Source organism: Bacteroides intestinalis DSM 17393 (genome assembly GCF_000172175.1).
Lineage (GTDB): Bacteria > Bacteroidota > Bacteroidia > Bacteroidales > Bacteroidaceae > Bacteroides > Bacteroides intestinalis.
The window spans coordinates 173,014-257,619 of record NZ_ABJL02000001.1 but is presented as its reverse complement, the minus strand read 5'-3'; the positions used below and the strand labels follow the sequence as shown (position 1 = coordinate 257,619).

At 41.6% G+C, this 84,606-nt stretch carries 57 protein-coding genes and 1 pseudogene (1 of these 58 only partly in view); 27 read left to right on the top strand and 31 right to left on the bottom strand.

All coding sequences use genetic code 11. The features are described 5' to 3' along the window. Positions 1-272: 272 nt before the first annotated feature. Both BACINT_RS00945 and BACINT_RS00940 read right to left on the bottom strand, forming a co-directional pair. Entirely contained in the window at positions 273-1,025 is a 753-nt protein-coding gene (locus tag BACINT_RS00945; RefSeq protein WP_007659858.1) for a LytR/AlgR family response regulator transcription factor, read from the bottom strand. 127 nt (positions 1,026-1,152) lie between these two features. After that, positions 1,153-3,141 carry a tetratricopeptide repeat-containing sensor histidine kinase gene (locus BACINT_RS00940; RefSeq protein ID WP_374937535.1) on the bottom strand — a complete coding sequence of 663 codons (1,989 nt, stop codon included), beginning with the start codon at positions 3,139-3,141 and terminating at the stop codon, positions 1,153-1,155. A gap of 581 nt (positions 3,142-3,722) precedes the next feature. On the opposite strand from BACINT_RS00940, the gene BACINT_RS00935 reads away from it, so the two are divergent. The 4 genes from BACINT_RS00935 (at position 3,723) to BACINT_RS00920 (ending at position 7,532) form a co-directional block, all read left to right on the top strand. Then, on the top strand, positions 3,723-4,796 hold the full coding sequence (locus BACINT_RS00935) for an ADP-ribosylglycohydrolase family protein (RefSeq protein ID WP_021967427.1): 1,074 nt from the start codon (positions 3,723-3,725) through the stop codon (positions 4,794-4,796). A gap of 65 nt (positions 4,797-4,861) precedes the next feature. Beyond that, positions 4,862-5,305 carry a hypothetical protein gene (locus tag BACINT_RS00930; protein ID WP_147342934.1) on the top strand — a complete coding sequence of 148 codons (444 nt, stop codon included), beginning with the start codon at positions 4,862-4,864 and terminating at the stop codon, positions 5,303-5,305. A gap of 30 nt (positions 5,306-5,335) precedes the next feature. Next, positions 5,336-6,088: a hypothetical protein gene (locus BACINT_RS00925; RefSeq protein ID WP_007659852.1), complete on the top strand. Its 753-nt coding sequence runs from the start codon at positions 5,336-5,338 to the stop codon at positions 6,086-6,088. Positions 6,089-6,224: 136 nt separating this feature from the next. After that, on the top strand, positions 6,225-7,532 hold the full coding sequence (locus tag BACINT_RS00920) for a DUF5723 family protein (protein WP_007659851.1): 1,308 nt from the start codon (positions 6,225-6,227) through the stop codon (positions 7,530-7,532). An 86-nt stretch (positions 7,533-7,618) separates the two neighbouring features. Here BACINT_RS00920 and BACINT_RS00915 read toward each other — a convergent pair whose 3' ends face one another. Further along, positions 7,619-8,719 carry a DUF2027 domain-containing protein gene (locus BACINT_RS00915; protein WP_044154571.1) on the bottom strand — a complete coding sequence of 367 codons (1,101 nt, stop codon included), beginning with the start codon at positions 8,717-8,719 and terminating at the stop codon, positions 7,619-7,621. Positions 8,720-8,867: 148 nt separating this feature from the next. Between BACINT_RS00915 and BACINT_RS00910 the strand changes: the two genes are divergently transcribed. Both BACINT_RS00910 and BACINT_RS00905 read left to right on the top strand, forming a co-directional pair. Then, on the top strand, positions 8,868-10,097 hold the full coding sequence (locus tag BACINT_RS00910; protein ID WP_007659849.1) for an S-adenosylmethionine:tRNA ribosyltransferase-isomerase: 1,230 nt from the start codon (positions 8,868-8,870) through the stop codon (positions 10,095-10,097). 4 nt (positions 10,098-10,101) lie between these two features. After that, positions 10,102-10,608, top strand: coding sequence for an NUDIX hydrolase (locus BACINT_RS00905; protein ID WP_007659847.1), 507 nt, complete (start codon positions 10,102-10,104; stop codon positions 10,606-10,608). A 60-nt stretch (positions 10,609-10,668) separates the two neighbouring features. On the opposite strand, the gene glmM is transcribed toward BACINT_RS00905, so the two are convergent. The 5 genes from glmM to BACINT_RS00880 all read right to left on the bottom strand — a co-directional run bounded on the left by glmM (position 10,669) and on the right by BACINT_RS00880 (position 17,183). After that, complete coding sequence (glmM, locus tag BACINT_RS00900) at positions 10,669-12,057, bottom strand: phosphoglucosamine mutase (RefSeq protein WP_007659845.1); 1,389 nt, start codon at positions 12,055-12,057, stop codon at positions 10,669-10,671. Between the two features lie 39 nt (positions 12,058-12,096). Then, on the bottom strand, positions 12,097-12,702 hold the full coding sequence (locus BACINT_RS00895; protein ID WP_007659843.1) for a DUF4827 domain-containing protein: 606 nt from the start codon (positions 12,700-12,702) through the stop codon (positions 12,097-12,099). A gap of 103 nt (positions 12,703-12,805) precedes the next feature. Next, positions 12,806-13,843, bottom strand: a complete 1,038-nt coding sequence (locus BACINT_RS00890; protein WP_007659841.1) for a DHH family phosphoesterase — start codon at positions 13,841-13,843, stop codon at positions 12,806-12,808. Between the two features lie 146 nt (positions 13,844-13,989). Then, complete coding sequence (locus BACINT_RS00885; RefSeq protein WP_007659839.1) at positions 13,990-15,168, bottom strand: heparin lyase I family protein; 1,179 nt, start codon at positions 15,166-15,168, stop codon at positions 13,990-13,992. 53 nt (positions 15,169-15,221) lie between these two features. Further along, the gene (locus BACINT_RS00880; RefSeq protein ID WP_021967416.1) at positions 15,222-17,183 is read right to left on the bottom strand and encodes a sulfatase family protein; all 1,962 of its coding nucleotides are present in this window, start codon (positions 17,181-17,183) and stop codon (positions 15,222-15,224) included. A 247-nt stretch (positions 17,184-17,430) separates the two neighbouring features. Between BACINT_RS00880 and BACINT_RS00875 the strand changes: the two genes are divergently transcribed. The 13 genes from BACINT_RS00875 to BACINT_RS00815 all read left to right on the top strand — a co-directional run bounded on the left by BACINT_RS00875 (position 17,431) and on the right by BACINT_RS00815 (position 42,834). Continuing rightward, positions 17,431-19,329 carry a hypothetical protein gene (locus BACINT_RS00875; protein WP_044154570.1) on the top strand — a complete coding sequence of 633 codons (1,899 nt, stop codon included), beginning with the start codon at positions 17,431-17,433 and terminating at the stop codon, positions 19,327-19,329. A 41-nt stretch (positions 19,330-19,370) separates the two neighbouring features. Beyond that, entirely contained in the window at positions 19,371-23,408 is a 4,038-nt protein-coding gene (locus tag BACINT_RS00870; protein ID WP_044154569.1) for a two-component regulator propeller domain-containing protein, read from the top strand. Further along, entirely contained in the window at positions 23,405-24,541 is a 1,137-nt protein-coding gene (locus tag BACINT_RS00865) for an aldose epimerase family protein (protein WP_007659831.1), read from the top strand. The genes BACINT_RS00870 and BACINT_RS00865 overlap by 4 nt, the downstream gene beginning before the upstream one ends. Before the next feature lie 285 nt (positions 24,542-24,826). Beyond that, complete coding sequence (locus BACINT_RS00860) at positions 24,827-28,033, top strand: SusC/RagA family TonB-linked outer membrane protein (RefSeq protein WP_007659829.1); 3,207 nt, start codon at positions 24,827-24,829, stop codon at positions 28,031-28,033. A 26-nt stretch (positions 28,034-28,059) separates the two neighbouring features. Beyond that, positions 28,060-29,826 (top strand): RagB/SusD family nutrient uptake outer membrane protein, encoded by a 1,767-nt coding sequence (locus tag BACINT_RS00855; RefSeq protein WP_007659819.1) that lies wholly within the window; start codon positions 28,060-28,062, stop codon positions 29,824-29,826. 131 nt (positions 29,827-29,957) lie between these two features. Next, positions 29,958-31,247 (top strand): DUF4995 domain-containing protein, encoded by a 1,290-nt coding sequence (locus BACINT_RS00850; protein WP_007659818.1) that lies wholly within the window; start codon positions 29,958-29,960, stop codon positions 31,245-31,247. A gap of 16 nt (positions 31,248-31,263) precedes the next feature. After that, positions 31,264-33,261: a heparin-sulfate lyase HepC gene (gene hepC, locus BACINT_RS00845; RefSeq protein ID WP_007659816.1), complete on the top strand. Its 1,998-nt coding sequence runs from the start codon at positions 31,264-31,266 to the stop codon at positions 33,259-33,261. Positions 33,262-33,274: 13 nt separating this feature from the next. After that, entirely contained in the window at positions 33,275-34,885 is a 1,611-nt protein-coding gene (locus BACINT_RS00840) for a sulfatase family protein (RefSeq protein WP_021967665.1), read from the top strand. A gap of 15 nt (positions 34,886-34,900) precedes the next feature. Further along, positions 34,901-36,529: a hypothetical protein gene (locus tag BACINT_RS00835; protein WP_007659812.1), complete on the top strand. Its 1,629-nt coding sequence runs from the start codon at positions 34,901-34,903 to the stop codon at positions 36,527-36,529. A gap of 26 nt (positions 36,530-36,555) precedes the next feature. Further along, positions 36,556-37,485, top strand: a complete 930-nt coding sequence (locus BACINT_RS00830; RefSeq protein WP_007659811.1) for an ROK family protein — start codon at positions 36,556-36,558, stop codon at positions 37,483-37,485. Positions 37,486-37,499: 14 nt separating this feature from the next. Further along, positions 37,500-38,783, top strand: coding sequence for a sugar MFS transporter (locus BACINT_RS00825; protein WP_007659810.1), 1,284 nt, complete (start codon positions 37,500-37,502; stop codon positions 38,781-38,783). A gap of 9 nt (positions 38,784-38,792) precedes the next feature. Then, positions 38,793-41,399, top strand: a complete 2,607-nt coding sequence (locus BACINT_RS00820; protein WP_007659809.1) for a DUF4962 domain-containing protein — start codon at positions 38,793-38,795, stop codon at positions 41,397-41,399. A 16-nt stretch (positions 41,400-41,415) separates the two neighbouring features. Continuing rightward, the gene (locus tag BACINT_RS00815) at positions 41,416-42,834 is read left to right on the top strand and encodes a sulfatase family protein (protein ID WP_007659808.1); all 1,419 of its coding nucleotides are present in this window, start codon (positions 41,416-41,418) and stop codon (positions 42,832-42,834) included. Positions 42,835-42,908: 74 nt separating this feature from the next. Here the strand turns inward: BACINT_RS00815 and BACINT_RS00810 are convergent, their stop codons facing one another. The 15 genes from BACINT_RS00810 to BACINT_RS00740 form a co-directional block, all read right to left on the bottom strand. Beyond that, positions 42,909-44,219 (bottom strand): HlyD family secretion protein, encoded by a 1,311-nt coding sequence (locus BACINT_RS00810; protein ID WP_007659804.1) that lies wholly within the window; start codon positions 44,217-44,219, stop codon positions 42,909-42,911. 19 nt (positions 44,220-44,238) lie between these two features. Beyond that, a complete protein-coding gene (locus BACINT_RS00805) occupies positions 44,239-46,443 on the bottom strand; it encodes a peptidase domain-containing ABC transporter (protein ID WP_007659803.1) in 2,205 nt (734 codons plus the stop codon). Further along, positions 46,440-47,993: a vitamin K epoxide reductase family protein gene (locus BACINT_RS00800; RefSeq protein ID WP_007659802.1), complete on the bottom strand. Its 1,554-nt coding sequence runs from the start codon at positions 47,991-47,993 to the stop codon at positions 46,440-46,442. Before BACINT_RS00800 ends, BACINT_RS00805 begins: the two co-directional genes overlap by 4 nt. Before the next feature lie 21 nt (positions 47,994-48,014). Further along, positions 48,015-49,109, bottom strand: a complete 1,095-nt coding sequence (locus tag BACINT_RS00795; protein ID WP_007659801.1) for a 6-bladed beta-propeller — start codon at positions 49,107-49,109, stop codon at positions 48,015-48,017. Between the two features lie 321 nt (positions 49,110-49,430). Further along, a complete protein-coding gene (locus BACINT_RS00790; RefSeq protein ID WP_007659800.1) occupies positions 49,431-50,540 on the bottom strand; it encodes a 6-bladed beta-propeller in 1,110 nt (369 codons plus the stop codon). A 60-nt stretch (positions 50,541-50,600) separates the two neighbouring features. After that, positions 50,601-50,834 (bottom strand): hypothetical protein, encoded by a 234-nt coding sequence (locus tag BACINT_RS00785; RefSeq protein ID WP_021968329.1) that lies wholly within the window; start codon positions 50,832-50,834, stop codon positions 50,601-50,603. Positions 50,835-52,635: 1,801 nt separating this feature from the next. Continuing rightward, positions 52,636-53,739 carry a 6-bladed beta-propeller gene (locus tag BACINT_RS00780; RefSeq protein ID WP_007659798.1) on the bottom strand — a complete coding sequence of 368 codons (1,104 nt, stop codon included), beginning with the start codon at positions 53,737-53,739 and terminating at the stop codon, positions 52,636-52,638. 63 nt (positions 53,740-53,802) lie between these two features. Next, the gene (locus BACINT_RS00775) at positions 53,803-54,036 is read right to left on the bottom strand and encodes a hypothetical protein (protein WP_232288732.1); all 234 of its coding nucleotides are present in this window, start codon (positions 54,034-54,036) and stop codon (positions 53,803-53,805) included. Positions 54,037-54,320: 284 nt separating this feature from the next. After that, entirely contained in the window at positions 54,321-55,697 is a 1,377-nt protein-coding gene (locus BACINT_RS00770; RefSeq protein ID WP_232288731.1) for a tetratricopeptide repeat protein, read from the bottom strand. A gap of 177 nt (positions 55,698-55,874) precedes the next feature. After that, a complete protein-coding gene (locus BACINT_RS00765; protein WP_044154537.1) occupies positions 55,875-59,120 on the bottom strand; it encodes an efflux RND transporter permease subunit in 3,246 nt (1,081 codons plus the stop codon). Between the two features lie 35 nt (positions 59,121-59,155). Next, positions 59,156-60,631: a TolC family protein gene (locus BACINT_RS00760; protein ID WP_007659792.1), complete on the bottom strand. Its 1,476-nt coding sequence runs from the start codon at positions 60,629-60,631 to the stop codon at positions 59,156-59,158. Between the two features lie 4 nt (positions 60,632-60,635). After that, on the bottom strand, positions 60,636-63,701 hold the full coding sequence (locus tag BACINT_RS00755) for an efflux RND transporter permease subunit (RefSeq protein ID WP_007659791.1): 3,066 nt from the start codon (positions 63,699-63,701) through the stop codon (positions 60,636-60,638). A gap of 13 nt (positions 63,702-63,714) precedes the next feature. Continuing rightward, a complete protein-coding gene (locus BACINT_RS00750) occupies positions 63,715-64,788 on the bottom strand; it encodes an efflux RND transporter periplasmic adaptor subunit (protein ID WP_007659790.1) in 1,074 nt (357 codons plus the stop codon). A gap of 177 nt (positions 64,789-64,965) precedes the next feature. Further along, entirely contained in the window at positions 64,966-66,195 is a 1,230-nt protein-coding gene (locus BACINT_RS00745; RefSeq protein WP_007659789.1) for a DUF4934 domain-containing protein, read from the bottom strand. A gap of 135 nt (positions 66,196-66,330) precedes the next feature. Continuing rightward, positions 66,331-66,708, bottom strand: coding sequence for a ribosomal maturation YjgA family protein (locus tag BACINT_RS00740; protein WP_021968326.1), 378 nt, complete (start codon positions 66,706-66,708; stop codon positions 66,331-66,333). 363 nt (positions 66,709-67,071) lie between these two features. On the opposite strand from BACINT_RS00740, the pseudogene BACINT_RS24705 reads away from it, so the two are divergent. Continuing rightward, positions 67,072-67,598 (top strand): annotated as a pseudogene (locus tag BACINT_RS24705) (DUF6266 family protein); the annotation flags it as partial. A 7-nt stretch (positions 67,599-67,605) separates the two neighbouring features. Here the strand turns inward: BACINT_RS24705 and BACINT_RS00730 are convergent. The 7 genes from BACINT_RS00730 to BACINT_RS00700 all read right to left on the bottom strand — a co-directional run bounded on the left by BACINT_RS00730 (position 67,606) and on the right by BACINT_RS00700 (position 75,152). Further along, positions 67,606-69,708, bottom strand: coding sequence for a ComEC/Rec2 family competence protein (locus tag BACINT_RS00730; RefSeq protein ID WP_007659786.1), 2,103 nt, complete (start codon positions 69,706-69,708; stop codon positions 67,606-67,608). A gap of 57 nt (positions 69,709-69,765) precedes the next feature. Next, positions 69,766-70,416: a ribulose-phosphate 3-epimerase gene (gene rpe / locus BACINT_RS00725; RefSeq protein ID WP_007659779.1), complete on the bottom strand. Its 651-nt coding sequence runs from the start codon at positions 70,414-70,416 to the stop codon at positions 69,766-69,768. Positions 70,417-70,479: 63 nt separating this feature from the next. Next, on the bottom strand, positions 70,480-70,665 hold the full coding sequence (locus tag BACINT_RS00720) for a hypothetical protein (protein WP_007659777.1): 186 nt from the start codon (positions 70,663-70,665) through the stop codon (positions 70,480-70,482). 219 nt (positions 70,666-70,884) lie between these two features. Further along, complete coding sequence (locus BACINT_RS00715; RefSeq protein ID WP_007659775.1) at positions 70,885-71,478, bottom strand: RNA polymerase sigma factor; 594 nt, start codon at positions 71,476-71,478, stop codon at positions 70,885-70,887. 198 nt (positions 71,479-71,676) lie between these two features. Next, on the bottom strand, positions 71,677-72,648 hold the full coding sequence (gene fmt / locus BACINT_RS00710; protein ID WP_007659773.1) for a methionyl-tRNA formyltransferase: 972 nt from the start codon (positions 72,646-72,648) through the stop codon (positions 71,677-71,679). Positions 72,649-72,659: 11 nt separating this feature from the next. After that, a complete protein-coding gene (locus tag BACINT_RS00705) occupies positions 72,660-74,450 on the bottom strand; it encodes a chloride channel protein (RefSeq protein WP_007659771.1) in 1,791 nt (596 codons plus the stop codon). Positions 74,451-74,588: 138 nt separating this feature from the next. After that, positions 74,589-75,152 (bottom strand): L-threonylcarbamoyladenylate synthase, encoded by a 564-nt coding sequence (locus BACINT_RS00700; protein ID WP_007659770.1) that lies wholly within the window; start codon positions 75,150-75,152, stop codon positions 74,589-74,591. 80 nt (positions 75,153-75,232) lie between these two features. On the opposite strand from BACINT_RS00700, the gene BACINT_RS00695 reads away from it, so the two are divergent. The 5 genes from BACINT_RS00695 to aat all read left to right on the top strand — a co-directional run bounded on the left by BACINT_RS00695 (position 75,233) and on the right by aat (position 80,144). Then, entirely contained in the window at positions 75,233-75,667 is a 435-nt protein-coding gene (locus BACINT_RS00695) for an acyl-CoA thioesterase (protein ID WP_007659768.1), read from the top strand. Positions 75,668-75,881: 214 nt separating this feature from the next. Then, positions 75,882-76,601 (top strand): hypothetical protein, encoded by a 720-nt coding sequence (locus BACINT_RS00690; protein ID WP_007659767.1) that lies wholly within the window; start codon positions 75,882-75,884, stop codon positions 76,599-76,601. A 346-nt stretch (positions 76,602-76,947) separates the two neighbouring features. Continuing rightward, positions 76,948-77,256: an ATP-dependent Clp protease adaptor ClpS gene (locus tag BACINT_RS00685; RefSeq protein WP_007659766.1), complete on the top strand. Its 309-nt coding sequence runs from the start codon at positions 76,948-76,950 to the stop codon at positions 77,254-77,256. A gap of 16 nt (positions 77,257-77,272) precedes the next feature. Next, positions 77,273-79,501: an AAA family ATPase gene (locus tag BACINT_RS00680; RefSeq protein ID WP_007659765.1), complete on the top strand. Its 2,229-nt coding sequence runs from the start codon at positions 77,273-77,275 to the stop codon at positions 79,499-79,501. A 4-nt stretch (positions 79,502-79,505) separates the two neighbouring features. Then, complete coding sequence (gene aat / locus BACINT_RS00675; protein ID WP_007218822.1) at positions 79,506-80,144, top strand: leucyl/phenylalanyl-tRNA--protein transferase; 639 nt, start codon at positions 79,506-79,508, stop codon at positions 80,142-80,144. A 13-nt stretch (positions 80,145-80,157) separates the two neighbouring features. Here aat and yaaA read toward each other — a convergent pair whose 3' ends face one another. Beyond that, on the bottom strand, positions 80,158-80,922 hold the full coding sequence (yaaA, locus tag BACINT_RS00670) for a peroxide stress protein YaaA (RefSeq protein ID WP_044154563.1): 765 nt from the start codon (positions 80,920-80,922) through the stop codon (positions 80,158-80,160). Between the two features lie 222 nt (positions 80,923-81,144). Between yaaA and recJ the strand changes: the two genes are divergently transcribed. Both recJ and BACINT_RS00660 read left to right on the top strand, forming a co-directional pair. Continuing rightward, positions 81,145-82,860: a single-stranded-DNA-specific exonuclease RecJ gene (gene recJ / locus BACINT_RS00665; protein ID WP_007659763.1), complete on the top strand. Its 1,716-nt coding sequence runs from the start codon at positions 81,145-81,147 to the stop codon at positions 82,858-82,860. Positions 82,861-82,962: 102 nt separating this feature from the next. Then, positions 82,963-84,606 carry the 5' portion of a RecQ family ATP-dependent DNA helicase gene (locus BACINT_RS00660; protein ID WP_007659762.1) on the top strand. 282 nt of this gene lie beyond the right edge of the window, so the window shows 1,644 of its 1,926 coding nt (coding positions 1-1,644); it begins with the start codon at positions 82,963-82,965; the stop codon falls past the right edge of the window.

The window sequence follows — 84,606 nt, the reverse complement described above, 5'->3', positions numbered from 1 at the left end:
CTATGCGGACAGGGTCGTCCGCAGCTATGTTTTCATCAATTCTTTGTGGAAAAAGAACGGTTTGGTTGGGAATGTAAGGACGAAAATGTAACTTTGCCATAACGAAAAAAATGATGCCTAAAGTTACATAAACTTTGGGTAATAACAAAGCCTGGGCTTGGGAAAGTCCGGGCTTTGCGCATAAAAAAAGGTTGTGCCAGCATTTTGACACAACCTCCTTTCCTTTGTCAACACTATCTAAGTGCCGACTCCCTAACCAATATATATTTCATTTACAAACAATATTTGTCTTGTAGTTCCTTCTTGTATTTCTTAGAAACCAACAATTCCGTTGCATTTTCAAAAGGTGGATACAATATACATTTACCATCCTTGATAATCATCAAATAATCAATATTGATGATAAAAGACTGATGAATTTGCACGAAACAAGGCGAATGCTGCGTTATCTGTTCAGCAGTCATTCCACGACGCAATGCCAATGGGGGTTGATTATTAAGCATTACTTCCCATTGTTTACGGTCAGAGCAATAGCGGAAAAACCCAACCTCTGCAGGACGCAACGCTCGCATATCATTTGTCGGTGTAAATACAATGAAGGTTTGAGCACTATAGAGTGGCATCCCTACAGGTAATGTTGTTCTCTGCCCTGCCTCTGCCTGTTTCACAAAACGTGCTAATATATCTTTCAATTCTTGTTCTCCAAAAGGTTTTAATAAATAATCGAACGCAGACTCACGGATCGCCTGTATCATATATTTGTCGTAAGCTGTATAAAAAACAACCCGCATATTCCACGAAACATCATCCCGAATATCCTTTAGCAGTTCCATACCCGTCATATCCGGCATTTCCACATCCAAAAAAAGCAAATCAGGTTGTACCTTAGTAATTACTTTTTTGGCTTGCTTACCATTCCGGGCTGTCTTTTCCAAAGAAAAACGCACATCTTTACTTAACTCGAAAGTCAAATTCTCGAGTGCTACATCATCATCGTCAACTATTATAACTTTATATTTATTCATGTCTATTTCATGTATCCTTTGGCGAATGTAAAGATTATCTAGTTTCCAGGCAAAACTCTCAAAGTGATTTTATAGACTATCCGACGATAGTTCGTCCTATCCTTGCTAAAAACAAGATTAAATGTCATCACTTAATCCTATAATCATACTTATCCGGCAACAGGAAAGTGACTTCACATCCAATTTCGCCATTGGATAAAGAAACATTATGTATAGCTACATCTATTGTTTCCTTATTCTTCATATTTAGAATCTGAATTGTCTGCATAATGACTTTCATACCTGTACCAGTTCCCCTGTTCCGGCTATTTGGACGATAACCTCCACCATTATCCCTGATTTGAATAGAGATTCCATTGGCCTGACGAGCAATAATAATCCACAAATTTCTTTCTCCTTCCTTCTCTTTCAGAGCATGCTTCACCGCATTTTCTACAGGAATCTGTATCAACATAGAAGGTAGCTGAACTTGCTCAGGATTCACACCTTCACCAATCTCTATCATCGGATGGAAAGTTATCCCTAATGAGCGACGCTCCAAATCGATATAGGTTTTCACAAAATCCAGTTCTTCCGCTAAAGTGACACATAATTGCTCAGCCAGTTCCAAATTACGCCGCATCAGTTTAACCAAGGAAGATAGTTCCTGCTTCTCTTCCGCTTTTCTTCCTGCCATTTCCTGATTAAGCACATTAAAGATGAAATGAGGAGATAAGCGGTTACGGATATTTTCTAAACGAAGTGAAGAAACTGTACGACGGTTTTGAGCTAACAATAACGCACGCTTCTTCTTACTGTACAGATAGACAAAAACAACCACCAATAAGGTAATAGTGGTAAGGGCAATCCATAAGGTTTCCATCTGCCGAAGTTCAAGAACTTCATTCTCCTTTTCCCGGATAAAAACTTTTTGCGCCATCACGGTAGAATCCTGCTGGTAACGCAAGGCCAGATCAGCCGTACGCATCTCTACACGCTCATTACGGATAGAATCATCCATCCGATTATTTTCTTTCAGATAGAAATATGCCTTCCGATAATCCTCTGTTTCTTCATAATATTGCTGCAGATACTTATTGCGTATGTTCACCATATCCGGATCAATATCCGGTGAAATTATGCTTTCTGATAAAATACGCCAAGCTTTAGGCAAGTCTTTCTGAATCAGTGCCAATTCTATTTTCTGTGTATCAATATAATAAAGTGCAGTTATTATTCCTGTTTTCTCAAAAAAAGGCTGGCACTTGTTGATATATTTAGCTGCAGAATCGGGCTCATCCACTTGCAAGAAGCAATCTCCCAGATTCAACCAACCCAAGTTCAACTCGAAAACCATATCGGGATAACCTTCAACAAGATCAGTAACTTTTCGGAAATAATCGATAGCCGTTTCATAATCTCCCCGATAATAATAAGAAGTCCCGCGGTTGTTCAGATAGAAATGCTTCTCAAAAGGCAACATGTCCTCATAGCTTCTGGCCGCAAGATTATAATAATAATCACATTGCTCAAAATCACGCAAAGCCACATATATCTGTGCTAGTCCATAATAAATCGGCGGTTTCTTTGTAGAAGTGATATTTAGTGAATCGCACAATAACAGTGCCCTTCTGTACCATGCCGCTCCCACGTCCAATTTACCTAAACGGTTAGTAGCATCAGCCAGATTCATCAGAATATCAGGTACAACTTCTATTTTAGTGCCATGCATCCGTAGTTCATAAGCTTTTCGGAAATAAACTTCTGCAGAATCCATATGCCCTGTACGCGCATAGACATTCCCCTTCATATTAAAACAATCAGACTGTAAATCTGCCAACTGCGGAGAGAAGGGCTGTCTTTCTGTGAAATCTTCGATTTGTTGTATTAAGAGCCGGGCAGAATCCATATCAGAAGACATCATACAAGTCTTAGAAGCCACGATCAGATAGTTATAACGTACCAGACTGTCTTTAATTTCTTGCATTTTTTGCAATGCTTGTGTACGTACTTTCCGAGGGGCAATAGATACGGAATCTCCATTTGCTGTGAAAAATGCTTCGAATGCCTGCATTTCAGGATTTACTTCTTTTTGCTCCTGAGGTATGCATGCATTCCATATTATTAGTATTCCCATCAAAAACAGGATGACTCTTACTTGCCTCTTCCCCCTCTTTTGCATAAATACACAATTAATAGATACGTTATTGTCAAGACCTTTGCAAACATAAGTTTTTTTTATGAGACAAAAGAATATTAAATAGAATTTTTATAGACGTATCTGGAAAACAAAGAGTATCTAATACAATTTGTAAAACAATATAAAAACAGCAAACATCTTACATATAAGAAGTTAAGAGTTTGTCGACAAGATGCTAACTTTTTGTCAACAGGAAATTAATTTCTTGTCGACAAGGAATTAATATTTTATAAGAAACTGATAATCAAAGCCCAAAAGCAAGACATAGAAACTACATCTATGCAATATTTATTACTATACAAGTTTATCAAACTTTGAATCAGACCAATAAAAAGTAAATGGATATTCACCAATGGTACAGCTATAAAAACATCTTTTCTTATTTAAAGCATCCAGGATAATCCTCTTTTTATTCATAATAAACCACTATTTCGTCCGTTTAGGTAATTTTCCCTTTAATAATAATTTGGATAAAATCCATTATTAGGTAAATTTGAATATAAAATAGCATGGTTATTATGAATGAAGAAACACAAAAGGACAGAATACGTGGTTCATTAATAGGTGGAGCCATAGGTGACGCTTTAGGATATCCTGTAGAATTTATAGATTCGTATGCAGGTATTCAAAGAAGATATGGAGATGCAGGAATTACCCGTCTCGACGTCAGACAATGGTGGAAGAACGAAGATAGTTCTACTGGAAAAGCTTGGGTTTCTGATGACACACAGATGACGTTGTTTACAGCCTGTGGCATATTGAATGCAAAAGAAAAAGGGAGTGCTCCCATACCCAGTATTTGTGAAGCTTATATAGAATGGTATTATACTCAATTAGGTAAGAAAAGTAAGCGTTTCAATGAATGCTGGATCGGCGATATTCCGGAATTAAATCAGCGCAGAGCACCCGGAAACACCTGTCTCACTGCTCTTTCAGATATCATTGCGGGAAAAGCGCCCCATAATAACAGTAAGGGATGTGGTGGAGTTATGCGCATAGCACCCATACCTTTATATGGACTGGGCCAACGAATATCGGATATAAATACTCTTGATTACCTTGCAGCAGATGCGGCAAAGCTTACTCATCAGCATCCATTAGGCTTTATCCCAGCAGCCTTTACAGCTCACGTCATTTATCGTTTAGCAAGTGATAAAAATCCGGAGAAAGAAATATTCAAAAACTATATCAGAGAAGGATTGGAATCCGTACAACGGATGTTTACCAACCATACTGAAGAAGTTGAAAAATTTGTTTCATTGGTAAAGAAAGCCATTCTTTTATCTGATATTTCAATCGATAATGTACACGCCATCGAAAATGAATTAGGGGGTGGCTGGATAGCCGAAGAAACTGTTGCTATAGCCATCTACTGTACTTTATCCTATTTTGATAACTTCGAAAGAGCAATGATTGCAGCTGTAAATCATGCAGGTGACAGTGATTCTACAGGTGCTGTGACTGGTAACTTGTTAGGTGCTGCCATCGGTTATAATGCAATACCTCAATTCTACAAAAACGACTTGGAACTGCATGATGTGATACTACATGTCGCGGATGATTTGTATCTCGGTAAAACAACACTTCAATAAAAGCAATGAATATCTATAGTAAAATTCATAGAATGATCAGTACCAGCAGCGATAAACAACTTTACATGTTGCTAAATACCGAAGAATACACCAATTATCCGTACGAGACTAAGGGACTTGGTGAAAATATGGCTCTCGTAAGTCAAGTGATAAGCGGTTGGTGGAAACCACGTTTTCTGTTGAATCATAATACGAAATGTGCCTATGAGTTCATGGATAGTAACGAAAAACTGACAACTGTAACTCAAGATGATATTGCTTGGGATACATTGTACGGAATACCGAAAATAGCTATTGAACGGGCTAAAAGATTTTCCGCACATTTTCCAACATTCATACATGAATTCAAAAATGGTATGGCAAAAGTAAGTTGGCAAATTAATCCTGATGGCCGTTACTATATGGATGATGATGGTTTTGGAATGACCGATGACGAAGAAATCACCATCTATGGTTATATTGATCATAAAGGAAAAGTTGTATCCAAATTCCATGCAATCAATAATTAGAATGAAGAACTAAGATAAATATAAAAAACTATGAATACAATTTTCCATTTGAAGAAAGCCCTATTTTATTCAACTATACTTTTGAGTCTAATTATTCTGCTGGAAGGATGTAAGAAGAAAAGTACTGTAGAAGATTTCGGAACTCGCATTGACCAATGCTATGAAGACAGAATAGATACCACTTTAATGGCTGATGGAACAATGTTCATTGAAACAACCGGAACAGCCCCTCTCAATTCTGCTGTTGATGTGATAGACAAGCATGGAAAGCTATTGGCACAAGGAGCATGTTGTTCCGAACGTACAATCTTCAACTTCATCAGATATCTATATGATGACAATGGGCGGATAAAAGGACTTATACATTTTTCTGGCGATACAGAAAAAGATTATGGAGAAAAGCAAGAAATAGAATTATTCCGGAAACAAGTATTTGATGATAATTGGAATCGTGAGGAGTATTCACGATATAATTTTGAATATGATAACAAAGGACATATCGTACGAATAAACGACCCTATTACACACGATCATATACAGGCGCCAGCCAATCATAAAATAGAGTTTAAAGTCATACCCAATAGTTTATTCTGGTCAAGCGATCTGGATGGTGGGGTCTATCTTTTAGACATAAATATCGTGCCTATTGACCCAAAATGCAAGGATTACATTAAAATGAATTATTGCTTTTATACCCCTATACTCCTTGAAGAATATAAAAACAATATAAAAGTCAAAAGTACTGCATTATCATCTTATTCTTCCCACTCAATCCAATTATAAAGCCATATAGCCATAAAAACGGGCGTTTATTCAATTTTTATTTATTATATAATTTTGATATAACAAATAGTTCTTTTAACTTTGCAACAACAAATATAAGTAATCATTAACAGTAATCCACAATTTACGAAGCACAATGAGAAAGCTTTTACTTCTGGGGATTTGCATCTCTTTTCTTCTCCCCACAGCCATGCAAGCGCAGTATATGCGCTCATCTTACTTTATGGACGGTAGCAGTACCCGTATGCAACTAAACCCCGCAGCGCAACCAAAGCGTGGCTATATCAATCTACCCGTTATCGGGTCATTGACCGCCGAGGTATCCTCTAACTCTTTGGGTATCCAGGATGTTATTGACGTCTTTGACTCCGACGGAGAGTTTTACAACAATGATAAGTTCTACAACCGCCTGAAAGGAATGAATGAGCTGAACATCAATCTTAATACGGATGTCATCTCTTTCGGATTCTATAGAGGCAAGGGATTCTGGTCATTCAATGTAGGAGCACGTGTAGATGTGGATGCAACTATTCCTAAAACCATGTTCGAATATCTGCGTGCTACAGATGCGGAAGATTTTACTTGGGGAAGCGGTAGAACCTTTAATATTCAGAATGAAAAACTGCGCCTGAACTCTTATATAGAAGTTGGAGCAGGCTATTCACGTGCCATAAACGACCGTCTGACTATAGGTGGTAAAGCCAAACTATTGTTAGGTGCCGGAAATTTGAATCTGAAGATCAACCAACTTTATATGTCTGGTAAAGAAACAGGATTAGACTCCGAATTCCAACTAAAATCAGATGCTTATCTGGAAGCTTCTGCTAAAGGTCTGGACTTGGAAGAAGAAAATGGATACATCACAGATCTGGACTACAATAATTTCGGTATCAGTGGATACGGAGCAGGCTTAGATCTGGGAGCAAGCTATCAAGTGATGAAGAACCTTACGTTCTCTGCTGCCATCCTCGACTTAGGTTTTATCTCTTGGGGTAAATCAAGCACCCAGATAGCCGAATCAAACAAAGATATCGCTATTGATAAAGATAATTACAGTGAATCTACTGATGTACTGGACTTTGAATTATACGGTTTGCAGAAGAAGGAGAATAAATCCCGCACCACTTCTTTATCCCCGACTATGGTTTTAGGAGGAGAATACGGATTCCTGAATAATAAACTGGGAGTAGGATTATTATCAACTACCCGCTTCGGACAGCTAAAGACATATTCCGAATTGACTTTATCCGCCAATTATCGTCCGAACACTTTAATCAACGCTACATTAAGTTACTCCATGCTTCAAGGTGGTGAAACATTCGGCTTTGCTTTCAAGGTAGGTCCTTTGATGCTGGGTACTGACTATATGTTCTTCGGAAATAATTCCAAACATGTAAATGCTTTCATCGGACTTTCTATTCCTTTGGGAAAGAGGAAGATATAAGAGCTGCGAAGCTACGAGCTACAAGTAACAAGTGCCTTTCGGAATGAAAGCGCAGCTACTTGTAGCCTGTAGCTCGTAACCTGTAACTATTTTATCGTCACCATCGTCGCTCCGAAACCATATTCCTGGAAAGAAGCATCCTGATGCCGGAAATTCGGATATTTACGTTTCAGTTCTTCCAGCAATGCTTTGCGCAACACACCGTCACCTTTACCGTGAATAAAAACAATGCGCTGTTCACGTTTATTCTTATATTGTTCCAGAACTTCCCGGAATTTGTCCAGCTGGTAATTCAATATTTCGCTGTTACTCATTCCTTTAATATCGTCCAGCAGTTCTCCGATATGTAAATCGATCTCGATGATACCATTTTGTCCACTGCGCTTCACAATTGGCTGAGACTTTGGTTTATCTTCAGTTTTCTTTTGCAGCAAAGCAGACTGTAAATCTTCAGCTGATACATACACTTGTTTGGTAGGAACATCATCTTTCACTATATCATAAATCAGTGCAGGGGTCTCAAAGAATTCTGATTCCTGGAACGTGTGTAGCTTATAAAACTTCACCGTATCTATGCGAAGTTCTACACTGACTGCCGGCTTCAAAGCAAAAGAGCGATCCTCTTTAAAAGCGATGAACTGTACTGCAACATGTTCACGGTCATTCAGCTCCACCTTCTCAAATTCCTCCAGCAGCAACTTCGTATTCGGCTCTACTATTCCATTGGAACGGACATTCCATGCTTTTCCTTCTGCACAGAGGTAAGTGTAATACAGATAGTAATTACTATCATTCACCAGATAAGATTCGAAAGGAGTAGTGCTAACAGCCTTAATATCTTCCGGTACAAAAGCCAGAAAAACATTCAGAATATCTCCACCACGCATTTCTGGCTGACGGTAAACAGATACCTGCGGTTTGGACAAGCGCTGCATCTCACTTTCTTCCTGAACCGAGTGAGAAATAGAAGAACGTACCGGCTTCTCCTCCGCTTTCTTCGGAGTTGCTTTCGGCACCGGCCGGGTCATATTATAATCATCCGTATCAATTACTACGCACTCACGCATGGGCATCGGAATATCAAAGCCATCAGCATCTTCCACCAATACAATATCCTTCCCCCTGAATCCTTTCACGATTCCTCCGCCGATTTCATTGAGGAAGCGTACTTTATCACCAATTTTCATCATATCATTTACGATTTAGCTATTTACAATTTATGATTGAAGTTGCTTAAACAAACAATCGTTCTACAAAGATACGGCAACTCAATAAAAAAAGATAGAAAAAAGACGATAAATATCCGTACCTTTGCAGCCCGTAAAGAAGTTTATCATGAAAGAAGATCCAAAACATATCCGTATCAGCGAATTCAATTATCCATTACCGGATGAGCGTATTGCCAAATTTCCTCTGCCAGTACGCGATCAGTCCAAACTCCTGGTCTACCGTCACGGCGAAGTTTCCGAAGATCGCTTCACTTCACTTCCATCCTATCTGCCGGCAGGGAGTCTGATGATATTCAATAACACAAAAGTAATACAGGCACGACTGCACTTCCGCAAGGATACCGGTGCTCTGATTGAAGTATTTTGCCTGGAACCCATTGAGCCAAACGACTATGTCCTCAATTTTCAGCAAACCGAACACGCTGCCTGGCTCTGCATGATCGGTAATCTGAAGAAATGGAAAGAAGGCACGCTAAAACGGGAAATGACCGTAAAAGGGCAACCGATAACTCTGACTGCCACTCGTGGTGAATGTCATGGCACCAGCCATTGGGTTGATTTCCGTTGGAATAATCCGGAGATTACTTTTGCTGATATTCTTGAAGTATTCGGAGAACTCCCCATTCCACCATACCTGAATCGGGATACTCAGGAAAGTGACAAGGAAACCTATCAGACTGTTTATTCTAAAATAAAAGGCTCCGTAGCTGCTCCTACTGCCGGACTACACTTTACCCCCCGTGTACTGGATGCTCTGAAAGAAAAAGGAATTGATCTTGAAGAACTGACATTACACGTAGGTGCAGGTACTTTCAAACCCGTTAAAAGTGAAGAGATTGAAGGGCACGAAATGCATACGGAATATATTTCTGTGTCACGCGGAACCATTGAAAAGCTGATTGCACACGATGGAAAAGCAATTGCAGTAGGTACTACTTCAGTAAGAACACTGGAAAGCCTTTACCATATCGGCGTTACTCTACTGAAAAATCCGGATGCCACAGAAGAAGAACTTCACGTCCGCCAATGGCAGCCTTATGAAACAGCTGAAGAAGCTGCGAATATCACATCTGTAAAAGCCCTGCAAGCTATACTCGACTATCTGAACCATCACAAGATGGAAACCCTGCACACCAGCACGCAGATCATTATCGCACCGGGATACGACTACAAGATTGTATGTGCCATGGTCACTAATTTCCATCAACCGCAAAGTACATTGCTATTGCTTGTCTCGGCTTTTGTAAAAGGTAACTGGCGAAAGATATATGACTTCGCATTAGGCCATGACTTCCGTTTTCTGAGTTATGGAGATTCTTCATTATTAATACCGTAAAATTATGAACAGCGATAATAACCAAGAAATGTTTCCTATCGTCGACGAACAGGGAAATATCACAGGTGCCGCTACACGTGGCGAATGCCATAATGGTAGCAAACTCTTGCACCCGGTCATTCACCTTCACGTTTTTAATTCCAAAGGCGAACTGTATATGCAGAAACGTCCCGAATGGAAAGATATCCAGCCGGGAAAGTGGGATACTTCCGTAGGAGGACATGTAGACCTGGGCGAAAGTGTAGAAATGGCTCTAAAGCGCGAAGTACGTGAGGAACTGGGCATTACTGACTTTACTCCCGAAACCATTACGAGTTACGTTTTTGAATCTGCACGCGAGAAAGAGCTTGTCTTTGTACACAAAACGGTTTACGACGGTGAAATCACCCCCAGTGACGAACTGGACGGCGGACGATTCTGGACCGTAGAAGAAATTAAAGAGAATATGGGGAAAGGCATATTCACCCCTAACTTTGAAGGAGAGATTGAAAAAGTACTCTCACTAAAATAAAAAATGGGAAGCCGAGGCTTCCCATTTACTTAATATTTATATATCTGTTCCTGACAACTTTTACTTTGCCAGATCTTCAATCACTTTCATTATCTTCTGACCGATTTCTTCAGCTGCTTCCGCTGTAGAAGCTTCACTATACACGCGGATAATCGGTTCGGTGTTACTTTTACGCAAGTGTACCCACTTATCGGCAAAGTCTATTTTCACACCATCGATGTCATTGATTTCTTCATCCTTATAAAGTTCTTTCACCTTAGCCAGAATAGCATCCACATCTGTTTCAGGAGTCAGATCTACGCGATTCTTTGCCATGAAATAAGCAGGATAAGTTGCACGAAGCTCGCTCACCTTCTTGCCCTCATGTGCCAGATGGCTCAGGAACAAGGCAATACCAACCAGCGCATCACGTCCGTAGTGACTTTCCGGATAAATAACTCCACCATTGCCTTCACCACCGATCACGGCACCCACTTCTTTCATTTTAGTAGTAACGTTTACTTCGCCTACGGCAGAAGCAAAATATTCCTTGCCATACTTACGGGTTACATCACGCAAAGCACGTGTAGAACTCAGGTTAGAAACTGTATTACCCGGAGTATGTTTCAACACATAATCGGCTACGCTCACCAGCGTATATTCTTCGCCATACATTTTTCCATCTTCGCAAATCATTGCCAAGCGGTCTACGTCAGGGTCAACTACGAAAGCTACATCAGCCTTGCCACCTTTCATCAGGTTCATAATGTCCCCCAGATTCTTTTCAAGCGGTTCAGGATTATGTTGGAAATCACCGGTCGGTTCGCAGTAAAGCTTCTCTACATGTTGTACACCCAGTTGTTCCAGTAACTCAGGCAGAATAATACCACCCACAGAGTTCACACAATCAATAGCCACGCGGAAGTTCGCCTTTCTGATAGCTTCTACATCCACCAGACTAAGCGCCAACACACTGTCTATATGTTTTTGATTGTAAGTCAGATCCTTGCGATATGATCCCAGATGATCTACATCAGCAAAGTCAAATTCTTCAGCCTCGGCAATGCGAAGTACTTCGTTACCTTCGGCAGCATTCAGAAATTCGCCGCGTTCATTCAGCAATTTCAGGGCATTCCATTGTTTCGGATTGTGCGAAGCAGTCAGGATAATACCACCACTGGCGCCTTCCATAGTTACGGCCAATTCGGTGGTCGGTGTAGAAGCCAGATCAATGTCCACTACATCCCATCCCATGCCCATCAGGGTACCTACTACTACATTCTTTACCATTTCACCCGAAATACGGGCGTCGCGTCCTACTACAATTTTGTTGCTTTTTACCGTGCACGTTTTGCGAATAAGTGTGGCATACGCTGATGTGAATTTCACAATGTCAAGCGGATTCAAGCCCACACCCGCTCCTCCGCCAATAGTTCCGCGGATTCCAGAGATAGATTTGATTAGAGTCATTAGGTTAATGATTTAAAGATTGTTGGTTATATACTATAATTACCTATAGATTTGGTATTTACGGATATCATAGTAATAAGGGTATACGGACTGCATAGCTGTATTGTGTCCCATCTTTGAAGGAACGATCAGTCTGACGTGTGCCATGTCGCGTACATAAGCCAGTGGTACTAACCAACCGGCAGGAACAGCAGTCGTTTGGTAATAAGAAAGCATCAATCCTTGCGTAAACTGACCAGCAATGGAAGAACTCGTTACCCGGTAATTAAATTCATCCACTACTTCGGCAAATCCTAAGTTAGACATTGTCGTATCTCCTTGAATAAGGCCGTATTCCATGAAACGTACCAAGATCTGGTCGTTCGCTTTTACTGTATCGGCAGGATTTTTAGAGCCTTTATCCCGTATTTGCATATATACACCGCTGGCGAGTTGCACATATTCATTTTTAAGCGTATCCGTAATCGAGTCGTTTCTGTAAAACTCTGTTTGGGATATAACCTTAATATTATTGTCTTTTATAAATGCTTTAATGGCCTCTTTTTCTTCCTCCAGCATTTCTGCATAAGTCTTGGTGTTATCACAAGCCTGAAAAGCCAGACCACATACCAGCAAAGACAAAAAGAATAATGTAAGTTTCTTCATTATCTGTTATTTAGTAATTCCGTACAAAAGTATTCGATTTCGTTGAAAGTTGAAAGCTCTACGAGGAAAGTTCGTATCTTTTAACCTTTGTGCCCCTCTTTTTTTATCCTTTCGCATTCAATAAAGGCTTAAATTTCTCTAAAGCACGTTCCAGGACTTTCTTTGCTTCCTCCAGCGTACCATAAAATTCACCACCGGAAGCATTCAGATGTCCGCCTCCATTGAAGAATTCAGCAGCTAATTGATTGCAAGGAAATGTACCCACAGAACGCAATGAAACCTTAATCATCGGCTTTTCCGTGTCTTCACGCAGGAAGCAAGAAAAAACCACGTCTTTTATACTCAAAGGAATATTTACAAACCCCTCGCTGTCTCCCCGGATATAATTGAAACGTCCCTGCTCATTTTTTGTCAACGAGATCAAGGCAGAATGATAATCGGGATAAACCTGCATATTTGAAAGCACATATCCCATCAGTCGCAAGCGACTTTCAGAGTAAGTATTATAAACTTTCCGGTAAATATCATCCTTATCGATACCCTTGGAAAGTAATTCACTGATGATAAAATAAATCTCCCGATTATTGGAGTTATAAGTAAATCCACCTGTATCGGTCATCATACCGGTATAGATGCACTCTGCTCCTTCTTTGGTTATTTCATTAAAATACCCCATGCGGCATATCAAGCGGAATACAAGCTCCGAAGTAGAAGAAATATTAGGATGTGAGATTGTGATATCACAAAAATCTTCGGGATACAGATGATGGTCTACCAAAATCTTCTTCCCTTTTGCTGCCTTTATTGCATCCGCCATTGCATCAATACGACTCAAAGCATTGAAATCCAAACAACAGATTATTTCAGCCTCAGCGATCAGTTTATCGGCAAATTCTTTGTAGCGGTCATAGAGTAATACATCTTTGCTACCCGGCATCCATCGCAGAAAGTCGGGAAAAGCATTCGGCACAATGACATTCGCAACTTTATCTTGTGAATTCAGGAAATGCCATAACCCCAATGAAGAGCCTATAGCATCGCCATCCGGCGCTACATGGGCTACAATTACAATTCTTTCTGCATGCCCCATCCATCTAGCGAAACGATCTATTTTGGCCTGCTCTATTACTTTTGTCAACATTTGATTATTTACAGTTAAACGATTTACAACTGAATGATCGGAATGACTTCCAACCTCTATAATTTGAACGGGCAAAAGTACGAAAAAGTTTGGGAGTTGGCAGAAAGTAGCAAAGGTTTTATTTAGTCTTCGTATTCTACTATCATTCAGAGCCCCCTATTTCTCTGAGTTTTTTCACATTCTTCATAACCAGCCAAATTATAAGCAACTGGAATAGTACTATTTCCAACACGGTATATACCAAATTTAAAGTAATATCCTTCTTCGTCATTGCGTCCGATTAGAATCTCTTCGTTATTCACAATATGTTTCTTTCGTTCTTTACCTTCTTGCTGGTAAGACATAGTCACATCCAAAAACCCAGGTCTAAGAATAGTTTCTTGTTCCTTTCCATATAGAGTCCAGTCTATATTCACTCGGAAAGTTACCCAACACTCTTTCGGGAAAGACTTGAACGGCATCTTATAAGCTATTGTAGAAGTTTTATAAGTGGAAGTCACGGGACGCATAATCTCTGCTTTATCCGGATTGGCATTGCAACGGTCGGTTTTGTCAGTCAACCATTTACGGTCCGAATTGGCTTTGATGTAGAAATACCCTTGCGAGAAACCGAAAGCAAGAGGAGGATATCCGCCTTGTTCAATCAGCCAACCATTAGGATTTCCGGCTTTGTAGACAGTATCTCCTTTAGCATTGATTCTGGCTATTTTATCATGGGCTATATTCTTCTTGAAAATCATCTTTTTTTCCAGTTCAAGAAACTCTTCAACACTAAGTTTCATCACTTTACCGTTAGGATCGGAAACGAGTGTACGGCTCGGCATACCATGCCATTGTGCAAAAATAGTGGATACATCTTTGTCCAAAGCCCGCGGAATATAAACGGAAAATGTATAGCTCATGGATGAACCTTGCGGGCAACTTCCTTTACCGTAATGATATACAGTCTTCATCTTTTGTGCATTGGAGTATTCATTGGCCGGATAATTACGAAAGTCATTGGCCACAGCATAGCAATAGCAAAGTTCAGCACGACCTTTGGTTTCTCCTTTGGCGTAGCCTTCCAAAGTATTGTCTTCCTGTTTCAATTCGAAACGGTAAGAAGGCTTGTTCTCGAAAGGCCGGGAGTAATCCAATTGAATGGTATGGGGTTTATTGGTACCGACGGCTACCCAACGGTCATCAATAATCTGGTTTGCACGGGCCGAATCGGCCTGCACATTTACACGTTCTTTCAGGGGTGTTAAGTTATCTGACTGTGCACGGACCGGACTTACCGCTGTCAAAGGAAGCAGGCAGAGGGTGATTAATGCGATTGTTCTCATTCTCTATTGATATTTTGTTAATTGGCTTGATGACATTGTGCATAAATTCACTTTTAATTCGGCAGAGGTACCATTGGCCTGCGACCATAATTCAGCTTCAAGCCCTTCTTGTACGCTTCAGAGCCATGCAAATCTTTAATATCCATTTCACCCAGATTTACAAGGATGCCACGCGCCATAAGCCCCGCATCTTCGTTTTCAAGACGCGGCAAGGTTTCAGCGGCTTTTCTCAGTTCGGGCAGAAACGGCCGGATATAGTCACGCATTTCGGGATCTAAAGATAGACATTCCAAAGAAGAATATCCTATTTTTCTATCTTTTTCTTGAACCGGAGTAACAAGGCGTGCAATACCTTCTTGAGCTTTGTCCATATAAGCAACAGCATAAGCTGCTTCGGAAGCTATATAAGGATTATCATCTTGCAAAAGTTTCAGCAAAGTTTGTGGAGCAGTCTTGATTTGTTTTTCTCTAGCGAGTTTTGCATACCCCACCACTCCCCAAAATCTTATCTCAGGCAAGGGACTGGAAAGTGCTTCCTCCAGCATAGGGAGGGAAGTTACAGTTGCCGTTCCCGCAGTTTCCACAAGTGTATAAAGTTCGTCCAAAGGATATTTCTCCTTGCGCACTTTTTCATAAAGTATGTGTCCAGTGCGTGAATCTGGAAGGAAAAATCCCAAGTCGCCAGTAGTACGGATATGCTCGGATAGTGCTTGACGCATTTTGAACAAGGTTTCCACATATTCGGGAGATGTGGATAAGTCATGCAATTCATCCGGATCTTTTTCAAGATCGAACAACATTTCCGCTGGATGAGCCTCGAAAGTCTGTTTCCAATCCGGATTGGTATTGTGTCCCCCCAACACCAGTTTGTCCCATGCTTTATTGGAAGGCATTCCCCATTGGTAATAATTGCGCAAAGCAAACTGACGATAAGGAATATAACTGCGAATGTACTTGAAGTGTCCATCGGTAACAGCACGTACCGGCATAAAGTGATGTAATTGGTTAGCTGCCAATGCAAACTGCATTGTTCGCTTTTCTCTGCTTGCGAATTTACCGTACAGGGCTCTTCCTTGCATATGTTTGGGAGGTTTTATATCTGAAAGACTAAGTACGGTAGGGCCTAAATCCGTAAAGTTGACTAAACTGTATTCCTTGCCTGTGGCATTGTTGGCCAAATGCTGCCATTTGGGCGGGAAGTACACAATCAGAGGTACTCTCAACCCACTTTCATACAAATATCCCTTTCCGCGTGGAATGCAACCACCATGATCACTGAAAAAGAATATAATCGTATTTTCATCCAGTCCTTTCTCTTTCAAATCTTTCATGAAAAATCCTAGCCAGGTATCCACGTCCTGCACCGCTTCGAGATGACCAGCATAATCGGAACGCACTTCTGGAAGATCGGGAACGTAAGAGGGTAATGAAAGCAATGCCGGGTAAATACCCTCTTGAGTATAATCTCTCCGCCCGTCAGTATGAAAAGTGCGGATACGTCCCATATGCGAAGTTACAGTATTGAATACAGCAAAAAAAGGCTGGTCTTTCCGGCGCTTAGGACTGTTGTAAGAGGCTTTGTTATTACACTCGTCCCAGCAACTTTTGTTGTCAGTGGTAGAATTGTAATGTGTTTTGCTATTGTTTGTGCAATAATAGCCAGCTTCGCGCAACCGTTGTGGAAAGAATATATCAGCAGGTGTATCGTAAGGAACAGGATGAATATCCATTCCGTAAGTGCTTGAATAGCATCCAGTAATGAGCGATGAACGGGCTGCCGAACTTTGAGGAGCAACAGACCAGGCATTCATAAATTGTATACCACGAGCAGCAAGACTGTCTGCATTGGGAGTATGTACTCCCTTATTACCGTAACAACCGAACTCATAAGCACTGGTATCTTCAAAAGTGAGCCAAAGAATATTGGGTCTTTCACCTTTTTTGTCTGCTGCTTCTGTCTGCATGGAGTACAATCCACAAAAAGTGGTATACATTAATAAGGGTAAGTGTTTCATATACTACTAAAGTTTAAGGAATATTTATTTTCTGCTGCTAAAGTAGGGCGTTCGAACTTGACAGACGTATTTTTATGTTTAAAAGTCTGCTAATATTGTTTCAGAAAACAACTTTTCAACAATATTAATACCAATTCAACAATATTACGGACACCCATAGACATCTATATACAAATATTAGAGAAAAAAGCAACAGTTATTAGCCATAAAGCTGTATTTTTGAGTTTTAAAATCTAATATGAAGAAAATGAAAAACTTGTTTATTATTATGATGTTGTTATATGCATCATTCTTATCAGGACAAATACGGAATATAAATGAAAATCCATTTGATGATGCTTTGCGTAGTGAAGCAGACAAATTATTGACGGAATGGATGGATACCTTTTCGACATATCAATGTAATAATCCGAACCCTGCGCTTAACGGTGGTATTCTGTGCCCTGCATGTGCCCGTATGCATGGACGTATAGGTGATGCCGTACTTCCTCTAATGTATCTGGCAGAAAAAACCGGAAATAATAAATACTTGCACGGTGCCAAACGCCTGATGGCCTGGATGGAGAACGTGCATCGTCCAGACGGTTCTTGGATGAACGATGTACATGTTTCGGATTGGAACGGTACGACAGTCTTTGCTTCCATAGCTCTTTATGAGGCTTTACATTATCATGGTCATTTATTGGATGACTCAACCCGCAATCACTGGAAACAACAATTACTGCAAGCTGGTGAATTCATGATAAATAATCCATTTATTTATAGCCGTAAACGCGAAGGTATGCGAAATATGAATATAAACTATTCTGCGTCGGCAACCTACGCCTTGTATGCTATTGGCGAATTATGTAACCGTCCCGACTTTAAGAAAGAAGCCCAAGAAATAGCAGCCGATATAAAAAGTTACTTTACGAAAAATGAATGCTTTCTATACGGCGAAGGACCGAATATTAACTCCGCAACCAGAAACGGCTGTTTCCCGACTGACTTACTTTACAATGTGGAAGAATCCTTGCCGAACATGGCATATTATGCTGCGATGGCCAATGATAAGGAACTGTTATCACTCGTAGAGTGCTCCATGAATACCCATTTGGAATTTATGCTACCCGATGGGGCCTGGGACAATAGTTGGGGAACAAGGAACTTTAAATGGACCTATTGGGGAGGACGTACCAGCGACGGTTTTATGGGAGGCTACTATAAATTAGCAGCCCGTCATCCGGAATATTTAGAGGCCATTCAACGGAATATCCAACTATTGAAAAAAGCCACTCATAACGGGCTTCTTTATGGTGGCATGCATTACTTTGCTTCCGGCATTCCCCCTTGTATCCATCACACCTTCGGGCATGCCAAAGCATTGGCATCCTTTCTCGAATTGCCTCCCGTGAAAACTGCCGCTTCCGGAAAACTGCCGCGAGATATTACTTACGGCACAAAGTATTTTAAAGATATCCATACATGGCTTCTATCCTACGGTTCGTGGCGTTCTACGTTCACCGGATATGATGCAGAATATAAGGTAAAAGGAACACATCCTATGGGAGGTGCTCTCTCGTTGTTGTGGCATGCGCAAGCTGGACCCGTTTTTGCCGCAACTATGAATCAATATAAACTGATTGAGGCTCCCAATATGCAGAGCAATACCCGCAAGTATCTGACAGGCGGTACTCCTCGAATCGAATTAATACAAAATGGAGTTGCATATAGCAATCTAGATGATTTAAATACAAGCATTACCTACCATGAAAGAGAGGAAGCTTGCACATTTACCGTACATACCCATCTGGTTGATATCAACCAACAAGCTCCGCTGCAGGGAGAAGTAGCTATGACAATGAATTATACATATTCAGAACAAGGGGTCAGCATACATCTGGAGCATTGTAATGAACCGATCCGACTTATGTTACCCGTCATTGCCTCACCTGAGGAAAATATTGAATTCTCTTCCCATGAAGTATACATAAGAAAAAATAAAGGAGTAGTATGTATCACTTGTGAATCGGGAGATATGGAGATTGCTTTTACGGACGATGATCAAAGAATTTTTAATCCGGTTCCGGGATTCTCTTTTATACCTTTACAGGTACTACCAGATAAAATGGATAAGAAAATCCATATCAATATCAGTTTTCGCTAGTATTTTATTCGTTTGCTCTGTAACAGACTATAATTATGACTATGAAAATACAATATTTTTTGTTAGCGCTTATAGGAAGCTTATTACCTTATATATTGAACGCCAGCATTATCGAGAATATCCATTTCACCCATATCGGTTTAGTAGATGGATTATCACATAGTACAATTTTTGCAATTAATCAGGATAAAGGCGGAAACTTATGGTTTGCAACATATGATGGTGTAAATAAGTACGATGGCTACAATTTTACAGTTTATCGCCATCAATATATGAATCCTAACAGCATTGCCAGTGATATATCCCGTTGCATTGCCGTTGATGATTCCGACAGGATATGGGTGGGAACCCGTGAGGGTTTGTCGCTTTACAACCGTTACAAGGATGCTTTCTCCAATTATTATTATAAGAAAAGAGGTATGAATGTAGCCGTCACCAGCATAGCTCCAATAAAAGAAGACTGGCTGATGCTGGGCACTGCGGAAGGAGTTCTGCTCTTTGACGCCAAAAGAGGATGCTTTCTAAATGACACTTTGCCCGCTACCCTGCATATGTTAAGACCTACAGTTCTGGTACGTCAGGGAGACCTTATCTATATTGGTGCCGAAAATGGAGTTTATACCTATACCTTGTCAAACGGCATTTTGGATAAATTAGTAGATATGCCTAATTATGTACGAGTACATGCCATCTTATGCCAGATGTTCAACCAAGTATGGATGGCAACTGAGGGAGATGGTTTGTACATGTATGATACTAAATCGAAAGTTCTGAAGAACTATCGTTATGAAGATGGAAAATCCGGTCTGAATTCAAACTATGTACGTTCTCTGGCACTGGATACTGAAAATCGCCTATGGGTGGGAACCTATAGCGGATTGAACATTTATAAAGAAGGAACGGACAGTTTTTCTTCACTTAAAAGCTCGGAGATACAGGAAGGCAGCCTATCTCAGAACTCAGTCCGGAGTATTTTTAAAGATTCGCAAGGCGGTATGTGGTTGGGTACTTATTGGGGCGGACTGAATTACTACCATCCTTTATGCAATCGTTTTCAGTGTATCAAGCATATTCCCTTCTTAAATTCGCTCAGTGATAACGTTGTCAGTTGTATCGTAGAAGATAATGAACATAATTTATGGATTGGAACGAGCGATGGTGGTCTGAATTTCTATGATAACAAATCACAAATATATAAAAGCTATTTGTTCAATTCAGGCACACTCGATGTCCCTTTTAAGGATATCAAAACTGTATATGTAGACGAACTGCACGATAAAGTATATGTAGGAGCCCATGCAGGAGGAATGATGGTGCTGGATAGAAAGTCCGGAAATGTAGAGTACTATAATCGCCAGAACAGCAATATACCAAGTAATAATATTTACTCCATTATCTCTGACGAGAACGGAGGTCTTTGGGTCGTTTCACTGGAATATCTACTGCATTTTGATATAAAGACTCGCCGTTTTAGGATTATTGATAAAAATAAAGACAGACATGAAGTACAGCAATACAATCGCCTGCTGTTTCGTGACTCCAAAAAGCGTTTATGGATAGGAGGTGAAATGGGTATCTCGGTATTTAATCAGATTGGTAACTCCTTACAAAGTAATACGGATTTTCACATATCACCTATACTGAAACAGGCGTTTGCAAATTGTTTTTATGAATCTACTTCAGGCTATGTGTGGGTCGGCACACGTAACGGACTTTTCGCTTTAAAAGAAGGAGATGAAAAGTTGTTGCAATATACAACAGCAGATGGCCTGCCAAGTAATGTTATCTATGGAATTCTGGAAGATGCCTATGGACGCTTATGGATAAGCACCAATCAAGGTTTGAGTTGTATGAACCCGGAAAACGGAAAATTCCGTAATTTTACAATCATGGATGGATTACAAGGGAATCAATTTAATGCAGGTTCTTATTGCCGAAAAGAGAATGGTTACATGCTGTTTGGTGGTGTCAGTGGCATTACGTCATTCCGTCCAGAGACATTGATAGATAACCCTTATGCTCCTAAGCCAGTCATAAATAAACTGTTTGTTTTCAACAAGGAGGTATTGCCGGACGATGAGACCGGCATTTTAAATGAAAGCATTGAATATACGGACCATATAATTCTATCATCTTCCCAGAATTCATTTGCGATCTCCTTTGTCGTATCCAATTATATTGCCGGAAAACATAATACTTTCGCCTACAAATTAGAGGGATATAATGATGAGTGGTATAAACAAAATGACATCAGTCCTGTTTCATATTCCAACCTGCCAGCGGGTAATTATACTTTCCATATAAAAGCAGCGAATAATGACGGCAAGTGGAATGAAGAACCTGCCACACTTCATATCCGTATATTGCCAGTCTGGTATTGCACCTGGTGGGCACTTACTCTATTTGCGCTGTCTTTCATTTTGCTAGTAGCAGGCATTGTCCGTTTTTTCTGGTTACGTAAAAGTATGCAGGCTGAAATCCAGATGGAAAGATTGGACAAAGAGAAGCAGGAAGAAATCAGCCAAATGAAAATCCGCTTTTATGTCAACATCTCACATGAATTGCGCACTCCGCTCACATTAATCGTTGCCCCCTTACAAGAACTTATCAATCACATCAATGGACATTGGGAACAGGCACAACTACAATATATCCAGCGAAATACCAACCGACTGCTCCATCTGGTTAATCAACTGATGGACTACAGGCGGGCGGAATTAGGTATTTTTGAACTCAGGCCTACATACTCCAACGCCTATAAAAGGGTACTGAACTGTTTTATCAATTATGAAAGCCTTGCAAAAAGGAAGGATATAGACTATAATTTCTATACGGAACTACAAGATGAGAAGATGTTGTTTGATGAAAATTATCTAGATCTGATAGTCAATAATCTGCTCTCAAATGCTTTCAAATATACCGAAGTAGGTGAAAGTATAACAGTGAAACTTTGTAAAGAGGACAATAACCTAATATTGCAGGTGGTTGATACCGGTATTGGTATTCCGAAAGAAAAGCAAAAAAAGATTTTCGAGCGTTTCTATCAAGTGGAAAACGGATGCGAAGGCAGCGGCATTGGTCTTTCGTTGGTCCAAAGATTGGTTGAGTTACATCACGGGCGGATTGTCTTACAAAGCGAAGTAGGTAAAGGTTCTACATTCTCCATTTATCTTCCCCAAGATGAATCGGTTTATAAACAGGAAGAATTACAAGGTGGAAAAGGAGATACAGAGGAGCAGCGTGTATATTCTACCAATGCACACGATATCTACATCGGCGACGAAGAAAAAGAAAACGAAGAAGATATCATAGATGCAGAAAAGAGTAAGCGCGGAACCATTCTGATAGTAGAGGATAACAAAGAATTAAGACAATACCTAGTAAATGGGTTGTCTCCCTTATTCTGCCTGCTGGAAGCAGAAAATGGGAAAAAGGCATTAAACATATTGAAAGAACAGGAGGTTGACATTATTATCACAGACGTAATGATGCCTGTCATGGATGGCGTTAAATTGTGTAAACAGGTCAAACAGAATTTACGTACTTGCCATATACCGGTTTATATGTTATCGGCAAAAGTAGACGTGAAATACCAATTGGAAGGTTTACATGTAGGTGCTGATGATTATATCGCTAAACCATTTTCCATAGAAATATTGAAAGCCAAAATACTGAATATGCTGCGTACACGTTACCGCATTTTTGAACATTATTCCAATATGACGGAAGTGGAACCTGAAAAGCTTACAAACAACACTATGGATGAGGAGCTACTGCGGAAAGCCATTGCCATCGTTGAGAAGAATATGGATAATGTAGAATTCTCAACAGAACAGTTTGCACGTGAAATGAACATGAGCCGTTCCAACCTCCATCTAAAACTGAAAGCGATAACTGGAAAGTCTGCTATTGATTTTATTCATAAAATACGATTCAACCGGGCATGCCAGTTGCTGAAGGAAGGGAAATATACCGTTGCTGAAATCAGCTTCATGGTAGGTTACAATACGCCTTCTTATTTTGCAGCGCGCTTTAAGAAGTATATAGGTTGCCTACCGACCGAATATGGAAAGAAATGATATTTATAGCTATGAAAGTGCATATTACCATACTTTGGATAACAATCTTATTATTATCTGTATCATGCATGCAGACAGATTTATGTCAATTATCAATATCCAAGGAGAATAGTATTTCGAATGGAGATAAGACTATAGAATTTTTCAAATTGATAAATGAAAACGGGATGTCTGTCAAAGTAACGAATTATGCGGCTTCTTTGACCGATGTGTCTGTCCCTGATAAGCAGGGCAACTTTGAACATGTTGTTTTAGGCTTTGATAGTCTAAAAAATTATCTAGGAAAGCATCCCAAATTCGGCGCTACAATCGGAAGATTTGCCAATAGAATTAGAAATGCCGAATTCAGTCTGAATGGACAGACATATCATTTGGAAAAAAATAATAAAGGTCATTCTATTCATGGGGGAACACATGGATTCAATCGTCAGATATTTGATACAGATACATTCTATACAGTAAAAGATACGGCAATTGTAATATTCAAATATAGAAGTACTCACCAAGAAGGAGGTTTTCCTGGAAATCTGGATATTTCGATAGCTTATAAACTGACTAATCATAATGAAATTATCTTAGAATATACAGCTGTGACCGACAAACCAACAGTGGTAAATTTCACAAATCACAGCTACTTCAATCTGACCGGATGCAAAGCTCCTGTATTGAGCCATATATATATGATTCGGGCAGATTCCATAACTTTGGTAGATTCCATAGGTATCCCTACCGGTGAACTAATGTCCGTAACCGGAACCGAATATGATTATACTTCTGCTCTATCGGCAGAAATGCGGATAAAGAAAATGGGCAAAGGATATGATATCAATTATAAACTGAATAAATCCTCCGACTCTCCGGAATTGGCGGCAATCGTGGTAGAACCTATATCCGGTAGAGTTTTAAAAGCATACACCACAGAACCGGGTATGCAGTTTTATATTCCCAGCTCAAATATGGACTATCTTACCGGACATGGCGGAAGAATATATGGGGAATATTATGGTTTTTGCCTTGAGATGCAACATTTTCCAAATTCCCCCAATATTCCTCAATTTCCGACTACAAGTTTGTTTCCGGGAAATACTTACCGGCAAACCACAGTCTATAAATTTGAAACATTATCAGAATAATATATCCAACCTCAAAAACTTACTGATCATTAAAATAAAAACCTGTGAAAAGGGACATTTTTATCTATGATAAGAGCAAGATATAGAAACTTACTGATTAAACAGCACATCGTCTCAGGATACTTGTGAGGCTGTTTTTACACAAAAATGCTGTGTGGTGAACAATATTAATATAGAAAAAGAGTAAAAGTGGGAGAATCAAAAACAATGCTTTTACACCTTTTCTATCACATGTCGTATGTTTGCCTCGTAAAATTCTAAAATTAAACCTTAGATTTATTTATTATGTATAAATTAAAAGAATTATTTTTAATGTTTATCCTCGCTTTCGTTAGTATGATCACATACGCGCAAAGTCTGACAGTAACCGGTAAAGTACTTGATAGCGAAGGATATGAAGTGATTGGAGGCAGTGTCGTCGTTAAAGGTGCTGCTGGTGTTGGAACTGTTACCGATCTGGACGGTAAGTATACTCTAAAGGTAAATGATGCATCTAAAGATGTATTAGTTTTCTCTTACGTAGGTATGACTTCGCAAGAAGTGAAAGTCAATAATCAAAGTGTAATAAACGTGACCCTGCAAGCTGACGCCGTATTATTGGAAGACGTTGTAGTAATTGGATATGCCGCTGTTCCTCGTAGAGATTTGACCGGATCGGTAACCTCAGTTAGCAGCAAAGAACTTTCTAAAGTACCTGTAAGTGATGTTACACAGGCTTTGGCTGGACGTATGGCAGGTGTGATGGTACAACAGAGTGAAGGTACTCCGGGTGCTTCCATTTCTGTACGTGTACGTGGAGGTATCTCTATCACTCAAAGCAACGAGCCCCTTTACATCATTGATGGCTTCCCTAGTGAAGACGGTATGTCAACCCTTGACCCCGCTGAAATTGAAACCATCGACGTATTAAAGGATGCTTCAGCCACTGCCATCTATGGTGCTCGTGGTGCCAATGGTGTAGTTGTAATCACAACCAAGAATGGTAGCAAATCAGGTGGCAAAGCTACGGTAACTTTCGACAGCTATGTGGGTGTTAAAAAGATTGCGAACAAGCTGGATGTGCTTAATGCCGGTGAATTTGTCAGATTAGATTACGAACGTACATTGTGGAGAATGGGTACAGGAGATTCCGGTGCCGATGGTATGACCAAATGGGAAGAAAGATATGGCAAGTTCAGTGATCTTGCTTCCATATATAATGGTCGAAAGGGTATCGATTGGCAAGATGAGACCTTGGGACGTAACGCTATTACACAGAACTATCGTGTAGGCGTATCCGGAAAGACGGAGAAGATGAATTACAGCCTGGCTTATTCATACTATAACGAAGAAGGTGCTATGGTGTACAGCGGTAGCAAAAAGCATAACATCTCATTCAACATGAACCATGAGATAAACAAATGGTTGACTGTAAATTCACGTATCAGTTACGACCAAATGCGCGTGGAAGGTATGGGCACATCGGAAGGTGGCGACCGCTTCAACAAGATGCAACACATCTTACAGTATCGTCCTACAGTAGGTATTATGGGGGTAGATGAAGATTTATTATACGGTGAAGATCCTCTATTAGCCGATGATAATGGCAACGTTATGCAGAATCCGTTAATTTCAGCGGCAGAAGAACTTAACGACAGGGAATGGCGTACTTTCCAGGCCAATGGTGGTGCTACTATCAAGTTGCTGAAAGGACTGTCTTTCCGTAGTACAGTAGGTATGCGTTATCAGACCCGTCGTAACGATGTATTCTATGGTGATGAGTCTATTACAGGTAAGCGTTCTAGTATTCAAGGTTCGATTACTAATTTAGAAAACAGCAGTTTCCAGACTTCTAATGTATTGACCTATTCTTGGAAAAACAAAATTCATGACTTTACAGCCATTGCCGGACATGAATATGTGGAAAGATGGTCACGCAGCTTTTCTGCAAGTGCCAGCCAGTTCCCAAATGATGAAATCGGTTTAGGTGACCTCTCACTGGGTGTTCCGGGAGTTCCCACTTCCAGTGAAAACTACGATGATAAACTGCTCTCATTCTTCGGACGTATCAACTACAATTTGATGGATAAATATCTTTTTACCGCTTCGGTTCGTGCTGACGGCTCTTCCAAGTTCGGTAAGAACAATAAGTGGGGTTACTTCCCGGCTTTCTCGGCCGCGTGGCGTTTAGGCGAAGAGGCATTTATCAAAGACTTAGGAGTCTTTTCTGATTTAAAATTCCGTATCGGTTACGGTCTTGCAGGTAACAATCGTATTGGCAGTTACCAAAGTCTTGCTCTCATGAGTTCCGTTACTGCTGCCAATGGCAACGGTGCACAAGCCGGCTATGCTTCCCGCCAAGTGCCTAATCCCGATCTGAAATGGGAGGCAAACAAGACATTCAACATAGGTATGGATTTTGGTTTCTTGAACCAGCGTATCACATTCTCTCCGGAATTCTACATTAATCGCAGTAGCAACTTGCTACTGAATGCCAAGTTACCTAACTCTTCCGGTTACACCAGTATGGTTATCAACGCAGGTGAAACTCAAAATACGGGTGTGGATTTGACTATCAATACGGCAAACATCGTATCCAAAGATTTTACTTGGAACACTTCAGTTACTTTCTCCCACAACAAAAATAAGGTAAAGAAACTGACAGGCGAAGATGTACAGTTGTATCTGGCTAACTTCGGTTATAGCGGTGCAGGGGCGTCCCATCAAATTGGGGTAAACCAACCGTTGGGACAATTCTACGGTTACGTAACTGACGGGTTGTATCAGGTGGAAGACTTCAATTACGATGCTACAACCAAAACTTATACATTGAAGGATGGTGTACCTTATCATGGCGACAAGAAGAATATCCAACCAGGTTACTGGAAGTTCAAGAACGTGGATGGTAGCGAAGACAACCAAATTACCGAAAGCGATAAAACCATCATCGGTAATGCCCTTCCTGATTTCTATGGAGGTATTAACAATACTTTCAGTTGGAAGGATTTCGACTTGAGTATTTTCTTTACTTATAGTTATGGCGCCGAAGTACTGAATGCTACCAAGCTAACCAACACTAAGACTGCCCTTACTAATAAAAACGTTTTATCGGTAGCTGATGATGCTCATCGCTGGGTGACCATTAATGCCAGCGGCGAGCTGATTACAAATCCTGAAGAACTGGCAGCAGTGAACCAAGGCAAAACAGTAGCTCATTTCGGTGATAATGGTTCAAACAACACCTACATTCATTCCTGGGCTATTGAAGATGCTTCTTATTTGAAGTTGAGTAATATCACTTTAGGGTATACCTTCCCCAAAAAAGTAATAAACAAGATCGGTCTGACCAAACTACGTTTGTATGCAACAGGCAATAATCTGTTTACATGGACTCCTTATACCGGTTTCGATCCGGAAGTATCTACTATGAGTAGCGCATTGACTCCCGGTGTTGATTTCGGTGCTTACCCCAGAAGCCGCTCTTTCGTATTTGGTGTGAACGTAGCATTTTAATTAGAATTTAAAAAGGGAATAATAAAATGAAAAACAAAATGATATATGCGCTTGGCGCAATGATGCTTGTAGGGGTTACTTCCTGTGACCTAACTGAAAAGCCCAGCTCATTCTACGAGAAAGATACTTATTTCGTAACAGAAGGAAAAGCCCAGATGGCCGTAGTCGGAATCTACGACTGTCTTGAAACTACAGACTATTATGGACAAAATATCATGCCGTTCTTTGGTTCGGACGATATGTTCATGGTACGTGGAACCGGTTCGGACGGAACCCGTCGTGATATATCTCACTATCTGTACAACGCTTCCAATACATGGATTGCCAGTGTGTGGAGATGTGCTTATCAGGCTCTCGACCGTGCCAATGTAGCTATTGCCAGCATTGAGGCAATGCCGGGTTTTGCAGAAAACAAGAATCTACAGGAAATTAACGGACAAGCTCGATTCCTCCGTGCTTACATAGCTTTTGACCTAGTGAAATTCTTTGGTGATGTACCGTTCAGCACGGAATATACGAATGGTTTTGGTAATACATCCAAGCCTCGTACCGACCGTGAGCTGATTTATGACCAGATCATCGAAGATTTGAACTATGCAAAAACGCATTTGAAATCCGGTCGTGAAGTGGCATCTTCTGAAATACCTTGTAGCGGCGCTGCCCGTACTTTACTGATGCGTGTCTATTTACAACGTGCCGGCTATAGCTTGAACCGTTCATCACGTCAGTTGACCCGTCTGGACGATACTGCCCGAAAGGGATATTTTGAAGCAGTGATTAAGGAATGGGAAGCTTTGAAGGCCGAAGGCTATCATAATTTTTATGCAAGCGGTTATGAACAACTGTTCAAAAACTATTCTCAACTGACATTGGACAATCAGGAGTCTCTTTGGGAAATTGCTTTTGAACCCAACCAAGGTTTGAAGGATAATGCTGGTGTATGGGCAACTTACAACGGACCACTGGTAGATGCTCCAGGAAGTTACCCCGGCACAAGCAGTTATATGGGACGTGCCAATGCCTTCTTTGTAGTACTACCATATTGGAAGTCTTTCTATGAGTCAAATGAAGATGGAAGCATAAAAGATATACGCCGTGACGTGAATTTCGTGGACTATGCTATTAAGTGGAACAAAAATAAAGAAATTCAGGAAAAATCGCATACTTCTGCCGATATCAACAAAAATCTAAACAGATATCCGGGTAAATGGCGCAGAGAATGGATGGCTCCGGGCTTCATAGATCCCAATAACACGGGTGTCAATTATGCTCCGTTGCGTTATGCCGATGCAGTTCTGATGGCAGCCGAAGCTTATAACGAAACCGGTAACACAACCGAAGCATGGAAATTATTGAATGATGTTCGTGTCCGTGCCGGTGCTACTCCTATAAGTACAGCTAATTATTCAAGCTTGTTAAAGGCTCCGAAGTTGTACGATTTACCATTCATTCCGGATGGTGACGATGCCGGCAAATTCCGTACAGCCTTGTATTGGGAACGTGCTTTTGAACTTTGCTACGAAGGTCAACGCAAATATGACTTACTGCGCTGGGGCATTCTGGAAGCATCTTTAAAAGCCGCCCAAAACTATATGGAATCATGGACCCCAGGACCTGATGAATATATAACGGATGCTGCACGTAAAGATTGGAATGCGGTGAAATGGGCTAAATCCAACTACGTAGCAGGCCACAATTTTACCACGGGAAAGCATGAACTTTATCCGATTCCATTGGCTGAAATTCAGTCGAATGCAGCTTTGAACGGTGAAAATAATCCGGGATTTGAGTAATTCCATTTCCTGAGTATGAACTGACAATGGATGGAGAAATGGAGGAACTGTAATTATGTTTATACTTTCTCCATCCTTGTACACAAGAACGATAATTTGAGCAGATATAACCTATAGAATATACATTATTTATGAAGAAATTTTTATTATTTTGTTACGCAGTTGTTACACTACAAGGATTCTCCAGCTGTTCATCCAGTCAACCTAAGGAAAATTATGGCTGGTTGAAAAATGCAATAGATACTTCTGTGCAACAACTGGAAAAAACAGTGGCCGATGTAGGGGATTCAGTCCTGTTACCCCGCTCCATCTGGACGGGATACGATATGGATTTTCTCTGTAGTCAATTACAAAGAGATCCTGCAACTTTCAAAGACTCCTTACGGGTAAAGCCTGTGAAAGATGCTCTGGGAAGCCGCAGATATTGCAGTTCCATCTATGATTGGACAAGTGGTTTTTTCCCCGGAAACTTGTGGTACGCGTATCAACTGACCGGCATTGAAGACTTGAAAAAGAGTGCTGCAAAATTTACGAATTATCTACATCCGGTGAAAGATTATAAAGGTACACACGACATAGGCTTCATGATGAATTGCAGTTATGGTAATGCATATCGTCTAGCCCCTGCTGACAGTATCCGTCAGATACTGGTGCAAACTGCTGATAATTTATGCGGCCGTTTTGATTCGAACATAGGTTGTATTCGTTCCTGGGATTTCGGAAAGTGGAACTTCCCTGTGATTATTGATAATATGATGAATCTGGATCTATTATTTTATGTCAATCATCTTACCAATGATCCCAAATATAAAGAAATCGCATTGAAACATGCTGAAACAACATTGAAGAACCACTTCAGAAACGATCATTCATCCTACCACGTAGTAAGCTACAATAACGATGGCAGCGTAGAAATGAAATGTACACATCAGGGGAAAAATGATGATTCTTCATGGGCACGCGGACAAGCCTGGGGAATATATGGATATACATCCTGCTATCGCGAGTCAAAAGATGCGGCTTTCTTGCAGCAAGCCAAAGATATTGCAGCATTAATCATGACACGTGTAAAGACTGACGATGCGATTCCTTTGTGGGACTATGATGCCCCGGATACACCGGAGACACCTCGTGATGCATCCGCCGCTTCTGTCACAGCTTCTGCCTTGATAGAACTCAGTACTCTTGTAGAGGATGGACAAGTCTATTTTGATTATGCAGAGAAACTACTCAAGTCTCTCTCTTCCGATGCTTACCTGGCAAAGATCGGCACTAACCAGGGATTTATCCTGATGCACTCTACAGGTTCACTGCCTAATGGGTCTGAAATTGACACACCTATCAATTATGCCGATTATTATTATCTGGAAGCTTTAGCCCGATATATGCAGGTAAAAGGACTTGATTATAAATCGCTTTAAATGAATTTAATATACCATGAAAATAACAAACTATATACTTAGTTTCACTTTTCTACTGGTTTCCCTATGTGCAGAAGCACAGCAGTTGCGAAAGGAAACTTTTGATTTACTGAATCTGGATTATCCGGGATTGGAAAAAGTAAAAGCTGCATGTGCTCAACAACAATGGGACGAAGCAGCCCAAGCTTTATTGGATTATTACCGCCAGCGTACCGGTATAGGGCATCCCGATATCGATATGAAGAATATCAAAATATCCAAGGAAGAACAAAAATGGGCTGATGATGCCTTGGAACATACATTTTTTGTACACAAAGGATATCAGCCTTCCTATAATTATGGCAAAGATATCAACTGGCAATATTGGCCGATACAAGACAATGAGTTGCGCTGGCAGTTACACCGTCACAAATGGTTCACCCCAATGGGAAAAGCATATAGAATCTCAGGGGATGAGAAATATGCCAAGGAATGGGCATATCAATATATGGACTGGATTAAGAAGAATCCTCTGACCACCGTAGAAAAAGAAGAATACGAACTTGTCAGTGCAGGTGAAGTAAAAGGGAATGCTGAAAATGTACGTTTTGCATGGCGTCCTTTGGAGGTGAGTAACCGTTTACAGGATCAAACTCTGCAATTTTTGTTATTTATTCCCTCAAAGGCTTTCACCCCGGAATTCCTGACTGAATTCCTGATTAATTATCACCGGCATGCACTACACATTCTGGGTAATTACTCAGATCAAGGCAACCACCTGTTGTTCGAAGCACAACGTATGGTATATGCAGGTGCATTTTTCCCCGAGTTTAAAGAGGCAGCCGGATGGAGAGAAAGTGGAATAAACATTTTAAACCGTGAAATAAAAAAACAAGTTTATCCGGATGGTGGCCAATATGAACTGGACCCCCATTATCATTTAGCGGCAATCAATATTTTTTGCAAGGCCCTACGTATGGCAGACGTCAATGGTTTCCGTCAGGAGTTTCCTGCTGAATACGTGAATACAGTTAAAAATATGATTGAGTTCTACGCTAATATCTGTTTCCCAGATTACAGTAATCCTTGTTTCAGTGATGCAAAATTAGGAGACCGCCCAGCAGAAATCCGCAATTATCAGGAATGGCTCAAACTGTTTCCGGATTGCGACTGGATCCGTTATTATGCTACTGAAGGTCGTGAAGGTTCTCCCCTACCCAATCTTTCTCATGGAGCCCTGACTTCCGGCTTCTTTACTTTCAGAAACGGCTGGAAACAAGATGCTACTGTAATGGTGGTAAAGGCCGGTCCCAAAGGTGAGTGGCACTGTCAACCGGATAACGGAACTTTTGAGCTCTGGTTCAATGGCCGAAATCTCTTTCCGGATAGCGGCTCATACGTCTATGCCGGTGACGATGAAGTGATGAAACTTCGCAACTGGTTCCGTCGGACAAGTTCTCATAATACCCTGACACTGGATGAGAAAAACTTACAGACCACACAATCTGTTACTAAGCTTTGGAACCCCGAAGGTAATGAACAAATCCTAGTAACAGAGAACCCTCATTATGAAGGCTTAAAGCACAGACGTTCTGTCTTCTTTGTAGACCAATCTTATTTTGTCATTGTCGATGAGGCTGTGGGAGATGCAAAAGGAACAGTGAATCTTAACTATCATTTATGTGAAGGCACTGTAAATGTAGACGATAAAAGTCATATTCTGACCACCGCTTACGACGGGTCAAGCAATATGAAGTTACAATGTTTTGCCGAAAAGAAAGCTTCGATGAGAGAAAAGGAGGGATGGCGTTCCACTGCTTATCGCGTACGTGTACCCCGTACTTCGGTTTCCTTTGATGTGGACAAAAAGGATTCGGAAGCTGTACGTTACATCACCATTATCTATCCTTCGAAAAATGCAGCTTCTTTTCCTGCATTCAAGGCTAAATTCCTGAATAAGAAGTTTGATGAGAATGGAGTGAAAATAGAAATATCTGTTGATGGAAAGAAACGTCAATTGGAGTATAAACTATAAGAAGACTTTTATTATGAATCGCTTATCATATTTATTGTTGCCTCTCACTGCCATCGGAGTCTCCGCTTGCAGCTCCAATAAGACCAAAGAGGAGGTAAAACGTCCGAACATTATCTTTATGATGACAGACGACCATACAACGCAAGCCATGTCATGTTACGGTGGACGTCTCCTTCAGACTCCCAATATGGATCGGATTGCCAGTGAAGGTGTTCGTATGGATAATTGTTATGCGGTCAATGCTTTATCCGGTCCGTCAAGAGCTTGTATCTTGACGGGCAAATTCAGCCACATCAACGGATTCACAGACAATGCCAGCACTTTCGATGGCAACCAACAGACTTTTCCCAAATTGTTACAAGCTGCCGGTTACCAAACTTCAATTGTCGGCAAATGGCATTTGATTACCGAGCCTCAGGGGTTTGACTATTGGTGTATCCTGACCGGACAACATGAACAAGGGGACTATTATAATCCAGACTTCAACGAGAATGGAAAGCAGATTGTAGAGCAGGGATATACTACTGACATTATCACAGACAAGGCTATCGAATATCTGGAACATAGAGATAAGAGCAAGCCTTTCTGTATGATGTATCATCAGAAAGCCCCACACCGTAACTGGATGCCCGCTCCCCGCCACTTGGGGATGTTTAACAATACCGTATTCCCCGAACCCGCCACACTTTTCGATACATACGAAGGTAGAGGCTCTGCTGCCAGGGAACAAGATATGTCCATTGAACACACATTGACCAATGACTGGGATCTGAAACTGCTGACCCGTGAAGAAATGCTAAAGGATACAACGAATCGCCTCTATCAGGTCTACAAGCGTATGCCGACTGATGTACAGGATAAGTGGGACTCGGCATATGCACAACGTATTTCAGAATATCGTAATGGTAATTTAAAGGGAAAAGAACTGATCAGCTGGAAATACCAGCAATATATGCGCGATTATCTGGCAACTATCGTAGCCGTGGACGAGAATATAGGGAGACTGATCAGCTATTTGGAGAAAACCGGTGAACTGGACAATACAATCATTATCTATACTTCGGATCAAGGTTTCTTTTTGGGCGAACATGGCTGGTTTGACAAACGCTTTATGTATGAAGAATGCCAACGTATGCCACTAATCATCCGCTATCCGAAAACAATCAAGGCAGGCAGTGTATCAAGTGCCATTGCCATGAATGTGGATTTTGCTCCCACATTGCTGGATTTTGCCGGGGTAGATATACCGGCGGATATTCAGGGACAGTCTCTCAAACCTATTCTGGATAATGAAGGGAAAACTCCGACAGACTGGAGAAAAGCTGCCTATTACCACTATTATGAGTATCCAGCAGAGCATTCAGTAAAAAGACATTATGGCATTCGTACTGCTGATTTTAAATTGATTCACTTCTATAACGATGTGGACGAGTGGGAAATGTACGATTTGAAGAATGATCCGAATGAATTAAATAATGTATTTAACAAATCGGAGTATGCCGACAAACGGACAGAACTGATGTCACTACTGAAAGAAACCCAAAAGCAGTATAAGGATGATGATCCAGATGAAAAAGTAAATGAGCTGTTCAAAGGCGACAGACGATTAATGAAAAACAGATAATCTATAAAAAATACCATGAATAGAAGAAATTTTTTAAAAAATACAGGCTGGTCCCTTATCGGATTGGCAGCTTCCGGCAGTTTATTATCTGCATGTCAGCAGGGAACTGTTGCAGGAAAGAAAATTATGCCCTCTGCCAGTAATCTGAAATATTTCTGGGGAGATCTACATAACCACTGTAACATAACCTACGGCCATGGCGACATGCGTTCTGCGTTCGAAGCCGCCAAGGAACAATTGGATTTTGTATCTGTCACCCCACATGCCATGTGGCCTGACATTCCCGGAGCAGATGATCCTCGCCTGAAGTGGGTGATTGATTATCATACCGGTGCTTTCAAGCGCTTGCGCGAGGGAGGTTATGAGAAATACGTGGCCATGACCAATGAGTACAATAAGGAAGGGGAATTTCTAGCCTTTGTAGGTTATGAGGCACATAGCATGGAACATGGCGACCATGTAGCCCTGAATTATGACTTGGATGCACCGTTGGTGGAATGTACCTCCATTGAAGACTGGAAACAAAAAGCCCGCGGACATAAAGTATTTATAACTCCACATCACATGGGTTACCAGACGGGCTACCGCGGATATAACTGGAACTTCTTTACGGAAGGAGACCAGACTCCGTTCGTAGAGATGTATTCCCGCCATGGATTGGCAGAGAGCGATCAGGGCGATTATAATTATCTGCATGATATGGGGCCTCGCCAATGGGAAGGTACAATTCAATGTGGATTGGAGCAAGGTAAGAAATTCGGTATTATGGGCTCTACGGACCAGCACGCCGGATATCCGGGCAGTTATGGTGATGGGCGTATAGGCATACTGGCAGAGTCATTGACCCGTGATAAGATTTGGGATGCCATGAAGAACCGTCACGTTTGTTGCGCTACCGGTGATAAGATCAATATAGATTTTCGTCTGAACGACGCTTTTCCGGGCGACGTGGTACGGGGTAACAGTCGCCGTATTTATTTGAATGTGGAAGGCGGCAGTTGCATCGATTATATAGACATTGTCAAGAATCGAAGATGCATAGCCCGTTTAAGTGGTCCGTTATTGCCCGAAATGCCGGAAGGAAACATGGTACGTTGTAAGGTAAAGATTGAATTTGGATGGAATCGTGAAGAGCAGTACGTACACTGGCAAGGAAAGCTATCTATCAGCAAAGGAACTATCAATGCTGTGGAACCTTGCTTCCGTGGCGCTGCCTTCACCTCTCCGCAACCGGGAGAACCCGAGTTTGAAACAAAGATCAACCGTATTGTGTCTGTTACGGACAAGGATACGGAGTTGGATATGTACAGCTCCAAGAATCCGAACACCACCACTCCCGCCATGCAGGCCGTCATTCTGGATGTCACTATGCCTAAAGACGGTATGATTACGGCAGAGTTCAACGGCAAGAAGTTTGAACATTCACTGGGCGAACTTCTGGAAGGTTCCCGCTCCCATTTCATGATCGGATGGCTTAGTGAAGCTATTCTATTCAACCGCGCAATGCCGGAAAGTTGCTTTATGGTTGAACATTATATGGAAGACACTGAACCCGAAAGAGATACGGACTATTACTATATCAGAGTTCGCCAGCGTGACCAGCAATGGGCATGGAGCTCTCCTATATGGGTGGAAAGAACATAATGTTTCCTTATTTGATGTAATAAATTATGAGATACGCAATTGGCATTGATTTAGGTGGCACATCTATAAAATATGCTTTGGTAGATAAAGCGGGTAATTCTTTCTTTGAGGGAAAATTACCCTCTTTTGCTTCTGTTTCGGCTGCAAAAGTGATGGAACAGTTGATAAAGGCTGCCACCTTACTGAAAGATGAAGCTGCAAAACTGAACTGGACCGTACTGGGCATAGGACTTGGCACGCCGGGAATTGTAGATGAAACAAACCGTATCGTACTGGGAGGTGCGGAAAATATTATCGGCTGGGAAAATATAGATGTAGCCTCCCTTATGGAGAAACAGATGAGTCTACCGGTAGTTGTTGGAAATGATGCCAACCTGATGGGACTGGGAGAAACGAAATACGGTGCAGGAAGAGGTTGTACCCATGTGGTGTTTCTGACTGTGGGAACCGGTATCGGCGGAGCTGTCATTATTGATGGCAAGTTGTTCAATGGATATGCTAACCGGGGTACGGAGTTGGGGCATGTACCGTTGATTGCCAACGGCGAGCATTGTGCCTGCGGGGCGGTCGGTTGCTTGGAGCATTATGCTTCGACTTCCGCCTTAACAAGACGTTTTAGCATATTGGCAAAAGAGCAAAATTTGAGTTTTGATACGGAGATAAACGGGGAATTGATTGTTCGCCTCTATCATGAAGATTTCCCGCTGGCTGTCGAGTGCATGAACGAGCACTTTTACCATTTGGGAAGAGGAATTGCCGGCTTCGTCAATATCTTCAGTCCCCAACGGATTGTGATAGGAGGAGGTGTTGCAGAATCTGGCAGTTTCTATTTAGAGAAAATAAGGGCGGTAGTCAAAAAGCACGTAATAGCAGACTGTGCCCTGAATACCAAGATTGTGGCTGCCGGATTGGGCAATAAAGCCGGTCTTATAGGTGCAGCATCACTAATTCTATAAACAAACGAATTATTATGAAAAATAACAAGAAATGGGGTATGCTGGCATTGATAATGATGTTCTGGTTTACCATTTCCTTCATTACAAACATTCTCGGACCGTTAATTCCTGACATTATCCATAACTTTGAGCTGAAGGATCTGGCAATGGCGGGATTTATCCCGACTTCCTTCTTCCTAGCTTATGCCATCATGTCGATACCGGCAGGCATATTGATAGATAAATATGGAGAAAAGCTGGTGCTGTTTACCGGTTTCCTTATGCCATTTATCGGAACCGTCTTGTTTGCATGTTTCTCGTTTTATTCGATATTACTGGTGTCTTCCTTTATTATCGGCTTGGGAATGGCCATGTTGCAGACCGTAATTAACCCTTTGCAGCGTGTTGTCGGTGGAGAAGAGAACTACGCATTCATAGCCGAATTGGCACAGTTTGTGTTTGGAGTAGCATCGTTTATCAGTCCTTTGGCTTATACTTGGTTAATACATGCGCTGGCACCGGGAGTCTATCAGCCGGGAAAGAATTTCCTGCTTGATATTTTGGCGGACATCACTCCGGTCACTCTTCCCTGGGTTTCCCTTTATTGGGTATTCACAGTGTTATTGCTGATTATGCTGCTCATTGTTTCGTTGGTCCACTTCCCGCACATTGAACTGAAAGATGATGAACGCAGCGGTTCTTCGGCTTCCTACAAGAAATTGTTCCGTCAAAGATACGTATGGCTTTTCTTCCTAGGAATCTTTTGTTATGTCAGTACGGAGCAGGGAGTTTCTATTTTTATGAGTACTTTTCTGGAGCAGTATCATGGCATTGATCCGAAGACCGTGGGTGCACAAAGTATCAGTTATTTCTGGGGTTCAATGACTGTCGGATGTTTGTTTGGCATGTTCCTGCTGAAGTTGATAGACAGTAAGCGTTTGCTGCAAATATCGGGCATACTTTCCATGAGTTTGCTGTTAATTGCATTATTCGGTTCCGCAGAAATAGCGGTGTGGGCTTTTCCTGCAATAGGCTTTTGTATCTCCATGATGTACTCCATAGTGTTTTCACTTGCCCTGAATACAGTAACCCAGAATCACGGTTCTTTTGCAGGCATCCTTTGTTCCGGAATAGTAGGAGGTGCAGGTGGCCCGCTGCTCGTCAGCTTGGTATCCGACGCCACTTCGTTGCGAACAGGCATGTTGCTTATTCTGATTTTCATGGGATACATTACGTTTATCGGCTTCTGGGCACACCCTTTGGTTAATAATAAAACAGTTAGCTTGAAAGAGCTGGTTACCTTCAAAAAACAAAAATAAGATTCTGAGATGAAAAAGATAATATTGGGCTTATCCGTCCTCTGCCTGTTAATGGCATGCGGCAGTTCCGAGCAGCCTGCCGTGATAAAGGTTTCCGAAGAAACATTGATGTATGAAGTCCGTGCAACTCCCTCTCCTGCCGATGGCACATACGTCAAGGTAAATCCGCCGCGTTTCATGTGGCCGGACAAATTCCCTCATTTAGGTCCGGTGTTGGATGGAGTTCCGGGACAAGTAGATGAAAAGCCAAAAGTAGTTTACCGGATTCGTATCTCCCAAGACAAGAATTTCCGGAAAGATGTCCTTACCGGTGAACGTGCCTGGGCTTTCTTCAATCCTTTCCAGTGCCTGGCACAAGGAAAATGGTATTGGCAGCATGCTTACGTTACCCCCGAAGGTACTGAAGAATGGTCGCCGGTTTACCAATTCTATATAGATAAAGATACACCGGAATTCAATCCTCCGACTTTAGAAAAAGTCTTGGCGAGATATCCTTCCCATCACCCGCGTGTGTTACTGGATGCAGATGACTGGGAAAATATAATAGCGAAAAATAATAATAATCCGGAAGCCCGGACTTATATGGACAAGGCTTCCCAATGCATCTCCCGTCCGTTGAAGCATCTTCAGGAAGAGATAGATACCACGAATGTAGTTACGTTGACCAACATTGTGCAACGTGAATCGGCCCTCATCCGCGAGAGCCGTAAGATTGTAGACAGAGAAGAGGCCAACGTGGAAGCATTGGTCCGTGCTTATTTACTGACAAAAGACGAGAAGTATTACCGGGAAGGCATTAACCGCCTGAGTGAAATCCTTTCCTGGCAAAAAAGCAAATACTTTGCAGGCGACTTTAACCTGTCCACCCTATTATCGATGAGTACATCCGCGTATGACGGATTTTATAATTTACTGTCACCGGAAGAAAAGCAACTGCTGTTGGATAACATCCGCAAAATTGGAGATAAGTTCTATAATGAATACGTGAACCATCTGGAGAACCGTATTGCAGACAACCATGTGTGGCAGATGACTTTCCGTATCCTGACGATGGCGGCATTCGCTACGGTCGGTGAAATACCGGAAGCGTCCGTATGGACAGATTATTGTTATAATGAATGGATTTCACGCCTTCCGGGCCTACATAAGGATGGTGGCTGGCACAATGGGGATGCCTATTTCCATGTAAACATACGTACCTTGATAGAAGTGCCGGTCTTTTTCTCACGCATATCCGGTTTCAACTTCTTTGCAGATCCGTGGTATAACAACAATGCCTTATATGTTATCTATCAGCAGCCCCCATTCTCCAAATCCGGAGGGCATGGCAACTCACATGAAGGACAACGCAGTCCGAACGGAGGGCGCATAGGATATGCCGATGCCCTGGCACGCGAATGCAACAATCCGTGGGCAGCTGCTTATGTACACGAAATTATGCAGGAAGACCCTGACATCCTGTCGAAAGCTTTCGAAGCCAAACCAGCAGATTTGACCTGGTATCGCTGCACAACCCCGAAGGAAAGGCCTGCTTATAGTAAACATCTGTCGGAACTACCGGAATCCAAAGTCTTCAAACAAACAGGTACTGCCCTGATGAATACCGACATAGGGCATCATGCCAACAATGCCATGCTTTCTTTCCGAAGCAGTCCTTATGGTTCCACATCCCATGCCTTGGCCAATCAAAACGCTTTCAACACCTTCTTTGGGGGTAAGGCTATCTTTTATAGCAGCGGGCATCGTACCGGATTTACAGATGATCATTGTATGTATGCCTACCGGAATACCCGTGCCCATAACTCCATATTAGTAAACGGTATGGGTCAAAAGATAGGGACAGAAGGCTATGGTTGGATTCCCCGCTACTATGAAGGTGAAGAAATCTCTTACGTTGTAGGCGATGCCTCCAACGCCTATGGGAAAGTAGTTTCTCCGTTGTGGCTGGAACGCGGACGTTTGTCCGGCACTCAATTTACACCGGAGAAAGGTTGGGATGAAAATAAGCTGGAATTCTTCCGAAGACATGTCGTTCAGCTCGGACGTTCGGGTTTGTTTGTTGTTTACGATGAACTGGCCGGCAAAGAACCGGTAGAATGGAACTATCTGCTACATACGGTGGAACTGCCTATGGAGGTGGTTAAAGAGGAAGGAGGGTTGCGCATCTTGGGTAAGAATAAAGCGGATGGAATATCGATAGCCCATTTATATTCTTCACAGGAGATGACTTATGCACAAACGGATACATTCTTTGTAGCCGCCCTTGACTGGAAAAAGCGTCTTGGCAAGGCTCTTCCTAATCATTATCATTTCACGGCAACGACAGCTCCTTGCAATAAAGTGTTTTTTCTCAATATAATCGATGTACATGGAAACAACCGTGCCGATGCCGTGATAAATCATCAGGGAAATCACATCACAGTAGAAGGATGGGTTATTGAATGTAATCTGGATAGTGAAGGTAAAGCGTTCCTGCATATAGAGAATAAGCAGAACGGTGCTTCACTGGACTTCAACTATAATTCGAATAAGGGTGCTACGACTATCGTCGATCAGGTAGACGGAAAGAGAATAGAGAAAAGACTGGTTGATTCCTTACCGGAACCTGAAATATAAAACCGAATATTAAATCATGAAAGTTAATAATATGGTAAAACAAATTCCAATGAAGCATCTGGCATTTTTTTCTTTGCTATGCTCTTCTGCGGCCTCCGCTGCCGAACGTCCCAATATCATCTATATATTCACAGATCAACAGACAGCCAGCGCCATGAGTTGTGCCGGAAATCCGGATCTGCACACTCCCAATCTCGACCGATTGGCAGCGGCTGGCATAATGTTCAATAATGCTTATTGCACTGCTCCGCTTAGTGGTCCTTCACGTGGAGCCATGTTTACAGGGCATTATCCGGATGCAGTAGGACTGTCAGTCAATGGCTCACCGATGCCCGACTCTCTCAGGGCACAGACATTAGGCACCTTAATAAAGAATGCCGGATATGATTGTGCTTATGGCGGTAAATGGCATCTCCCTCTTCTTGATGTCCCCGACAAAGAATACGGCTTCGACAACATATACAAACATAGTGACGACGGACTGGCGGAAGCCTGCGCCGAATACCTCTCACGCAAACATAAAAAGCCGTTTTTTCTAGTAGCTTCTTATGACAATCCGCATAATATCTGCGAATACGCGCGGAGCCAAAACTTCCCTTATGGAAATATCGATACGCCTGATATACGGGACTGCCCGGGAGTACCTGCCAATTTCGCCAAGAATCCTTACGATGCCGATGTCATTGAAAGCGAAAGAGCAAACAATTATAATGTATATCCAACTGCCGGTTTTACTCCCGAAGACTGGCGTATGTACCGTTATACCTATTATCGTCTGGTAGAAAAAGTAGATAAGGAGATCGGAAAAATTATTGATGCCATTGATAAGAATGATCTTTGGAAGAATACAGTAGTGATCTTCTCCAGTGACCACGGAGATGGTATAGGAGCTCACCATTGGAACCAGAAATCCGCTTTATATGAAGAAGTTATCAATATTCCTCTTATCGTAACCCTACCCGGCAAAAAGAATGCAGGCAAAGTATTACCTCAGCTTATCAGTAACGGTATAGATTTCTTCGCTTCCGTATGCGACTGGGCAGGTGCCAAAATGCCGGAGGGGGCAGCCGGAAAGTCTTTCCGGAAAATTGTGGAAGAAGGTAACCCACAAGCCTTGCATCAAGAATACATCATCACCGAAACACGGTTTGACGGTAGCAAGACAAGAGGCTGGGTGGTACGCAGTGAACGTTATAAATATGTGCTTTATGATAAAGGAAGACATCGTGAACAACTGTTTGATATGCAGAATGACAGAGGGGAAATGAGAAATCTGGTTATGGAAAATGCATATAATCAGGAACTACAAAGACTTCGTGATGTCCTTGAAAAGTGGATGAACGCCTATGACATACGTCCAAGCCGCCCAAAACTGCACGATGTTCCCGGGAAAAAGCTAAAAAGTACAACTCGATATCAGACAGCTTATAAATAGATAAGAAATCCTGGCATATAATATGGGGGAAGGTTTTCCTCATATTATTGCCGGACTTATACTGTTGAAGAGAATTAGTTTTCGTATTCCACTATCTTCCTTAACGGAGCTAATAAACGTTCCAATACATTTCTGTCTGCCAATATAATGTCTGCCGTGCCTTTCAATTCACGTAAAGTCGGAAGGGTTTTACCATAATTCGTATGCAAACCTTCCGGCAATACTATTTCCACTACATAAAGTCCATCTTCCGTCGGAGCCGGCGAAATGCTTTCCACCTTCCCTCTCACATAACCAAATTCCTGATCGGGGTAATTATCCATACGGATATGCACTTTCTGTCCCACCTGCACTTTTCCCGAACCTTGTAAAGGGAGTTTGGCTTTACCAACCACTTTCGAATCTTCGGAAGGCTGAACCACAAAAACAGTCTCACCCGACTGTACATTCTGATTGCGGCTCCAAACTGTCATAAAAGTTATCTTACTGCAGATAGGACTACTAAACAGATAATTCTGTGCCCACGAACTCAGCTGTGCCTGAAGCTGCTCAATTGCATTTTTCAATTCAAGCCTGCGGTTCTGTTCCTCATCATAAGCCTGTTTACCCAAGTCCAGCAAGTTTTCCTCCTGTTGTTTTAATTGCATTTCAGCCTGCAACAAACTCATGCCGGAAGTTTCTCTGGTACGTAAACTCTGCAAATAACGGCTGCCCGACTCTTCAAATTCTGCCACAATCATTGCATTCCTCGCATACAAAATGGAATCCCGGTCGTACATACTCTGCGCCAGTTCCATTTCTTTTTCGGTCAGTGTATGTTCACGCTCCACCAAGTTAAGATAAGAACGCTGCCCGGCCAGTTGTATCTTTCCCGCATCCATCTTCTTTGCATAATAATCTTGCTCGATAAAGCGAACGTAATCTGAAAGAGCAATCATAAATGAAGCATATTCAGACTGCAATTCTCCTAATTGCAAACGCTTACCTATAAAATACTCGGCCCCTTTCACCGGTTCATAACCTGCTATTTCCCAGTCTTTCATACGGTCCGTCAGCCATAGTACATCTTCCGTAACCGAAGCATTCTGAATGACTCCCAAATGTTCGCCTGCCTTCACCGTATCGCCATTGTGTACATATAAAGTATCTATTTTACCCATAGAACGCGCCAATATAAAAGCGGGAGGTTCCTCAGTAGTCAGTGTCACTTCCGCCTGCAAGACATCCGGATATTTAAAAATCCAGCACCCTGCCAGCAAAGCCAACAGAATAATGAACAGCACAGTTATCCCCCATCTCACCACCCAAGGGGAAATGTGATTCATCACTTCCTGCACTTCCTCGCTACGCAGCTCTATCTCTTTATATTTCTTTTCCTCTTCCACTGTCTTAAATTACCAATTTCTAATTACCCAACTCCAATTGATTCTTTACCAACCGGTAATATAACCCCTTCCGTTCTACCAATTCCTTGTGGGTTCCCTCTTCGGCTATTTTACCTTTATCCAGTACTATAATATTATCTGCATCCCTCACCGTACTCAGCCGATGAGCCACTACTACAACTGTTTTCCCTTTATAAAATTCATGCAAATGCTCCATTATCTCGCGCTCATTATTCGCATCCAGTGCATTGGTGGCTTCATCAAAAAACAAGTAATCCGGATTCTTATACACCGCACGGGCTATCAAAATACGCTGTCTCTGCCCTTGGCTGATGCCATTTCCTTCCATACCGATTTTAGTATTGTATCCCAACGGTAAGGAATCTATAAAACGGATATTGGCAATGGTCACCGCATGTCTCAAACGTTCAATATCAATTTGCTCCTCACCTACCGCAATATTCTGTGCAATTGTCTCGGAGAATATAAAACCATCCTGCATCACAGATCCGGTTCGGGCACGCCATAAATGTGGATTAATGTTCTCTAACGGAGTATCCTGTATCTTGATCGCTCCTTTATTGGGAGTATAAAAACCAAGCATCAATTTTATCAAAGTAGTTTTACCACTACCGCTCGCCCCTACAATTGCGGTCACTTTATGCTGAGGAATGTGTAAAGAAACATCATCCAATACATAATCCCTGTTTGCACCGTCATAACTGAATGAAACATTCTCTATCCGTATATCCCCTTTTTCCGGCAACACTGTAAGTTTTGACGAAATATCCTGTTCTTCGTCTTTCCGTCCATGTATCTCGTTCAGACGCTCCAAACTAATTTTGGCATCCTGAAATTGCTGTGCAAAACCAATAAAAGAAGATACCGGAGAACTCAACTGACCGATAATATAGGTCAGAGACATCATCATACCCAACGTCATTTGTCCATCTATTACGGCTTTTGCCGCAATAAAGGAAATCACAATATTGGTAGTTTGATTAAAGAATATGGAACCCACTTGCTGAATCTGTCCCAGTGCCAAACCTTTTATACTAATTTTGAACAGTTTCACCTGTATACGTTCCCACTGCCAGCGTTTCTGAGTCTCACAGTTGTTTAGTTTGATTTCCTGCATAGCAGTTACAATTTGTATCAGGTTGCTTTGTTCGCCTGCCGCTTGTGCAAAACGGCGTATATCCAATTCCCGCCGATACTTCATAAAAACGAGTATCCAACACACATACAAAGTGTTACCCAATAAGAAGATACCTAACACTGTGAGATTATAATAAGCAAGAACAAAGCCAAAAATAAAGAAATTGACAAAGGAAAAGAGTGTGGTAATAGATGACCCTGTCAGGAACGTTTTAATACGCTCATGATCACCGATACGTTGCATAATGTCACCTACCATTTTTGAGTCAAAGAAGTGCAATGGCAATTTCATTAACTTAGCCAGAAAATCAGATATTAAAGAGATAGTAATACGTGTGTTAACATGTAATAGTATCCAACTGCGAATAAACTCTACCGAAAGTTGCGATACAGATATTATGATTTGTGCTATCAGTACCAGAATGATAAAATTCAAATTACTATCACGGATACCTACGTCCACCAATGATTGCGTCAGAAAAGGGAGGATCAATTGCAACAAGCTGACTGTTAGCATCCCCAGTATCAACTGTATCAATTGTTTTTTATAAGGAGTGAGATATCTCAGAAAGAAAAATAATCCTCTTTCTCTAATTTCCGGTTCATCCTCACGATGATAAAAGTCCGGTCCGGGTTCCAATACCAATGCTGTACCGACATCTTCTCCCTCTGTTCTTGTCGACAGCCAGCACTTCTTAAATTCCTGTTCATTATAAGTCACTATCTGTTTTCCGGGGTCAGCAATCTGAAACCAATATTCCCCTTTTCTTTTTTTAATGCCATAGCAAACTACAAAATGATTTTGGTTCCAATGTAAGATGCAAGGTAACGGTACATCCGTAATAAATTGCTCAAATGATACATAAACTCCCGCCGTCCGAAAACCGACAGCCTCTCCCGCATCACTAATCCCCAATAATGATACTCCCTCACGGGATATAAATGAACGTGCACGCAATGTCTGTAATGAATAGCTTTTACCATAGTATTTAGCAATCATCCGCAAACAGGTAGGGCCACAATCCATTGCATCCGCCTGATGATAATATGGAAACGAGTGTTTCATTGATTGATATTTAAATCTCCAAAATGTCTCATATCTTCAATTTTATAACTATCCGGTAATTGATAACCATTTATCAAAACAGTAGGAGTTGCTGTCAATCTGTTTTCAAGTTGCCACTCTTTATGTTTATTCAACTCACGATTAACCTCCATAGACTCTAAGTCATAATCAAACGTTAGCATATAAGTCTCTCCCAGATATTTCTTTCCAGCAAACCAATCATTATAAATTGCTTCAGCTCTCTCATAATTCTCTTGTTGATAAACGGCAAGAAGAAATCGGGCACTCTTTTCGAGTTCCTTATTAAAGGAAGAAAAGATATACTGAACACAAACCTTATCTCCCATTTCCCTCAACAATGCACCAATACGCTTATGCATCTGCGCACATGGATTACAATGAGGATTAGTCAAGACCGTAATACGCAACTTTGCTTGCGGGCATCCCCAAACGATTTGAGAAGTAGCCAGATTTACTTTATAATGAGGTTGTAACTCCAATTGAGAAAGAAAAACACTTTCTGACGCTTTCAGATTATTCAATTCATACTTCACATTCTCCAACTGTTCCGAACGGAACCAACGTTCTGATAACAGATGTAAAGCCAAGAAAGGTAGTAAATAAAGTATTGCCACAGACAACATATCTTGCATCTCAAAAGTCGGTAATCTCCATTGCCCGAATACATTCACAACAGCCGTCATCCACAAAAGCAGCAACACAGACAAGCACAACGGACACCATTGTTTAGCAACCTTATACTGATACCAGACACTCCAACCTGTATAAGGCAAAGATAATAAGTTGACAAGCATTAAATAGGGCATCCATTGAGGGTAAAATACCACCAAAGTAAGACTCGAAATAAAATAGCCGAGCCCTATTTCACTCCAACTAAACATCCCTCCTAATTTTGCTGCATCAGATTCTAACACACTGTTACAATCACCTTGTTTAAACAGTGAACAAATCTTATCTGTATACTCACTCTGTACTTTGCCTTGTTTCAATAACAACAGAAAACTCACACCAACACCTGCCAGATTAATAAACAATAAGAAACCACCTGTTACAGAAGAGAATAAATGATGCTCCCAACTCCCCAAGACCAATAAAACAACCAAAATCATAATTATTCCTATTTTCTGAACAGAATTAACAAGTGCAGTCTCCCGGTGCTTCTCATATTCCGGTTCTCTTGAAGATTCTCCCGGTTCAGCAACAAGTGCGATACCCGACCATAGCTTTTTAAATTCATCTACAGGCACAGATATCTCTTTCTCACGCCAAACATAATCGACAGCCTGATCAGACATTTGCCTTACTACCACAAAATCATTACTGACATGCGCCACAAAAGGAGAAGCTAATTCTCTTAAATCCTTATCCTCCACCTGTATTCCGGCATTCTCTATCTTATATACAGATAGCATATCTGACAAACCATACAAGTTATAACGATACGGATGTTCTGCAAAAAGCTTATCGGCATAGCTTCTGGTAAAAGGAATATGTAACTCATGCAAATAGGTTGATAATAGTGTTTTCATGTATTCAATAATTATAGATTTTCATTCATCTTTCAATCGAATCATTATCATGACTAAATTACCTTCCGGATCAATATTCTCTCTTTGCAGAATTTCTTCCGGTAATTCATATGGTTCAATCTTTCCTATCATATAATCTTTTTTATCTTTTTGAGAGTATGAAAATACCCAGTTTAGAGGAATAGTGATTTGAGTATTTAAATCATCCCTAAGTTTCTTTGTTCCCATAGATATTTGCATTTTTTTATCGTAGAAACCAAAAGAAGAGAAAGACTTAAAACCAGCATCAATCCACTTAAAAAATAAGAATCTTTTCGTCTCAGCAAACATCGTAAAAACCATCATATCATTACTTATATCTTCAGTTGATACAGATATACGATGCTTCCCTTGCTCCCATAAAAAGGCAGGCATACCCCCCTGTTCTGTAAAACGAAAAATAGTATCATTGAATAAATTATAATATAGCAAAGAATTATCAGAAGAAGATGTACAGTAAGTACCACAAGCATATCCTCTCTTTAAAACGGGTTGTCCATGTTTCTGTTTTATCTCCAAACTTTGTCCACAAGTATCTGTAATCACCCAATAATAAGGATCGGATAAACCGGACATTGATGTATAGAAGAAATAACACTTATTGGCAAGAACACGCATCGTAGTTGGATAGCCAAAGGTGTCATCCGGCAGATCAAAATGAACACGATTCAAAAAATCCCCATCATAAGAATATTCAATCATCACTTTTTCCGGTATACTATATACACGAATTCGCTTATTACGAATGTCAATAGTCATCAGATTATTTCTATTATATTCCATTGGTCCCTGCCCTATTTCTCCTATCTTCATAAGCAACTCTCCTGTATATGAATACTTCAAGACACCATCTGCTACTGTAACCAGAAAAAAACTATCAGTAAAACAGGGATTCCCATAGCTTGCCAATAGAAATCTATTATCAAGTTGTATCAAAGAAACACTATCCGCAAACTCTGATACAGGTATCTCAGTTAGCAATTCATCTATCGGCTTTATTTTCAGAAGTTCCGTACTCTGCCGATGATTACAGCTAAAGAACAGAAAAACTTCTAACAATATGAAAACTATCTTCATAATATATCATTTATTCATAGCATCAAAGTTGAAATGCATCCAACATTCAACTTGGAATGCAACAAAGTTAGGCAGGATATATCAGTTAAACAAGAAAACATACCGGACAAAAAAGACATCAGATATAACACTACAAATCAAAAGATTACATACAATACAAAGGCAAAAAGAAGGGCATCAACCGGACAATTTCTCCTTCCTTTTTTTACAAATTCCGTATAAAATCATCAAAAGTATCACCGCCAGGCAGCAAAAACTTACCCTTCATCTGTTGCTTCGACTTCGCAACAGCATCAACAGTCACATTAGAAATCAATATTATTATTTCTTCAACCGAATCCTTATCAATACGTTATTACCTTCTTCATCTATACTCTCAGCTTGCTTTCGTATCTTAGGATCATCAGAAGTCAGCCAAGCATCCAATAATTCATAAGGTTGATAATGAGCTTCTAAATATTCACGCCCATCTATTACAAAATAATTATAGGGAAAAAAGAAAGGAAGCCCCCATAAATCATCAGTAATTCCTTCCGAATTAAACAACTTCCCGGATGCTTTATCATAAAAACAATAATTCCATCGCCCCTTCATTATGTCATAGGGACGCCATATACACAAATAATAATTAGTTGTTTCTATGATAGTATATATCATCATAGACTGATAGTATTCTTCCTTTTCTACCTTAGCAGGAGTCAACCGCTTACTCCATTTACCCCATACAGCAAAAGCTTCTTCTCCTTTTTCTGAGATACGGTAAATAGTATCACTATATTGATTCCATACCAACATGGTATCACCAAACAATCCCATATGATGAGACGGAAAACTTGGATAGTTCCCTGGAGCAAAATGTAAACCTTCATCCTGTTTGGAATATAATAAATTCCCTATTGTATCTGTTATTGCATACATATAAGGTGCTGATTCGCTATCAGCGTTTACAAGATAATAAAAATAGAATTTATCTTCCAGATAGTAAAACTTCCATGCCCATTCTTTAGGAAGTTGAAGAGAATGTTTATTAAGAAAGGTTCCTTCATAAGAAAAAGACAATAACGCAGAGGTGTCCATACAGTAAACATAAATAATCCTGTCTGTTTCATTTATCGCCATATTATAAAATCTTCTGTATTCACCCGGTCCTTGCCCTATAGCCCCTATCCTGTTCATAAAATGCCCTTCTTTATCATACCTCAATATTCCTTGTTCCGTTCCAGCCAAGAAAAAGGATGAAGCATGTACTATTTCGGCTCCCTTATAGTCAATAGAATCCGGCTGAATGATCGTCATTTCATCGGCGATATCAGACATTCGCACATTCGCACTAATGAAATCATCATAATTCCAAACCACAGTTTTAGACTTCGTATAGTTATGACAAGAACACAAAGCAAACAGAACAAGAAATACAAATATATCTTTCATAGGAAAAAATACAAATATTTGAGAGAATAGAATATCTATTCTCTCAAATATCAATTTTAATTAGTAACAAACAACAGCCACTTCATCTCTAATAACATCTTGATTCATGTGAACTTTAGAAACCGCAGTTTGGGCGGCACTTGCACTTGTTGCACATACTGAACCCTGAGTTACCGTTCCACTCATCCAAGAAGTAGAACAAGTGTACAGTTTTTCACCTTCACGACAATAACTTGAAGGAACTGCCCCTCCACGCACCTGCTTCATTTCCGAGACATTCAAAATCTTTTTCATAAGCATTCAATTTTAAGTAAAACAATAGAGAAAAGACTCCGTCCTATCCATCATAACAGCCAGCTACTCCATTACGATTAATACTATACGGTATCAGCATCAAAGTTGAAATGCAGCTAACATCCCGACTTGGAATGTAGCAAAGTTAGGCAGGATACTACACTTAAACAAGAAAAGATACCGGACAAAAAACGAATGAACTATAATACTAAAAATCAATACATTACCCCAAGAATTAAAGCAAAAAGAAGACTCTCAACCGGACAATCCTTTCTTCCCTTTTTTACAAATTCCGTATAAAATCATCAAAAGTATCACCGCCAGGCAGCAAAAACTTACCCTTCATCTGTTGCTTCGACTTCGCAACAGCATCAACAGTCACATTAGAAATCAATATTATTATTTCTTCAACCGAATCCTTATCAATACGTTATTACCTTCTTCATCAATACAATCAGCCAACTTTTGTATCCCAGGATCATCAGAAGACAACCAGGCATCCAATAACTCATAAGGTTGATAAAGAGTTTCTAAATATTCACGCCTATCTATTACAAAATAATTAAGGTGTCCAGTTCTATGTTAACATGCCCCATATATTATATGGTTATCAGTGCTTTGAGGAATACACGATTGTTTTTTTGAAGCAAAAACCGGAATATCAAACTGAACGCCCTACCTATTCCGCTAAATAACAAATTGATTTTTATTCATTGATATCTTAATCAAATTAATGCTATTCCTTTGTTTTATGTGATTATTCCCATCTGCCAATCTTGCATTATAGGATATATAGTGAATAAATAAGGAATATAAATTCGTTATTTCTGCATATTCTTACATCTTTTCGGGCTTCTTATGCAGAAAAGGGTTACTACTTACGGGGCATAAGGTTACTACTTATAGGTAATATCATTACTACTTACGGTCAAAAGAGTTACTACTTATGAATAATGCACTTATTTGCGTCGGCAAATTCTCTTATATCTGTGTTTTTGGGGTGGTATTTTACTCTAAAAGAAGTGTAAACATTTCGATACATCATTAATTATCTGCAACTTGCTGAATTTCGTTTCTTTCTTTTCGCCTTCATGGTCAGTTGCCCGGAAATAATGCATTCTCAGGCAATTGGAAATACAAAGTGTCAAAATGATAATGAGATGGTATGCTTTGCTGCTTACGCAGGCAAAGTATAAGAATTATGTGTCGCTGGTGGAGAATGATTCCCCATGCAAGCGGTTTTACATTCAAAAATGTGAGCTGATTTTAGAACACGGAACTGAGCACCCTACAAAATAATTATAGGGGAAAAAGGAAGATCCCATAAATCATTGGTGAGACCTTGTTTTTTCCCTAACTGGAGAAAAACATTTCTCTAACTGGGAAAATATTTTTCTCCAGTTAGGGAAAAGTTCCCATTTCTGAGGATGCATATAAACTATCAGAAAAAACAAAGAGTACAAGAAAAAGAAAAGGTATCCCTATTCTACTATATTTTACAGATATTTTCATTGTTTTCATATCACTTAGTTATAAACAAGAAGTTTCTTCGCACTTATACGAACGAAGAAACCTTGTAAACCGGGCAAAAGAGAAACAAGCTATAACATTAAGAATCAACACATTACTTCAAAAACCAAAGCAAAAAAGAAGAGTCTAAGCCGGACATTTTTTCTTCCCTTTTTTTACAATTTCCGTATAAAGTCATCAAAAGAATCGCCAACAGACAACAACAATTTGCCCTTCATACATTGCTTCGACTTCGCAATAGCATCGGCAGTCACATTAGAAATCAATATTATTATTTCTTCAACCGAATCCTTATCAACACGTTATTACCTTCTTCATCTATATTCTCAGCTTGCTTTCGTATCTTAGGATCATCAGAAGTTAGCCAAGCATCCAACAGTTTATAAGTAGGATAGCCACATTCCAAATATTCACGACCATCCATCACATAATAATTATAAGGAAAAATAGAAGGAAGCCCCCATAAGTCATCGGTGATTCCTTCCGAATTAAACAACTTCCCGGATGCTTTATCATAAAAACAATAATTCCATCTATTCTTCTTTATATCATAGGGACGCCATATACATAAATAATAATTAACAGTTTCAAAGATGGTAGATATTATCATAGATTGATTACATTCTTCCTTTTCTACCTTGGCAGGAGTCAATCGTTTATCCCACTCACCCCATACCGCAAAAGCTTCTTCTCCCTTTTCTGAAACTCGATAGATAGTATCACTATATTGATTCCAGACTAGCATGGTGTCACCAAACAGTCCTATATGATCAGATGGAAAGCTAGGATAATTACCCGGAGCAAAATCTAAACTTTCATCTAATTTAGAATATAATAAATTCCCTATTGTATCTGTTATTGCATACATATAGGGCAGTGATTCGTTGTCAACATCCACATTATAATAAAAATAGAGCCTATCTTTCAAATAATAGAACTTCCATGCCCATTCTTTAGGAAGTTGAAGAGAATGTTTATTCAAAAAAGTCCCTTCATAAGAAAAAGATAACAACGCAGAGATATCCATACGATAAACATAAATAATCCGTTCCGTTTCATTTATTGCCATTTGATAAAATCTACTATATTCACCCGGTCCCTGCCCTATAGCCCCTATCTTGTTCATAAAATGTCCTTCTTTATCATACCTCAAGATTCCTTGTTCCGTTCCAGCCAGGAAAAAAGATGAAGCATGTACAATTCTAGCTCCCTTAAAATCGATAGAGTCAGGTTGAATGATTGTCATTTCATCGGCTATATCAGACATCTTCACATCTTTCTTTATAAAATCATCATAATTCCAAACAATCAGATCAGTACTTGGATAACTATGACATGAATACAAAAAGAGGAATATAACACATATCTTTGCCATACTTTATTGGATATAAACCACATGGAAGAATATATCTTTATTCTCCCATGTGATTAGTTAAAATTACAGACAGCGAATAACCCGTACATCTTCTTTTACAAATTGAGCATGATAGGCTAAATTAAGGCTTGTTTTAGCCATTGCTCTACTTGTCGCACAAACAGAACCGCTAGTGCTAGCTCCTCCTTGCCAAATGGTTACACAAGTGTACAGTTTTTCACCTTCACGACAATAACTTGAAGGAACTGCCCCTCCACGCACCTGCTTCATTTCCGAGACATTCAAAATCTTTTTCATAAGCATTCAATTTTAAGTAAAACAATAGAGAAAAGACTCCGCCCTATCCATCATAACAGGCAGCTACTCCATTATGATCAAAGCCTTACGGTATCAGCATCAAAGTTGAAATGCAGCTAACATCCCGACTTGGAATGTAGCAAAGTTAGGCAGGATACAACACTTAAACAAGAAAAGATACCGGACAAAAAACAAATAGATTATAATACTAAAAGTCAATACATTAGTCCAAGAATTAAAGCGAAAAGAAGAGCATCAACCGGACAAAATATTCTCCTTATTCTCTACAAATTCCGTATAAAATCATCAAAAGTATCACCCCCAGGCAACAAAAACTTGCTCTTCATACGTTGCTTCGACTTCGCAATAGCATCGACAGTCACATTAGTAACAGTAGCAATCATGGCATTAGTAAACCCGGCACGGATAAGATAACAGATTCTCCGTTCCTGCATGCCAAGTTCATAATCATCCAGTTTTGCCGATATATCACCATAAAGAGTATCAATTACTCCAAATATCTCCCCCCATTCCTCATCCGATTTCACCAACCCACATACTGGCTGGCAACGCAACTGACATAACCGACTCAGTGCAAGTGTACGCTCAACAGGCAATAACGAATGAATTTCCTGATATTCCTTCAATTGTTTTGTATAGGATATATTCAGTTTCTGCAAACAAGAGTTCAGTTCATCCTTATCCTTTTGCCGGACAGACAACCTTTCTATCTGTTGGGACAACTCTTTATTCTCCTGTAATAATTGCTCTCGTTCTTCTTCCGATTCCACCCTTCCTTCATCCAATTGTTTCTCATTCTCTTTCAGACGGGCAAGCAAACTTTCGATACGCCTCCGAACATTCCGTTTATATAAATGGAAAGACACAAAGCCAATTACAACCAAAAACATTGCTCCGAAACCGATAGACAGCAACCATACCTTACGGCTCAGCAACTCATTCCTAATCCTCTGGTTTTCATTCTTCAAGACTTCATTATTATATTTCTCCTTTATATCACGATCCAATTCCTGCAGTTCTTCATTCATCCGACACCAATCCATATAAAGCTCCTGATATTCTGAAGCGAACCGGCGACAATCTTCTATCTTAAACTTTTCACTTTGTAATGCACTCAGACTCCGCTTCCTTCCATTCATAAAATCCTCCTTTATCAGAAACATCCCTATCATAGAAGACCGTCGCATCGGAAGTTCGTCTGTTGCCGATCTCCTACGATATTGAAGCATTTGCCGTTTAGCCTCTTCCCAATCTTCCACATTTTGACATATAACAGATAATTCGGTAGAAATATCCATAAATAAGATGGGATCGAAGTCAGCTGCAGCCTCTTGTGCCTGCAAGTAACAATATAAAGCACTATCCGGACGGGAAGATAGAAGATGGGCACGCCCCATATTTCGCAAAGCATTGGCATAAGACCCTGTCAAAAACTTCTGTTTGAACAACCCGGCTGCTTGCGAGAAATAATGCAATGCATCCTCAGAGTGCCCCCTATTTAGATCTTGACGACCATAATAGCAATAGATAAGCCCCTTCAACGATGGGCTTTGTACTGTGTCGGCAGCTCTTAAAGTCGTAGTGCGACGAACAGAAACTTCCCTTTCAGGGAGCTGACAAGATGCTGCAAGTACAGTCATCCCGAAAAGAAATAACAAACAAAACAGCCGTTCCCGTAGCAATAGCAGTTTCAATATAATATGCATAGGTTATTATTCATGTATGATGCTACAAATATACTGATTTTCATAAACATCATCCATTTCAAACTTACATTTCTGCCAGTATGCCTTAGTATTTCTGTAGATGAATTTCCTCTAAGCTTTATGCAGTTTTGATTTGAGTATTTTCTTTCTCGGTAGACAGAACACCGGTAAAAAGAAGAAAATACCGATAATAGACATGATTAACCCACCAATAGTACCCGACGCCAATGGGAACCAGAAAGCCTCTTTCTCCGTCCCCACCATGAAAGGGATGAAACCCAGAATCGTGGAAACTACCGTGAGGAAAATAGGCACTATTTTAGCATTCCATGCCTTTGTATAAGCACGAAGCATGGAAAGGCGCGGAAAGCGGCGGCGAATACTGTTATACTCATTCAAAATATAAATACTGGCATTCACGGTAATACCACAAAGCAATACAAAGGATGCAAAACCTCCCTGGTCGAAATTCAGGCGAAACCAGTAGAATGTGAGGAATACACCGATATAAGATACCGGAATGACGAAAATGATAGCCAAAGGTTGTTTTAACGAATTGAACAGCACACTCGTCGTAAAGAAAATAATAGCAATCACAACCAACAGCAACAGATATTGCTTATTATCTTTCTTGTTCCATGCCCACGACTGGCTATCCGACTCGGCTGTATATCCCATTGGAAGCAGCTTATTAAACTCTTCCAAGTCCCGCTTCTGTATCTTATTACCTTGTTCGTACGAACCGATATATTCATATTGCAGACAAAGACGGTATTGCTGGTTCTCTTTGGCTATCTGCTGCGGCATCTGCCCCTTTTCCACCGTAGCCAATTCGGAAAGCTTATAATGCTTTCCATCATCCGCACCATACGGGAAGAACTGCATAGCCCACACATCATAATCACGTGACTGACGTGAAGAAAGTTTCACACTCTCCGTGCCACTTTCCGTCATGACCGAACCCACCTGCATGTTCTTACCGAATATCGGCTGAATAGCTGCAAACAGGTGTTGTGCATCAATACCTTCCTGAGCCATGCGTTCCTTATTCAGGTTGAAATAGAATTCCTGATAATCATCTTTCCACCAAGAGAATTCCGACTTAATAAATACCTCTTTTATGCGGCGGTGCGAAAGCAATACTTCTTTCAGTTTCTCGGCCCATGCATAAAGTTCATCGTAATTATAACCGTACATCTTGATACGATAAGAACCTGCGCTTTCACGAACGTCATTGCTGAATCCCTGATCTTGCAGGCCATATACATCCCAGCTACCGCCACCCAATTCGGAAACTTTACCTATCAGATTTGCTTTCAGTGTATACGGGAAACCGCTATGCTGGTATTCTTTCTTAAAGTAAATCTGAATATTCCCTCTACGTGCATTATACACAGAAGTATGGAACTGCTTGATCTCCTTGAAACCACTAAGATAAGTCTCTACGCGCTTCACCAATGTATTCATCTGCTCCAGCGTACTTCCATTTGGCAGATTGGCATTGGCATAAAGCACAACTTCCTCATTACGACTAAAATAGCTTCCTTCGTATACCTTCTGGACGAACAGCCGTAAGCTTCCGCCTAAAGCCTTATCCACTATAGGTTTCACTTTTTCCTTATAGGTAGAAGATCCCAATGTCTTATTATACCTTTCTTCCCATTTACCTTCTCCTTCCAACTTCTCAGGAAGAAGGAAGACCGGCAATCCGAACCCCAGCAACAGCACAATGCACACCGCCACCCGCCAACGGAGAAGAAAACGAATAAGCGCCTGATAGAAATGGGTAAAATAAACAGTCAACCTGCGAATACGTATATGCCGGTGCATCCATTGCTTCGCATTCTGCAACCACTGATAAGGACGAAATAACATTCGCCTGTTTTTGTGCCGCAAGGTCTTCTTTGAAGATTTCTTCACCAAGCTAATCTTTTCAATCATAGCCGGTACAAAGAAAAGAGCAACAAAGAGAGAAACTGCCAAATTAATAATCACCACAGCAGCAAAATCCTGCAAATTCAGCCGGATCTTCTCGTCCAGAAAGAAAATGATGACTAAAGCCCCCATCGTGGTCAAAGTAGCCGCCAGCACAGACATGAATGCTTTCAGATTACGCCGGTGCAAGATATGGTCGGTCATAACGATAGTACTGTCTATCACAAGATTCAAGGACACAGTAATCCCTGCCAATGAATACAATTGCATCTCCAGACCAAACATATAGTAGAAAATAACTGCAACGGCAATGTTTATTGCCAAACTGGTGACTATGAGAAGCAGATATTTCAGGTTCAATGTGATAATCCAGACAAACACCAGCAAAATAAGTACTGTCAATCCGGTACGGAAATAAATTTTATTAAGTTCTTCACGAATATATTCCGTAGCATCATAACTGGTATGCACCTCATAGCCGGGAGGCAATGTCAGGCGTATATCTTCCATTTCCGCCATTACTTCATTGCTTAGTTGCAACTGATTGGCAGTTTCCACCGCTGTGATCGACATATAAATGGAATTCAAACCATTGATACGATAATAACTTTGAGGATCTTCTTCCACATGAGCTACCTTCACGAGTTCATCCAAGTGGATGATTTTTCCGTCGGAAGCCGTCACAGTGATATCCGAAGGATCGAACCGCCCACTGACTCCATCCGGCACCAACACCAAGCGTATCCATTGTTTGCCTTCGGGCGTATCCATGTTGTGCGTACCCAAAAACTCCTTATTATAGTGTAACTGGATGGCCTGACGGATATCTGAGATACTGACACCCAAGGTCCGTAGTTGTTCACTGTCATACTCCAACCGCCACTCCATCGGAGTAGCGCCACTTAAATCAATCTTATAAATGCCTTGAAGTTGAGCCAATCGGGGCTTGATATGCTCTTCTGCATATTGTTGTATCAGTATAGGTGTGGACGGTGCATTCAATGTAAACGAAAGAAACGGGCGGGATGCATTCTCATCGGGTACTTTCATATCGATATACGGATAGCTCACTCCGGAAGGTAATTGCGACCACGTCTGTCGAATGATTGTGGAAGCTTCAAAACGTACTGCATCCACATCCGCATGTTTATCCAAATCTACCGTTATCGAGCCATAACCGTTACCGGAAGTAGAATACATGGCCTTTACCCCTTTGATACGGGCCAACATGGATTCCAGTTTGCTCGTCGCCTCCATTTCCACCACCCGCGACGAAGTGCCCGGCATACTGAAGCGCACCGTGAAGCCCGGCAATGTACGCGACGGGTTCAGCTTGACCGGAAGCATCGGAACCAGAGCCAAACCTACCAGTGCCAGACAGACAAAGGTGACGATGAGGGTGAAAGGGGAGAGACGAGACATTCTTTTTTAATTATTAATTACTAATTATTAATTACTTAATGGGAATAGTCGAATTTATCGGAAAGGGAGAAGCCACTGGCAAAATCATGCAAGGTCAGTTTGCGGATTTTGTAGTAGTTCAGCCAATAGTTCTTCAGAGCCGATATATAGTTGCGCTGGGCCTCTTGCTGACGGTTCAATGACAGGGTAAGGCTGCTGATGTCGGCTTTGCCGATGATGAAACGCTGGCGGGTTTCATTATATGCCAGGATAGAGAGATCGAGGGCTTCCTCGGCACTTGCCACCAGATCTTGCTGGACATTGAAATCGCTCACGGTCATAATGACTTCTTCTTCAATACTGATCTCGCTCTGGCGGGAAGAGGTCTTTATCACATTCAGGTTATTGCGAGCCATATTGTATTTGCCTTTACGCACTCCCCAGTCCACTAAAGGGATAGAAACGCTGACAGAAACCATCTCCTGTTGCATGGGTCGATTGTAGGCTTCGCCAAACTTCTCTGCCACCTGATTGAAACCGACACTGGCATTGATACTGGCATTGAAGCGGGACTCTTTTCTAGTCTTGTCCACATTCTGTTCAGCCTCCAATACATCCTGACGCAAACCCAGGAAATTGGGATTGTTTGTACGCGCAGCATCCAAAGCAGCATCTACCGGAATAGTCAGTTCTCCGGGACGGCTGGGAAGGACAAGCCGTATTTCTGTATTCTTTTCCAAATTAAGGAAAGAAGCCAATGAGAACATGGCACGCTTCAATGAACTCTCTGCATTTTGCAAAGTATTGCGGGCGTTCACAACGTCCAGCTTCAGTGTCAGAAGGTCTGCACGACTGATAGAGGCTATCTTCAGGCGTTGCATACCGATGCGATAAAGCGTATCGGAAGAAGCAACATTTTCTTTTGCCAGATCATATTCAGCTTGCGCCATAGCCAGTTCAAAGAAGTAGGTAGTGGCTTGTTCGGACACCTGTTCGGCATTATAGATATACTCTTTCTTTACCTTTTCATATTTCAGTGGTTCTATTTTCCGTTCCCAACGGAAAGGATTATAGCCTACCAGACTTTGTGAATAACCTACACGTATCGGGACACTGGTATACTGGGTGTAACTATTAGAACCAAAGCTGCGCATATACCCCAACTCCGTATCCAGATAGAACGTACCGCCGGTCAAGTCAAAATTTTGTTTGATGGCTAGATTACCGTATGCATAGAAAGATTGTTGACTACGGTAAATATCCAAGTCTTGCTCAGAGTCATAACGTTTTGTAATATCACGGTTGTATTGTGCAGGGGTCATATTCAGAGTCAAGCTCGGCAAACGGTTTGCCTTATAAGTGCGGTACGCCCAATAGCCGGACAGATACATATTTTTGGTACGGAAAGCTTCCAGCGAACTGTCGTTTGCCATGGTAATGGTTCGTTGCAAATCCAGCGTTATCTGCTGCTGCGCAATGGCAGGAAGTATCAGAGAAAGTCCGAATAGAATTATCAAACTAAGTTTCTTCATTGTATCAAGCTTTTTTGTTCCGGTAAATAAACCAATATATCAAAGGAATAATGAACAGACTGACCAGTGTACCGATAAACATCGCCCCAATCATAGCAATAGAAAGCGGTTTCTGCAATTCCGATCCCATATCGAAAGAGAATAACAACGGCACCATAGCAAAGATGGTAGTCAGCGAAGTCATAATGATGGGACGCAACCTGCGCCTTCCCGCCTCATGGATAGCTTCCAGAAGTGGTATCCCCGTCTTACGCAATTCATTGATCGCATCAAGTTTCAAGATAGAGTCATTGATAATGATACCGCACGTTACGATTAAGCCGATAGCAGACATCAGATTCAGCGTATGTCCGCATATCCACAGCAGTACCAGGGCAAATGCTACGTCTATCGGTATTTCAAGCAGTACGACAAGCGGTTGCACAAAACTCTCGAACTGTGCCGCCAGAATAAAATACATTAACAGAATGGAAATAAACAGAATGACTACCAGTTCATCCAACATCTTGCGATTGGAGAAGAAACTTCCTGAGAAAGCTGTATCCCAATCTCCGGTAGCATCCGCAACTTCTTTCACTTGCCGCATCAGTGGTTCTGCTTTTTGCACCTCGTAGAAGCGGAAAGGAACATACTCTCCGTTACGTCCTGCAGTTATGGCTTTCAAGTCTTCCGCCGTCACCACCGATACCAGTTCACGCAAAGGCAGATATTCAACACCGTCCTTGTCCGCCCGTGTCCGCACCAGTGTCTCTTGCAAAATAGTGTTCACAGTCTGCTCCTCTCCTACAATACTGATCGGCAGATATTGCTGATAAGAGTGAAGAGTCGCCACACTGTTCTCTTTGAAAGCAGTCTTCAGCACACGATACAGCTCATCATACGAAACATTATACAGTAATAGTTTTTCCTTATTAATGCGGATATTCAACTGATTTTCAAAAGCAATACCTGTAGGAGCATATCCCGTGCGAGTTATAAATTCATTCTCCAGACCACGCAATTCATCAGCAGTCGGCACTTTTTCCTTATTGCGGGAATAGAGTTCAGCCACAATATCTGCTTCTCCCGTCACAAACAGTTTCTCAAACACTGTTTCAGGAGGCGAAAAAGAGACAACAGCCAATGGATACTCTGACTTGAGCAAGTGATAGACTTTTTCTTGTAAAAAAGCTATTTCCGAGGGGTCTTTTGTCTTAAAGTAAAGCTCGGCTTCCGAAGAGGAAAGAGCCTGTTCCCGATTTAAAAGATAATCTTGTTGTCCGATAGCGGCGGTTTGCTCCACTGTCCCTTCTCTCAATGTCTCAAATAAAACATTTACCCTGTGGCGGTTTTCGTCCACATGGATATTCTCATTCCATTCCACACGGGCAATCAGCTCATTCTGATCTATTTCCGGCATACGTTCCTTACCTATGAAATAGAACATAAATACGCACAAGGGAATAGAAATGATACAGAATAGCACACTTGCCGTTTTATGGGCAAATATAAAATCGACTCCTGCATCGTAAAAACGGTCGAGCGTATGATCCTTTATAGGATTATTGATACGGATACGCGAGAACCATGACTTACGCAGCCCTGTGCGGTATACCAGCATATAGAGCACCGGCAACAGCATGATACCTGTAAAATAAGATACCATCAGCCCCACTGTTACAGAAAAAGCCTGATCATAGAAGATAGCACCGGCAATACCACTCATGAAAATCAACGGCACGAATACCGCTATCGTAGTCAATGAGGAGCTGAGCATAGGCGTAATCACCTCACTGGTACCCGCAATACATGCACGCCTCAGCGAATACCCCCGCTCCCGGTATTGCGAGATATTCTCAGTTACAATAATGGAACTGTCAATCATCATACCCAATGCCAGAATCAGTCCGGAAAGGGATATGATATTCAGGGACATCTTGAACAGATAAAAGAAGAGGAAACAGATAACAATGGAAACCACCATACTCAATCCGATGATGAACGGTGATTTAACATCCCCCAGAAAAAGGACAGCTACAATGCAGATAAAGAGGAAGCCCAGCGAAAGGTTCTGTTGCAAATTGGAGATGGTATAATCCAGCAATTCCGTCTGGTTGCGACTGACACTGAACTCGATATCCGGATATACACTCTGAAAATAGTCCATAGTGCCGCCGATAGCCTCCTTCATGTCATCCATATTCTCGTCCGCCTGCTTGATGATGGCCAGTGTCACTGCCCGCTTACCATTGCTCATGGAGATCCCTTTCTCCTTGACGGAAACAACGCCGATCTCACAAAATTCCTCCAGGCGGATAATACGGCCTTCTTTATTAATAAGGATATTTTTCACATCATCTTCCGTGCGCAGCAAAGTAGAGAATTTGATATTGTATTCGTAATATCCGTCGCGCACGATCATGCTGCCCGGTTCCACATTATTCTGCGCAAGCGCTGTTTCCACATCCTGAATGGAGAGTCCCAGAACTGCAAGTTTATTTTTATCCGGTACAATCTGTAGTTGCCGTTCCACCAAGCCGGTGACATCCACCATTGCCACTTCTGTCAGTTGCTCAATACGGCGTTTAATAACATTTTCGGCAAACTCACATAAATCAAGAAATGCCCGTTCGTCGGTTTGCCCGTAAGCACTGTCATTCTTTAAAGTGAGGTTAAGGTAAAATACCGGAATATCAGTAGCGCTTGCCTTCACTACTTTAGGGCGTTCAGTATCCTTAGGCAGGTAGTTCATGGCAGCATCGATCTTCTCGTTCACCTCTATAAAAGCCAGGTCGGTATTCGTGCCAAAATCAAAACTCAGGCGGATAAGCCCTGCCCCATCCCGCGCTTCGCTGTCCATGTCTTTCAGGCGTGCCACTTGAATCAACTGTTGCCGCAACGGTTTTACCACAGTATTCTCCAACTCACGGGCTGAAGTATTCTGTGCCGAGATTTGTACTGTAATCTCCGGAATGGCAATGTCCGGCAACAAAGATACCGGCAACGTGAAATACGTCACCAGACCGACAATAAAACACGCGGTAAACGCCATTAATACGGCAATGGGCCGATGTACCAGAAACTTAACCATCCCCCTTTAATTATTAATTTTTAATTATCACCGGTGCCTCATGAGCCAGGTTTACATTACCCGTCACAATCACCACGTCTCCTTCATGCACTTCATCCTCCACAATGGTATAATTCTCTGAATTCTCCAATACTGTCTGTACGTAATTCCATTTGGCTTTATTATCTTTCAACGTGAAGACCACTTGCTTACCGGAACGCAGCACCACGGAACTCTTAGGAATGACCAACTGTTCGCCAAGCGAACGGTGCACATTCACCCGAATATTCATGCCATTAAACAGTTTGCCCTGTCCGCTGACAACGGCTTTCACCTTTACCATACCCTTGTCGTCCACCAGGGGATTGATTTCTGAAATACGCCCCTCATATTTTGCAGCAGGATCGGCATAAGGAGTCACAACGACTTTATCTCCACTCTTAATAAGGGGAAGTTCACTCTCCAATACAGTAAAATCCGCCTCCATGCCCTGTGTGCCGATAATGGAACAGAAAGTATCGGAAGTGTTTGCTGCATTGTATGGCTTAGAAAAGAGATTGGCCACCACTCCATCGAAAGGAGCAACCAACGTAGCATGCTCTTCTTCATATTTAGCCAGTTCATATTGGGAAAGGGTTTGATCATAACCGCTCTTCACTCTTGCCAACTGCATAATATCGTCGGGCACCTTGGCTGTATCATCTGCCGCATAACCCTGACCGATCAATACATCCTGCAATTCTAATTTCGCTTTCTCCAAAGCATCCTTGGTTTGGGCGGTCTTATTCTTCAAACGGAATTTATCCAGTTCCGCCAGTTTTTGTCCTTTATGTACCCGGTCACCGTTTTTCACATAAATCTGTGCCACGATCCCCGAACTTTCAAAACGCAAATCTGCCATTCCTCCAGCTACTACCTTACCGTTGCTTACCAGTTCATGGTTGAAGGTTTGCCGTTTTAAGGTCATCACGGTCACTTCATTTTTCTCATCCGGTAGCACGGTTGCCACTCCTTCGTCAGCAGCTTCTTCTTTTTTTGCACCGGAGCATGCTGCCAGTACAAATAGTGCCAGGCAGAGCAAAAGCCGATAGTTCTGTGTCTTTATCATTCGATATTAGTTTTTCCGTTTACACTTAATGTATGCAAAATTAGTCGTTTTTCGATTATAAGTCATTATAGATATGTGGACAAAAACAGATTGCTTTTAAAGCATTATTTCTCTAATTATCAAAGAAATACATTTTTGTCCACCCCAAAAGGGGTGGACAAGAATACATGCCATTTTTTATTTGGGTACTGTAATAGCTACTATCGGATTAGAATCATCCGTCAATTCTTTCAATACTGAGAGCTTGTCATTTTCCGCAGCTTCGGGATTTTCTTCCAGCCATTCCAGTACAGTTCCGGAGTCTATAATCATTCCATATTCTCCCTTCATACTACATGCTTTAGGACGAAAAGCCATAAATCCGTTCAAGTCATCCGTTATGCCATCTGCTTCGGCATACATACGGGTGGTCTTTGCTTTCCGGTCATAAATGCCATTGAATGTCTTGGGATCTGAATATAGTCCCTGAATACACTGGAAGAAGACATTGTCTTTTGTTTCAAAGATACAGCCTACCAACAAGCGATTTTCGTTATCTTTAGAATCGGTACGCGCCTCTGCTCCCCAATGCCATTTACCGGTAGCGAATGCAATATAAGGAACCAGACCATTCCTCTCCACAGTATAGATCGTATCGTTAAAACTCTCTTTAAACCGTACTTCTCCATCACTCTTCCATAAGAAAGGAATACCTGTAATACTTGCCGAATTTTCCCCATCTTTAAAGTTACTCAAAACAATAGCCGCATTGCCTTGCTTGATCACACTGATGCTGGCAATATCCTGCACGCCCTTTTCCGGCAATACCGGAAATAGACTGGGAACCGTATCTACCTGTTCGCCCGCTTCGTTGAAAAACAATAATGAACGGGCATTGTATCCCATAGCCAGATTATTATAATGTCCGATCACCAATGAATCTGTAAAACAAAAATCTCCCGGTGAGGCCGGAGGGGTAGGAATAGTCAGTTTACCGCGATACTTTCCCTGCATATCATATTTTTGCAAAGTAGCAGGGCGACGCATAAAGTAAAGCAGTCCGTCCACATCATTATACGTAGGTGCCGGTCCTGAATATGCTTCCGGATCTTCTCCCACATGACCAACCTTAGTTAAGAACTTGCCTGTTTCCTTATCAAACAAGAAACAGTTTTTTCCTGAGACAACCGCAATCTGTTTATCCAGCAACAGAATATTCGGATTCCCACCTATCAGGCATGAATCAGTGGTTTCCAACAAAACATAACGCACATCGCTTCCCAATTCCGAAAGTTTCAACTCGGCAGGCTTTTCCATAGCACCTGCCACATCAATCGAGCATAATCCATCTGCAGAGGATTGCGGAGTACCGGTACAAGCAGCCATCAGACAAACCAGACCTGTGGCGTATAACCATCCTTTTCTCATAATTCTTAGTGTGTTTTCAGATTCAACATTTATAACATCTCTGCAAATAAACTAATATTTTTAGTTTTATAACTAAGTTTTATCGTTAAAGAACTAAAAAGACCAATTAAAATAGGGATTCACAAGGAATGGGCACTACTTCTTTATAAAAAACAGAGGCACACACCCCACTGCATAACAAACAATATCCCACCACGAAAATGACGTACCTAATACGACCTTTGCTAACGTACAATCTTGTAATCCCAACACAGTAATAATCTGAAAGTACTGGAACGCTTCAATGCAACAAGCAAACAGGAATATCCATAACGGTAGTCCGCGCAAAGGTTCAGTGATAAATATACGCGCAAAACAGTATATCAGTATCACTACCAATACATCACCCATATAGGGACGTATAAAGGCATCGCGGACAAAAAGAGCTATTAGCGTTTCAACAATAAACAGTCCGATAAAACAGATGGCATAAAACCAACGGCTTCCAATAAATGTAGTATTCTTAGTATTCATAAATTCTTTTGTCGTAATAATACCTGTAAAAATATCATTTATTTTCTTACAACTTATATTTTCAGATGAGAAATGTGAATGAAATTCTATAGTATGAACAATATCCGAGATATACTTGCTCCATACATTTCCCACTCAGAGGTACCTCTACATGGAGAAAAAACGGTCTTAATATGGAGCTGGTATGTCTTAAGTATAGAGAGGGATAAATGATATACCGGAAAAATAAATCTTCCGGTAAATTCAGAATAACTAAGCAAAACGCTGCAATTAAACGCAAAAATAACCGGCATGATGACAAAAGTGCTTCTTTTCCATACTTTCACACCCTAAACAAAAACAATAATTTAAAGAGAAAACATTATGGGAAGTATCAAAAAAGACATCCTCGGAGGTGTCTCCGGAAAAGTAGGAACAATAGTAGGTGTTCACTGGAAATCAAACTATTATATACGTGCACATGCTGCCAAAGTCAGCAACCCTCGTACCCCAAAGCAGCAAGAACAACGAGGAAAATTTGCTATGGCATTCAGTTTTTTGAGAATAATCAAACCTTTCATACGTATCGGTTATAAAGAATTCACAGGAGAAAAATCAGCGTATAACGCCGCTATGTCCTATATGCTGAAGAAGGTGATTCTAAATAAAGGAAAAGAAAAAATGTTTTTAACTGGAAGGATAATAGCGGCACGGGCAATGCAGAAGACACAGACATAGCTATGGTTCTGGCGTACAACAAAGACAAAGGAATGGCTGTCTATGACACCGAAGCCGATTTTCGCCAGGACGGAACTGCCGAACTAATGATTCCTGATGAATGGCAAGATGATGAACTGATAGCTTATCTCAGTTTTCGTAGTGCTGATGGTAGCAGCGTAGCAAATAGTGTGCGTATGGTTACAGAGGAATACAAAGCGCTCCCCTCTCTTTCAAAGAAATACAAGGAATAGCCAAACGGGAGCAATCCTCTCTAAGAATGTCACTGTGATAATCAGAAAGGGAAGTATCCAGAATAACAGTCCGAATACGGAACAAGGTAGTTAGTTCTTCGATGCGTCCTTTATAACCTTTAGAAATATACAGATAATCAATAGTTAAAGGATGACTCGAAATTTTATTCCGCCAGCGGGCATCGTGAAGCAAACAAATTCGCTTGCCGGCATAAGAAACAATATGGTTATGGAAAGCCAAACCGGAGGTAGCATAATCACCGGTCAATACTTCGGGAGTGGAAAGACGCTGATGATTCCAGTTCGGAGAAAGCGCACGATACAAACGGGATACATCCGGCAAGCTATCGGCACAGGCCAACCAGGACTTCCCATTAGCGGCAAGGCAATGGACAGCAGGACAGTTACGCACGTTATAAAAGGCAATACAGCACTGAGGTACAGGCGAACTAACCAAAACTGTATGATAAGTAGTAAGAAGAAGCAAACAACACAAAGAAAAATAGATACTACGGGAGGTACGAACAGAAAAATTCCTGAACAGAGACAAAAGAAAAATATAAAACAACATTATTTCCCAACATTCCGTCCAGAGTCCATCAATGGAAGACATGGGAAATTGTTCTATACGGCGTAGAACATTATTCTGGCTACTTAGTAATATATTGACAACAGATGCAAATCCTTGCTGCAGAAAAGGGAAAGGAGTCAGAATAAGCATAAAAACAGCAGAATATAAAATCAACGTTACCATAGGAATTACCCACAAGTTCGTTAGCAGAAAATGAGTTGAGAAACGGGAGAAATAAAGAATAACCAAAGGAGCCGTACCAATTTGCGCAGCAATAGAAACTGTCAACAGGCCCCAAATGTAACGAGGAATACGATATCGTACGGAAAGTAAATTATAAAGTTTGGGTTGAATGAGTAAGATAGAAGCTACTGCAACAAAAGATAATTGAAAACCGACATCAAACAGCCAAAGCGGATTATAAAGCAGCATCAGAAAAGCAGTAGCAGCCAGAGTATTCAGTGTTAACGGTTTCTCCGGTTGCAGACTGGATATCGCTAATAAAGAAAACATGATAACAGAACGTACTACAGAAGAAGACAGTCCCGTTAGGAAGGCAAATCCCCATAAAAAAAGAATAATCAGAAAAAGCCCGAAAGGCTTAAAGTAACTCCACCGCTTCCAAATAAGAGACAAAAGAAAAAAGAGTAAAGCATACAAAAAACCGATATGAAGCCCCGAAAGAGCCAGCACATGACTGGCACCTGTTATTGAATAAGTCTCCCGGATGTCTTCACTCAGGTTTTCTTTGTCGCCAACCGTGAGAGCGGAAAGTACAGCCAGATTATCTCCCTGAAAGCCTAAATGACGATAGATTCCCAACATTTTTTCCTGATAATCCGAAACTATCTGACGGAGAGTACGAGAAGCATCATGCCCCACTATCCGCCAATGTCCGGCAGGGATATAAGCCGTACCAGTACCACCTTTACGGACAAGATAACGTATATAATCGAATTCATCAGGATTGCCATTATTAACCGGGGGAGTAAGTCGGGTGCGCACCCACAATCTATCTCCCCGGCTCAATGAAGCAGTAGTAGAATCTTTCGGGAAATAGAATAAGAAAGTATGCTCACGATCACTTCTCTGCACAGCCCCTTTTTCCACTCTCCCTTCTAACTGAACCCGACATAAAAGACTTTTTTCCTTCATTTCCGGTTGTTCACTGATAACTGCCTGGTAGACCGCTGCATCACCTGAAAAAGGAAAAACCACACGATGCAAACGCTCCCCTGATATGCCGGCACCTAAACCGAAGCAACAAAGAAATACAGAAAGACCATACAACCAATGAATTCGATATTTACCGGAAAGAAAATAAGCGAAAAAGAGTAAAAGGAAACCTGCCAAACAAATCCATACAGGAGAAAACGTGGAAAACAAATAAGACGTCTCTTCGGGAATATTTAAGGAAAGCTCTGCACGCTGATGGAAGAAGTATGCATCTCCGCATATAATACCACCTGTCAACGGCATCAAAAGTCGTAAGAAAGGATGCCGTTGCAGGGTGTTGTTTATCAACTGAATGTAAAGTTAGAGTTCTTTTAACGAATGTATCATCCCTTCGGGATCAGGAGCGGCAAAGACCGCATTTCCTGCAACCAGTGCATCAGCACCGGCAGCCACCAGACGGGCACCTGTTTCCAGGTTCACACCGCCATCCACCTCGATCAGCGCTTTTGAACCGGTACTATCTATCAGAGCACGCAATTCACGTACTTTCTCAATGGTATGTTCTATGAATTGCTGTCCGCCAAAGCCGGGATTTACACTCATCAGCAGCACCATATATACATCCTGGATAATATCTTTCAGCATAGCTACAGGAGTAGCAGGATTCAGCGTCACAGCAGGTTGCATACCGGCTTCACGTATTTGTTGCACTACCCGGTGCAGGTGCGGACATGCTTCGAAATGCACGTTCATGGTGTGTGCCCCCAACGCTTTCACTTCATGAATGAATTTCTCGGGTTGTACTATCATCAGATGTACATCCAAAGGCTTCTTTGAAATCTTTGCCACGTACTTCAATACGGGAAAGCCGAAAGATATATTGGGAACGAACACACCGTCCATAACATCAATATGTACCCAGTCGGCTTCACTGCGGTTCAGCATTTCCAGGTCCTTTGCCAGATAAGCGAAATCTGCGGACAAGATTGAAGGAGCTATGATTGGTTTCATAATACACTACATTTTACAGATTATATATAGATATAACGTACAAATGTAGATAAAAGATTTCATTCATCCTAATATTATCCCCTGCAAGCCTTGCGGAAGCTGAGATACAATCCGGTAATTGCGGGCCAGACTACGAAGAAAATCCAAAGTTTTCTCGGAAGGCTGCGGACGTTCACCGGATATTGTACCACCGGATGTACGCGGTTTTACGGATGAAGAAGAAAAGGAAGGAGTAGTTTTTTTATCCATAGGCTCATTGAATTAAAAATTGATAATTAAAAATTAAAAGCTGAAGTCACAGGCTACCCGTCATGAAATAGGAGTTCCTTTATATGATAAGAACGTGAGAGAAAGAAAAATAGTATACGAGAAACTATAAAAAATATGAGTTTTGTAGACAAACCGCCCGAGCATAATGTAAAACCACTATGCCCGGGCAAATCCGTGAGTTAAATTGAATAAAATATTTTAGTTTACGGTCAAGGCTATTCCATATTTTTCCGCCATCCGTCTCAGGTTTAAAATGGCATAACGCATCCGCCCCAAAGAAGTATTGATACTGACTCCCGTCATCTCAGCTATCTCCTTGAAACTGAGATCTTGATAAAAACGCATATGTACGACCTCACGTTGTTCGTCCGGCAAGTGCTTTATTAAACGACGCACATCTGAAAGGATCTGATGGTTTACGATTTCAGATTCAACCGTCCCTTCGGACAAACGGATATTGTTCAGTAAATTCCGTTCTTCTTCATCGCAAGACACCAGATTCTCCTGTTTTTCCTGACGAAAACAGTCGATAATAAGATTATGAGCAATACGGGTCAACCAAGCAGGAAATTTACCATTTTCATTGTAACGCCCTTGCTGAATAGTGACAATAGCTTTTGTGAAAGTTTCCTGAAATATATCTTCCGCCAGTTCTTCATTACGTACCGTGTAATAGATATACGCATAAAGACGGTCCTTATAACGGTTCAACAGGATATCGAATGCCTCGTTATTACCTTGTGCATAAAGGGCTACCAACGTTTCGTCAGTAGCATTTGTTTGCTTTTTCATTACGTGTGTTTTTAGATTTCAGCGTAATGTATTCCGATAGGCATTCAATGTTTAGTAGTTAATAATGTGCAAAGAAAGGAAAATTTTGGGAAAGGAACAAAAATATAAGCAATAAGTTACGAGCTACGAGCTACAAGCTACAAGTTGCTACGCTATCACTCTGCATAGCACTTGTAGCTTGTAACTTGTAGCTCGTAACTATTTCATTCTGAACTCTTCGGTCAACCGGAAGCCACGCAAAAGTTCATCTGTCTTCAGACGCTTCTTGCCGGGAAGCTGCAAGGCATGTATATCAATAAAGCCGTCTGCCGCAGCCACATGGATATAAGTTTTGCCATCTGTCAGCAAAGTACCGGGAGCTAATTCATGGGACTTTAATATCTTTTTTGTCTCAAATATCTTCACAACTACCGCTTCTCCATCGGATTGAACCAGTTCTGACCAAGCAGTCGGATAAGGAGACAAACCACGGATAAAATCATAAATACGTTTGACTGGTTGATTCCAATCGATGCGGCATGTATCTTTAAAAATCTTCGGTGCCGGTCGCAACTCGCCTACAATCGCCATTTCTTCCTGTGGAATAGGTTTCACAGCATCATTCAATATTGCATCCACCGTTTCAGTTACCAGTTTTCCACCAAGCATCATCAGCTTATCGTGTACAATGCCTACATTATCTGTATCTGCGATAGGAATACGCACTTGCTGAATCACTTCGCCTGTATCAATCTCATGACGCAGGAAAAAAGTCGTGATTCCCGTTTCTGTATCACCATTGATAACTGCCCAATTAATGGGAGCTGCTCCCCGGTATTGGGGCAAAAGAGAAGCATGAAGATTGAAAGTTCCCAAACGCGGCATATTCCACACCACCTCGGGCAGCATACGGAAAGCAACCACTATCTGCAAATCGGCTTTCCACTCACGCAGAGCTTCGACAAAAACCTCATCTTTCAGTTTTTCCGGTTGCAATAAAGGAAGATTCTGTTCCAGTGCATATTGCTTCACAGGAGAGAATTGAAGTTTATGTCCCCTACCCGCCGGTTTATCAGGCATGGTGATGACTCCTACTACATTATATCCGCCTTCTACCAAACAACGCAAGGACTCCACTGCAAAATCCGGAGTACCCATGTAAACAATCCGTAAATCTTCTTTCTTCATCATATAAAAACTTTTTAATCTTCAGAGAAATGTACCAATACCTGACGGTATGAGTTGAATATCTTAGACTTGGAGACAAATCCCAAATAATGTCCTTCTTCATCTACTACAGGAAGGTTCCATGCTTTCGTATCATCAAATGTACGCATCACCTGCTCCATGCTATCCGTATCATACAGACGTGCGGGGATAGCCGTCATCAGTTTCCCTACTGTGAAACGATGATATAGTTCTTGCCTGAACATGATATTCCGGATATCGTCCAAGGTGACAATTCCAATCAATATCCCACTCTTATCCGTTACAGGGAATATATTACGCCGTGAAGCCGAAATAGCCTTCACCAACTCACCCAAATCCATTTCAGGATGAACCACAACAAAATCTTTCTCCACGACATTCTCTACTTTCATCAGGGTAAGTACCGCTTTATCCTTATGATGGGTTAGCAATTCTCCCTTTTTGGCCAAACGCATGGAATAAATACTATGAGGTTCGAAAACTATAATCGTCAGATATGAACTGGCAGCTACAATCATCAGCGGCAGGAAAAGGTCATATCCTCCCGTCAGCTCGGCTATCAGGAAGACTCCGGTCAGCGGGGCATGCATGACACCACTCATCACCCCTGCCATACCCATCAAGGCAAAATTCTTTTCGGGTAAATAGTACGAGAAATCAAACTTATTACTGAAAAAGGCAAAGACGAAGCCTGCAATACAACCCAGATACAAAGAGGGTGCAAAAATACCACCGCAACCCCCACCACCGTTTGTGGCACTGGACGCAAACACCTTAAACAAAATAATCAGCATCAGATAAAGCAGTAGCAAATTACCGTGTCCATAAAAGAATGAGTTGTTCATGACTGTATCCCAATCAGCATTGGAAGTACCGTTCAGCAATAATTCAATAGTGTCGTAACCTTCACCATAGAGCGGCGGAAAAAGAAATATCAGGATACTCAGCATAATACCACCTAAAGCCAATTTCTGGTAAGGGCCTTTCAGTTTGCCGAAAACGCCTTCTACAGAATTCATGGCACGGGTAAAGTAGAGTGAAACCAGTCCGCAGAAAATACCCAGCATGATAACGTAAGGAATGCGCTCCATCTCGAATGCCTGATCTAGATGAAATTTAAACATTGCTTCCGTTCCGGTAGTGATATAAGAAACCGTTGCAGCTGTCACCGCAGAAATCAGCAACGGAAGCAGAGAGGTCATAGTCAGGTCTATCATAAGCACTTCCAGCGTAAACACTAATCCTGCAATAGGTGCCTTGAAAATACCTGCAATGGCACCGGCAGCCCCACAACCCACCAAAAGCATCAAAGTACGGTGCTCCATTTTGAAGACACTTCCCAGATTGGAACCAATAGCAGAGCCTGTCAGTACAATAGGTGCCTCGGCTCCTACCGAACCACCAAAACCAATGGTTATGGAACTGGCAATCACAGACGACCATGTATTGTGCCGCTTAATCCGTCCTTGCCGACGGGAAATGGCATAAAGGATTTTTGTAACTCCATGACTGATGTCATCCTTCACAACATAGCGCACAAACAAGCCTGCCAGAAATATTCCCACTACCGGATAGACTAAATAAAGGTAGTTAGCCTCCGTCGTATTGAAATTATTCGTCAGAAAATTCTGTATCCAGTGTATCAACATCTTCAGTATCAAAGCCGTAATAGCCGTAAAGATACCTACCAGAAAACTGAGTATCAGGATAAACTGTTTTTCCTTTATATTCTTTTCACGCCATAAAAGGAAACGCTGAAACAAACTTCTCTTCTCTTTTTCCATATACCTATATTTACCATTCTAAACGAAATAAAGAATTTACTCTCATATCTATTTAATAAGAGAGAAAATTCTTCGACAAGCTCAGAGCATAAGTGAACTTATAGAGATAAGACCAACAATAGCTTATAGCCCGTTATCTTATTCCCGAATAATTTTTATAACGCCACCTTTATCCAGTTTTATAATGCTGGATGGTTTCGGATGTCCCATTTCTTCCTGTCGATAGCCTACCACATAGTCGACCATGGACTTAAGTTCTTCTGTGATCTCACTATAATTTGCCGGTGAAGGTTGCCCGCTGATATTAGCTGACGTAGAAACAATCGCCTTACGAAACTGTTGACAGAGATGTTTTGAGAATTCTTCATTCGTCACCCGGATACCTACACTGCCATCTTCGGCAATCAGATTGGATGCCAGGTTTCGTGCACCGGAATAAATGATTGTCAGCGGTTTGTCTGCCACCTCAATCAAATCCCAGGCTACTTCCGGCACATCCTGCACATAGAAGTCCACCTTTACAGGAGAATCGACTAACACAAGCATCGCTTTACTGTCCGAACGCTGTTTTATCTGATACACTCGCCGCACAGCTTCTTCGTTGGTAGCGTCACAACCTATGCCCCAAATGGTGTCGGTGGGGTACAGAATGACTCCGCCTTCGTTCATCACTTGACAGGCTTTTTTAATATCTTCTATCATTTCTTGGTGTATAAATACAGTGATTAACACGCAAAAGTAGTATTTTTGCACGGATTAATAGAAAAGTTTAAGAGAAAACAATGGAAGAAATTCAATTTAACCACACCCTGCCCATACAACTACGATTTAATGATGTCGATAAATTCGGCCACGTGAATAATACGGTTTATTTCTCTTTCTATGATTTGGGAAAAACCGAGTACTTTGCTTCCGTATGCCCGGACGTCGATTGGGAGAAAGACGGCATTGTCGTCGTACATATAGAAGCGAACTTCCTTGCACAGATTTATGGTTCGGATCATATCGCTGTACAAACAGCCGTTACTGAAATCGGCACCAAAAGTTTTCATCTCGCACAGCGGGTGATTGATACGGAAACACAGGAGATCAAGTGCATATGCACCTCCATTATGGTAGCTTTCAATCTTGAAAAGCATGAATCTAAACCTCTGGAGGAAGAATGGATTCGGGCAATCTGTAAATATGAAGGAAGGGATTTAAGAAAGAAAAAATAAAAAAATAGAATACAAGAAGTCCCCTTCTACTGCACCATTCCTTTATACATAAGGGCTGCATGTGAAGGGGATTTCTTATACATAGCGACAAGCTCCTGTTTTCTAATAAAACACTATTAGTCAATCCCATACAAATCATTAATTTGGATAACACAAATATATTGTATAGTTTTGTTGTACGCATACTGCATATGACATAAAAGCGACTAATATTATGAAAAAACAAAAACTTTCCTTTCCCACACTGCTGCAAGCTGGTTGCTCTGCTATTTTATTTATCAGTTGCCTACTGCCTTGGCTAAACATCACATCACCACAAGAGTTTTTAAGAGGAGAATTCAGTCTTATCAATATGCCTGTACAAACAGTGAGTGATACAGGAATAATGACTAACACATTCCCGCCGGTAGGTTCAATTTTCGACTATTACCGAATAGTGCTCTATGTTATTCTCTTCTTTATCTTCATCAACATATTTATTCAACTCATAAAAAAGATTCCCCTTTTTACATGTTACTCATGTCTGCTTCCAACATGTTTCAGCTATCTCTTTTGGGCAAGAGTAGCAGACTGTGGAAATTATCTTGAATGTGCAGGAATCGGCCTTTATCTGACTAACATATTTGGTACAATTGCCATTGCAGCCGCATGGACGGATCTTGGAAGAAATTATGAAATCCATAGAAAATTGTTCAGTTTCTGTTGGAAATGGAGTATGCTATGCTTCGTGCTTCCAATCATTCTAATTCCCCTTTCCGGTTTTCTTAGAATTCAGACTTTCGATATTCATATAATCCAGCAAATAGTATTCGCATTTACTACAGTTTGCTTCATTATCTGGGCAATAGGAATCATGCAAATACCATTTTTAATATATGTAAAAATCGTAAATCAAATATCAAAACAAAAAAATCATCAAGTGAGACACTTTTGATTAAAAAGTCATTAAATCATTCACTTTGTATAACCATAGAGTTAACCCCACACGGTAACTCCATTTACACACCAAGGTAAAGGTCGTTACATACCGAGGTAAATGGCGTTACAATAAGGGGTAAAGACCGTTACATGCGGCAGTAAATGCTTTTACACCTTGAAGTAAACAACTGGTAAATGTTATCAATCGATTATCAACAAACTATAAAAATCTCATCAGTAATATTTAATTTAGTCCTATACAGATACGAATACACAGGCAATAATCGAACATATTGCTACAGTAAGTTTAATACTCGTATACAGCCTTAATCTGCCTCTTTTTTCATAAATTTGCCCCCATTATGGAACAGCAACAATCATCTTTCAAAGAAAAGGAACGTACAGATCTACGCGAACCACAGCACTTCAAGGTGATCATCTTTAACGATGACTTCACCACGATGGAGTTTGTCGTCAAGATACTTACTACCATATTCTTTAAATCGGCAGCAGAAGCAGAAACGCTGATGCTACAGGTACACAAGAGTCAATCAGCAGTGGTAGGCATCTATACATACGACATTGCACAATCGAAAGTACAGAAAGCCACCCGTATGGCACGCGAAGAGAATTTTCCACTCCGGCTCACCGTTGCGCCGGAAGAAGAATAAGAATTAGGAGAAGATTATGGATATACAAAATACAGTGCATGTGAACAGCGCATTCACCTATGCACAAAAAAAAGCGATATCTTATCGCCATGAATTTATCACACCTGAGCATTTGCTGAGTGCATTTCTGGAACAGAGTCCCTTTGCCAATGCTTTAAATATGTGTTTCTGTGATACCCAGGAACTTGCTTTCTCTTTAGAGAATTATTTCACGGAAGAACTGGAAAGCGTTCCCGCAGACATGGATTATGAACTGGAAGTTTCAACCCAGCTCAACGAACTGATACAACATGCCTATCTGATGATAGACTATTCAAGTGCTGAAGCATTGAACGTCCCCCATTTAGTGCAAAGCATGCTCCAGCTCAAGGACTCCTGGGCATGCCATATCCTGAAAGAAGCTCTTGAAGAAGATCTACCCGAATTTATCAGCCAACTCATCTCCCGATATGAAGAAGTGGAGGAAGAAGACAATCTGCAAACCTCTCCACAGGAAAAAAGTGAGCCCTGGCGAAACTTTGTAACTTGTCTGAATGACTGTCTGCAAGACCACAATCCACTCATCGGACGGGAAGCTGAACTGGAACGAACCATCCAGGTGCTCTGTCGCAAAGAGAAAAACAATCCGCTGCATGTAGGCGAACCGGGCGTTGGCAAAACCTCCCTCGCTTACGGACTCGCTGCCCGCATCGAAGCACGTGAGGTCCCCGAACGACTCCTCGACTGCCGTATCTATGAACTGGATTTAGGTACTCTACTGGCAGGTACGCAATACCGGGGTGACTTTGAAAAACGCCTGAAAACCATTATGGAAGGTGTCCGCAATGAAGGACGTGCCATCATCTATATCGACGAGATACACAATCTGATAGGTGCCGGACGTACAGGAGACGGCTCCATGGATGCATCCAATATGCTGAAACCTTATCTGGAAAGCGGAGACATCCGTTTCATCGGTTCTACTACTTACGAGGAATACAACCGTTACTTTGCCCGCAGCAAGGGGTTGGTGCGCCGCTTCCAACAAATAGATATACATGAACCGAGCATTGAGGAAACCATCCATATTGTAGAAGGACTGAAAGAAAAATATGAAGAATTTCATGGAGTAACCTATCAACCTGATGTAATCCCTTACGCCGTCAAAGCAAGTGTCCGCTATATCAGCGACCGCTTTCTGCCCGACAAGGCTATCGACTTGGTGGATGAAGCAGGAGCTTACCGCGAAATTCACCCTATACCTTCCGGAGAGCAAATTGTGGACAAGACATTGATAACCGATGTACTCGCCCGTATCTGTAAAGTAGATGCACTCGCCATGAAAGAAGAAGATACCACCTCACTGGAAACTTTGCATGCACGTATCAGTGCCAAAATTTACGGTCAGGAAGAGGCAGTGCGTCAAGTAGTGGAAGCCGTACAAATGTCCAAAGCCGGACTGCTGGATGAAAACAAACCGCTGGCAAGCCTGCTCTTCGTCGGTCCTACCGGAGTAGGTAAAACCGAAGTAGCCAAAGTGCTGGCCTCCGAACTGGGTATTTCCTTGCAACGTTTCGATATGAGCGAATATACCGAGAAGCATACCGTAGCCAAATTAATCGGTTCACCCGCCGGATATGTAGGTTATGAAGACGGTGGTTTATTAACCGACGCCATCCGCAAAACTCCCAACTGCGTACTGCTGCTTGATGAAATAGAGAAAGCCCATCCCGATGTATTCAACATCCTGCTACAAGTAATGGACTATGCTGTTCTTACGGATAATAAGGGACGAAAAGCCGACTGCCGCCACGTTGTACTTATCATGACTTCAAATGCCGGTGCACAATTTGCCCGTCAGGCATCTATTGGATTCAGCAGTCAGATTACAGCCGGGGAAGCCATGTTGAAACAGGTCAAGAAGACCTTCAAGCCGGAGTTTATCAACCGTCTGTCCGCTACTGTCGTTTTCCACGATATGAGTCGGAAAATGGCCTCACTTATCCTCGACAAGAAGCTTGGGGAACTGAGCAGCAAGCTTGCCTCACGCCAGATAGAGATGGGACTGAGCCCGGAAGCCCGCAACTGGTTATTGCAACGTGGATTCCTACCCGAATATGGCGCCCGCGAAATGGACCGTGTGATAGCTTCGCATCTGAAACCACTCCTGATGCGCGAAATCTTATTCGGTTCCTTAAAATCCGGCGGTAAAACTTGCATACAGGTAGACAAAGATCAGTTAGTCCTACAACTCTCAACAAAGTGATACTATGGTCTTTGCACTAACTGACGAAATTACATTTCCCGATCCGCACTACGGTGATCCGGACGGATTGTTGGCAGTAGGCGGTGACCTGTCGACCGACCGCCTCATCCTGGCTTACTCTAACGGGATATTCCCCTGGTACACTTTTCAGGAGGGAATGATACAATGGTGGTGCCCGCTGGAACGCTTCGTCATTTTCCCCGACGAAATCCATATCTCCCACTCCATGCGAACGCTCATAAACAAAGGGAAGTACGATGTCACTATCAATCAGGCTTTCGATGAAGTCATCCGTAAGTGCGGAGAACTGAGGATGGATATGGAAGGCGCCTGGCTCGGTCCGGAGATGATAGAGGCTTACACACTTCTGCATGAACAGGGCTTTGCCGCCAGCGTGGAAATATGGGAAGGGGAACAGTTAGTAGGCGGACTCTATGGAGTCACCTTGGGGCGATGCTTTTTCGGTGAAAGTATGTTTTCACTGGTTCCCAGTGCATCCAAGTTAGCCCTCATCCACTTGGCACAATTCTTCGGAGAGCATGGCGGCGTACTGATAGACTGCCAGTTCGAAACTCCCCATCTGAAATCAATGGGAGGAAGATATATCAGCTACGAAGAATACATGGAGCTTTTGCAATCATAGCCACCTCCGCTGATCACACCAGCGTAAATTGCAAGTGCTCATCCGTACTGCGCCCTTCATCGTAAGCGAAGCCCTCCCACGTAAAAGCTCTCAAGTCTTCGGGATTTTCAATGCGATTTTTAATAATATAGCGTAGCATTTCCCCGCGGCACATCTTGGCATATATCACAATTGTCTTTAGCTGCCCGCCTTTCCATACCTGGAATTCGGGAGTAATGACACGGACTTCTTCTTCTACTCGTTTCCAGTCGAACAGATCTCTCATCTCACCACTGGCAAGATTAACGAGTATGCCACCCTGACGTTTGATATCCGCTATAAAATAATCCGTCAGCAAAGGTTTCCAGTAATCAAACATAGTCATCCCTCCCCTTTCGGGCAGGCGTACATCTCCTTCCATACGATAAGGCTTTATCCCGTCCAGCGGACGAAGCAGTCCGTACAGAAAGGAAGTGATACGCATGTGTTCCTGAGCGTAACGAAAATCATCTTCGGAAAAATCTTTCGGCATTATACGTTTGAACACCGCACCGGTATAGGCACAGATAGCGGGCATTGCAGAATTTGCCTCCGAAAAGAAATCCTGATAGCGCAGATAATTCTCAGCGGCAATCTTGGAATTTATACGTAGCAGACGTTCCAGGTCAGCAGCTGAAAATTGCCCCATATCCAAGGCATTCTGTACTGCTTCCGCCTGAAAATACGGAACGGTTATTTCAGGGACTCCTACAGATATACGTGCCGTCATCGTTTTGGCACAAGAGATGAATGTCAACATATCACGTTCAAAGTTTTTTGGGAAACAAAGATAATGCAAATCGAATGCAGAACTTTCATATTCGTATGAAAAAGTTTTGCGCAAAGTTTTTCCGCATAATCGTCCTCTATTTCCATACTTTTTCGTACTTTTACGCCTTGTTGGAAAAATATAGGCTTTTCCCGAGAGAAACGAAACCTGTTCCAACCACGAGACTGAAAAAAGGAAAAAACAATATATAAAATGACTCACAAATGGAATTATCAACCCATTACACCCGAACAGGTAGAGACAAGCCAAAAGTTGGCCCAAGAATTAGGGATTAGCCCGATTCTTAGCGGATTATTGGTGCAGCGGGGAATAACGAAGGCACAGGATGCCAAGAAGTTTTTCCGCCCGCAATTGCCCGACTTGCACGACCCATTCCTGATGAAAGACATGGATGTGGCCGTGGAACGCCTTAATAAGGCAATGGGAAAGAAAGAGCGTATTCTGATTTATGGTGACTATGATGTAGACGGTACTACTGCAGTGGCATTGGTCTACAAGTTTATTCAACAGTTCTATTCGAACATTGACTATTACATCCCCGACCGCTACAACGAAGGCTACGGGGTATCTACCAAAGGGGTAGACTATGCCGCGGAAACCGGTGTAGGATTGATTATCGTACTGGATTGCGGCATCAAAGCTGTAGAGGAGATCACCTATGCCAAAGAAAAAGGCATTGACTTCATCATCTGCGACCATCATGTGCCCGACGATGTACTTCCACCTGCCGCCGCCATCCTGAACGCCAAGCGTTTAGATAATACGTATCCTTACGAGCACCTTTCCGGTTGCGGCGTAGGCTTTAAATTTATGCAGGCATTTGCCATCAGCAATGGCATTGAGTTCCATCACCTCATTCCACTGCTCGACTTGGTTGCCGTAAGCATCGCCTCGGACATTGTTCCCATCATGGGAGAAAACCGGATACTTGCTTTCCATGGATTGAAGCAATTGAACAGTAATCCCAGTGTAGGCTTGAAAGCGATCATCGACGTATGCGGACTGACGGAAAAGGATATTACCGTCAGCGACATCGTGTTCAAGATAGGCCCACGCATCAATGCCTCCGGACGTATCCAAAACGGAAAAGAAGCTGTCGACCTGCTGACAGAGAAAGATTTCTCCATGGCTTTGGAAAAAGCCAATCAAATCAATCAATACAATGAAACCCGGAAAGACCTCGATAAGACCATGACCGAGGAAGCCAACCAGATTGTAGCTGACCTGGAAGGACTGGCAGACCGCCGCTCCATCGTGTTATACAACGAGGATTGGCACAAAGGTGTTATCGGTATCGTTGCCTCCCGCCTGACGGAGATTTATTATCGCCCCGCGGTAGTACTGACCCGTACGGATGATATGGCAACAGGTTCCGCCCGTTCCGTATCTGGTTTTGACGTGTATAAGGCGATTGAATATTGTCGTGATCTGCTGGAAAATTTCGGTGGCCATACCTATGCAGCCGGTCTTTCGATGAAAGTGGAGAATGTTCCCGCCTTTACCGAACGCTTCGAGGAATTCGTTTCACAGAACATCCTACCGGAACAGACAAGTGCGGTCATAAATATCGATGCAGAGATAGATTTCAGGGATATTTCTCCGAAATTCTTTAATGACCTGAAGAAATTCAATCCTTATGGTCCGGATAATCCGAAACCGATATTCTGTACGCATAATGTCTATGATTACGGTACCAGTAAAGTAGTGGGGCGTGATCAGGAGCATATCAAGCTGGAACTGGTAGACAACAAATCGAATAATGTAATGAACGGCATCGCCTTCGGACAAAGTTCGCATGTACGTTTCATCAAAACCAAGCGTTCGTTTGATATCTGCTACACCATTGAAGAGAATACCCATAAACGGGGCGAGGTACAGTTGCAGATAGAGGATATTCAACCTAATTAGTTTGAGAAGTTGAGAGTTGAGAATGGAGAGTTGAGAGTTACCATACGGTTTGACTACTCACTTTCCACCTTCAACTCTCAACTTCCCATAATACCACACCCTATGACTGCGCAGCCTAACTCTCAACTCTCCATTCTCAACTCTCAACTTCTCAAAGAGTACTGGGGATATGATAACTTCCGGGGCATACAGGAAGACATCATCAATAGCATTGGCGAAGGCAAAGACACCCTAGGGCTGATGCCTACGGGCGGCGGAAAGTCCATCACATTCCAGGTGCCTGCACTTGCCAAAGAGGGGCTTTGCATAGTTATTACTCCTCTGATTTCTCTGATGAAAGACCAAGTACAGAACCTGAAAAAAAGAGGAATCAAAGCACTTGCCATCTACTCCGGAATGTCCAGGCAAGAGATTATCGTCACGCTGGAAAACTGTATTTTCGGCAATTATAAATTCCTGTATATATCGCCCGAACGGTTGGATACGGAAATCTTCCGCACCAAGCTACGGAAAATGAACGTTAGCATGATAACCGTTGACGAAAGCCATTGCATTTCACAATGGGGATATGATTTCCGTCCTGCCTATCTGAAGATAGCCGAAATACGTGATCTCCTACCCGGTGTCCCTGTGCTGGCACTGACTGCAACCGCTACTCCGGAAGTCGTGAAGGACATCCAGGCGCGGCTGTGCTTCCGGCAGGAAAATGTTTTTCGCATGAGTTTTGAACGAAAGAACCTTGCCTACATAGTCCGCAAAACAGAAAATAAGACCGGAGAACTTCTTCACATCCTACGCCGTATGCCGGGTAGTGCCATTATTTACGTACGCAATCGTCGGCGAACCAAAGAAATCACCGAACTTTTAATTAACGAAGAGATTACCGCCGACTTCTACCATGCCGGTCTGGATGATGCCACCAAGGATATACGTCAGCATCGCTGGCAGACAGGAGAAAGTCGTGTAATGGTTGCCACCAATGCTTTCGGCATGGGTATCGACAAACCCGATGTACGTATCGTAATCCACCTCGATTTGCCGGACTCTCCCGAAGCTTATTTCCAGGAAGCAGGACGTGCAGGACGTGACGGCAACAAAGCGTATGCCGTAATACTCTATGCCAAATCGGACAAAGTCACCCTTCATAAACGTATCCCGGACACCTTTCCGGAGAAAGACTACATCAAACAGGTATACGAACATCTGCAATATTATTATCAGATGGCAATGGGAGACGGTTTGGGATGTGTCAGAGAGTTCAATCTGGAAGACTTTTGCCGGAAGTTCAAATACTTCCCTGTACCTGCCGACAGTGCATTGAAGATTCTGACGCAAGCAGGATATCTGGAATATACCGACGAACAGGACAATGCCTCCCGTCTTTACTTCACCGTCCGCCGTGATGAACTGTATAAATTACGCGAACTGGGAGAGGATATGGACAAACTTATTCAAATCGTTCTGCGCTCTTACACCGGAGTATTCACGGATTACACCTTTATCAACGAGAATTCACTTGCGGTACGTAGCGGATTAACGCGACAACGGGTGTACGACTTGCTGATACGTCTATCCAAGATGCGTGTCATCGACTATATTCCACATAAAAAGACACCTTATATCATATACACACGCGAACGCGTAGACAGGCAACATCTGCAAATCTCCCGCAGCATATACGAGGAGCGTAAGGAGCGTTATGAAGCCCGCATTCAGGCAATGGTAGATTATGTAACGACCGAAACC

What these genes read in the sequence shown, in the direction of transcription:
- BACINT_RS00830 (WP_007659811.1), top strand. Translation starts at nt 36,556, where the DNA reads ATGAGATACGCAATTGGCATTGATTTAGGTGGCACATCTATAAAATAT.
- hepC (WP_007659816.1), top strand. Translation starts at nt 31,264, where the DNA reads ATGAAAATAACAAACTATATACTTAGTTTCACTTTTCTACTGGTTTCC.
- BACINT_RS00690 (WP_007659767.1), top strand. Translation starts at nt 75,882, where the DNA reads ATGAAAAAACAAAAACTTTCCTTTCCCACACTGCTGCAAGCTGGTTGC.
- BACINT_RS00780 (WP_007659798.1), bottom strand. Translation starts at nt 53,739, where the DNA reads ATGGCAAAGATATGTGTTATATTCCTCTTTTTGTATTCATGTCATAGT.
- BACINT_RS00850 (WP_007659818.1), top strand. Translation starts at nt 29,958, where the DNA reads ATGAAGAAATTTTTATTATTTTGTTACGCAGTTGTTACACTACAAGGA.
- BACINT_RS00815 (WP_007659808.1), top strand. Translation starts at nt 41,416, where the DNA reads ATGAAAGTTAATAATATGGTAAAACAAATTCCAATGAAGCATCTGGCA.
- BACINT_RS00835 (WP_007659812.1), top strand. Translation starts at nt 34,901, where the DNA reads ATGAATAGAAGAAATTTTTTAAAAAATACAGGCTGGTCCCTTATCGGA.
- aat (WP_007218822.1), top strand. Translation starts at nt 79,506, where the DNA reads ATGGTCTTTGCACTAACTGACGAAATTACATTTCCCGATCCGCACTAC.
- BACINT_RS00720 (WP_007659777.1), bottom strand. Translation starts at nt 70,665, where the DNA reads ATGGATAAAAAAACTACTCCTTCCTTTTCTTCTTCATCCGTAAAACCG.
- BACINT_RS00805 (WP_007659803.1), bottom strand. Translation starts at nt 46,443, where the DNA reads ATGAAACACTCGTTTCCATATTATCATCAGGCGGATGCAATGGATTGT.
- BACINT_RS00760 (WP_007659792.1), bottom strand. Translation starts at nt 60,631, where the DNA reads ATGAAGAAACTTAGTTTGATAATTCTATTCGGACTTTCTCTGATACTT.
- BACINT_RS00860 (WP_007659829.1), top strand. Translation starts at nt 24,827, where the DNA reads ATGTATAAATTAAAAGAATTATTTTTAATGTTTATCCTCGCTTTCGTT.
- BACINT_RS00825 (WP_007659810.1), top strand. Translation starts at nt 37,500, where the DNA reads ATGAAAAATAACAAGAAATGGGGTATGCTGGCATTGATAATGATGTTC.
- BACINT_RS00820 (WP_007659809.1), top strand. Translation starts at nt 38,793, where the DNA reads ATGAAAAAGATAATATTGGGCTTATCCGTCCTCTGCCTGTTAATGGCA.
- BACINT_RS00755 (WP_007659791.1), bottom strand. Translation starts at nt 63,701, where the DNA reads ATGGTTAAGTTTCTGGTACATCGGCCCATTGCCGTATTAATGGCGTTT.
- BACINT_RS00905 (WP_007659847.1), top strand. Translation starts at nt 10,102, where the DNA reads ATGAACAGCGATAATAACCAAGAAATGTTTCCTATCGTCGACGAACAG.
- BACINT_RS00705 (WP_007659771.1), bottom strand. Translation starts at nt 74,450, where the DNA reads ATGGAAAAAGAGAAGAGAAGTTTGTTTCAGCGTTTCCTTTTATGGCGT.
- BACINT_RS00855 (WP_007659819.1), top strand. Translation starts at nt 28,060, where the DNA reads ATGAAAAACAAAATGATATATGCGCTTGGCGCAATGATGCTTGTAGGG.
- BACINT_RS00925 (WP_007659852.1), top strand. Translation starts at nt 5,336, where the DNA reads ATGAATACAATTTTCCATTTGAAGAAAGCCCTATTTTATTCAACTATA.
- BACINT_RS00795 (WP_007659801.1), bottom strand. Translation starts at nt 49,109, where the DNA reads ATGAAGATAGTTTTCATATTGTTAGAAGTTTTTCTGTTCTTTAGCTGT.
- BACINT_RS00685 (WP_007659766.1), top strand. Translation starts at nt 76,948, where the DNA reads ATGGAACAGCAACAATCATCTTTCAAAGAAAAGGAACGTACAGATCTA.
- BACINT_RS00935 (WP_021967427.1), top strand. Translation starts at nt 3,723, where the DNA reads ATGAATGAAGAAACACAAAAGGACAGAATACGTGGTTCATTAATAGGT.
- BACINT_RS00930 (WP_147342934.1), top strand. Translation starts at nt 4,862, where the DNA reads ATGTTGCTAAATACCGAAGAATACACCAATTATCCGTACGAGACTAAG.
- BACINT_RS00790 (WP_007659800.1), bottom strand. Translation starts at nt 50,540, where the DNA reads ATGAAAGATATATTTGTATTTCTTGTTCTGTTTGCTTTGTGTTCTTGT.
- BACINT_RS00800 (WP_007659802.1), bottom strand. Translation starts at nt 47,993, where the DNA reads ATGAAAACACTATTATCAACCTATTTGCATGAGTTACATATTCCTTTT.
- BACINT_RS00895 (WP_007659843.1), bottom strand. Translation starts at nt 12,702, where the DNA reads ATGAAGAAACTTACATTATTCTTTTTGTCTTTGCTGGTATGTGGTCTG.
- BACINT_RS00785 (WP_021968329.1), bottom strand. Translation starts at nt 50,834, where the DNA reads ATGAAAAAGATTTTGAATGTCTCGGAAATGAAGCAGGTGCGTGGAGGG.
- BACINT_RS00740 (WP_021968326.1), bottom strand. Translation starts at nt 66,708, where the DNA reads ATGAATACTAAGAATACTACATTTATTGGAAGCCGTTGGTTTTATGCC.
- BACINT_RS00910 (WP_007659849.1), top strand. Translation starts at nt 8,868, where the DNA reads ATGAAAGAAGATCCAAAACATATCCGTATCAGCGAATTCAATTATCCA.
- BACINT_RS00915 (WP_044154571.1), bottom strand. Translation starts at nt 8,719, where the DNA reads ATGAAAATTGGTGATAAAGTACGCTTCCTCAATGAAATCGGCGGAGGA.
- BACINT_RS00940 (WP_374937535.1), bottom strand. Translation starts at nt 3,141, where the DNA reads ATGGGAATACTAATAATATGGAATGCATGCATACCTCAGGAGCAAAAA.
- BACINT_RS00870 (WP_044154569.1), top strand. Translation starts at nt 19,371, where the DNA reads ATGAAAATACAATATTTTTTGTTAGCGCTTATAGGAAGCTTATTACCT.
- BACINT_RS00875 (WP_044154570.1), top strand. Translation starts at nt 17,431, where the DNA reads ATGAAAAACTTGTTTATTATTATGATGTTGTTATATGCATCATTCTTA.
- fmt (WP_007659773.1), bottom strand. Translation starts at nt 72,648, where the DNA reads ATGATGAAGAAAGAAGATTTACGGATTGTTTACATGGGTACTCCGGAT.
- BACINT_RS00695 (WP_007659768.1), top strand. Translation starts at nt 75,233, where the DNA reads ATGGAAGAAATTCAATTTAACCACACCCTGCCCATACAACTACGATTT.
- BACINT_RS00945 (WP_007659858.1), bottom strand. Translation starts at nt 1,025, where the DNA reads ATGAATAAATATAAAGTTATAATAGTTGACGATGATGATGTAGCACTC.
- BACINT_RS00750 (WP_007659790.1), bottom strand. Translation starts at nt 64,788, where the DNA reads ATGATAAAGACACAGAACTATCGGCTTTTGCTCTGCCTGGCACTATTT.
- BACINT_RS00745 (WP_007659789.1), bottom strand. Translation starts at nt 66,195, where the DNA reads ATGAGAAAAGGATGGTTATACGCCACAGGTCTGGTTTGTCTGATGGCT.
- BACINT_RS00885 (WP_007659839.1), bottom strand. Translation starts at nt 15,168, where the DNA reads ATGAGAACAATCGCATTAATCACCCTCTGCCTGCTTCCTTTGACAGCG.
- recJ (WP_007659763.1), top strand. Translation starts at nt 81,145, where the DNA reads ATGACTCACAAATGGAATTATCAACCCATTACACCCGAACAGGTAGAG.
- BACINT_RS00765 (WP_044154537.1), bottom strand. Translation starts at nt 59,120, where the DNA reads ATGTCTCGTCTCTCCCCTTTCACCCTCATCGTCACCTTTGTCTGTCTG.
- glmM (WP_007659845.1), bottom strand. Translation starts at nt 12,057, where the DNA reads ATGACTCTAATCAAATCTATCTCTGGAATCCGCGGAACTATTGGCGGA.
- BACINT_RS00920 (WP_007659851.1), top strand. Translation starts at nt 6,225, where the DNA reads ATGAGAAAGCTTTTACTTCTGGGGATTTGCATCTCTTTTCTTCTCCCC.
- BACINT_RS00680 (WP_007659765.1), top strand. Translation starts at nt 77,273, where the DNA reads ATGGATATACAAAATACAGTGCATGTGAACAGCGCATTCACCTATGCA.
- rpe (WP_007659779.1), bottom strand. Translation starts at nt 70,416, where the DNA reads ATGAAACCAATCATAGCTCCTTCAATCTTGTCCGCAGATTTCGCTTAT.
- yaaA (WP_044154563.1), bottom strand. Translation starts at nt 80,922, where the DNA reads ATGTTGACATTCATCTCTTGTGCCAAAACGATGACGGCACGTATATCT.
- BACINT_RS00880 (WP_021967416.1), bottom strand. Translation starts at nt 17,183, where the DNA reads ATGAAACACTTACCCTTATTAATGTATACCACTTTTTGTGGATTGTAC.
- BACINT_RS00840 (WP_021967665.1), top strand. Translation starts at nt 33,275, where the DNA reads ATGAATCGCTTATCATATTTATTGTTGCCTCTCACTGCCATCGGAGTC.
- BACINT_RS00865 (WP_007659831.1), top strand. Translation starts at nt 23,405, where the DNA reads ATGATATTTATAGCTATGAAAGTGCATATTACCATACTTTGGATAACA.
- BACINT_RS00890 (WP_007659841.1), bottom strand. Translation starts at nt 13,843, where the DNA reads ATGTTGACAAAAGTAATAGAGCAGGCCAAAATAGATCGTTTCGCTAGA.
- BACINT_RS00715 (WP_007659775.1), bottom strand. Translation starts at nt 71,478, where the DNA reads ATGAAAAAGCAAACAAATGCTACTGACGAAACGTTGGTAGCCCTTTAT.
- BACINT_RS00700 (WP_007659770.1), bottom strand. Translation starts at nt 75,152, where the DNA reads ATGATAGAAGATATTAAAAAAGCCTGTCAAGTGATGAACGAAGGCGGA.
- BACINT_RS00775 (WP_232288732.1), bottom strand. Translation starts at nt 54,036, where the DNA reads ATGAAAAAGATTTTGAATGTCTCGGAAATGAAGCAGGTGCGTGGAGGG.
- BACINT_RS00730 (WP_007659786.1), bottom strand. Translation starts at nt 69,708, where the DNA reads ATGCCGTTGACAGGTGGTATTATATGCGGAGATGCATACTTCTTCCAT.
- BACINT_RS00770 (WP_232288731.1), bottom strand. Translation starts at nt 55,697, where the DNA reads ATGACTGTACTTGCAGCATCTTGTCAGCTCCCTGAAAGGGAAGTTTCT.